This is a genomic window from Streptomyces sp. NPDC037054 (genome assembly GCF_055606745.1).
Genome location: NZ_JBVJSJ010000004.1, coordinates 284,393 through 397,729, shown reverse-complemented (window position 1 = coordinate 397,729; position 113,337 = coordinate 284,393). Strand labels below are relative to the sequence as shown.

General features: G+C 71.9%; 103 protein-coding genes (1 of these 103 running past the window's edge). 34 read left to right on the top strand and 69 right to left on the bottom strand.

Annotated elements, in window-relative coordinates; genetic code table 11:
* Together ACZ7D7_RS12715 and ACZ7D7_RS12710 are read right to left on the bottom strand one after the other, a co-directional pair.
* On the bottom strand, nt 1-655 hold the 5' portion of the coding sequence (locus ACZ7D7_RS12715) for an alkaline phosphatase PhoX (protein WP_470824091.1). It extends 794 nt beyond the left edge of the window; 655 of the gene's 1,449 nt are visible here — the first part of the coding sequence; it begins with the start codon at nt 653-655; its stop codon lies off the left edge, out of view.
* 340 nt (nt 656-995) lie between these two features.
* Nucleotides 996-2,423 carry a hypothetical protein gene (locus ACZ7D7_RS12710; protein ID WP_470824090.1) on the bottom strand — a complete coding sequence of 476 codons (1,428 nt, stop codon included), beginning with the start codon at nt 2,421-2,423 and terminating at the stop codon, nt 996-998.
* A gap of 338 nt (nt 2,424-2,761) precedes the next feature.
* Between ACZ7D7_RS12710 and ACZ7D7_RS12705 the strand changes: the two genes are divergently transcribed.
* Nucleotides 2,762-4,573 (top strand): endonuclease/exonuclease/phosphatase family protein, encoded by a 1,812-nt coding sequence (locus ACZ7D7_RS12705; protein WP_470824089.1) that lies wholly within the window; start codon nt 2,762-2,764, stop codon nt 4,571-4,573.
* 63 nt (nt 4,574-4,636) lie between these two features.
* On the opposite strand, the gene ACZ7D7_RS12700 is transcribed toward ACZ7D7_RS12705, so the two are convergent.
* The 3 genes from ACZ7D7_RS12700 to ACZ7D7_RS12690 form a co-directional block, all read right to left on the bottom strand.
* Nucleotides 4,637-5,341, bottom strand: a complete 705-nt coding sequence (locus tag ACZ7D7_RS12700) for an antibiotic biosynthesis monooxygenase (RefSeq protein ID WP_470824088.1) — start codon at nt 5,339-5,341, stop codon at nt 4,637-4,639.
* Nucleotides 5,342-5,590: 249 nt separating this feature from the next.
* Entirely contained in the window at nt 5,591-6,133 is a 543-nt protein-coding gene (locus ACZ7D7_RS12695) for a DUF3618 domain-containing protein (RefSeq protein ID WP_470824087.1), read from the bottom strand.
* The gene (locus ACZ7D7_RS12690; protein WP_470824086.1) at nt 6,130-6,552 is read right to left on the bottom strand and encodes a phage holin family protein; all 423 of its coding nucleotides are present in this window, start codon (nt 6,550-6,552) and stop codon (nt 6,130-6,132) included. The genes ACZ7D7_RS12695 and ACZ7D7_RS12690 overlap by 4 nt, the downstream gene beginning before the upstream one ends.
* A gap of 132 nt (nt 6,553-6,684) precedes the next feature.
* Here ACZ7D7_RS12690 and dapA point away from each other — a divergent pair, with 132 nt between their 5' ends.
* Entirely contained in the window at nt 6,685-7,611 is a 927-nt protein-coding gene (gene dapA / locus ACZ7D7_RS12685; protein ID WP_470824084.1) for a 4-hydroxy-tetrahydrodipicolinate synthase, read from the top strand.
* A gap of 36 nt (nt 7,612-7,647) precedes the next feature.
* Here dapA and ACZ7D7_RS12680 read toward each other — a convergent pair whose 3' ends face one another.
* From ACZ7D7_RS12680 to ACZ7D7_RS12670, 3 genes are all read right to left on the bottom strand, one after another.
* On the bottom strand, nt 7,648-8,934 hold the full coding sequence (locus tag ACZ7D7_RS12680; RefSeq protein ID WP_470824083.1) for a WD40 repeat domain-containing protein: 1,287 nt from the start codon (nt 8,932-8,934) through the stop codon (nt 7,648-7,650).
* Nucleotides 8,931-9,488: a SigE family RNA polymerase sigma factor gene (locus ACZ7D7_RS12675; protein WP_470824082.1), complete on the bottom strand. Its 558-nt coding sequence runs from the start codon at nt 9,486-9,488 to the stop codon at nt 8,931-8,933. The genes ACZ7D7_RS12680 and ACZ7D7_RS12675 overlap by 4 nt, the downstream gene beginning before the upstream one ends.
* Before the next feature lie 120 nt (nt 9,489-9,608).
* Entirely contained in the window at nt 9,609-9,839 is a 231-nt protein-coding gene (locus tag ACZ7D7_RS12670) for a hypothetical protein (RefSeq protein WP_470824081.1), read from the bottom strand.
* 176 nt (nt 9,840-10,015) lie between these two features.
* Here ACZ7D7_RS12670 and ACZ7D7_RS12665 point away from each other — a divergent pair, with 176 nt between their 5' ends.
* Nucleotides 10,016-10,237, top strand: a complete 222-nt coding sequence (locus ACZ7D7_RS12665) for a hypothetical protein (protein ID WP_470824080.1) — start codon at nt 10,016-10,018, stop codon at nt 10,235-10,237.
* A 100-nt stretch (nt 10,238-10,337) separates the two neighbouring features.
* On the opposite strand, the gene dapD is transcribed toward ACZ7D7_RS12665, so the two are convergent.
* From dapD to ACZ7D7_RS12610, 11 genes are all read right to left on the bottom strand, one after another.
* Nucleotides 10,338-11,327 (bottom strand): 2,3,4,5-tetrahydropyridine-2,6-dicarboxylate N-succinyltransferase, encoded by a 990-nt coding sequence (dapD, locus tag ACZ7D7_RS12660; RefSeq protein ID WP_470824079.1) that lies wholly within the window; start codon nt 11,325-11,327, stop codon nt 10,338-10,340.
* Nucleotides 11,328-11,528: 201 nt separating this feature from the next.
* Complete coding sequence (locus ACZ7D7_RS12655; protein ID WP_470824262.1) at nt 11,529-12,068, bottom strand: TetR/AcrR family transcriptional regulator; 540 nt, start codon at nt 12,066-12,068, stop codon at nt 11,529-11,531.
* Nucleotides 12,065-12,385, bottom strand: a complete 321-nt coding sequence (locus ACZ7D7_RS12650; protein ID WP_470824261.1) for a DMT family transporter — start codon at nt 12,383-12,385, stop codon at nt 12,065-12,067. The genes ACZ7D7_RS12655 and ACZ7D7_RS12650 overlap by 4 nt, the downstream gene beginning before the upstream one ends.
* Before the next feature lie 115 nt (nt 12,386-12,500).
* Nucleotides 12,501-12,842, bottom strand: a complete 342-nt coding sequence (locus ACZ7D7_RS12645; protein WP_470824078.1) for a metal-sulfur cluster assembly factor — start codon at nt 12,840-12,842, stop codon at nt 12,501-12,503.
* Nucleotides 12,839-13,306 carry a Fe-S cluster assembly sulfur transfer protein SufU gene (gene sufU, locus ACZ7D7_RS12640; protein WP_470824077.1) on the bottom strand — a complete coding sequence of 156 codons (468 nt, stop codon included), beginning with the start codon at nt 13,304-13,306 and terminating at the stop codon, nt 12,839-12,841. The genes ACZ7D7_RS12645 and sufU overlap by 4 nt, the downstream gene beginning before the upstream one ends.
* Nucleotides 13,307-13,322: 16 nt before the next feature.
* The gene (locus ACZ7D7_RS12635; RefSeq protein ID WP_470824076.1) at nt 13,323-14,579 is read right to left on the bottom strand and encodes a cysteine desulfurase; all 1,257 of its coding nucleotides are present in this window, start codon (nt 14,577-14,579) and stop codon (nt 13,323-13,325) included.
* On the bottom strand, nt 14,576-15,340 hold the full coding sequence (gene sufC / locus ACZ7D7_RS12630) for a Fe-S cluster assembly ATPase SufC (RefSeq protein ID WP_470824075.1): 765 nt from the start codon (nt 15,338-15,340) through the stop codon (nt 14,576-14,578). Before sufC ends, ACZ7D7_RS12635 begins: the two co-directional genes overlap by 4 nt.
* A 7-nt stretch (nt 15,341-15,347) precedes the next feature.
* Nucleotides 15,348-15,665 carry a non-heme iron oxygenase ferredoxin subunit gene (locus ACZ7D7_RS12625; protein ID WP_470824074.1) on the bottom strand — a complete coding sequence of 106 codons (318 nt, stop codon included), beginning with the start codon at nt 15,663-15,665 and terminating at the stop codon, nt 15,348-15,350.
* On the bottom strand, nt 15,662-16,846 hold the full coding sequence (gene sufD, locus ACZ7D7_RS12620) for a Fe-S cluster assembly protein SufD (RefSeq protein WP_470824073.1): 1,185 nt from the start codon (nt 16,844-16,846) through the stop codon (nt 15,662-15,664). The genes ACZ7D7_RS12625 and sufD overlap by 4 nt, the downstream gene beginning before the upstream one ends.
* Nucleotides 16,847-16,903: 57 nt before the next feature.
* Nucleotides 16,904-18,325: a Fe-S cluster assembly protein SufB gene (gene sufB / locus ACZ7D7_RS12615; protein ID WP_470824072.1), complete on the bottom strand. Its 1,422-nt coding sequence runs from the start codon at nt 18,323-18,325 to the stop codon at nt 16,904-16,906.
* Complete coding sequence (locus ACZ7D7_RS12610; RefSeq protein WP_470824071.1) at nt 18,322-19,056, bottom strand: helix-turn-helix transcriptional regulator; 735 nt, start codon at nt 19,054-19,056, stop codon at nt 18,322-18,324. The genes sufB and ACZ7D7_RS12610 overlap by 4 nt, the downstream gene beginning before the upstream one ends.
* Before the next feature lie 335 nt (nt 19,057-19,391).
* Between ACZ7D7_RS12610 and ACZ7D7_RS12605 the strand changes: the two genes are divergently transcribed.
* The 3 genes from ACZ7D7_RS12605 (at nt 19,392) to ACZ7D7_RS12595 (ending at nt 22,265) form a co-directional block, all read left to right on the top strand.
* The gene (locus tag ACZ7D7_RS12605) at nt 19,392-20,315 is read left to right on the top strand and encodes an ABC transporter ATP-binding protein (protein ID WP_470824070.1); all 924 of its coding nucleotides are present in this window, start codon (nt 19,392-19,394) and stop codon (nt 20,313-20,315) included.
* 148 nt (nt 20,316-20,463) lie between these two features.
* Nucleotides 20,464-21,180, top strand: a complete 717-nt coding sequence (locus ACZ7D7_RS12600; RefSeq protein WP_470824260.1) for an ABC transporter permease — start codon at nt 20,464-20,466, stop codon at nt 21,178-21,180.
* A gap of 77 nt (nt 21,181-21,257) precedes the next feature.
* A complete protein-coding gene (locus tag ACZ7D7_RS12595) occupies nt 21,258-22,265 on the top strand; it encodes a COX15/CtaA family protein (protein ID WP_470824069.1) in 1,008 nt (335 codons plus the stop codon).
* Nucleotides 22,266-22,318: 53 nt separating this feature from the next.
* Here ACZ7D7_RS12595 and ACZ7D7_RS12590 read toward each other — a convergent pair whose 3' ends face one another.
* The 3 genes from ACZ7D7_RS12590 to ACZ7D7_RS12580 all read right to left on the bottom strand — a co-directional run bounded on the left by ACZ7D7_RS12590 (nt 22,319) and on the right by ACZ7D7_RS12580 (nt 24,836).
* Nucleotides 22,319-23,425, bottom strand: a complete 1,107-nt coding sequence (locus tag ACZ7D7_RS12590; protein ID WP_470824068.1) for an amidohydrolase family protein — start codon at nt 23,423-23,425, stop codon at nt 22,319-22,321.
* Between the two features lie 66 nt (nt 23,426-23,491).
* Nucleotides 23,492-23,824, bottom strand: a complete 333-nt coding sequence (locus ACZ7D7_RS12585; RefSeq protein ID WP_470824067.1) for a hypothetical protein — start codon at nt 23,822-23,824, stop codon at nt 23,492-23,494.
* A 58-nt stretch (nt 23,825-23,882) separates the two neighbouring features.
* Complete coding sequence (locus ACZ7D7_RS12580) at nt 23,883-24,836, bottom strand: heme o synthase (protein ID WP_470824065.1); 954 nt, start codon at nt 24,834-24,836, stop codon at nt 23,883-23,885.
* Nucleotides 24,837-25,246: 410 nt separating this feature from the next.
* Here ACZ7D7_RS12580 and tkt point away from each other — a divergent pair, with 410 nt between their 5' ends.
* The 5 genes from tkt to pgl are packed head-to-tail and all read left to right on the top strand — an operon-like array spanning nt 25,247 to nt 31,945.
* A complete protein-coding gene (tkt, locus tag ACZ7D7_RS12575; RefSeq protein ID WP_470824063.1) occupies nt 25,247-27,334 on the top strand; it encodes a transketolase in 2,088 nt (695 codons plus the stop codon).
* Between the two features lie 34 nt (nt 27,335-27,368).
* Nucleotides 27,369-28,487 (top strand): transaldolase, encoded by a 1,119-nt coding sequence (gene tal / locus ACZ7D7_RS12570; RefSeq protein WP_470824062.1) that lies wholly within the window; start codon nt 27,369-27,371, stop codon nt 28,485-28,487.
* A 4-nt stretch (nt 28,488-28,491) separates the two neighbouring features.
* Nucleotides 28,492-30,015 (top strand): glucose-6-phosphate dehydrogenase, encoded by a 1,524-nt coding sequence (zwf, locus tag ACZ7D7_RS12565; protein WP_470824061.1) that lies wholly within the window; start codon nt 28,492-28,494, stop codon nt 30,013-30,015.
* The gene (opcA, locus tag ACZ7D7_RS12560) at nt 30,012-31,163 is read left to right on the top strand and encodes a glucose-6-phosphate dehydrogenase assembly protein OpcA (protein WP_470824060.1); all 1,152 of its coding nucleotides are present in this window, start codon (nt 30,012-30,014) and stop codon (nt 31,161-31,163) included. The genes zwf and opcA overlap by 4 nt, the downstream gene beginning before the upstream one ends.
* Nucleotides 31,160-31,945 (top strand): 6-phosphogluconolactonase, encoded by a 786-nt coding sequence (pgl, locus tag ACZ7D7_RS12555; protein WP_470824059.1) that lies wholly within the window; start codon nt 31,160-31,162, stop codon nt 31,943-31,945. The genes opcA and pgl overlap by 4 nt, the downstream gene beginning before the upstream one ends.
* Before the next feature lie 94 nt (nt 31,946-32,039).
* On the opposite strand, the gene ACZ7D7_RS12550 is transcribed toward pgl, so the two are convergent.
* From ACZ7D7_RS12550 to ACZ7D7_RS12530, 5 genes are all read right to left on the bottom strand, one after another.
* Nucleotides 32,040-32,879, bottom strand: coding sequence for a carbohydrate ABC transporter permease (locus ACZ7D7_RS12550; protein WP_470824259.1), 840 nt, complete (start codon nt 32,877-32,879; stop codon nt 32,040-32,042).
* 8 nt (nt 32,880-32,887) lie between these two features.
* On the bottom strand, nt 32,888-34,252 hold the full coding sequence (locus tag ACZ7D7_RS12545) for an ABC transporter permease (RefSeq protein ID WP_470824057.1): 1,365 nt from the start codon (nt 34,250-34,252) through the stop codon (nt 32,888-32,890).
* 6 nt (nt 34,253-34,258) lie between these two features.
* Nucleotides 34,259-35,587: an ABC transporter substrate-binding protein gene (locus tag ACZ7D7_RS12540; RefSeq protein WP_470824056.1), complete on the bottom strand. Its 1,329-nt coding sequence runs from the start codon at nt 35,585-35,587 to the stop codon at nt 34,259-34,261.
* A gap of 50 nt (nt 35,588-35,637) precedes the next feature.
* Nucleotides 35,638-37,260: a glycoside hydrolase family 13 protein gene (locus tag ACZ7D7_RS12535; RefSeq protein ID WP_470824257.1), complete on the bottom strand. Its 1,623-nt coding sequence runs from the start codon at nt 37,258-37,260 to the stop codon at nt 35,638-35,640.
* Between the two features lie 203 nt (nt 37,261-37,463).
* Nucleotides 37,464-38,735, bottom strand: coding sequence for an ABC transporter substrate-binding protein (locus tag ACZ7D7_RS12530; RefSeq protein ID WP_470824055.1), 1,272 nt, complete (start codon nt 38,733-38,735; stop codon nt 37,464-37,466).
* A 123-nt stretch (nt 38,736-38,858) separates the two neighbouring features.
* Here ACZ7D7_RS12530 and ACZ7D7_RS12525 point away from each other — a divergent pair, with 123 nt between their 5' ends.
* From ACZ7D7_RS12525 to ACZ7D7_RS12515, 3 genes are all read left to right on the top strand, one after another.
* A complete protein-coding gene (locus tag ACZ7D7_RS12525) occupies nt 38,859-39,374 on the top strand; it encodes a PadR family transcriptional regulator (protein ID WP_470824054.1) in 516 nt (171 codons plus the stop codon).
* Nucleotides 39,371-40,120 carry an ABC transporter ATP-binding protein gene (locus ACZ7D7_RS12520; RefSeq protein WP_470824052.1) on the top strand — a complete coding sequence of 250 codons (750 nt, stop codon included), beginning with the start codon at nt 39,371-39,373 and terminating at the stop codon, nt 40,118-40,120. The genes ACZ7D7_RS12525 and ACZ7D7_RS12520 overlap by 4 nt, the downstream gene beginning before the upstream one ends.
* A gap of 153 nt (nt 40,121-40,273) precedes the next feature.
* Entirely contained in the window at nt 40,274-42,556 is a 2,283-nt protein-coding gene (locus ACZ7D7_RS12515) for an ABC transporter permease (protein WP_470824051.1), read from the top strand.
* A 33-nt stretch (nt 42,557-42,589) separates the two neighbouring features.
* Here ACZ7D7_RS12515 and ACZ7D7_RS12510 read toward each other — a convergent pair whose 3' ends face one another.
* The 13 genes from ACZ7D7_RS12510 to uvrC form a co-directional block, all read right to left on the bottom strand.
* Entirely contained in the window at nt 42,590-43,612 is a 1,023-nt protein-coding gene (locus tag ACZ7D7_RS12510) for a hypothetical protein (protein WP_470824050.1), read from the bottom strand.
* Nucleotides 43,613-43,704: 92 nt separating this feature from the next.
* The gene (gene pgi / locus ACZ7D7_RS12505; RefSeq protein ID WP_470824049.1) at nt 43,705-45,363 is read right to left on the bottom strand and encodes a glucose-6-phosphate isomerase; all 1,659 of its coding nucleotides are present in this window, start codon (nt 45,361-45,363) and stop codon (nt 43,705-43,707) included.
* A gap of 70 nt (nt 45,364-45,433) precedes the next feature.
* Nucleotides 45,434-46,714, bottom strand: a complete 1,281-nt coding sequence (locus ACZ7D7_RS12500) for an MFS transporter (protein WP_470824048.1) — start codon at nt 46,712-46,714, stop codon at nt 45,434-45,436.
* Nucleotides 46,715-46,858: 144 nt separating this feature from the next.
* The gene (locus ACZ7D7_RS12495) at nt 46,859-47,194 is read right to left on the bottom strand and encodes an RNA polymerase-binding protein RbpA (protein WP_003976875.1); all 336 of its coding nucleotides are present in this window, start codon (nt 47,192-47,194) and stop codon (nt 46,859-46,861) included.
* A gap of 199 nt (nt 47,195-47,393) precedes the next feature.
* Nucleotides 47,394-47,624 carry a preprotein translocase subunit SecG gene (secG, locus tag ACZ7D7_RS12490; RefSeq protein ID WP_470824256.1) on the bottom strand — a complete coding sequence of 77 codons (231 nt, stop codon included), beginning with the start codon at nt 47,622-47,624 and terminating at the stop codon, nt 47,394-47,396.
* A 126-nt stretch (nt 47,625-47,750) separates the two neighbouring features.
* Entirely contained in the window at nt 47,751-48,527 is a 777-nt protein-coding gene (tpiA, locus tag ACZ7D7_RS12485) for a triose-phosphate isomerase (RefSeq protein ID WP_470824046.1), read from the bottom strand.
* A gap of 6 nt (nt 48,528-48,533) precedes the next feature.
* Nucleotides 48,534-49,745 (bottom strand): phosphoglycerate kinase, encoded by a 1,212-nt coding sequence (locus ACZ7D7_RS12480; RefSeq protein WP_470824045.1) that lies wholly within the window; start codon nt 49,743-49,745, stop codon nt 48,534-48,536.
* Nucleotides 49,746-49,868: 123 nt separating this feature from the next.
* On the bottom strand, nt 49,869-50,876 hold the full coding sequence (gene gap / locus ACZ7D7_RS12475) for a type I glyceraldehyde-3-phosphate dehydrogenase (protein WP_470824044.1): 1,008 nt from the start codon (nt 50,874-50,876) through the stop codon (nt 49,869-49,871).
* A gap of 222 nt (nt 50,877-51,098) precedes the next feature.
* On the bottom strand, nt 51,099-54,050 hold the full coding sequence (locus tag ACZ7D7_RS12470; protein ID WP_470824043.1) for a M14 family metallopeptidase: 2,952 nt from the start codon (nt 54,048-54,050) through the stop codon (nt 51,099-51,101).
* A gap of 186 nt (nt 54,051-54,236) precedes the next feature.
* Nucleotides 54,237-55,226: a DNA-binding protein WhiA gene (whiA, locus tag ACZ7D7_RS12465; RefSeq protein ID WP_470824042.1), complete on the bottom strand. Its 990-nt coding sequence runs from the start codon at nt 55,224-55,226 to the stop codon at nt 54,237-54,239.
* On the bottom strand, nt 55,217-56,284 hold the full coding sequence (locus tag ACZ7D7_RS12460; protein WP_470824041.1) for a gluconeogenesis factor YvcK family protein: 1,068 nt from the start codon (nt 56,282-56,284) through the stop codon (nt 55,217-55,219). Before ACZ7D7_RS12460 ends, whiA begins: the two co-directional genes overlap by 10 nt.
* Nucleotides 56,281-57,246 carry an RNase adapter RapZ gene (gene rapZ / locus ACZ7D7_RS12455; RefSeq protein WP_470824040.1) on the bottom strand — a complete coding sequence of 322 codons (966 nt, stop codon included), beginning with the start codon at nt 57,244-57,246 and terminating at the stop codon, nt 56,281-56,283. Before rapZ ends, ACZ7D7_RS12460 begins: the two co-directional genes overlap by 4 nt.
* Entirely contained in the window at nt 57,243-59,282 is a 2,040-nt protein-coding gene (gene uvrC / locus ACZ7D7_RS12450) for an excinuclease ABC subunit UvrC (protein WP_470824039.1), read from the bottom strand. Before uvrC ends, rapZ begins: the two co-directional genes overlap by 4 nt.
* Nucleotides 59,283-59,608: 326 nt before the next feature.
* On the opposite strand from uvrC, the gene ACZ7D7_RS12445 reads away from it, so the two are divergent.
* The gene (locus tag ACZ7D7_RS12445) at nt 59,609-60,556 is read left to right on the top strand and encodes a hypothetical protein (protein ID WP_470824038.1); all 948 of its coding nucleotides are present in this window, start codon (nt 59,609-59,611) and stop codon (nt 60,554-60,556) included.
* Between the two features lie 50 nt (nt 60,557-60,606).
* Here ACZ7D7_RS12445 and ACZ7D7_RS12440 read toward each other — a convergent pair whose 3' ends face one another.
* Nucleotides 60,607-61,035 carry a Rieske (2Fe-2S) protein gene (locus tag ACZ7D7_RS12440; RefSeq protein ID WP_470824037.1) on the bottom strand — a complete coding sequence of 143 codons (429 nt, stop codon included), beginning with the start codon at nt 61,033-61,035 and terminating at the stop codon, nt 60,607-60,609.
* A 185-nt stretch (nt 61,036-61,220) separates the two neighbouring features.
* On the opposite strand from ACZ7D7_RS12440, the gene ACZ7D7_RS12435 reads away from it, so the two are divergent.
* Complete coding sequence (locus ACZ7D7_RS12435) at nt 61,221-62,288, top strand: LacI family DNA-binding transcriptional regulator (protein ID WP_470824036.1); 1,068 nt, start codon at nt 61,221-61,223, stop codon at nt 62,286-62,288.
* Entirely contained in the window at nt 62,269-63,195 is a 927-nt protein-coding gene (locus tag ACZ7D7_RS12430; RefSeq protein WP_470824035.1) for a carbohydrate kinase family protein, read from the top strand. The genes ACZ7D7_RS12435 and ACZ7D7_RS12430 overlap by 20 nt, the downstream gene beginning before the upstream one ends.
* Nucleotides 63,196-63,457: 262 nt before the next feature.
* Here the strand turns inward: ACZ7D7_RS12430 and uvrA are convergent, their stop codons facing one another.
* On the bottom strand, nt 63,458-66,508 hold the full coding sequence (uvrA, locus tag ACZ7D7_RS12425; protein WP_470824034.1) for an excinuclease ABC subunit UvrA: 3,051 nt from the start codon (nt 66,506-66,508) through the stop codon (nt 63,458-63,460).
* Nucleotides 66,509-66,731: 223 nt separating this feature from the next.
* Here uvrA and ACZ7D7_RS12420 point away from each other — a divergent pair, with 223 nt between their 5' ends.
* Nucleotides 66,732-67,418, top strand: coding sequence for a maleylpyruvate isomerase family mycothiol-dependent enzyme (locus ACZ7D7_RS12420; protein WP_470824033.1), 687 nt, complete (start codon nt 66,732-66,734; stop codon nt 67,416-67,418).
* 53 nt (nt 67,419-67,471) lie between these two features.
* Nucleotides 67,472-68,128: an MBL fold metallo-hydrolase gene (locus tag ACZ7D7_RS12415; protein WP_470824032.1), complete on the top strand. Its 657-nt coding sequence runs from the start codon at nt 67,472-67,474 to the stop codon at nt 68,126-68,128.
* 54 nt (nt 68,129-68,182) lie between these two features.
* On the opposite strand, the gene aroQ is transcribed toward ACZ7D7_RS12415, so the two are convergent.
* The 6 genes from aroQ to ACZ7D7_RS12385 all read right to left on the bottom strand — a co-directional run bounded on the left by aroQ (nt 68,183) and on the right by ACZ7D7_RS12385 (nt 76,082).
* Entirely contained in the window at nt 68,183-68,656 is a 474-nt protein-coding gene (gene aroQ, locus ACZ7D7_RS12410) for a type II 3-dehydroquinate dehydratase (RefSeq protein ID WP_470824031.1), read from the bottom strand.
* 223 nt (nt 68,657-68,879) lie between these two features.
* Nucleotides 68,880-69,881 carry a TerC family protein gene (locus ACZ7D7_RS12405; RefSeq protein WP_470824030.1) on the bottom strand — a complete coding sequence of 334 codons (1,002 nt, stop codon included), beginning with the start codon at nt 69,879-69,881 and terminating at the stop codon, nt 68,880-68,882.
* Between the two features lie 281 nt (nt 69,882-70,162).
* Nucleotides 70,163-72,172 (bottom strand): TerD family protein, encoded by a 2,010-nt coding sequence (locus ACZ7D7_RS12400; protein ID WP_470824029.1) that lies wholly within the window; start codon nt 72,170-72,172, stop codon nt 70,163-70,165.
* Between the two features lie 71 nt (nt 72,173-72,243).
* Nucleotides 72,244-72,822: a TerD family protein gene (locus tag ACZ7D7_RS12395; RefSeq protein ID WP_470824028.1), complete on the bottom strand. Its 579-nt coding sequence runs from the start codon at nt 72,820-72,822 to the stop codon at nt 72,244-72,246.
* Between the two features lie 208 nt (nt 72,823-73,030).
* Entirely contained in the window at nt 73,031-75,178 is a 2,148-nt protein-coding gene (uvrB, locus tag ACZ7D7_RS12390) for an excinuclease ABC subunit UvrB (protein WP_470824027.1), read from the bottom strand.
* 40 nt (nt 75,179-75,218) lie between these two features.
* Nucleotides 75,219-76,082, bottom strand: coding sequence for an MHYT domain-containing protein (locus ACZ7D7_RS12385; RefSeq protein ID WP_470824025.1), 864 nt, complete (start codon nt 76,080-76,082; stop codon nt 75,219-75,221).
* A 279-nt stretch (nt 76,083-76,361) separates the two neighbouring features.
* On the opposite strand from ACZ7D7_RS12385, the gene ACZ7D7_RS12380 reads away from it, so the two are divergent.
* The 4 genes from ACZ7D7_RS12380 (at nt 76,362) to ACZ7D7_RS12365 (ending at nt 79,755) form a co-directional block, all read left to right on the top strand.
* Nucleotides 76,362-77,234, top strand: a complete 873-nt coding sequence (locus ACZ7D7_RS12380) for a glycerophosphodiester phosphodiesterase (protein ID WP_470824024.1) — start codon at nt 76,362-76,364, stop codon at nt 77,232-77,234.
* A 51-nt stretch (nt 77,235-77,285) separates the two neighbouring features.
* Nucleotides 77,286-77,840, top strand: a complete 555-nt coding sequence (locus ACZ7D7_RS12375) for a methylated-DNA--[protein]-cysteine S-methyltransferase (RefSeq protein WP_470824022.1) — start codon at nt 77,286-77,288, stop codon at nt 77,838-77,840.
* A gap of 86 nt (nt 77,841-77,926) precedes the next feature.
* Nucleotides 77,927-78,835 carry a pseudouridine-5'-phosphate glycosidase gene (locus ACZ7D7_RS12370; RefSeq protein WP_470824021.1) on the top strand — a complete coding sequence of 303 codons (909 nt, stop codon included), beginning with the start codon at nt 77,927-77,929 and terminating at the stop codon, nt 78,833-78,835.
* Entirely contained in the window at nt 78,832-79,755 is a 924-nt protein-coding gene (locus ACZ7D7_RS12365) for a carbohydrate kinase family protein (RefSeq protein WP_470824020.1), read from the top strand. The genes ACZ7D7_RS12370 and ACZ7D7_RS12365 overlap by 4 nt, the downstream gene beginning before the upstream one ends.
* Nucleotides 79,756-79,857: 102 nt before the next feature.
* Here ACZ7D7_RS12365 and ACZ7D7_RS12360 read toward each other — a convergent pair whose 3' ends face one another.
* Nucleotides 79,858-80,649, bottom strand: a complete 792-nt coding sequence (locus ACZ7D7_RS12360; RefSeq protein ID WP_470824019.1) for a class I SAM-dependent methyltransferase — start codon at nt 80,647-80,649, stop codon at nt 79,858-79,860.
* Nucleotides 80,650-80,945: 296 nt separating this feature from the next.
* Between ACZ7D7_RS12360 and ACZ7D7_RS12355 the strand changes: the two genes are divergently transcribed.
* Nucleotides 80,946-82,073, top strand: a complete 1,128-nt coding sequence (locus ACZ7D7_RS12355; RefSeq protein ID WP_470824018.1) for a magnesium and cobalt transport protein CorA — start codon at nt 80,946-80,948, stop codon at nt 82,071-82,073.
* A gap of 76 nt (nt 82,074-82,149) precedes the next feature.
* Here ACZ7D7_RS12355 and ACZ7D7_RS12350 read toward each other — a convergent pair whose 3' ends face one another.
* Nucleotides 82,150-82,578, bottom strand: a complete 429-nt coding sequence (locus tag ACZ7D7_RS12350; protein WP_470824017.1) for a CBS domain-containing protein — start codon at nt 82,576-82,578, stop codon at nt 82,150-82,152.
* A gap of 213 nt (nt 82,579-82,791) precedes the next feature.
* Nucleotides 82,792-83,424: a nucleoside/nucleotide kinase family protein gene (locus tag ACZ7D7_RS12345; protein WP_470824016.1), complete on the bottom strand. Its 633-nt coding sequence runs from the start codon at nt 83,422-83,424 to the stop codon at nt 82,792-82,794.
* A gap of 233 nt (nt 83,425-83,657) precedes the next feature.
* Between ACZ7D7_RS12345 and ACZ7D7_RS12340 the strand changes: the two genes are divergently transcribed.
* The gene (locus ACZ7D7_RS12340; protein WP_470824015.1) at nt 83,658-84,137 is read left to right on the top strand and encodes an anthrone oxygenase family protein; all 480 of its coding nucleotides are present in this window, start codon (nt 83,658-83,660) and stop codon (nt 84,135-84,137) included.
* 35 nt (nt 84,138-84,172) lie between these two features.
* Here the strand turns inward: ACZ7D7_RS12340 and ACZ7D7_RS12335 are convergent, their stop codons facing one another.
* Nucleotides 84,173-84,640 (bottom strand): carboxymuconolactone decarboxylase family protein, encoded by a 468-nt coding sequence (locus tag ACZ7D7_RS12335; RefSeq protein ID WP_470824014.1) that lies wholly within the window; start codon nt 84,638-84,640, stop codon nt 84,173-84,175.
* A 47-nt stretch (nt 84,641-84,687) separates the two neighbouring features.
* Here ACZ7D7_RS12335 and pdxR point away from each other — a divergent pair, with 47 nt between their 5' ends.
* Nucleotides 84,688-86,184: a MocR-like pyridoxine biosynthesis transcription factor PdxR gene (gene pdxR, locus ACZ7D7_RS12330; RefSeq protein ID WP_470824013.1), complete on the top strand. Its 1,497-nt coding sequence runs from the start codon at nt 84,688-84,690 to the stop codon at nt 86,182-86,184.
* 130 nt (nt 86,185-86,314) lie between these two features.
* Here the strand turns inward: pdxR and ACZ7D7_RS12325 are convergent, their stop codons facing one another.
* Both ACZ7D7_RS12325 and ACZ7D7_RS12320 read right to left on the bottom strand, forming a co-directional pair.
* Nucleotides 86,315-86,590, bottom strand: coding sequence for a DUF397 domain-containing protein (locus ACZ7D7_RS12325; RefSeq protein ID WP_470824012.1), 276 nt, complete (start codon nt 86,588-86,590; stop codon nt 86,315-86,317).
* Entirely contained in the window at nt 86,591-87,451 is an 861-nt protein-coding gene (locus tag ACZ7D7_RS12320; RefSeq protein WP_470824011.1) for a helix-turn-helix domain-containing protein, read from the bottom strand.
* A gap of 236 nt (nt 87,452-87,687) precedes the next feature.
* On the opposite strand from ACZ7D7_RS12320, the gene ACZ7D7_RS12315 reads away from it, so the two are divergent.
* Both ACZ7D7_RS12315 and ACZ7D7_RS12310 read left to right on the top strand, forming a co-directional pair.
* Complete coding sequence (locus ACZ7D7_RS12315; protein WP_470824010.1) at nt 87,688-88,311, top strand: ATP-binding protein; 624 nt, start codon at nt 87,688-87,690, stop codon at nt 88,309-88,311.
* Nucleotides 88,302-88,742 carry a hypothetical protein gene (locus tag ACZ7D7_RS12310; protein WP_470824009.1) on the top strand — a complete coding sequence of 147 codons (441 nt, stop codon included), beginning with the start codon at nt 88,302-88,304 and terminating at the stop codon, nt 88,740-88,742. Before ACZ7D7_RS12315 ends, ACZ7D7_RS12310 begins: the two co-directional genes overlap by 10 nt.
* A 123-nt stretch (nt 88,743-88,865) precedes the next feature.
* Here ACZ7D7_RS12310 and ACZ7D7_RS12305 read toward each other — a convergent pair whose 3' ends face one another.
* The 5 genes from ACZ7D7_RS12305 to ACZ7D7_RS12285 form a co-directional block, all read right to left on the bottom strand.
* Nucleotides 88,866-89,045, bottom strand: coding sequence for a hypothetical protein (locus ACZ7D7_RS12305; protein WP_470824008.1), 180 nt, complete (start codon nt 89,043-89,045; stop codon nt 88,866-88,868).
* 155 nt (nt 89,046-89,200) lie between these two features.
* The gene (locus tag ACZ7D7_RS12300) at nt 89,201-89,890 is read right to left on the bottom strand and encodes a DUF899 domain-containing protein (RefSeq protein WP_470824007.1); all 690 of its coding nucleotides are present in this window, start codon (nt 89,888-89,890) and stop codon (nt 89,201-89,203) included.
* 126 nt (nt 89,891-90,016) lie between these two features.
* A complete protein-coding gene (locus ACZ7D7_RS12295; protein ID WP_470824006.1) occupies nt 90,017-91,381 on the bottom strand; it encodes an amidohydrolase in 1,365 nt (454 codons plus the stop codon).
* Nucleotides 91,382-91,417: 36 nt separating this feature from the next.
* Entirely contained in the window at nt 91,418-93,412 is a 1,995-nt protein-coding gene (locus ACZ7D7_RS12290; protein WP_470824004.1) for an FUSC family protein, read from the bottom strand.
* A 165-nt stretch (nt 93,413-93,577) separates the two neighbouring features.
* On the bottom strand, nt 93,578-94,378 hold the full coding sequence (locus tag ACZ7D7_RS12285; RefSeq protein WP_470824003.1) for a nucleotidyltransferase domain-containing protein: 801 nt from the start codon (nt 94,376-94,378) through the stop codon (nt 93,578-93,580).
* A 308-nt stretch (nt 94,379-94,686) separates the two neighbouring features.
* On the opposite strand from ACZ7D7_RS12285, the gene ACZ7D7_RS12280 reads away from it, so the two are divergent.
* Nucleotides 94,687-95,100 (top strand): RidA family protein, encoded by a 414-nt coding sequence (locus tag ACZ7D7_RS12280; RefSeq protein ID WP_470824002.1) that lies wholly within the window; start codon nt 94,687-94,689, stop codon nt 95,098-95,100.
* Nucleotides 95,101-95,177: 77 nt separating this feature from the next.
* Complete coding sequence (locus ACZ7D7_RS12275) at nt 95,178-95,657, top strand: GNAT family N-acetyltransferase (protein WP_470824001.1); 480 nt, start codon at nt 95,178-95,180, stop codon at nt 95,655-95,657.
* A 29-nt stretch (nt 95,658-95,686) separates the two neighbouring features.
* Here the strand turns inward: ACZ7D7_RS12275 and ACZ7D7_RS12270 are convergent, their stop codons facing one another.
* The gene (locus ACZ7D7_RS12270; RefSeq protein WP_470824000.1) at nt 95,687-96,490 is read right to left on the bottom strand and encodes a uracil-DNA glycosylase; all 804 of its coding nucleotides are present in this window, start codon (nt 96,488-96,490) and stop codon (nt 95,687-95,689) included.
* An 84-nt stretch (nt 96,491-96,574) separates the two neighbouring features.
* Here ACZ7D7_RS12270 and ACZ7D7_RS12265 point away from each other — a divergent pair, with 84 nt between their 5' ends.
* Complete coding sequence (locus ACZ7D7_RS12265; protein WP_470823998.1) at nt 96,575-97,171, top strand: RNA-binding S4 domain-containing protein; 597 nt, start codon at nt 96,575-96,577, stop codon at nt 97,169-97,171.
* Between the two features lie 17 nt (nt 97,172-97,188).
* On the opposite strand, the gene ACZ7D7_RS12260 is transcribed toward ACZ7D7_RS12265, so the two are convergent.
* From ACZ7D7_RS12260 to rpsA, 6 genes are all read right to left on the bottom strand, one after another.
* A complete protein-coding gene (locus ACZ7D7_RS12260; RefSeq protein WP_470823997.1) occupies nt 97,189-97,620 on the bottom strand; it encodes a DoxX family protein in 432 nt (143 codons plus the stop codon).
* 94 nt (nt 97,621-97,714) lie between these two features.
* Nucleotides 97,715-98,410 (bottom strand): class I SAM-dependent methyltransferase, encoded by a 696-nt coding sequence (locus tag ACZ7D7_RS12255; protein ID WP_470823996.1) that lies wholly within the window; start codon nt 98,408-98,410, stop codon nt 97,715-97,717.
* Nucleotides 98,411-98,543: 133 nt separating this feature from the next.
* Nucleotides 98,544-98,924, bottom strand: coding sequence for a tetratricopeptide repeat protein (locus ACZ7D7_RS12250; RefSeq protein ID WP_470823995.1), 381 nt, complete (start codon nt 98,922-98,924; stop codon nt 98,544-98,546).
* Between the two features lie 193 nt (nt 98,925-99,117).
* Nucleotides 99,118-99,723, bottom strand: a complete 606-nt coding sequence (gene coaE / locus ACZ7D7_RS12245) for a dephospho-CoA kinase (RefSeq protein WP_470823994.1) — start codon at nt 99,721-99,723, stop codon at nt 99,118-99,120.
* A 63-nt stretch (nt 99,724-99,786) separates the two neighbouring features.
* Nucleotides 99,787-100,725, bottom strand: coding sequence for a PAC2 family protein (locus ACZ7D7_RS12240; RefSeq protein WP_470823992.1), 939 nt, complete (start codon nt 100,723-100,725; stop codon nt 99,787-99,789).
* 180 nt (nt 100,726-100,905) lie between these two features.
* On the bottom strand, nt 100,906-102,405 hold the full coding sequence (gene rpsA / locus ACZ7D7_RS12235) for a 30S ribosomal protein S1 (RefSeq protein WP_470823991.1): 1,500 nt from the start codon (nt 102,403-102,405) through the stop codon (nt 100,906-100,908).
* 381 nt (nt 102,406-102,786) lie between these two features.
* Here rpsA and ACZ7D7_RS12230 point away from each other — a divergent pair, with 381 nt between their 5' ends.
* Nucleotides 102,787-103,599 carry a class I SAM-dependent methyltransferase gene (locus ACZ7D7_RS12230; protein WP_470824255.1) on the top strand — a complete coding sequence of 271 codons (813 nt, stop codon included), beginning with the start codon at nt 102,787-102,789 and terminating at the stop codon, nt 103,597-103,599.
* Between the two features lie 80 nt (nt 103,600-103,679).
* Complete coding sequence (gene hrpB, locus ACZ7D7_RS12225; protein ID WP_470823990.1) at nt 103,680-106,187, top strand: ATP-dependent helicase HrpB; 2,508 nt, start codon at nt 103,680-103,682, stop codon at nt 106,185-106,187.
* Between the two features lie 120 nt (nt 106,188-106,307).
* On the opposite strand, the gene ACZ7D7_RS12220 is transcribed toward hrpB, so the two are convergent.
* Nucleotides 106,308-108,062, bottom strand: a complete 1,755-nt coding sequence (locus ACZ7D7_RS12220; protein WP_470823988.1) for a lytic transglycosylase domain-containing protein — start codon at nt 108,060-108,062, stop codon at nt 106,308-106,310.
* 378 nt (nt 108,063-108,440) lie between these two features.
* On the opposite strand from ACZ7D7_RS12220, the gene ACZ7D7_RS12215 reads away from it, so the two are divergent.
* A complete protein-coding gene (locus tag ACZ7D7_RS12215; protein WP_470823987.1) occupies nt 108,441-109,295 on the top strand; it encodes a DUF4184 family protein in 855 nt (284 codons plus the stop codon).
* Here ACZ7D7_RS12215 and ACZ7D7_RS12210 read toward each other — a convergent pair.
* Nucleotides 109,216-109,839 (bottom strand): hypothetical protein, encoded by a 624-nt coding sequence (locus ACZ7D7_RS12210; protein ID WP_470823986.1) that lies wholly within the window; start codon nt 109,837-109,839, stop codon nt 109,216-109,218. The genes ACZ7D7_RS12215 and ACZ7D7_RS12210 overlap by 80 nt on opposite strands.
* A gap of 521 nt (nt 109,840-110,360) precedes the next feature.
* Nucleotides 110,361-113,087: a DNA polymerase I gene (polA, locus tag ACZ7D7_RS12205; protein WP_470823985.1), complete on the bottom strand. Its 2,727-nt coding sequence runs from the start codon at nt 113,085-113,087 to the stop codon at nt 110,361-110,363.
* Between the last annotated feature and the right edge of the window lie 250 nt (nt 113,088-113,337).

Genomic DNA, 113,337 nt, shown 5'->3' with positions numbered 1-113,337 from the left:
ACTTCAGCGGCTTGGGGTCGCGGTTGGCGCGCCGGTCGACGGGGTCGACCTCGAAGACGTAGCCGTGGTCCTTGGTCATGCCGTTGACGCCGGCCTTGTCGGAGTTCTCCTCGCAGGTCAGCCAGGTGCCCCACGGGGTGCTGCCGCCCGCGCAGTTGGTGGAGGTGCCGGCGATGCCGACCCACTCGGCGACGCGTCCGTCGGGGCGCACCTCGACGACGGTGCAGCCGCCGGACGCGGCCGGGTCGTAGACGAGGCCCTTGGTGAGCGGCACGGGGTGCTCCCACCGGTCGCGCGGGCCCTTCAGCTCGTGGTTGTTGACGAGGAGGGTGGTGCCGCGCGGGCCGGCGAAGGTGGCGGTGCCGTCGTGGTTGGAGGGGGTGAACTCGCCGGACTCCAGCTTGGTGCGGCCGCTGTACGTGAGGATGCGGTACGTGAACCCGGCGGGCAGGGCGAGGATGCCGTCGGGGTCGGGGATCAGCGGTCCGTAGCCGACCCCGCCGTGGGTGTCCGCCGACGCGTCGCCGACGCTCTCGGTGTCGGTGCTGGCGAGGGCGCCCGGGGCGGAGGCGAGGGCGCCGACGCTGCCCGCCAGCGCGACACCGGCCCCGGTGATCGCGGAGGTTCTGGCGAAGTCCCTGCGGGTGAGCGACATGGAGTCTCCTGTGACGGTGGGTGCCGTGGAGGGCGGCGGACCTCGTTCGGCGTCACGTTCCCGCCCACGCCTGAACACCGCCTGAACGCGCGGCGACGCCACAGGGCTCCGTTCGGTGAACCGCCGGACCCCGGCACGCCCCGCCGCTCCCGGACGCCGGCGCGCCACGCCCCTCGCCGGGCCCCGGTGGCGCCACGCCCCCGCCGGACCCCGGCACGCCCCGCCCTGCCGGACCCCGGTGGCGCCACGCTCCCCGTCTGACCCCCGTGGCGCCCCGCCCCCGGCGGACCCCGGTGGCGCCGCGCCCCCCGTCTGACCCCCGTGGCGCCCCGCCCGCCCTCTACCCCCCGTGCTGCGACCGCGCCTTGAACGCCGCCTTGCGGGCCTCCTTCGCGACGCGCTTGTCCGGGTGGAGGCGGCCCATGGCCTCCAGGACGTCCGCCGTCGCCGGGTGGTCCACCCGCCAGACCGCTTCGAAGAAGCCGCCGTGCTGCTGGGCGAGCCCCTGGACGAGGTCCCGCAGTTCCTCGGAGTTGCCCTCGGCGGCGAGCTGCGCGGCGAGGGTGTCGATGGTCAGCCAGTAGACCATCGCCTCCGAGGGCGGCGGCACGTCGGCCGCGCCCTGCTCGGTGAGCCACACCCGGGCGAGCCCGCCCAGCTCGGCGTCGTCGAGGACCTCCCGCAGCGCCGGTTCGGCCGTGCCGCCCACCAGGGACAGCGCCTGCTGGCAGCGCAGCCTGCGCAGCGGCGCCCCGGTGTCCGAGCCGCGTGCCGCCGCCAGCAACTCCCGCGCGGCGGCGAGGGGTTCGCGGCGCGCGAGCCACTGCTCCGTCTCGGCCTGGGCCGCTGCGGGACCGAACGCCGACGTCCCGTCGAGCAGCGCGTCGGCGCCCTTGTCCGCGAGTTCGCCGACGGCCGGCGCCTCGAACCCGGCCTCCATCAGCCGCGCCCGCAGCCCGTACCGCCCGAGGGGCGTCAGCCGCACCATGCCGTAGCGGGCGACGTCGGTGTCGTCCACGGGCGCGGCCGGTTCCTCCTCGGCGTCGGACATCAGCGCCTCGTCCACCGGCCGGTACTCCACGAGCCCGACGGGCTCCAGCATCCGGAACTGGTCGTCCAGCCGCATCATGGCGTCGGACACCTGCTGCAGCACGTCGTTGGAGGGTTCCGTCATGTCGCCGGGGACGATCACCGAGGCGGCCAGCGCGGGCAGCGGGACGGGTCCCTCGCCGGGGCCGTCCTCGCTGACGCTCATCAGGTAGAGGTTGCCGAGCACGCCGTCGAGGAACTCCGCCTCGGCCTCCGGGTCCCAGCCGAGGGCCGACAGGTCGACCTCGCCGCCCCGGTCGACGGCCTCGACCAGCCCGTCGAGGTCGGGCACGCTCGCGTCGGCGAGCACCGTCTCCAGGGCGGTGAGCCACACCCCGAGCACGTCGTGCGGGGAGCCGCCGGTGAGCAGCGCCAGGTCGGCGCCGGCCGCGACGGTGCCCTCCTCCTCGTCGGTGATCTCCACGAGCCCGGTGTCCACGGCGACCCGCCACGCCTCGCTCGCGTCGGCCGCCGCGTCGTCCCCGCTCAGCCCGAGCGCCTCGGCCGCGGCCGGAAGCTGCTCGTCCACGAGGCCGCCCCCGGCGTCGACCCTGGTGTCCGGCCCGGCCCAGCGGGCGATCCGTGCCGCCCGCGACAGCAGGGGCGTGGACAGCGCGTCGCGCGCCAGCTCCGCTTCGGGGTGCAGCCGCACCGGCGGGAGGGGGGAGCTGTCTGACATCGGCGGGTTCTCCTAGGACGCGGGGGTCGTGCGACTCGGACGGGTGTCGTGCAACTCGGACGGGTGTCGTGCGACTCGGACGCGGGTGTCGTGCGAGTCAGCCGCTCAGCCTAGACGGATTTCCACCGATGCCGCCCGGTTCATCTCCTCGTCGGTCTCCGTACATGGCCGAAACCTTGACAAGTGGGGTGACCAGGCTGGAGATTGACGCGCGTAGAAGTCGGGGGACAGCTGTTCACCGACCGCTACGCGCGTCGCACCGCCCCATCCGGTCACGCTCCCCGCGTTTCTCATCCGCCCTCGTCCCGGCGCATCGTCATGTCCCCGGAGGGATCCCGTTGCCGAGCAAGTCGTCCGCGCGCCTCGCCGCGCTCACCGTCGCCGCCGTGTGTTCCGCGGCGTCCACCGTCGTCCTCATATCCCCGGCGCACGCCGACACCGTGCGCGTCCACGACATCCAGGGCACCACCCGGACGTCCCCGTACGTCGGCAAGCAGGTCACGGACGTGACCGGCATCGTCACCGGCGTGCGCACCTACGGTTCCCGCGGTTTCTGGATCCAGGACCCGAACCCGGACGCCGACCCGGCCACCAGTGAGGGCCTGTTCGTCTTCACCAGTTCCACCCCGAAGGTGGCCGTCGGCGACGCGGTCACCCTGTCCGGCACGGTCACGGAGTACGTCCCCGGCGGCGTCTCCTCCGGCAACCAGTCGCTGACGCAGATCTCCCGGCCCACGATCACCGTCGTGTCCTCCGGCAACGCGCTCCCGGCCCCGGCGGTCGTCGACGCCGACGCGGTGCCGGACGCGTACACCCCGGAGCCGAACGGCTCGATCAACGCGCTGCCGCTGGAGCCCGCCACGTACGCCCTGGACTTCTACGAGTCCCTGGAGGGCATGAACATCCGGGTCGCCGACGCCCGCGTGGTCGGCGCCACCGACCCGTACACCGAGCTGTGGGTCACGGTGAAGCCGGACGAGAACGCCAACCGCCGCGGCGGCACGGTGTACGGCTCGTACGCCTCCCAGAACACCGGCCGTCTCCAGATCCAGTCCCTCGGCCGCCCCGCCGACTTCCCGGACGCGAACGTCGGCGACACCCTCGCCGGCCCGACGACGGGCCCGCTGGACTACAACCAGTACGGCGGCTACACCCTGGTCGCCAGTGAGCTCGGCACCCTCGAGAGCGCCGGTCTGCAGCGCGAGACCACCCGCAAGCAGCGCGCGGGCGAGCTCGCCGTGGCGACGTACAACGTCGAGAACCTCGACCCGTCCGACGACACGTTCGGCGCCCACGCGGACGCGATCGTGAACAACCTGAAGTCGCCCGACATCGTGTCCCTGGAGGAGATCCAGGACAACAACGGCGCCACGAACGACGGCACGGTGGCCGCCGACCTGACGGTGACGAAGCTGATCGACGCGATCGTCGCGGCGGGCGGCCCGCGCTACGACTGGCGCGGCATCGACCCGGCCGACGGCACGGACGGCGGCCAGCCGGGCGGCAACATCCGCCAGGTGTTCCTGTTCAACCCGGAGCGGGTGTCGTTCGCGGACCGCGCGGGCGGCGACGCCACCACGCCCGTCGGCGTCACCGAGAAGAACGGCCGGGCGGCCCTCACGGTCTCCCCCGGCCGCATCGACCCGGCGGGCGCGGCCTGGGAGGACAGCCGCAAGCCGCTGGCCGGCGAGTTCGTCTTCCGCGGGCGGCCCGTCATCGTGATCGCCAACCACTTCAGCTCCAAGGGCAGCGACCAGGGCCTGACCTCGCAGTACCAGCCGCCGGTGCGCAGCTCGGAGACCCAGCGCCACCTCCAGGCCGCCTCCGTGAACGCCTTCGTCAAGGACGTCCTCGACGTCCAGAAGAACGCGGCCGTGATCGCCCTCGGCGACATCAACGACTTCGAGTTCTCCGAGACGACGAAGATCCTCGAGCGGGACAGCGCGCTGTGGTCGGCGATCAAGTCGCTGCCCCGCGGCGAGCGGTACAGCTACACGTACCAGGGCAACAGCCAGACGCTCGACCAGATCCTGATCAGCCCGGCGATCCGGCGCGGCTGCGACTTCGAGTACGACAGCGTGCACATCAACGCCGAGTTCCACGACCAGATCAGCGACCACGACCCGCAGGTGCTGCGCTTCCATCCGTGACCGCGATGTGCCCCGGGGCCACGGTCCGGCCCCGGGGCACACGCTTGTCCCGGTGGGCTCCGCTCAGACGGGTACGAGTCCGACCGCGTGGTCGTAGCGGGTGACCGTGCTGCTCTTCAACCCCGGCCAGTTCTGCACCCGTTGCCACTGCTCGGTGGCGGCGCCGATGCCGTCCCCCGGCGCGGCCAGCGCGTCGATGTGGGCCTGCGCGCTCTCCCACTCCGCGTAGTTGAGGACCCGGGTGCCGTCGGTGGTGAGGTGGAAGTGGGCGGCGATGCCGCCGGGGTGCGGACTCGGGTCGCCGTCCAGCGCCTCCAGGACGGCGTCGACCCAGGCGCGCTGCCGCTCCGGGTCGGGCCCCTCGAACTCGACGTCGACGACCACGACGCAGCCGGGCACGCGTCCGCCCCGGTCCGGGGCGCCGGCGCTGCGGTAGTGCCGGAACCGGCCGAGGCCGAGGCGCTCGATGCCGGGCACGGCGGTGTCGATCTCGTCGTTGCGTTCCTGCCGGTGGGTCTTCACGAAGGCCTCGTACGCCTGCTCGCTGCGCCACTGCGAGTAGTGCATCAGCGTGGAGCCGTCGTGGCCCGTGTAGAGGTGGTAGCCGAGCAGGTCGGCGGCCGGCCAGGGCCTGCGCTCCCAGGTGGCGGCCACCGCCTCGACGGCCTGCCGCTGCCGCTCGGGCGTGCCGAGGCGCCAGGTGCTGAAGAAGGGGGCGCCGATCCGGGGGTCGGCGGGGTCGGGATGCGTGTCGGTGCGTCGCGTCATGCCGGCCACGTTCGGCCCTCAAGTGAGGTTGAGGTCAAGTCGCGGGGTTGGCAGGGCACGCGCGGGGCCGCGGGGGGGGCAGACGTGAGCGACTCCGGTCGAGTGGCCTCGACCGGAGTCGCCGTCCGACTCGCGGGCGCGGTCGCAGGCGCCGCGCGGCCGTCCGCGGAGACGGCCGACGCGCCCGCGCCGTACGACTTTCGCGGGCGCGGGCGCCGCGCGGCCGTCCGCGGGGACGGCCGACGCCGCTCAATACCGCCAGTGCCGGCGTCGCGCCAGGAGCCCGCCCACGACCGCCGCGCCGAGCACGGCGCCGGCCAGCATCACCGGCCTCGGGTGTCGCATCGCCAAGCCGGCGACGCTGCCGACCGGCCCCGGTGGGCGGCTCAGCTCCCGCCTGGCGTGCGCGGCCCTGGCCTTGGCCACCTGCCCGGCCTCGGTGGCGCCGCCCCGCACGGCGTGGCCGGCCTCGCCCGCCCTGCCGTGCGCCGTGTGGCCCGCCCCGGTGACCCGGCCCTGCACGGCGTGTCCCGCCTTCGCCGCCTTGCCCTGCACGGTGTGACCGGCCTTGCTGGCCCGGCCCTGCACGGCGTGGCCCGCCTGCGCGGCGGAGCTGCGCAGTTGGACGGTCATCGCGCCGGCCTTGTCCCGCAGGTCGGCCGCCCGGGCCCGGGCGCGGCCCTTCACGTCCGTCTTGCCCGCCAGCTCCTCGACGGTGTTGCCGAGTTGCCTGCGCGTGCGTTCGATCTGCTGCCTCAGCTCCTCTGGCCCCTTGGCCCCGGCAGGCGTCATCGGTGTGCCCTTTCCCTGATCTCCTCGACGTCGGCCCTGACGCTGCCGAGGGTCGCCTCGGGCGTGGGCGGTGTGGCGCGGCGCAACTGGGCGCGCCCCAACGCGGCCAGCACGCCGGCGATCACGAACAGCACCGCCGTCACGATGAGCGCCGCGGCCCAGACCGGCAGTACCAGTGCGAGTGCGGCGATGCCCGTGGCGGACAGGGCGAGCAGTCCCGCATAGGCGAAGGCGCCCGCGCCGCCGAGCATTCCGCCGCCCTTGCCGGCGCGTTTGCCCTTCTCGGCCAGTTCCATCTTGGCGAGGGCCATCTCCTGGCGTACGAGCTGGGAGAGCTGTTCGGTGGCCTGTCCGACGAGTTCGCCCACGGAGTGGTGCTCGTCGCGCACGGGGCGTCCGGTGTCCATGGTCCCGGTCACGTTCCGCCTCCTCTCGGTTCCGGACGGCCCGGGTACCCCTCCCGTCCACAACCGAACACGTAAGCACTACTGAGAGGTATCCCGTAGAAGAATTAAGTAGAGCTTCACTGTCGGCGCGCCGAGACTACTCCCATGACGACGCCCACGGCCACGCCCACCCCGCCATCCGCCGCCCCGCCCTTCGGCCGCCTGCTGTGCGCCATGGTCACGCCCTTCACGGAGTCGGGGGCGCTGGACCTCGACGGCGCCCGGCGGCTTGCCGTACGGCTGGTGGACGAGGGCTGCGACGGGCTCGTGCTGTCGGGCACGACCGGCGAGTCGCCGACCACGACGGACGCCGAGAAGGCGGCGCTGGTGAGGGCCGTCCGCGACGCGGTGGGCGACCGCGCGCACATCGTCGCGGGCGTGGGCACCTCCGACACCCGGCACGCCGTGGAGCTGGCCCGGGACGCCGAGAAGGCGGGCGCGGACGGCGTGCTGGTGGTCACGCCGTACTACAGCAGGCCGCCGCAGGCCGACGTCGAGGCGCACTTCCGGGAGGTCGCGGACGCGTCCGGGCTGCCGCTGATGCTGTACGACATCCCCGGCCGCACCGGCACCCGCGTCGAGCCCGCGACGATGCTGCGGCTCGCCGGGCATCCGCGCATCGTGGCGGTCAAGGACTGCGCGTACGACCTGCTGGGCACCCAGAAGGTCCTGGCGCGCACGGAGTTGGCGTACTACACGGGCTGCGACGAGTACACGCTCGCCCAGTACGCGAACGGCGGCGCGGGCTGCGTGAGCACGGTGGCGAATGTGGCGCCGCGTCACTTCCGCGCGATCCTCGACGCGTTCGACGCGGGCCGCACGGCCGACGCGGCCCGGCTCCAGCGACAGGCCGCGGAACTCGTCGAGTTGATGATGGCGGCGGGCCTGCCCGGCACGGTCACCGTGAAGGCCCTGCTCGGCGAGCTGGGCCTTCCGGCGGGCCCGCCCCGCCGGCCGCTCGGGCCCGCCGACCGGGAGACGGCCGACGGGCTGCGGGAGGCGTACGAGCGGCTGCTCGCGGCCTCGGCCTGACCGCACACGGCGGTGGGCGAACCCGCGCGGGGGCGGTCAGCGCAGCGCGAAGACGGGCTCCCAGCCGTGCCGCTCGAAGGACGTGTCCTGTTCCCTGACACCGCTCAGCGGTACGACCTTGTCACTGCCGATCGTGACCAGCACGAGCCGGGGCCGGTAGCCCTCGTCCAAAGGCGTGACCCGCTCCCACGCGACGAGCCGGTCGTCGTCGGCCCAGGCGAGCAGTTCGGCCCCGCGCACCTTGGTGATCTCCTTGCCGGTGCGGGGGTCGCGGATCGAGGAGTACGACTTGCCGGGCGCCACCTCCTTCGACAGCCCCCACGCCGCGAGGGAGCCGTCCGGGGACAGCCGGGCGCCGACGTCGGAGCGCAGGTGCCGTTCGTTCGCGGGAGCGGCGATCTCGTTGCCGGCGAGGTCGTAGAACTGCGACAACCCGTCCCGCTCGCCGACGACCTGGCAGTACACCGTGCGCCCGTCGTGGCCGAAGGCGAAGTCCTGGCCGTTGTAGACGCCTTCGCCGGAGGGGACGGGGGCCCAGTCGGCCCTGCCGGAGGCCACGTCGACGACGGTGAAGCCGGTACGGGTGGCAGGGCCGACCGGAGGCATCCAGCCGGTCACCTCGCTGCCCTCCACCCACTGGAGTTCGTCGGGACGGCCCGTGTAGGTCGTCGCGACGAGCTTCGTGCCGTCCTCCGAGAACGCGAGGGCACCGACGCCCCGGTCGACCGGGATCCACCGCTTCACCTCACCGCTCGCCAGGTCGAGCAGACCGATCCGCCGGGCGGGCAGCTCCTGCTCCAGCACGGCGGCGGTGCGCAGGCCGGGGGCCACGGCGACCCGGGACCACCGGGTGTCCTTCTCGTACCGGCCGCTCCTCGGGTCGAGGAGCCAGTAGGTGCGCACGGTGACCGCCCGCTTCGGGTCCTCCGCCCGCTCGGGGTCCTCCGACTTCGGGTCTTCCGTCTTCGGGTCCTCCGTCCTCGGGTCCTCCTTCAGCGGCACGGTCAGGCCCGTCCAGTACGCGGCGAGGGCCACCCGCCCGGCCGCGATCATGTCGCGCGGCGGCGACTGGTCGGGGTGGGCGCCGATGCCGTCGGGTTCCACGACGCCCGCGGGCCGCACGGGCTCGTCGCCCGAGTCCGGCGTCGGCACCCCTACGGCGACGGCGACGACGGCGGCCGTGGCGGCGGCGATCGACGCGAGACGCCGGCCGCGGCGGCGCCGGCGGGCGGCCAGCACCCGGTCGGCGAACCCGGGCCCGGCCGGCGTCTGTTCGCCGGCCTGCTCGCGCAGCGTGTCACGCAGAAGCTCCTCGACGTTCACGGCCGCACCTCCACGGGCGAGTAGTCACGGGACGGGGGTCCGGCGGGAAACTCCGTTCCGAGGGCGGCCAGTTCGGGCGCGAGGGCGCGCAGCCGGGCCAGGGAACGGTGGGTGGTGGACCGTACGGTGCCCACGGAGCAGCCGAGCAGCCGGGCCACGTCGGCCTCCGGCAGGTCCTCGAAATAGCGCAGCACCAGCACGGTGCGCTGCCGCGCGGTCAGCCGGGCCAGCGCGCCGCGCAGCACCAGGCGCAGGTCGGCGGCGGCGGTGCCGTCGGAGCCGGCGCCGTCCTCGGGCGGCTCGGCGACGCTGAACTCCCTCCGGGGCCACTTGAGCCGCCAGCGGCTGACCTGCTGCCGGTAGAGGATCTGCCGTACGTACGCCTCGGGTTCGTCGATGCGGTTCCAGCGTCCGGCCGCCTTGATCAGGGCGTTCTGCAGGAGATCCTCGCCGGCGTGCCGGTCGCCACCGGTCAGCAGGACCGCCGTCCTCAGCAACGCGGACGACCGGTTCGCCACGAACTGCCGGAAACTCTCCTGTGCCTCGGCATCCATCGTCACCTTCTCTTCTCCGGGCGAGCCTGGTGCCCGCCCCCTGCGCCTCCTTGAGACGCGCGTGGGGAGGGCGGGCTATGCCACCGCGGCACGGAAAGAACCCGGAGGCCGAGGCGGCCGTCAGCTCCAGGTGTGCCGGCCGCCCACCAACAGCAGATGTTCCAGCACGTCCTCCATCGGGTCGTCGACCTGCCCCATGTTGACCAGCCCGAACCGGTGCCCGTTGTGCGACCCGGCGTTGTTCTCGTCGGCGTGCGCGGCCCCAGTCGGCCAGCAGCACACCGCCACCGCCGCCAGAGCCAGCACCCCGGCGGACCGCCGCAGCGCGGTCCGTGTCCGCTCGTTCGTCACAGTCGTTCCCCTCGTTGTCCTGTGGTGCGCCTGGTTCATCAGCGCGGAGAGGGGCGAGGTCACGCGGGACAACCCGTACGTGATCCCGTGGGACGGACGTTGCCGTCGGCATCTGTGTTCAACCAGACGCGGGACCGCCGCACCGAACGGGCCGCGCGCGGCGCATACTGGGGGCAATGACAAAGCCTCCTGCGCTCCACCGCCATCTGCCCACCAGCCCCTTCAAAGCCCGGGTCGCCCCGGCCTCCAAGGACTTCGCCCTCGGCGACCAGGTGACACACGACATGTACGGCCTCGGCCGGGTGATCGGCATCGAGGACGGGATCGCGGCCCTCGTGGATTTCGGCTCGGCCCAGCAGCGGATCCTGAGCCCGTACTCCAAGATGACCAAGCTGTAAGGCGACACGACCGACCCACACATCACACACGAGCGCCCTCCCGGAACCGGCCGTTCACGGACCGGTGGGAGGGCGCTCGTCGAACGACCGCGCGCGCTGGTCAGTTGTGGCTGTGCAGAACGTCGTTCAGACCGCCCCACACCGCGTTGTTCGGGCGGGCCTCGACGGCGCCGGTGACCGAGTTGCGGCGGAACAGGATGTTCGAGGCGCCGGAGAGTTCGCGGGCTTTGACGATCTGGCCGTCGGGCATCGTGACGCGCGTGCCCGCGGTGACGTAGAGGCCGGCCTCGACCACGCACTCGTCGCCCAGCGCGATGCCGACGCCCGCCTCGGCGCCGATCAGGCAGCGCTCGCCGATGGAGATGATGACGTTGCCGCCGCCGGACAGCGTCCCCATGGTGGAGGCGCCGCCGCCGATGTCCGAGCCGTCGCCGATGACGACGCCCGCGGAGATGCGGCCCTCGACCATCGACGTGCCGAGCGTGCCGGCGTTGAAGTTGACGAAGCCCTCGTGCATGACCGTGGTGCCCTCGGCGAGGTGCGCGCCCAGGCGGACCCGGTCGGCGTCGGCGATGCGGACGCCCTTCGGGGCGACGTAGTCCGTCATGCGCGGGAACTTGTCGACCGAGGTCACCTGGAGGTGCAGGCCCTCCGCGCGGGCGTTCAGGCGGACCCGCTCCAGGTCGTCCACGGCGACCGGGCCGAGGGAGGTCCAGGCGACGTTGGCGAGGTGGCCGAAGATGCCGTCCAGGCTCTGGCCGTGCGGCTTGACCAGGCGGTGCGACAGCAGGTGCAGGCGCAGGTAGACGTCGTGGGCGTCGAGCGGCTTCTCGGCGATCGAGGAGATGACCGTGCGGACCGCGACCACCTCGACGCCGCGGCGGGCGTCCGGGCCGATCGCCTTGGCGGCGCCCTCGCCGAGCAGCTCCACGGCACGCTCGGCCGACAGCCGCTCGGTGCCGGCGGGACCGGCCTCCGCGACGAGCTCGGGCGCGGGGAACCAGGTGTCGAGGACGGTGCCGTCGGCGGCGATCGTGGCGAGGCCGGCGGCAACGGCGCCGGTGGTGCGAGGTGCAGTCGTGTCGGTCATAGGGGAAACCTAACGTGACGGGCGTCGGAGGTGCGAACCGGTGCCCCACCCGTCTCACGCTCCGGTCCGGGGCCCACCCGCAGCCCCGACCGCCCGCTCAGGCCAACCCCTCCCACGCGACCACTCACGCCGGCACCCACCCCCCACACCTCCCACGCGACCCCTCACGCCGGCACCCGCCCCCACACCTCCCGCGACCCCTCACGCCAGCACCCGCCTCAGCACCTCCCGCGCGTACCCCTCGTCGTACGGCACCCCCGTCAGCAGCGCCTGGAGGCAGATGCCGTCCACGACGGCGACCAGCGCGCGGGCCGTGACGGGGTCGGTGCGGCGGGCCAGCAGGGCGGCGAGGTCGCGCGACCACTCGGCGGCGACCGGGCGCAGGGCCGGGCGGCGCAGGGCCGCGAGGTAGAGCTCGTACTCCAGCTCCACGCCGGTGCGGTCGCCGGCGAGCCACTCCCCCATCAGGCCCGCCAGTTCGCCGGCCAGGTCGGTGCCGGGGTCGGCCAGGCCGCCGCGGGAGGCGACGACCTTCGCGAAGCCCTCGTTGGCCTGCCGCAGCGCGGCGACCATCAGCTCGTCGAGCGTCGCGAAGTGGTACGTGGTCGAGCCCAGCGGGACGTCCGCCTCGGCGGCGACCGAGCGGTGGCTCAGCCCGGCGAGGCCTTTGGCGCCCACGACCCGGATCGCCGCGTCGATGATCCTCCGGCGCCGCTCGGGGTCGTACCGGCGGGGCCTCAGTGCGCGCCGCCCATGTTCAGCACCACGACGCCGACGATGATCAGCGCCATCCCGGCGGCCTTGGCGGCGGTCATCCCCTCACCGAGGAAGACAATGCCGATCGTGGCGATCGCGGCCGTCCCGACGCCGGACCAGATCGCGTAGGCCGTGCCGACGGAGACGGTCTTCAGCGTCTGCGCGAGGAGGGCGAAGGAGACGAGGTACCCGAACGCGGTCAGCAGCGAAGGCCAGAGCCTGCTGAACCCGTCGCTGTACTTCATCGCGGTCGTGGCGCCGACCTCGGCGGCGATGGCCCCGGCGAGCAGCAGGTATCCCATGCGGACGAGCGTACCCAGCATGTGTACGGGCGTACATATCCGGGCCGTGCGCGCGGGCAGCACGAAGGCCCAGGTCCGGACGGACCTGGGCCTTCGGGAACCACGAGGTGGGGGCTCAGACGTTGAACCCCAGCGCCCGCAACTGCTCGCGGCCGTCGTCCGTGATCTTGTCCGGGCCCCACGGCGGCATCCAGACCCAGTTGATGCGCAGCTCGCTGACCAGGCCGTCCGTCGCGGACTTGGCCTGGTCCTCGATGACGTCGGTCAGCGGACAGGCCGCCGAGGTCAGGGTCATGTCGATGGTCGCGATGTTGGCGTCGTCGACGTGAATGCCGTAGATCAGGCCGAGATTGACGACGTCGATGCCCAGCTCGGGGTCGACGACGTCCATCAGGGCCTCGCGGAGTTCCTCCTCGGAGGCCGGCTTCATCTCCACGGTGTCGGTCGTCTCGCTCATGCCGTCTTCCTTTCGGCGTCGGCTCCGCCCAGCACCTGGGCCGTCGCGTCCTTCCACGCCATCCAGCTCAGGAGGGCGCACTTCACCCGCGCCGGGTACTTGGAGACCCCGGCGAACGCGACCGCGTCCTCCAGGACCTCCTCCATCGCGTCGTCGGGCTCGATCCGGCCCTTGGACTGCATCAGCTCCAGGAAGGTCTCCTGGATCTTCTGCGCCTCGGCCAGGTCCTTGCCGACCAGCAGGTCGTTCAGCACGGACGCGCTCGCCTGGCTGATCGAACAGCCCTGGCCCTCGTACGAGACGTCCTTGACGGTCGTGCCGTCGTACTTCACGCGGAGCGTGATCTCGTCACCGCACGTCGGGTTGACGTGATGCACCTCGGCGTCGCCGTCCCGCAAGCCCCGCCCGTGCGGGTTCTTGTAGTGGTCCAGGATGACTTCCTGGTACATCGAATCCAGCTTCACGATTCCCGCCAGCCCCTCAGCCGAAGAAGTTCCGTACGTGCTCCAGGCCGTCGACGAGCGCGTCGATCTCCGCCGGCGTGGAGTACAGATAGAACGACGCTCGCGTGGTCGCAGGAATTCCGTACCTGAGGCAGACGGGCCGGGCGCAGTGGTGTCCGACCCGTACCGCGATGCCCTGCTCGTCGAGGACCTGGCCCACGTCGTGCGGGTGGATGTCCCCGAGGGTGAAGCTGATCGCCGCCCCGCGGTCCTCGGCCGTCGTCGGGCCGATGATGCGCAGGTCGGGGACCTCCAGCAGCCGCTTCACGGCGTACTCGGTGAGGGCCTGCTCGTGGGCGAGGATCTTGTCCATGCCGATCGACTCGAGGTAGTCGATCGCCGCGCCCATGCCGACCGCCTGCGCGATCGGCGGGGTGCCCGCCTCGAACTTGTGCGGGGCGGGGGCGTACGTCGACGAGTGCATCGACACGGTCTCGATCATCTCGCCGCCGCCGAGGAACGGCGGGAGGTCTTCCAGCAGTTCCTGGCGGCCCCACAGCACGCCGATGCCGGTCGGGCCGCACATCTTGTGGCCGGTGAAGGCCACGAAGTCGGCCTGGAGGGCCTGCACGTCCAGCGGCATGTGCGGCGCGGCCTGGGAGGCGTCGACGCAGACCAGCGCGCCGACCTCCTGTGCGCGGCGCACGATGGCCTCGACCGGGTTGTGCGTGCCGAGGATGTTGGACACCAGCACGAAGGAGACGATCTTCGTCTTCTCGGTGATGACCTCCTCGATGTTCGACAGGTCGAGGCGGCCGTCGTCGGTGAGGCCGAACCACTTCAGCTTCGCGCCCGTGCGCTGCGCGAGCAGCTGCCACGGCACGATGTTGGAGTGGTGCTCCATCTCCGTGATGACGATCTCGGTCTCGTGGTCCACGCGGTAGGGCTCGTCGGCCCAGCCCAGCATGTTGGCCACGAGGTTGAGCGACTCCGAGGCGTTCTTGGTGAAGATCACCTCGTCGCGCGAAGGCGCGTTGATGAACTCCGCGACCTTGTCGCGCGCGCCCTCGTACAGCGCCGTGGCCTCCTCGGCGAGCACATGCACACCGCGGTGGACGTTGGCGTTGTAGCGCTCGTAGTACTCACTGAGTGCGTCCAGCACCTGGCGCGGCTTCTGGCTGGTCGCCGCGTTGTCCAGGTACACGAGCTTCTGGCCGTCGTGGACCTGGCGGTCCAGGATGGGGAAGTCCTTGCGGATCGCCTCGGTGTCGAGGAGGCCCGGCAGCTGTGTCACGCGGATGCGCCACCCTTCGTGTATGCCTCGTAGCCCTCTTCCTCCAGCTTGTCGGCGAGCTCGGCGCCGCCGGACTCGACGATGCGGCCGCCGGAGAAGACGTGCACGTGGTCGGGCTTGATGTAGCGCAGGATGCGCGTGTAGTGCGTGATCAGCAGGGTGCCGACCTCGCCGGTCTCGCGGACCCGGTTGACGCCCTCGGAGACGACGCGCAGGGCGTCGACGTCCAGGCCGGAGTCGGTCTCGTCGAGGATCGCGATCTTCGGCTTGAGGAGCTCCAGCTGGAGGATCTCGTGGCGCTTCTTCTCACCGCCGGAGAAGCCCTCGTTGACGTTGCGCTCGGCGAAGGCGGGGTCCATGTTGAGGCGCTCCATGGCCTCCTTGACCTCCTTCACCCAGGTGCGCAGCTTGGGGGCCTCGCCGCGGATGGCGGTGGCGGAGGTGCGCAGGAAGTTGGAGACGGAGACGCCGGGGACCTCGACCGGGTACTGCATGGCGAGGAACAGGCCGGCGCGGGCGCGCTCGTCGACGGACATCTCCAGGACGTCCTCGCCGTCGAGGGTGACGGTGCCGCCGGTGATCGTGTACTTGGGGTGACCCGCGAGGGAGTAGGCGAGGGTCGACTTGCCGGAGCCGTTGGGGCCCATGATGGCGTGCGTCTCGCCCTGCTTCACGGTGAGGTCGACACCCTTGAGGATTTCCTTCGTGCCGTTCTCGACCTCGACGGTGACGTGCAGGTCTCGGATTTCAAGCGTTGCCATGGGTGCCTCAGGACTCCTGGGTGAGGGAGACGAGCACGTCGTCCCCTTCGATCTTTACGGGGTATACGGGGACGGGGCGCGTCGCCGGAAGGCTGTCGGGCTTGCCGGAACGGAGGTCGAAGCGCGAGCCGTGCAGCCAGCACTCGATGTGGCAGTCATCGACCTCGCCCTCGGAGAGCGACACGTTCGCGTGCGAGCAGATGTCGTGGATCGCGAACACCTCGCCCTCCGTCTGCACGATGGACAGGGGCGTGCCGTCGAGTTCCACCCGCTTCGGGGTGTCCTCCTCCAGCTCGCCCACTGCACAGACGCGTACGAAGGTCATGCGACCGCGGCCTCCAGCTCCTCCTCGATCTTGCCGATCAGGCGCTCCTCGATGTCGGGGACACCGATCTGCTGGACCAGTTCGGCGAAGAAGCCGCGGACCACCAGTCGGCGGGCGTCGTGCTCCGTGATGCCGCGGGCCATCAGGTAGAACAGCTGCTCGTCGTCGAAGCGACCGGTCGCGGAGGCGTGGCCGGCGCCGACGATCTCGCCGGTCTCGATCTCGAGGTTGGGCACGGAGTCGACGCGGGCGCCGTCGGTCAGCACGAGGTTGCGGTTCATCTCGTACGTGTCGGTGCCCTCGGCGGCGGCCTCGATGAGGACGTCGCCGATCCAGACGGCGTGGGCGTCGTCGCCCTGGAGGGCGCCCTTGTAGACGACGTTGGACTTGCAGTGCGGGACGTTGTGGTCGACCAGGAGGCGGTGCTCCTGGTGCTGGCCCCGGTCCGTGAAGTACAGGCCGAACAGCTCGGCCTCGCCGCCGGGACCGGCGTACGTCACGCGCGGGTGGAGGCGGACGACGTCGCCGCCGAAGGTGACGACGACCGACTTGAAGGAGGCGTCGCGGCCGACGAGGGTGTTGTGCTGGCCCACGTGCACGGCCTTGTCGTCCCAGTCCTGGACGGAGACGACGGTGAGCTTGGCGCCGTCGCCGAGGACGTAGTCGACGTTGGCGGCGAGCACGGCGTCGCCGGTGTGGTCGATGACGACCACGGCCTCGGCGAACGCGCCCAGCTCGACGACCTGGTGGCCGTAGGCGACGCCGCCCTCGCCGTGCACCGCGATGCGGATCGGCTCGGTGAGGACGGTCTCCTTCGGCACGGTCACGACCGAGGCCTTCTCGAAGGCGGAGTACGCCTGGGCGGCGACGCGGTCCGCGGGGGTGCCGGCCCTGCCGAGCCGCGCGTCGTCGCGGCCGACGGTCTCGACGGTGACGCCCTCGGGGGCCTGGATGTCGACCTTCACGCCGGTGCCGGTGGCGACGGCGGTGCCGTCATGCAGGCCGCGCAGGCGCTCCAGCGGGGTGAACCGCCATTCCTCCTCGCGGCCGTGCGGGACCGGGAAGTCCGCCACGTCGAAGGACGGGGGCGCGCTCATGCGCGTGGCGACGGTCGACTCGGCGGCGACCGCGATCGAGCCGGCGGTCGTGGAACCGACCGGGATGTTCTGAGCCTCAGCCATGGCTGTCGTTGTGCTCTCTTTCCTACGTAAGTGGCGTGATGGGACGGCGCGCGGGCGTCAGCCCACCGAGCCTTCCATCTGCAGCTCGATCAGCCGGTTGAGCTCCAGCGCGTACTCCATCGGCAGCTCCTTCGCGATGGGCTCGACGAAGCCGCGCACGATCATGGCCATCGCCTCGAACTCGCTCAGACCGCGGCTCATCAGGTAGAAGAGCTGGTCCTCGGAGACCTTGGAGACGGTGGCCTCGTGGCCCATGGACACGTCGTCCTCGCGGACGTCCACGTAGGGGTACGTGTCGGAGCGGGAGATGGTGTCGACGAGCAGCGCGTCGCACAGCACGTTCGACTTGGAGCCGTGGGCGCCCTCGCCGATCTCGACGAGACCGCGGTAGGAGGTGCGGCCGCCACCGCGCGCCACGGACTTCGAGACGATGTTGGAGGACGTGTTCGGCGCCATGTGGACCATCTTGGATCCGGCGTCCTGGTGCTGGCCCTCGCCCGCGAAGGCGATGGACAGGGTCTCGCCCTTGGCGTGCTCGCCCATCAGGTAGACGGCCGGGTACTTCATCGTCACCTTGGAGCCGATGTTGCCGTCGATCCACTCCATGGTCGCGCCCTCGTACGCCACGGCGCGCTTGGTGACCAGGTTGTAGACGTTGTTCGACCAGTTCTGGATGGTCGTGTACCGGCAGCGGGCGTTCTTCTTGACGATGATCTCGACGACGGCGCTGTGCAGCGAGTCCGACTTGTAGATCGGCGCCGTGCAGCCCTCGACGTAGTGCACATAGGCACCCTCGTCGACGATGATCAGGGTCCGCTCGAACTGGCCCATGTTCTCCGTGTTGATGCGGAAGTAGGCCTGGAGCGGGATCTCGACGTGCACGCCCTTCGGCACGTAGATGAAGGAACCGCCGGACCACACGGCCGTGTTGAGCGCGGCGAACTTGTTGTCACCGGCGGGGATGACGGTGCCGAAGTACTCCTTGAAGAGCTCCGGGTGCTCCTTCAGCGCGGTGTCGGTGTCGAGGAAGATGACGCCCTGCTCCTCCAGGTCCTCGCGGATCTGGTGGTAGACGACCTCGGACTCGTACTGGGCGGCGACACCGGCGACGAGGCGCTGCTTCTCCGCCTCCGGGATGCCGAGCTTGTCGTACGTGTTCTTGATGTCCTCGGGCAGTTCCTCCCAGGAAGCGGCCTGCTTCTCGGTGGAGCGCACGAAGTACTTGATGTTGTCGAAGTCGATGCCCGACAGGTCGGAACCCCAGTTCGGCATGGGCTTCTTCTCGAACAGCTTGAGGCCCTTGAGGCGGAGCTTGGTCATCCACTCCGGCTCGGACTTCTTGCCGGAGATGTCCCGGACGACGTCCTCGTTCAGGCCGCGACGCGCCGACGCACCGGCCTCGTCCCGGTCGGCCCAGCCGTATTCGTACTTGCCCAGGCCCTCGAGTTCGGGGTGAGCAGTCTCCGTGGGGAGAGTCATGCGGGGTTCCTCCCGGCCGTGCTTGCAGATGCGTTAGCGGAAATCTTGGGGATGAACGTCGTGCAGACGCCGTCGCCGTGCGCGATGGTCGCGAGCCGCTGCACATGCGTACCGAGCAGCTCGGCGAAAAATTCCGTCTCGGCCTCGCACAGCTGAGGGAATTGCTCCGCGACGTGGGCGACCGGGCAGTGGTGCTGGCACAGCTGCTCCCCCACGGGCGCCTTGCGCGCGGTGGCAGCGTACCCGTCGGCGCTCAGTGCCTTGGCCAGGGCTTCGGTGCGCTTGTCCGGGTCGGCGTCCTTCACGGCCTCGCGGTAGGCGCTCGCCTGGGCGGCGATCCTGGCGCGGGCGAAGGCGGCGACCGCTTCCTGCCCGCCCTCGCGCTCGGCGATCCATCGCAGCGCGTCCGCGGCCAGCGTGTCGTACGACTGGTCGAAGGCGTCGCGGCCGCAGTCGGTCAGCGCGAACACCTTGGCCGGCCGGCCGCGCGTGCGCGTCCCGTAGACCCGCTGTTCACGTGCTTCGACGACGTCGTCGGCGACCAGGGCGTCCAGGTGGCGCCGCACGGCGGCCTGGGTGAGTCCCAGGCGTCCCGCGAGTTCGGCGACGGTGGACGGGCCGTGGTCCAGGATGGACCGCGCGACTCGGTTGCGCGTCGAGCGCTCCCCGGTCGCCAGCTCCTCCTGGGGGGTCCCCGTGGGGGTCACCCGAGCCTCACCGACGTTTTTCACAACGCCATTGTTGCGTAATTCCTCGGAGCCTGACAAGCCGCGTCCGGATCACCCCGGGGTGCCCTGCGTCACTTAGGTAAACCTAAGGTGACCTGCGGAAACGATCTTTGATCGATCAAACGACGACTCTCGCGAGACCCGTCCGGGGCGCCGCAGCGGCACGCCCACACCCCCTCCGACCGGCCCACTTGCCCCACGCGGGGCGATTCCGGCGGACCGGAGCGATCCGGGCACGCGCCCCGCGCGGCCTCCGCGACGGCGTGCGCCCGCCCGTGCGGAGGAACTCCTGGGCCCGCCGGTCGGCGGGCCCAGGCGCGTCCCTAGACTCGTGACCCATGCGAAGTGAGCCCGTGGTCCAGGTCCACGCCCTGGTGAAGCGGTACGGCACGAAGACCGCGGTGAACGGCCTCGACCTGGTGGCCCGGGAGGGCGTCACCGCCGTACTCGGCCCCAACGGGGCGGGCAAGACGACCACCGTCGAGACCTGCGAGGGCTACCGGAGACCGGACGGCGGCACGGTACGCGTCCTGGGGCTCGACCCGGTGCGGCAGGCCGCCGAGCTGCGGCCCCGCATCGGCGTGATGCTCCAGTCCGGCGGCGTCTACTCCGGCGCCCGGGCCGACGAGATGCTGCGGCACGTCGCCAGGCTGCACGCGCACCCGCTCGACGTCGACGCCCTGATCGAGCGCCTCGGCCTCGGTTCCTGCGGCCGGACCGGCTACCGCCGGCTGTCCGGCGGCCAGCAGCAGCGGCTCGCGCTCGCCATGGCCGTCGTCGGCCGCCCCGAGCTGGTGTTCCTCGACGAGCCGACCGCGGGACTCGACCCGCAGGCCCGCCGCGCCACCTGGGACCTCGTACGGGACCTGCGCGCCGACGGCGTCGCCGTGATCCTCACCACGCACCACATGGACGAGGCCGAGCAGCTCGCCGACGACGTCGCGATCATCGACGGCGGCCGGGTCGTCGCCCAGGGCTCCCCCGAGGAGCTGTGCCGCGGCGGCGCCGAGAACACCCTGCGCTTCACCGGCCGCCCCGGCCTCGACGTCGGCTCCCTGCTCAAGGCGCTGCCCTCCGACGCCCTGGCCGCCGAGCTGACACCGGGCTCGTACCGCGTCACCGGCAAGGTCGACCCGCAGCTGCTGGCGACGGTCACGTCGTGGTGCGCCCAGCACGGCGTGATGCCGGACCGCATCTCGGTGGAACGGCACACCCTCGAAGACGTGTTTCTGGAGCTGACCGGCAAGGAGCTGCGTTCGTGAACACCGCCCGCAAGGGGTTCGGCCGGGGGTCCGGGGGTTGCCCCCCGGGACGGCACAGCCTGGAGCTGACCGGCAAGGAGCTGCGCTCGTGACGGCCACTGGTACGGGCCAGTACAGCCCGCGTCCCGGGGCGGCCCCCCTCCACCGGATGATCGCCGCGCAGGCCGCGCTGGAGACGCGGATGCTGCTGCGCAACGGCGAGCAGCTGCTGCTGACCGTCGTGATCCCCACGCTGCTGCTGGTGCTGTTCAGCACCGTCGACATCGTCGACACCGGCACCGGGAAGGCCGTCGACTTCCTCACCCCCGGCGTCCTCGCGCTCGCCGTGATGTCGACGGCGTTCACCGGGCAGGCCATCGCCACGGGCTTCGAGCGCCGCTACGGCGTGCTGAAGCGGCTCGCGGCCTCGCCCCTGCCGCGCTGGGCGCTGATGACCGCCAAGACGGTGTCCGTGCTGGTCACCGAGGTGCTCCAGATCGTGCTGCTGACGGCGATCGCCTTCGCGCTGGGCTGGTCGCCGCACGGCAACCCGTTCGCCGTGCTGCTGCTCCTCGTGCTGGGCACGGCCGCCTTCTCCGGGCTCGGCCTGCTGATGGCGGGCACGCTCAGGGCCGAGGCGACGCTGGCCGCCGCGAACCTGGTCTTCCTGCTGCTGCTCGTCGGCGGCGGCGTGATCGTGCCGCTGGACAAGTTCCCGGCCGGCGCGCAGGACGTCCTCGGTCTGCTGCCGATCTCGGCGCTCTCCGACGGCCTGCGGGACGTGCTCCAGCACGGGGCGGGCATGCCCTGGGGCAACCTCGCGATCCTGGCGGTGTGGGCGGTCGCCGGGCTCGCCGCGGCCGGGCGGTTCTTCCGCTGGGAGTAGAGGGGCCTTGCGCGGGGAGCCGGGCGGGCACCCGGAACCGCACCCTCGTGAAAGCGTGCACAAGCGCGCGGCCTACCATGGTGCGCGTGCCAAACGTGACCCGCGCCGACGCCCTGTCCGCCGTGCGCAACCCGCTCGCCTTCATCGCCGAACGCTGGACCCCGGACCCCCGGACGGTCCGGCGGGCGGCCCTCTCCGCGCTCGTCATGTCGGTGATCATCGTGGTCACCGGCGGTGCCGTACGCCTGACGGGCTCCGGCCTCGGCTGCCCGACCTGGCCCAAGTGCACCGCCGACTCGCTCACCGCGACCAGCGAGATGGGCGTCCACGGCGTCATCGAGTTCGGCAACCGCATGCTGACGTACGTGCTGTGCGCCGCCGTCGGCTGGGCGATCATCGCCGCGCGCGCCGAGAAGCCCCGGCGGCGCGGCCTGACCCGGCTGGGCTGGGCGCAGTTCTGGATCGTGATGAGCAACGCGGTCCTCGGCGGCATCGTGGTGCTGGTGGGCCTGAACCCGTACACGGTCGCGGCGCACTTCGTGGCCACGTCGGCGCTGATCGCGGTGGCGACGGTGATGTGGCAGCGCACCCGGGAGGGCGACGCCCCGCCGCGCCCGCTGGTGGGCAAGTCCGTCCAGCAGCTGGTGTGGGTGCTGGTCGCCGTGACCGTGCTGCTGATCCTGGTCGGCACGGTCGTCACCGGCGCGGGCCCGCACGCGGGCGACTCCAGCGAGGTCGAGCGGATGCCGGTCGACTGGGAGACGGTGAGCAAGCTGCACGCCGTGCTGGCGTGGATCGTGGTGACGCTGACGTTCGCCCTGTGGTTCGTGCTGAAGGCGGTCGACGCGCCGCGCGGCCCGCTGGCCCGGACGCGCGACCTGTTCCTGGTGCTGCTCGCGCAGGGCGCCATCGGCTACGTGCAGTACTTCACCGACCTGCCCGAGGTGCTGGTCGGCCTGCACATGTTCGGCTCGGCGGTGACGTGGATCGCCGTGCTGCGGGTGGTGCTGGCGCTGCGTGAGCGTCCGTGGCCGGACGCCGAGCTGCCGAAGCCGTCGGCCGAGGCGAGTCTCACGACGGCCTGAGCGGACCGGCTGCCGCAGGGAGGGGCCGACGACGGCCCGAGCAGGCGCGCGGCTCACCCCAGCCCGTACACGCGGCACGCGTTGCCCGAGGCGATCATGCCGGCGACCCGCTCCGCGTCGGCCAGGCACCACGCGCCGTCGGCGACCCAGGTGCCCAGCACGCGTCCGAGCGCCTCGCGGAACAGGCGGGCGGCCACGACGTGCAGCTCGGGCAGCCCGTGGGCGCCGCTGGAGAAGAGGATCTTGCCGAACGGCGCGAGCTCCAGGATCTCCGCGAGGACGGTCGCGGCCCGCGCCCCGGTGCGCACCAGCGCGGCGCCCGAGTCGGCGTAGACGTGCGGGAACACCCCGGCGAGGTGGGCGGCGTGCCGGTGGTAGGGGTAGCCGTGCAGCAGGACCAGGTCGGTGCCGAGCCCGGCCGTCGCCCGGACGAAGTCGGTGAGCAGCGCCGGGTCGGTGCGGTCGATGCGCGTGCCGGGCTCGCCGAGCCCCGCGTGCAGTTGCAGGGGGCGTCCGGAGGCGACCGCGATCCACAGCAGGTGGCGCAGCAGCACCGGGTCGCTCAGCTCCCCGCCGACCGGCCTGGCGGCCAGCCAGCGCGCGGCGGCGCCCCGCACCTCCCCCGGCCCGGGCGGCTCCGGCGCGACCGCGAGGCCGTGCCGCACCCCGGCGACGGACGTGAAGGCGACGGCGTGCGCGGCGGCGCCGTGCACGGACTCGGCGAGGTTGGCGAGGAAGGACTCGACCGTCCCCGAGGTGTCGGCGACCTGCTCGGCGAGCTGTTCGAGGCGCACGATCTCGTGGGCGTCGGCTGCGCCCGCGCAGGCCATCTCGTCGGGCCCGGTGAGGTCGCCGGGCAGACCGGTGTCGACGAGGTAGGTGGTGATGCCGCTGCCGCGCAGCAGCCGGCGGCCCGCCTCCAGGACGCCGAGTTCCCGGCGCCGGGCCAGGTAGCGGGCGGGCGGGCAGTGCGGTTCCAGGCCGAGCAGGGGCGGGCACCAGCGGCGTACCGCGAAGCCGGTCTGGGTGTCGAACAAAGTGGTGCCCGGCGCGGGTGGTCCCTCGGTGCGGGCCAGCCGGGCCTCGAAGGTGCCGAGGCCCAGCTCCGTCCGCACCACGCCGTGGCAGTACTGGTCCACGAGGGACGGCGTTTCGATCATCCGGGCTCCCCGTGGCTGGACCGTGCCGCGAACGGCTTCCTACGGTCCTAACGGGTGAACCCGGCCTCAGGTGTTGCGCGGACCGCCGACCTGGATGCCCGCCATGCGGGACCACTCGTACGGCCCCGTCTTCACCTTGGCCGCGAACTCGCCGTCGAAGTCCTCGTGGACGGTGATGCCGGCCTTCTCGACCGCCTTCTCGGCGATGCCGTAGCTGGGTGCGACCAGGTCGCCCCAGCCGCCGTCCTCGCCGACGAGCACGATCCGGGCGCCGCGCTCCCCGAGGTACGCCACCTGGCCCTCGGCGCCGCCGTGCGCCTTGGCGAAGGCGTCGATCCGCTTGGCGAGGCGGGCGATCGTGCGCTCGGCCTTCGCGTCAACCTGCTGCGTGTCTGCCATGGCCAGGATGCTACTCATCGGTAGATCGACTGGCGAGGGCGGGCCGGTGTGACGTGCGTCAGCGCAGGAACGGGTCGACGGCGATCGCCAGGAAGAGGATCGACACATAGGTGATGGACCAGTGGAACAGCCGCATCTCCTTCAGCTTCGCGCCGGTCACCTCGGCCTTGGCGCGGTTCTGCAGGCCGTGCGCCTCCCACAGCCAGAACCCGCCGGCCAGCAGGGCGACCGCCGTGTAGAACCAGCCGGTGTAGCCGAGCGGCGTCAGCAGCAGCGACACGCCGACCATGACCCAGCTGTAGAGGACGATCTGGCGGGCGACGACCTTGTTGGAGGCGACGACCGGGAGCATCGGCACGCCCACGCGCGCGTAGTCGTCCCTGACCTTCATGGACAGCGGCCAGTAGTGCGGCGGCGTCCAGAAGAACATGACGAGGAAGAGGATGACGGGCGCCCACGACATGGAGTTCGTGACGGACGACCAGCCGATCAGCACCGGCATGCAGCCCGCGATGCCGCCCCAGACGATGTTCTGCGAGGTGCGGCGCTTGAGGAGCATCGTGTAGACGACGACGTAGAACAGCAGGGCGCCGAGGGAGAGCCAGGCCGAGAGCCAGTTGACGGTCAGGCCGAAGAGCAGGGTGGAGACGACCGCGAGGGCGATGCCGAAGGCGAGGGCCTCGCGGGGGCTGACCATGCCGGTGACGATCGGGCGCTGGGAGGTGCGGTCCATGAGCGCGTCGATGTCGCGGTCGATGTACATGTTCAGGGCGTTGGCGCCGCCCGCGGAGAGGAAACCGCCGAGGCAGGTGAGCAGCACGAGGCCGAGGTCGGGCACGCCCTGCTGCGCCAGGAACATCACCGGGACGGTGGTGATGAGCAGCAGTTCGATGATCCGCGGCTTGGTGAGAGCCACGAACCCCATGACACGGGCCCCGAGCGGCCGGTGGACCGGGCTTTGGCTCGCACCGATTACCCCCGCTGGACGGGATTCAACGGCCGTCACGCACACCCCTACAGAGACATCCCAGCAAGCCTCCCCGTGTGAAGTCCCGGTAAAGGCTCGCGCGTACCACGCCACTGTAGACGTTGCCCATACCCGGATCTTCGCGGGGGTCGGTCGTGTTGACGGGGCCGCCCCGAGGGGGGTCGCAGCCGCTGGTGGAAGGGTCCTCCGACGGGCGTTCCGAGGCTCGATTGAGCACTCGTTTGACCGGCTCCGTATTCAGATGTCGAGCACCGAAGAGGCCTGGTCGGGAGGCGGATCGGAAAGAGTTGCCACAGTCTGGATTGGGCCGAAAAATCGCATGCGCTTCGGGGGTAGGCTCGGCTGCGGCCGGCCGACGTTTTGGCAATACGCCGGCTGCCGGCGGGCGTCACGTGCGCCGGCATCCGACATGTGGAGAGGAGCCCTGACTCAGGGTGAGCACCAAGCCGACCACCACAGACCTCGACTGGACCGAGCTGGACCAGCGGGCCGTCGACACCGCGCGCGTCCTGGCCGCCGATGCCGTACAGAAGGTCGGAAACGGCCATCCCGGTACGGCGATGAGCCTGGCGCCCGCCGCCTACACCCTCTTCCAGAAGGTGATGCGGCACGACCCGGCCGACGCGGACTGGGTCGGACGTGACCGCTTCGTGCTGTCCGCCGGCCACTCGTCCCTGACCCTCTACACCCAGCTGTACCTCGCCGGTTTCGGCCTGGAGCTGGACGACCTGAAGGCCTTCCGCACCTGGGGCTCGAAGACCCCGGGCCACCCGGAGTACGGCCACACCACGGGCGTGGAGACGACCACCGGCCCGCTGGGCCAGGGTGTCGCCAACGCGGTCGGCATGGCGATGGCGGCCCGCTACGAGCGCGGCCTGTTCGACCCGGAGGCCCCCGAGGGCACCTCCCCGTTCGACCACTTCGTCTACTGCATCGCCGGTGACGGCTGCCTCCAGGAGGGCATCTCCGCCGAGGCGTCCTCGCTGGCCGGGCACCAGAAGCTCGGCAACCTGATCCTGCTGTGGGACGACAACCACATCTCGATCGAGGGCGACACCGAGACGGCGGTGTCCGAGGACACCGTCAAGCGGTACGAGGCCTACGGCTGGCACGTGCAGCGCGTCGAGCCGCAGGCCAACGGCGACCTGGACCCCGCGGCGATCTTCGCGGCGATCCAGGAGGCCAAGGCGGTCACCGACCGGCCGTCGTTCATCGCGATGCGCTCGATCATCGCCTGGCCCGCCCCGAACGCGCAGAACACCGAGGCCGCCCACGGCTCGGCGCTCGGCGACGACGAGGTGGCCGCGACCAAGCGCGTCCTGGGCTTCGACCCGGAGCAGACCTTCGAGGTCAGCGACGAGGTCATCACCCACACCCGCAAGGCGCTGGAGCGCGGCCGCGAGGCGAAGGCGGAGTGGGAGAAGTCGTTCCAGGCGTGGCGCACCGCCAACCCGGAGCGCGCCGCCGAGTTCGACCGCATCGCCGCGGGCGAGCTGCCCAAGGGCTGGGAGGAGAAGATCCCGGTCTTCGAGGCGGGCAAGGGCGTCGCCACGCGCGCCGCGTCCGGCAAGGTCCTCCAGGCGCTCGGCGCGGTGATCCCGGAGCTGTGGGGCGGCTCGGCCGACCTCGCGGGCTCCAACAACACCACGATCGACAAGACGAGCTCCTTCCTTCCGGCGGACAACCCGCTGCCGGAGGCGAACCCGTACGGCCGCACGATCCACTACGGCATCCGCGAGCACTCCATGGCCGCGGAGATGAACGGCATCGCGCTGCACGGCAACACCCGCATCTACGGCGGCACCTTCCTGGTGTTCTCCGACTACATGCGCAACGCGGTGCGGCTGTCCGCGCTGATGCACCTGCCGGTCACCTACGTGTGGACGCACGACTCCATCGGTCTCGGCGAGGACGGCCCGACCCACCAGCCGGTCGAGCACCTCGCCTCGCTGCGCGCCATCCCGGGCCTGAACGTCGTGCGCCCGGCCGACGCCAACGAGACCGCGATCGCCTGGCGCGAGATCCTGCGCCGCTGGACGAAGGAGTTCGGCAAGGGCACCCCGCACGGCCTGGCGCTGACCCGGCAGGGCGTGCCGACGTACGAGCCGAACGAGGACGCGGCCAAGGGCGGCTACGTGCTGTTCGAGGCGGAGGGCGGCGAGCCCGAGGTCGTCCTGATCGCCACCGGTTCCGAGGTGCACGTCGCCGTCGAGGCGCGCGAGCGGCTGCAGGCCGAGGGTGTGCCGACGCGGGTGGTGTCGATGCCGTCCGTGGAGTGGTTCGAGGAGCAGGACCAGGGGTACCGGGACAGCGTCCTGCCGCCGGCCGTGAAGGCACGCGTCGCGGTCGAGGCCGGTATCGGTCTGACCTGGCACAAGTACGTGGGAGACGCGGGCCGCATCGTTTCCCTGGAGCACTTCGGTGCGTCCGCCGACGGCAAGGTGCTCTTCCGCGAGTTCGGTTTCACTCCGGAGAACGTGGCCGCCGTCGCGCGGGAATCGATCGCCGCGGCCCGGCGCTGACGCTCACATACGACACGTAGGAGATGGAATTTCCATGACAGACGCACTGAAGCGCCTTTCCGAGGAAGGCGTCGCGATCTGGCTGGACGACCTGTCGCGCAAGCGGATCACGTCCGGCAACCTGGCCGAACTGATCGACCAGCAGCACGTCGTGGGCGTCACCACCAACCCGTCGATCTTCCAGAAGGCGATCTCGGAGGGCCACGGCTACGACCAGCAGCTCGCCGACCTCGCCGCGCGGAAGGTCACGGTCGAAGAGGCCATTCGAATGATCACGACGGCGGACGTCCGTGACGCCGCCGACATCCTGCGCCCGGTCTTCGACGCGACGGGCGGCCAGGACGGCCGGGTCTCGATCGAGGTCGACCCGCGCCTGGCCCACGACACGCGGGCGACGGTCGCCGAGGCCAAGCAGCTGGCGTGGCTGGTGGACCGGCCGAACACGCTCATCAAGATCCCGGCCACCGAGGCGGGCCTGCCGGCGATCACCGAGGTGATCGGCAACGGCATCAGCGTCAACGTCACGCTGATCTTCTCGCTGGAGCGCTACCGCAAGGTCATGGACGCGTACCTGGCCGGTCTGGAGAAGGCCAAGGAGCGCGGCCTGGACCTGTCGAAGATCCACTCCGTGGCGTCGTTCTTCGTGTCCCGCGTGGACACCGAGATCGACAAGCGGATCGACGCGCTCGGCACCGACGAGGCCAAGGCGCTGCGCGGCAAGGCCGCCGTCGCCAACGCGCGTCTGGCCTACCAGGCGTACGAGGAGGTGTTCTCGTCCGACCGCTGGTCGGCGCTGGAGAACGCCGGTGCCAACCGTCAGCGTCCGCTGTGGGCGTCGACGGGCGTGAAGGACAAGGCGTACCGGGACACCATGTACGTCGTCGACCTGGTCGCGCCGAACACGGTGAACACCATGCCGGAGGCCACCCTGGAGGCCACCGACGACCACGGCGAGATCACCGGCAACACCGTCGCCGGCACCTACGAGCAGGCCCGCGCCGACCTGGACGCGGTGGAGGCGCTCGGCATCTCGTACGACGAGGTGGTGCGGCTCCTGGAGGTCGAGGGCGTCGAGAAGTTCGAGGCGTCCTGGAACGACCTGCTGAAGTCGACCGAGGCCGAGCTCGAGCGCCTCGCCCCCTCGGAGGGCTGACGCCTTGTCGAGCAGCAACCCGCTGCGTGACCCCGCAGACCGACGGCTCCCGCGTATCGCGGGGCCGTCGGGCCTGGTCATTTTCGGCGTCACGGGCGATTTGTCCCGCAAGAAGCTCATGCCCGCGGTGTACGACCTCGCGAACCGGGGTCTGCTGCCGCCGGGCTTCTCCCTCGTCGGCTTCGCCCGCCGCGAGTGGCAGAACGAGGACTTCGCGCAGGAGGTCCACGACGCCGTCAAGGAGCACGCCCGCACGCCCTTCCGCGAGGAGGTCTGGCAGCAGCTCATCCAGGGCATGCGCTTCGTGCAGGGCACGTTCGACGACGACGAGGCCTTCGAGCGGCTGCGCGCCACGATCGACGAGCTGGACAAGGCGCAGGGCACGGGCGGCAACTTCGCCTTCTACCTGTCGGTGCCGCCGCGGTCCTTCCCGGTGGTCATCCAGCAGCTGAAGAAGCACGGCCTGGCCGACCAGACGAGCGGCTCCTGGCGCCGCGCGGTCATCGAGAAGCCGTTCGGACACGACCTGAAGTCGGCCGAGGAGCTGAACAAGGTCGTCCACGAGGTCTTCGCCCCGGACCAGGTCTTCCGCATCGACCACTACCTGGGCAAGGAGACCGTCCAGAACATCCTGGCGCTGCGGTTCGCCAACACGATGTTCGAGCCGATCTGGAACCGGTCCTTCGTGGACCACGTGCAGATCACCATGGCCGAGGACATCGGCATCGGCGGCCGGGCCGGCTACTACGACGGCATCGGCGCCGCCCGCGACGTCATCCAGAACCACCTGCTCCAGCTCCTCGCGCTGACCGCGATGGAGGAGCCCGCCTCCTTCGACGCGGACGCGCTGGCCGCGGAGAAGACCAAGGTGCTCGGCGCCGTGCGGCTGCCGCGGGACCTGGGGCGCGACACCGTGCGCGGCCAGTACACGGCCGGCTGGCAGGGCGGCGCGAAGGCCGTCGGTTATCTCGACGAGGAGGGCATCGACCCGTCGTCGAAGACCGACACCTACGCCGCGATCAAGGTCGGCATCGACAACCGCCGCTGGGCGGGCGTCCCCTTCTACCTGCGCACCGGCAAGCGGCTCGGCCGGCGCGTCACGGAGATCGCGGTCGTCTTCCAGCGGGCCCCGCACTCCCCCTTCGACACCACGGCCACCGAGGAGCTCGGCTCCAACGCGATCGTGATCCGCGTCCAGCCGGACGAGGGCGTCACGGTCCGCTTCGGTTCGAAGGTGCCGGGCACGTCGATGGAGATCCGGGACGTGTCCATGGACTTCGCCTACGGCGAGTCGTTCACGGAATCCAGCCCGGAGGCGTACGAGCGGCTGATCCTGGACGTGCTGCTCGGCGACTCGAACCTCTTCCCCCGCACCGAGGAGGTCGAGCTGTCCTGGAAGATCCTCGACCCGATCGAGGAGTACTGGGACACCCACGGCAAGCCCGCCCAGTACCCGGCCGGTACCTGGGGACCCGTCGAGGCGGACGAAATGCTCGAGCGAGACGGACGGAGCTGGCGCCGGCCATGAAGATAGACCTCACGGACACCACGGCCAGCAAGATCAACAAGGCGTTGGTGCAGGGCCGCCGGGCGATCGGCACGCCGGCCGTCGGCATGGTGCTCACGCTGGTCATCGTCACGGACGAGGAGAACGCGTACGACGCGCTGAAGGCGGCGAACGAGGCGTCGCGCGAGCACCCCTCGCGCACCCTCGTCGTCATCAAGCGCGTCTCGCGCACCCCGCGCGACCGCACGCAGTCCCGGCTGGACGCCGAGGTGCGGGTGGGCGCGGACGCGGGCACCGGCGAGACGGTCGTGCTGCGGCTGTACGGCGACGTGGTCGGCCACGCCCAGTCGGTGGTGCTCCCGCTGCTGCTGCCGGACGCCCCGGTGGTGGTCTGGTGGCCGGTGAACGCGCCGCTGGACCCGGCCAACGACCCGCTGGGCGCCCTGGCGCAGCGCCGGGTCACCGACAGCTACGCCTCGGAGCAGCCGGTGCGCGAGCTGGCGGCGCGCGCCGAGTCGTACACGCCGGGCGACACGGACCTGTCGTGGACGCGCATCACGCCGTGGCGTTCGATGCTGGCGGCGGCCCTCGACCAGGTCGTGTGCGAGGTGCGGGGCGTCGAGGTGGAGGGCGAGGAGTTCAACCCGAGCTGTGAGCTGCTGGCGATGTGGCTCGCGGACCGGCTGGACGTGCCCGTGAAGCGCTCGACGTCGCCGGGGCCGGGGCTGACGGCGGTCCGCATGGACACCGACTGCGGCCCGATCGTGCTGGACCGGGCGGACGGCTCGCTGGCGACGCTGGCCATCGAGGGCCAGCCGGCCCGCGCGGTGGCACTGAAGCGGCGGGAGACGGCCGAGCTGATCGCGGAGGAGCTGCGGCGGCTCGACCCGGACGACACCTACGCCTCGGCGCTGCGCTACGGCGTGGACCGGCTGGAGGTGTCGGCGGCGGGACGGCCCGCGGCGGGCGACGGCGACCGGGTGACCGACCGGACCCCGGCGGCCGACGACGTCCCCGAGGCGCCCGCGGCGTCCGGCAACCCCGAGGTGACCGACGACGGCCCCGTGGCGGTCGAGGCCCCCGAGGAGTCGGCGGCGAAGGCGCCCGCCAAGCGCGCGGCGAAGAAGGCTCCGGCGAAGGTTCCGGCGAAGAAGGCGGCGGCGAAATGAGTACGGCACCGCAGCTGGTCGTGCACCGCGACAAGGAGCTGATGGCGCAGGCCGCGGCGGCCCGGCTGATCACGAGGATCGTGGACGCGCAGGCCTCGCGGGGTTCGGCGTCCGTGGTGCTGACGGGCGGCCGCAACGGCAACGGCCTGCTGGCGGCGCTGGCCGCGGCGCCCGCGCGGGACGCGGTCGACTGGGGCCGGCTCGACCTGTGGTGGGGCGACGAACGGTTCCTGCCCGACGGCGATCCGGAGCGCAACGTCACGCAGGCGCGTGAGGCGCTGCTCGACTCGGTGCCGCTGGACCCGGAGCGGGTGCACGCGATGCCGGCGTCGGACGGCCCGTACGGCTCGGACGTGGACGCGGCGGCCTCCGCCTACGCGCAGGAGCTGGCCCGCGCGGCCGGTCCCGAGAACCACGGTCCGGTCCCGGTGTTCGACGTGCTGATGCTGGGCGTCGGCCCGGACACGCACGTGGCGTCGCTGTTCCCGGAGCTCCCGGCGGTCCGGGAGACGGAGCGGACGGTGGTCGGGGTGCACGGCGCCCCGAAGCCGCCGCCGACCCGGGTGACGCTGACGCTTCCGGCGATCCGCGCGGCCCGCGAGGTGTGGCTGCTGGCCGCCGGGGAGGACAAGGCGGAGGCCGCCGAGATCGCGCTGTCGGGCGCCGGGGAGATCCAGGCCCCGGCGGCGGGCGCGTACGGCCGGGCCCGCACCCTGTGGCTGCTGGACTCGGCGGCGGCCTCGCGGCTGCCGAGGGCGCTGTACCCGCCGGCGACGGCCTGACGAGCACACTGCCCCGACACGAAAAGCCGGCCCCCCGCTTTCCGCCGAAAGCGGGGGGCCGGCGCTCGTGGGGCGGGCGTGGCCCGACCGGTCCCTACTTGACCGAACCGGCCATGACGCCCTGCACGAAGTGCCGCTGGAAGGCGAAGAAGACCACCAGGGGCACGATCAGGGAGACGAAGGCGCCGGGCGCCAGGACGTCCACGTTGCTGCCGAACTGGCGGATCTGCGACTGGAGTTCCACCGTCAGCGGCTGCGAGGAGCTGTCCGCGAAGAGCAGCGCCACCAGCATGTCGTTCCACACCCACAGGAACTGGAAGATGGCCAGCGAGGCGATCGCCGGGCGGCCCACGGGCAGCACCAGCTGGATGAAGATCCGCCACTCGCTGCCGCCGTCCATGCGGGCGGCCTCCAGCATCTCCTTGGGCATCTCGGCGAAGTAGTTCCGCAGCAGGAACACCGCGAACGGCAGCCCGTAGGCAACGTGGAACAGGACCACGCCCGGGATCGTGCCGAACAGGCCGAGCTGGCCGAAGAGTTTGGCGACCGGCAGCAGACCGATCTGCACCGGCACCACCAGCAGGGCGACCACCAGCAGGAACACCGAGTCGCGGCCGGGGAACTCGAGCCAGGCGAAGGCGTATCCGGCGAGGGCCGCGATGACGACGACCAGGACGGTCGTCGGCACCGAGATCAGCACGGTGTTCCAGAAGGCCTGCGTGATGCCCGCGTTCTCCAGCAGCGCCGAGTAGTTGTCGAAGGACAACTGCCCGGGGCTGGTGAACGCCGTCCACCAGCCGCCCTGCGCGGACTCCTCGGCGGAGCGCATGGAGGACAGGAACAGTCCGGCCAGCGGCGTCAGCCACACGAAGCCGATCAGGACGAGGAAGGCCTGCACGGCGGCGCTGCTCAGCCCACGGCGTATGGCGTTCATCGCCGAGTTCATCGCTGACTCCTTCGGAAGCGCCGGACGTTGAACACCATCGCGGGGATCACCAGCACCAGAAGCAGCACACCCAGCGCACTGCCGAGGCCCTGGTTGTTGCCCCCGCCGAACGACACGAGCCACATCTGGGTGGCGAGGACGGTTGCGTCCTCCTGCACGGGGCCGGGGGCGATGATGTAGACCAGGTCGAAGACCTTCATGACGTTGATCACGAGCGTCACAAAGACGACCGTAAGCACGGGGGCGAGCAGCGGTACGGTGATGCGCCGGAAGATCTGCCACTCGTTGGCTCCGTCCATGCGTGCCGCCTCGAGAGCGTCCCGGGGCAGCGTGGCGAGACCCGCACCGATCAGTACCATCGCGAAGCCGGTCCAGATCCACAGGTACGCCCCGATGATCGCCGGGGTGACCAGAGTCGGCCCGAGCCAGGAGATGCCGTCGTACGGGGGTGCGAAGTTCGTGGCGGGCAGCCTCACCTCGTAGGAGCCGTCCGCCAGACCCGTGAACGAGAAGGAGCCGTCCGATCCGGTCGTGGTGCTCGCGACCGTCTTGCCGTCGCGGACCGCCTCGACCTTCATCTCGGGCAGGCCGCTCTCGCGCTGGTCGACGCGGCCCTGCTCCCCTCCTCCACCGGGTGTGAAGTCCAGGTAGACCACACCGCTGAGCTCGTCGGCGCCGGCCTTGCGGGCGGCGGCCTCGTGGGCGGGCTCGGCGCCGCCGGGCAGGTCGTCCGGCAGGACGCCGACGAGGCCCAGGTTGACCGTGTCGCCGGGTGAGACGGCGGTGTCCGTGCGGTACGAGCCGTCGGCGCCCTTGACGACGCCCTGACCGTCCCGGGCGCGGGCGGTCGGGTAGGACGCGGTGTCCTTGAAGGCGTCGTGGACGGAGATCACGGCGGCGTTGAGCACGCCCTTGTCCGGGTCCTCCTCGTAGGCGAGCCGGAAGATGATGCCGGCGGCGAGGAAGGACACGGCCATCGGCATGAACAGCAGCAGCTTGAAGGCGGTCGCCCAGCGCACCTTCTCCACCAGGACGGCCAGGATCAGACCGAGGCCGGTCAGCAGGGCCGGCGCCACCACCACCCAGATCGTCGTGTTCCGGATGGCCTTCAGCGTCGCCGGGTCCTGGAACATCTCGGTGTAGTTCTCGGCGCCGACGAAGTTGTTGCCGGAGGCGTCGAAGAAGCTCCGCCCGACCGAGAACAGCACGGGGTAGACGACCAGGGCGCCCAGCAACAGGACCGCAGGGAACACGAACAGCAGGGCGATGATCCGGCCGCGGCGCCGGAGCCGCCGGGGCCCCGGCGCGGGGCCGGCCGCGGTGGGCGGCCCCGCTTCCTCTTTCACCAAGGTGGCGGTCATGGCAGGTCAGCTCCCGTACGCCTTGGCAGCCGCCTTCTCCAGCTCGGCCGCCGTGGCCTTCGGGTTGGACGGGTCGCGCAGGAAGTCCTGGAGGATCTTCCACTCGCCGGTGCCCTTGGTGCCGCCGAACGCGGCCGGGGCCTGGTCGGACATGTCGAAGCGCACGGAGTCACCGGCGTCGACGAGGGACTTGGCGGTCGCGCGGGTCACGTCGTCGCCGTAGGAGGCGAGGTCGAGCGCCTTGTTCGGGGAGAGGTATCCGCCGATCTCGGCCCACACCGCGGAGGCCTCGGGGGTGGCGAGGTACTCCAGGAGCGCCATGCCGGCCTTGCCGTTCTTGGCGTCCTTCAGGACGACGGCCGCGTCGCCGCCGGAGACCACGGGGGCCTCACCGGAGCCGACGGGCGGGAACGGGAAGAAGTTGGCGTCCTCGCCGATCTTCTTGCCGAACTGGTCCTTGGCGACACCGGCGACGAAGTCGCCCTCGTAGACCATGCCGGCCTCGGGCTTGGGGCCGAAGACCTTCTCCACCGAGCCGGGGAAGTCGGTGTTCAGGGCGCCCTTCTGGCCGCCGGCGATGAGCTGCTTGTCCTTGAACAGCTTGCCGAGCGTGGTGAGCGCGTCGACGACGGTCGGGTCGGTCCACTTGATCTCGTGGGCGGCGAGAGCGTCGTACTTCTCCGGTCCGGCCTGGGAGAGGTAGATGTTCTCGAACCAGTCGGTCAGCGTCCAGCCGTCCTGGCCGGCGACGGAGAACGCGGCGAGCCCGGAGTCGGAGACGGTCTTGCCGGCCTTCAGCATCTCGTCGTAGGTCTTCGGCGTCTCGACGCCGGCCTGGGCGAGGGCGTCGGGGCTGTACCAGACCGTCGACTTGTGGGCGGCCTTGAAGTAGAGGCCGTAGAGCTTGCCGTCGACGCTGCCGTAGTTCTTCCACACCGGCGCGAAGTTCTCGTCCACGGCCGACTGGGTCTTCGCGGACAGCGGCTTGAGCCAGCCGTTCTTGGCGAACTGCTGGAGGACGCCGACCTGCGGGACCATCACGACGTCGGGCGCCTGGCCGCCCTCGATCTTGCTGCCGATGACGGTGGAGACGTTGTCGCCGGTGGGCACGAACTGCGTCTTGGCGCCGGTCTTCTCGGTGAAGGCGTCCAGCACCTTCTGGAAGTTCTTCTGCTCGGTGCCGGACCAGACGCCGGCCACGGTGACGGTCTGGCCGCTGAGGGCCTTGTCGCCGCCGCCGGCGGAGACGTCGTCGCCGCCGCCGCACGCGGTGGAGCCGAAGGCGAGGGCTATGGCGGTGCAGCTCGCGAGGAGGGTGGTACGTCGTCGCATCATCGTTGATGTCCCTTCATGGATGGGGAGTTGACGGAAAGTTCCGGGGTGGCTCAGTGGTCGGTGAGCCACCAGGCGGCCGTGGAGCCGGGGAGCTCCCCGGCGGGGCAGGGGCCGCTGGACAGCAGGGGGGTGCCGGGGGCCGGCGCGGGCACGGGCACCGTCCCGAAGTTCACGGCGCACACGAGGCCGTCGCCGCGGTCGAAGGCCAGCACCTCGGGCCCGGCCTCCAGCCAGTGCAGCGTGCCCTCGCCCAACTGGGGCAGGGCGGCGCGCAGTTGGAGTCCGTCGCGGTAGAGGTGCCAGAAGGAGCGGGTGTCGGCGAGCGCCCGGTCGGTGGCGTACTCGGCGAAGTACTCGGGCTGCGGCAGCCACGGCTTGGCGCTCTCCGCCCCGGAGGTGAAGCCGAACGGGGAGGCCTGTCCGGACCAGGGCAGCGGCACCCGGCAACCGTCGCGGATCCGGGCACGGCTGCCGGTGCGGTGGAATATGGGGTCGGTGAGGACGTCGTCGGGCAGGTCGACGACCTCGGGCAGGCCCAGTTCCTCGCCCTGGTAGATGTACGCGGCGCCGGGCAGCGCCAGCATCAGCAGCGCGGCGGCGCGGGCGCGGGCGGCGCCGAGGCCGCTGCCCTGCGGGTCGTGCTCGCCGTAGCGGGTGACGGTGCGGACCTGGTCGTGGTTGTTGAGCACCCAGGTGACCGTGGAGCCGGTGCCCGCGATGTCCTGCATGGCCTCGGAGATGACCTTGCGGAAGGCGTCGGCGTCCCAGGGCGCGCTGAGCAGGTCGAAGAAGAACGCCTGGTGGAGCTCGTCCGGGCGGACGTACTTGGCGTGTTCGCGGGCGGTGGGCACGGAGACCTCGCCGACGAGCAGGCGGTCGTGGCCGTCGCGGGCGGTGTACTCCTCGCAGATGGCCCGCCAGCGGCGCCACACGTCGTGCACCTCGGGCTGGTTCCAGGCGAGCGGGTTGACCGAGTCGCGGGTGCGGGCGTCGGCCTCGGGGTCCGGGGAGTCCGGCAGGTCGGGGTGCTTGTAGAGGCCGGCGGCGACGTCGATGCGGAAGCCGTCGACACCCCGGTCGAGCCAGAAGCGCAGGACCTCCTCGAACTCGGCGGGGACCTCGGGGTTGCGCCAGTTCCAGTCGGGCTGTTCCGGCGTGAACATGTGCAGGTACCACTGGCCGGGCCGGCCGTCGGCCTCGGTGACGCGGGTCCAGGCCGGCCCGCCGAACATGGCGTGCCAGTTGTTGGGCGGCTCGTCGCCGTCCGGGCCGCGGCCGTCGGCGAAGTGGAAGCGGGCGCGCTCGGGGCTGCCGGGCGCGGCGGCGAGGGCCTCGCGGAACCAGGCGTGCTCGCTGGAGCAGTGGTTCGGGACGATGTCGAGCAGGACGCGGATGCCGAGCCGGCGTGCGGCGCCCATCAGCCGGTCGAACTCGTCGAGGTCGCCGAAGACGGGGTCGACGCCGCAGTAGTGGGCGACGTCGTAGCCGTGGTCGTGCTGCGGGGAGGGGTAGAACGGGCTCAGCCAGATCCCGTCCACGCCGAGCTTCTTGAGGTAGGGCAGTCCTGCCCGGACGCCGGCGAGATCGCCGATGCCGTCACCGGTGCTGTCCAGGAAGCTGCGGACGTACACCTGGTAGATCACTGCGTCGCGCCACCAGCGGTGGGTGTCGATGCGCTTGAGACTCACCCCGTCGACCTGTCTGTGCGTGCCTGTCGTGCCGGACGTTATGCATGCATGTTAAGTAGCCGTGACGAGAGGGTGTCAATGAACGTGCGGATGCTACTGGCGAGTTGACCAGACAATATCCGGCCACATTCGGGCATCCCGCACTGAGTTGATATGTGCGCGTTACCTAACAGGTAACTAGAGGGAGATCACCGGGAGACAGCGGCGAGCTCGCGCGCCAGCCGCCGCACCGCCGCCTCGGGCGTGCCGCGTCCGGTCAGCGCGTCGTGCACGACCGCCTGCACCACCAGGGAGACCTGGTCGTAGCGCGGGCTCTTGGGGCGCGGCTCCGCCGCGAGCACGCTCTCGCGCAGCGTCGGCAGGTACGGGAACCTGGCGATCAGCTCGGGGTCCGCGTAGAGATCGGCGCGTACGGGCGGCAGGGCGCCCTCGGTGAGGACCTGGCGCTGGACGCGTTCACTGGTGAGGTACGCGATGAGCCGCGCCGCGGAGTCGGGGTGCCGCGCGTGGGAGCTGACGGCGAGGTTGGAGCCGCCGAGCACACTGGTGCCCGGACCGTCGGGCCCGGGCAGCGGCACGGCGCCGACCTTGCCGGCGACGCGTGAGTCGGGGGCCGAGGCGCCGACGTAGGCATAGGGCCAGTTCCGCAGGAAGAGCAGCCGGCCGTCCTGGAAGGCCTGCTTGGACTCCTCCTCCTTGTACGTCAGCGCCCGGCGCGGGATCCAGCCCTCGCGGACGCCGCGCACGAGGAAGCCGATGCCCTCGCGGGCCGCCTGCGAGTCGACGGTGACCCGCTCGCCCTCGTCGCCGAGGATCGTGCCGCCCGCCGAGTAGACGGCCTCGGCCGCGTTGACGGTCAGCCCTTCGTAGGGCAGCAACTGGCCCGCGTACCCGTCGAGTCCGTACTTCGGCGCGACGGTCTTCGCCGCGTGCTCCAGTTCGGCCCAGGTGCGCGGCGGCGGCACGCCCTCCTTCGCGAGGACGTCCTTGCGGTACAGCAGCAGCCCGGCGTTGGTCACGTACGGCACGGCGTACAGCCTGCCGTCGTAGGTGGCCGTGTCGACCACCGGTTGCAGGAAGGTGCCGAGCGGGAAGCGGTCGCGCGGCAGCGGGCGGATCCAGCCGGCCGCCGCGAACTCGGACGTCCAGTTGACGTCGATGTTGAGGACGTCGAACCGGCTGCGCTCACCGCCGCCCCGCAGGTCCGTCGCCATCTGCGCGCGGGTCTCGTCCGCGGAGTCCGGCAGCTCGACGAGCGTGACGTGCTCGCCGGGATGCGTGCGGTTCCAGCCCTCCAGGAGCGGCCCGAGGTAGCCGGTGAGGTCTCCCGCGGTGGCCAGCGTGAGCGGTCCGCGCCCGTCGGCGGAGCCGCCCTCGGCCCGCGCCCCGGAGGCCGCGTACCCGGTCAGGAGCACCGCGAGAACCAGGAGGGACCTACCGGCGGCGCGCATCCACCGCATAGGTTCCTCCCTGAACACCGGGACCGGGCGTCTTCGCCCGCGGTCGATGGCCATGTATACCTGTTAGGTAATGGGCGATACTAGGGCCTGGAGCACTTTACGAGGACAGGGAGGACTGGACGAGTGCGTCTGCCCCTCCTGGCACTCCTCGCACGCGGCCCGGCTCACGGCTACGAGCTCAAACAGGACCTTGAGCTCCTGCTGGGCTCCGCGTACCCTCAGCCGAACGTCGGCCAGATCTACGTGACCCTCGGCCGCCTCGAGAAGTCGGGACTGATCGAGGGCGAGGACGTCCACCAGTCCAGCCGGCCCAACAAGAAGGTCTACCACCTCACCGACGCCGGGCGCGAGGCGCTGCGCGCCTGGTTCGAGGAGCCCGAGGACGAGCCGCGGGTGCGGGACGAGTTCTTCATGAAACTCGCGCTCGCCCCGCAGACCGGCCTCGCCGACCAGATCGCCCTGATCAACAAGCAGCGGCGCCAGTACCTCAACACGATGCGCAGTCTGTCCAAACTGGCCGCCGCCGAAGACCGGGACAACCGCATCGCGCACCTGCTCATCGAGGGCGCGATGCTGCACCTGCAGGCCGATCTCGACTGGCTCGAGCGGTGTCAGGAAGAGCTGGAGGAGCTGGAGTGAACGACGGTTCCACTCCCGTGCTGCGCGCCCAGGGCCTGGTCAAGACGCACCACGGCGAGGGCGCGCCCGCCCACGCCGTGCGGGGCGTCGACCTGAGCGTGCGGGCGGGCGAGTTCGTGGCGATCACCGGCCCGTCCGGCGCCGGCAAGTCGACGCTGCTGCATCTGCTCGGCGGGCTGCAGCGCCCCGACGCGGGCAGCATCTGGCTGGACGGCGAGTGCACGGACGCCTACGGCGAGGCGCGCTGGGCGGTGGAGCGCAGGAAGCGCATCGGGATCGTCTTCCAGTTCTTCAACCTCGTCTCCAACCTGTCGGTCGCCGACAACGTGGAGCTGCCCGCGCTGCTCGCCGGGGTGCCGCCGAAGCAGGCACGCGCCGAACGGGAGCGGCTGCTGGCCGAGTTGGGCCTCGCCGGCAAGGAGCGCGGCATGCCGGGCGAGCTGTCCGGCGGTGAGCAGCAGCGGGTCGCGCTGGCCCGGGCGCTGGTCAACCACCCGCCGCTGCTGCTGGCCGACGAGCCCGCGGGCAGCCTCGACAGCAAGGGCACCCGCGAGGTGATGCGCCTGCTGTCCCGGTTCCACCAGCGCGGTCAGACGATCCTGCTGGTCACCCACGACGCGCGGCTGGCGAGCGCCGCCGACCGCGTCATCAGCTTCTTCGACGGCCGGATCGCCGACGACGCCGTACTGGACGGCACGCCGTCGCGCGGCGCCGGCATATCCGGGGTGCTGGAGCTCAAGGACTGATGCGAGGTGCCGGAGCCCAGGGACCGATGCGGGGTGCGCGACTGATGCCGTACGACTGCCGAGCCGCGGTGCGCGCACCGGGGCGGACCGGCGGCGAGGACCGCGGCCCGTTCCGGAGCCGCCGCGCCGTGCGCGAGCCGGGAGGCTGAGCCCGTGCGAGCCACCATGCGCTGGGCGCACTCCGATCTGCGCACCCACCGCGGCGAGGCCCTGTTCCTGGTGCTGGCCACCGCGGGCATCGTCGCCTCGCTGCTGCTGGCCACGGCCCTGTTCGGGTACGCGACCAACCCCTGGCAGCGCGTCTTCACGCAGGCCCGCGGCGCGCACGTCTGGCTGCACACCTCCCTGTCCGCCGATCCGGCCGCCCTGGCCGCGCTGGACGGCGTCGAGTCCGTCGCCGGCCCCTATCCGACCGAGTCGACCGCCGTCACCGCACGCGGCACCCGCGCCTCTGTCGAGCTGCGCGGCACCCGTGCGCTGCCCGAGGTCGGCCGCCCGCTGCTCACCTCCGGTCGCTGGCTCGACCCGAAGTCCCCGGACGGCGTGGTCCTGGAGACGCGCGTCGCCCGCGCGCTGCTGGCCGAGCCCGGCGACACGGTCACCGTGCCCGGTTCGGCCCGCACCCTGACCGTCCTCGGCATCGCCGACAGCGCCGAGCGGCGCTACCGGCCGGGCGAGCGGCCCGGCCTCGTGTGGACGCAGCCGTCCGTCGTGCCCGAGCCGACCGGCCAGGCGATCGGGCTGCGCCTGACCGACCCGGAGGACACGGACTACGCCGTGCAGCGCGCGGTGACCGTGCTGGGCGCGGGCGCGATCGGCGAGGTCAGCACCTGGAAACAGGCGCGGGCCGAGGCACAGGGCGACAACAAGCTGCTCGGGCAGGTGCTCGGGCTGTTCGGGCTCGGCGCACTGGTCGCGGCCGGGCTCGCGGTGCACGGCGCGATCGGCACCCGCATCCGGGGCCATCTGCGGGACATCTCGGTGCTGAAGGCGATCGGCTTCACGCCCGGCCAGGTCGTCCGGGTCTTCCTGATCCAGCACATCGCCTACGCGCTGCTGGGCGCCGTGTCCGCCGCCGCGCTCGCCGAGGCACTGGGCAGCCGCATCCCCGGACGGCTCGGCGACGCGGTGGGCGTGTGGCAGGGGCTGCCCGGTCACACCCTGGCGCTGGGCGTGGTGCCGGCGGGCGCGGTGCTGTTCATCGGCGCGACGACCGGGCTCGCGGCCTGGCGGGCGGGCCGGGTGCCGCCAGTGCCGCTGCCGAGGCCCGCCGCTCCCTCGGGCGGGCACCTGCCGGCGGCGGCGCGCCGGGCGCTGGGCATGAGGGTGCCGCCCGCGCTCGTCCTCGGCTGGCACAAGGCGTCCTCGCACCGTCCCCGCTCGCTCGGCACGGTCGCGCGGCTCGCGCTGCCGCTGCTGCTGATCATCGTCGCGATGAGCGCCTGGACCACCATCGAGCGCTTCCACGACAGCCCCGAGCGCATCGGGCTGCCGGCCGCGCTCACCGTCCGCGCGGACGCCGGGCTGGGCGACCGGGACACCCGCGCCCTGCTGGAACGCGATCCGCAGGTCGCCGCCGCGCATCCCGGCGTCGAGGTGGCCGCGCTGGTGCCGGGCCAGACCGCCACCATCGCGCTGCGCGGCCTCGGCACGCGCGAGAACCCGTACCCGTACCCCCTCGCCGAGGGCAGAGCCGCGCGCGGTTCCGACGAGGCCGTCGCGGGGCAGGGGCTGCTCGACCTGCTGGACGTGCGCGTCGGCGACTGGGTGCGCATGACCGTGGGCGACCAGCCGCAGATCCTGCACATCGTGGGCCGCAGCATCGAACCGGAGAACGCCGGCCGGGTCATCTCCACCTCACTGGACACCTTGCGCGAGAACGACCCCCAGCTGAAGCCCACCCTCTACCAGCTCAGGCTCGAACCGGGCGCCGACCCCGGCACGGTGGCCACCCGGCTCACGGAGGCGGGAGACGGCCACCTGGACGTGCACACGGTGCCGAACCCGGCCGACGGGCTGTCCCCGCTGCGGGGCGTCGTCGTCGGGGTGATCGGCGTGCTCGCCCTCATCGGGCTGATCGAGCTGCTGACGGCGATCGGCGGGACGGTCCGCGAGAGCGAACGCGATCTGCTGGCGCTGAAGGCCATCGGCCTCTCCCCGCGGCAGATCACCGCGATCACCGTGACGGCGACCGGCTGCACCGCCCTGTTCGCCGTGGTCGTCGCCACGGCCCTCGGGCTGCCGCTGGCGCACTGGCTGATCGACTACCAGGGCAGTTCGAGCGGCATCGGCGCCGGCATCGCGCAGGTCCCGTCCCCCGCGCTGCTGCTGCTGTTCGGCTCGGCGGCGGTGCTGGGCGCCGTGGCCCTCGCCGCCCTGCCCGCGGCGCGCGCGGCCCGCCGCCGCCTGGCGGACACGCTCAGCGCGGTGGCGTGAGGCACCTCGGCCCCCAGCACCGCGGCGTGAGGCTCAGCGCCGCGGCGTGAAGCCGTTCGGGCCGGGCGGGGGCGCGTAGGGGTTTTGGCCGGGCTGCGGTGCGTACGGGTGCGGGGTGCCCGTCGGGTGCGGCGGGTGGCCTCCGTACGGCGCGTGCGGAGGGGCGTACGGCTGTCCGTAGGGCCGACCGTACGGCGGCTGCCCGTACGGGTTGCCCTGGGGCGGCGGTGCCTGCGGGGGCACATGGCCCGGGGCCGGGCCGACCGGCGGGTACGCGGGCGGCGTGGGAGGCACGGGAGGCGTGTGGGGCAGCGGTGCCGGCAGCGTCGCCGGGTGGGCCCCCAGCCGGATGCCGTAGCGGTCCCTGAGCCGCTTGGCCTCCAGGAGGGCGATGCCCGTGACGGTGACCGGCGCGCCCAGGATGAACAGGATCCCGAGGGCGAGGCCGAGCCCGTGCAGGTCGCCCGTGAGGAGGTCCGGCAGGGCCATCAGCCAGGACGTGACGGTGGCGAGCAGCGGCGGCAGGCAGCGGTGCACACCCGCGGTCCCGAAGAAGTTCCCGGAGACGTGCACGGCGCCGCGGATGACGACGACGGTCAGCCAGATCGCGACCGGGCCGAGCAGCAGCACGAACAGTCCCGTGCCCGCGGCGAACCGCCACACCATCACCGTCGCGACGACGGTACCGACGAACGCCAGCAGCAGCTTCAGCGAGTTGAACAGCGGCTGCCTCATGTCCCGCACCCGGCCGCCGCCCCGCCACACGAACAGCATCACGGCGACCGTCAGCGGCGTGATGAACAGCAGCACGGCGGACGCCGTCAGCATGTTCTCCAGCACCTCGTCGAAGGCGAAGCCGCCCTCGACGAACGTGTAGACGCCGACCGCCGCGACCGTCCCGGCGATGAGCCGCGCGCGTTTGAGGCTCTCCACCGTCGGGTCCAGCGCGGGCGGGATCCACGCCGGGTGGAACACGGCACGCGCGAGGTTCTTCGGCTTGAGAGCCTCCCGCCCCCGCAGCGTGCCGCCCGTCCAACTTCCTTGCCCAGCAACCACGTTGCACTCCCCCGAGCCATGGCCTTGCATGATCGCGGGGGAGTCTACGGGAAGCGGCCGACAACGCGCCGTCCGCTTTCCCGCGGCGTCACTCAGCTCCGGCCGCGCAGCTCCCGGTACGTGGCGACGAGCGCCTTCGTGGACGCGTCCAGGCCCTCGACGTCGGCGCCCTCGGTGAGGGCGGGCTCGACGCGCTTGGCGAGGACCTTGCCGAGCTCGACGCCCCACTGGTCGAAGGAGTCGATGTTCCAGACGGCGCCCTGCACGAACACCTTGTGCTCGTACAGCGCGACGAGCTGACCCAGCACGGAGGGCGTCAGCTCGCGCGCCAGGATCGTCGTCGTCGGATGGTTGCCCCTGAACGTCTTGTGCGCGACCAGTTCCTGCGGCACGCCCTCGGCACGCACCTCGTCCGGCGTCTTGCCGAACGCCAGCGCCTGCGTCTGGGCGAAGAAGTTCGCCATCAGCAGGTCGTGCTGCGCCTTCAGCGTGTCGCTCAGCTCGGCGACCGGCTCGGCGAAGCCGATGAAGTCGGCCGGGATCAGCTTCGTGCCCTGGTGGATCAACTGGTAGTAGGCGTGCTGCCCGTTGGTGCCCGGCGTGCCCCAGACGACCGGGCCCGTCTCCCACTCGACCGCGCGGCCGTCCCGGTCCACCGACTTGCCGTTGGACTCCATGTCGAGCTGCTGGAGGTAGGCGGTGAACCTGGACAGGTAGTGGCTGTACGGCAGCACCGCGTGCGACTGGGCGCCCAGGAAGTTGCCGTACCAGACGCCCAGCAGGCCCAGCAGCAGCGGCACGTTGGACTCGGCGGGCGCGGTGCGGAAGTGCTCGTCGACGATGCGGAAGCCGTCGAGCATCTCCCGGAAGTTGCCCGGGCCGATGGCGATCATCAGGGACAGGCCGATCGCGGAGTCGTACGAGTAGCGTCCGCCGACCCAGTCCCAGAACTCGAACATGTTCGCCGTGTCGATGCCGAACGCGGCGACCTTCTCCGCGTTGGTCGACAGGGCCACGAAGTGCTTCGCGACCGCCGCCTCTCCCCCGTCGCCCAGGCCGTCGAGCAGCCACTGGCGCGCGGAGGTGGCGTTGGTGACCGTCTCGATCGTGGTGAACGTCTTGGACGCCACGATGAACAGCGTCTCCGCCGGGTCCAGGTCCCGGACCGCCTCGTGCAGGTCGGCCCCGTCCACGTTCGACACGAAGCGGAAGGTCAGCGAGCGGTCGGTGTAGGCGCGCAGCACCTCGTACGCCATCGCCGGGCCGAGGTCGGAGCCGCCGATGCCGATGTTGACGACGTTCCTGATCCGCCGGCCGGTGTGGCCGGTCCACTCGCCGGAGCGGACCCGGTCCGCGAAGTCCGTCATCCGGTCGAGAACGGCGTGAACCTTCGGCACGACGTTCTCGCCGTCGACCTCGATCACGGCGTCCGCCGGGGCGCGCAGCGCCGTGTGCAGCACGGCGCGGTCCTCGGTGGTGTTGATCCGCTCGCCGCGGAACATGGCGTCGCGCAGCCCGAACACGCCGGTCGCGGCCGCCAGTTCGCGCAAGCGCCGCAGCGTCTCGTCGGTGACGAGGTTCTTCGAGTAGTCGACGTGCAGGTCGCCCACCCGGAGCGTGTACCCGGAGCCGCGGCCGGGGTCGGCGGCGAACAGCTCACGCAGGTGCGTGTCGCCGAACTCCTCGCGGTGCTTGGCGAGGGCGGTCCACTCGGGCGTCTGATTGAGCCTGGTACGGCCGTCTGCGTTCATTTCGGACTTCAAGCCTCTTTCTACTGTCCCTGCTGCGTACCCTGCCCCGCTGCCGGTCCAACCTAATTGATCAGCGGGCAACGCGACCTGACGTCGGGGCGTCGTCCGGTTCAACAACAGGTACGTCCGGCTTGCGCGCCGGTATCAGGCAGCCGACGGCGAGCGCGAACAGGGCCGCGGTGAGCAGCGCGGGCGCGTTCAGGCCGAACAGTCCGGCGACGGCGCCGCCGAGCAGCGCGCCCAGCGGGGCGCCCGACGTCGAGGCGGTGCGGAACGCGGCGGCGATGCGGCCGAGCACGGCCCTGGGGCTGCGCTCCTGCATGAGGGTGGCCTGGTTGACGTTCCACACCATGCCCATCGCGCCGAGCAGCAGCATGCCCGCGAGGAGCGCCCCGAGGTGCCGCACGCTCCCCATGAGCAGCAGCGCCGCCGTCTGCACACCTCCGGCGAGGAGCAGGGCGCGGACCCGTCCGACGCGATCGGCGACGCGCCGGGCGAGGAAGCCGCCCACGATGCCCCCGGCCGCGTACGCCGTCATCGCGGCGGCGTATCCGGTGTCCCCGGCGTCCAGCCAGCGCGTCACGTGCAGCACCAGGGTGGCGATGAGGGCGCCCATGCCGATGTTGGACAGCAGCGTGGCCGCGCACACGGCCCGCAGCGGGCGGTCGCTCCACAGGGCGCGCAGGCCCGCGCGTATCTCCGCGCGCAGGGTGCTGCCCGCCGGGCGTGGCTCCCGCTCTGGCGGGGCCACGCGCAGGGACGCCACGAGGGCGGCGGCCAGCAGATAGGTGGCCGCGTCGGCCGCGAACGGCACGGCGAGGCCGAGGGCGAGCAGCAGTGGCACGAACGGCCCGGCGACCAGGCCGCCGGCGAACTGCTGCCCGGTCATCAGCCGGGCGTTGGCACTGCCGAGGGCCACGGGGGCGACCAGGGAGGGCAGCAGGGCCGTGGCCGCGTTGTCGAAGAGGGTCTGGAGCGCCGTCAGTGCGAAGGCGAGCGCGATCAGCAGCGGCACGGAGGCGTGCCCGAGGGCGACGGCGAGCGCGAATCCCGCGACGAGCAGCCCGCGCGTCAGGTCGACCGCCCACATCGCTCGCCGCTGGTCGACCCGGTCGGCGACGGCGCCGCCGAGCAGTCCGAACAGCAGCCAGGGCAGGTAGCCGCAGGCGGTCACGGAGGCGATCACGAGGGGCTCGTCCGTGAGCTGCACGGCGATCAGGGGCAGCGCGGCGGTGCGCAGCGCGTCCCCGAAGCGGGACAGGACGGCGGCGGTCCACAGCCGTCCGAACCCGCCCCGCCACGCCGGGGCGCGCCCGTCCGCCACCCCGCTCCCCGCCTCGGTCGTCGCCACCGCTCCCCCTCACGATTCGCCGATGCACAAACCGTAAAGGGCACCACTGACAACGGGTCCGGAGCGCGGCGGACCGCCGGCCCGGGCAGCGGGCCGGAAGACGTCCGGCCAGGCACCGCTCGGTGCCCGGCCGGATCCCAACTCCTAGATTTCGCCCCGCAGTTTGGCGAGGGCCTCGGCGAGGATGGCCTCGCCGTCCGCGTCGCTGCGGCGCTCCCTCACATACGCCAGGTGCGTCTTGTAGGGCTCGGTGCGCGGCGGGTCCGGCGGGTTGTCCCGGTCCTGTCCGGCCGGAAAGCCGCAGCGCGGGCAGTCCCAGGTCTCGGGCACCTGCGCGTCGCTGGCGAAGCTCGGCTGCGTCTCGTGCCCGTTGGAGCACCAGAAGGAGATGCGCAGACGCGGCGCGGACTCGCCGCGCTCGGCCTCGCCCATCGGCCCCGCCCCGACCCGGCTTCCTCGGATCGCGTTGCCACTTGCCACGGTCGTAACTCCCTGCGTGATGGTGCCGCGAAGCGAGTCGGCGTTTCGCTTCGCTGCGAGCGCCTCAGTCTACGTAAGGCCCAACGCGCGTCCAGTGATGGGAGTTACAGCCCCCGCACCTAGACGCAAGCCCCATGATAGGCCGCGCTGTGCTGCGCGTACCCAACATGGGGCCATACGTACGGAATGCGCGTACCGCTCAGTTGTTCGCCTTCATGAGCAGGCCGAGCACGATGATGCAGGCCACCCAGAGCACACCGACCACGACGGTGATCCGGTCGAGGTTGCGCTCGGCGACGGAGGAGCCGCCGACGGACGACTGCATGCCGCCACCGAACATGTCGGAGAGGCCGCCGCCCTTGCCCTTGTGCATCAGCACCAGCAGCATCAGCAGCCCGCTGAAGACGATCAGGGCGATCGAGAACCCCATAACCACGGCTGGACCAACTTCCTCGGAATCGGATGGACGACTGCGGGGGCACGGCACCGCGGCCATGCCCCCGCAAGAGTACGACGGATCGTCTCCGGCGCATACTCACTGGTCGAGCCGGGCGGGCTACTGGTCGCGGAAGCGCACGATCTTGACGAACTCGTCCGCGTCCAGGGACGCGCCGCCGACCAGGGCGCCGTCGATGTCGGCCTGCGCCATGATCTCGGCGACGTTGCCCGACTTCACGGAGCCGCCGTACTGGATGCGGACCTTGTCGGCCAGCTCCTGGGAGTACAGCTCGGCGAGCTTGCCGCGGATGGCGGCGCAGACCTCCTGCGCGTCCTCGGCGCCGCAGACCTTGCCGGTGCCGATGGCCCACACGGGCTCGTAGGCGATCACGACGGACTCGGCCTGCTCGGCCGGCAGGTCCTTCAGACCGCCCTCGACCTGGGCGAGGGTGTGGGCGACGTGGTTGCCCGCCTCGCGGACCTCCAGCTCCTCGCCGACGCACAGGATCGGGGTCAGGCCGTGCTTGTAGGCGGCCTTGACCTTGGCGTTCACCAGCTCGTCGGTCTCGTTGTGGTACTGGCGGCGCTCGGAGTGGCCGATCGCCACGAACGTGCACTTGAGCTTGGCCAGCATTGGGCCGGAGATCTCACCGGTGTAGGCACCGCCGTCGTGTGCCGAGATGTCCTGGGCGCCGTACTTGATCTTCAGCTTGTCGCCGTCGACCAGGGTCTGCACGGAGCGCAGGTCGGTGAAGGGGGCCAGGACGGCGACCTCGACGGCCTCGTAGTCCTTGTCGGCCAGGGCGAAGGCGAGCTTCTGGACGTGGGCGATGGCCTCGAGGTGGTTGAGGTTCATCTTCCAGTTGCCCGCCATCAGCGGCGTGCGCGTGCTCATAAAGGGTCAGTCCTCCAGTGCGGCGAGGCCGGGGAGCGTCTTGCCCTCGAGGTATTCGAGGGAGGCGCCGCCACCGGTCGAGATGTGGCCGAATGCGTTCTCGTCGAAGCCCAGGGTGCGGACGGCGGCCGCGGAGTCGCCGCCGCCGACCACGGTGAAGCCCGGGGAGTCGAGGAGTGCCTGGGCGACCGCCTTGGTGCCCTCGGCGTAGTCGGGGTGCTCGAAGACGCCCATGGGGCCGTTCCAGAAGACGGTGGCGGCGTCGGCGAGCTTCGAGGCGTACAGCTTGCGGGTCTGCGGGCCGATGTCAAGGCCCAGCTGGTCGGCCGGGATGGCGTCCGCGGCGACGGTGTTCGGGTTCGCCGGCGCCTTGGTCTTCAGGTCCGGGAACTCGGTGGAGGTCAGCACGTCGACGGGGAGGACCAGCTCGACGCCGTTCTTCTCCGCGCGCTCGATGTACTCCCGGACGGCCGGGAGCTGGTCCTCCTGGAGGAGGGAGGCGCCGACCTCGTAGCCCTTGGCCTTGAGGAAGGTGAACACCATGCCGCCGCCGATGAGGAGGCGGTCGGCCTTGCCGAGCAGCTGGTCGATGACGGCCAGCTTGTCGGAGACCTTGGAGCCGCCGAGCACCACGACGTACGGGCGCTCGACGTCCTCGGTGAGCTTCTTCAGGACGCCGACCTCGGTGGCGATGAGGTACCCGGCGTAGTGCGGCAGGCGGGCCGGCAGGTCGAAGACCGAGGCGTGCTTGCGGTGCACGGCGCCGAAGCCGTCGCCCACGTACACGTCGGCGAGGGACGCGAGCTGATCGGCGAAGGCGCCGCGCTCGGCGTCGTCCTTGCTGGTCTCGCCGGCGTTGAAGCGCAGGTTCTCGATGACCGCGACCTGCCCGTCGGCGAGGCCGGCGACGGTGGACGCGGCCGACTCGCCGACCGTGTCGGTGGCGAAGGCGACGTCGGCGCCGAGGAGTTCGCCGAGCCGGGCGGCGGCGGGCGCGAGGGAGAACGCCGGGTCCGGGGCGCCCTTGGGGCGGCCCAGGTGGGAGGCGACGACCACGCGCGCGCCCGCCCCGGCGAGGGCCTTGACGGTGGGCACCACGGCCCGGATGCGGCCGTCGTCGGTGATGGTGGTGCCGTCGAGCGGCACGTTGAGGTCGGCGCGGACGAAGACGCGCCTGCCCGCGACGCCTTCGGCGAGAAGTTCGTCGATCGTCTTCATGAGGGTCTCCTGCGGAGGGCTCGTGATCGAGTGGTGGGCCTGATCTGCACGTGAGTCAGGGCTCGGACAATGCATGGTGCACTGTCCGAGCCCTGCTCCCGCATCGAGGTGCCTGTCAGGCGATCAGAGCTGGTTGCCGACGAAGACCGTCAGGTCGACGAGGCGGTTGGAGTAGCCCCACTCGTTGTCGTACCAGCCGATGACCTTCACGTTCTTGCCCTCCTGGACCATGGTCAGGGAGGAGTCGAAGGTGCAGGACGCCGGGGCGTTCACGATGTCGGAGGAGACGATCGCGTCCTCGGTGTACTCGAGGATGCCCTTCAGCTCGCCCTCGGCGGCCTTCTGGAAGGCGGCGTTGACCTCTTCCTTGGTGACCTCGCGGCTCAGCTCGATGACCAGGTCGGTGACGGAGCCGGTCGGGACCGGGACGCGCATGGCCATGCCGTCCAGCTTGCCCTTGAGCTGCGGCAGCACCAGCGCGGTGGCCTTCGCGGCACCGGTGGTGGTCGGGATGATGTTCTCGGCGGCGGCACGGGCGCGGCGCAGGTCCTTGTGCGGGAAGTCAAGGATGCGCTGGTCGTTCGTGTACGCGTGCACCGTCGTCATCAGGCCCTTGACGATGCCGAAGTTCTCGTCGAGGACCTTGGCCATCGGCGCCACACAGTTGGTGGTGCAGGAGGCGTTGGAGATGACGTGGTGGTTCGCCGGGTCGTACGTGTCCTGGTTGACGCCCATCACGATGGTGACGTCCTCGTCCTTGGCCGGAGCCGAGATGAGGACCTTCTTGGCGCCGCCGGCCAGGTGCTTCGCGGCGTCTTCCTTCTTGGTGAAGATGCCGGTCGACTCGATGACGATGTCGACGCCCAGCTCGCCCCACGGGATGTCGGCGGGGTTGCGCTCGGCGAGGACCTTGATGGTCTTGTCGCCGACGGTGATGGTGTCCTCGGTGTGGGAGACCTCCTGCTTGAGGCGCCCGAGGATGGTGTCGTACTTCAGCAGGTGAGCGGTGGTCGCGGTGTCACCCAGGTCGTTGACAGCCACGATCTCGATGTCTGCACCCTGCTCCAGCAGCGCGCGGAAGTAGTTACGACCGATGCGGCCAAAGCCGTTGATGCCTACGCGGATCGTCACGAACCGATCTCCTCGTTGGTACGCCGGTTTCGAGACCGGCGAGCTGTATGGGATGTCCCCGACCGCCTACGACCCTACCTCTCCGCGGCCTCCGGGGTGACATTGAGATGGCCCGTACACGGCACCGCGGTCCGTACCCGCCAGTAGGGGTACGGACCGCTCGACCGTCAGGTCGTGTCACTCGATTTCGCTACGCAGGGTCGACCGAAGTTGACCGAAACGTCACCCTTCCAGAGACCGGAGCGCCTTCCCGAGAAGGGCGGCCCGCTCGGCCGCGGAGGGCAGGTGTTCCAGGCCGAAGCCGAGGAGCACGGTGTCCTCCGTGGCGACCGCGCCGTGGGTGCGGAACAGTTCCCCGGTGCGGGTCCAGTCCTTCAGCACGGCCGGGCTGCCCGCGGGCGGCCCGCCGACCCTCCAGTCCCCCAGCGACGTCTCGAAGCCCTCGGTGCCGGTGGGCGTGCCGCCGATGACGAGCGAGGCCTGGTCGGCGAGGACGCCGTGCCCGCCGCTGCCCGGGTCGGTGACGTAGCTGACGGACACCTCGACGGTCTTGCCGGCGTAGGCGCTCAGGTCGAAGTTCACCTGCTGCCAGCCGTCGGAGGCGCCGGTCAGGCTGTGCCACGCGCCGGTGGTGCCGGTGGCTTCGCAGCTGCCCTCGTTCACGGTGAGGTAGTGCTCCAGCCAGGGGTGCTCCCCGACGTAGAAGCCGCCCTCGCACTCGGTGGGGACTGCGGTGCCGGTGGCGCCGCCCGCCTCCGGGAGTGTCGTCCAGTCGTCGGCGCCCGCGGTGTGCGCCTCGACGATCACGTTGTCGTAGCCGGGCTCGGTGTCCCACAGCAGCTGGGTGCGCAGCGTGGGCGTGTCGGCCGCGGTGACGCCGGTGAGGTCGACGGTGCGCGTGAGGCGCTTGTAGGCGTCGTCGGTGTGGACGGCGGCGGCCATCCAGGACCCGGTGTGCGGCCCGTACGGGTTGACGGTCCCGGCGAACTGTCCCGCGCCCGCGCTCGCGAACTGCGGGTAGGTGTCGGCGGGCAGTTCGTCGGAGGTGACGCTGTAGGTGCCGGCCCGGTCCAGCGGGTTGCCGGGGGCGGCTTCGAGGGTGCCGGTGAAGCCGTCCAGCGCGCCGGAACCGGTGAAGCCGGTGGCGCCGGGGGTGGAGGTGCGGGTGTAGGCGCCCAGGTAGTACTGGCCGAAGTCGTTCGACAGGGCGCCGCCGAGATCGACGTTGCCGCCGGCCTGCTCGCCGGCCTCGATCAGCTTGCCGCCCTCGTTGAGGAAGGCGCGCAGTTCGAGCTGGGTGGCGACGCCGGGGACGGCCCCGCCGGTGTGGTGGACGACGGTGTCGAAGTGGCTCAGCACGCCCAGCGCGTCGGGCGCGCCCTGCGTGGCGACGTCCCAGACGACCGCCTTGTGCCCGTTGGCCTCGATCGCGTCGACGTAGGTCTGGGCCTGGGTGGCGGTCGCGCCCTCCTCGGCGACGACGAGGACGTCCGCGCGGGGGCGTTCGGCGACGGTGTAGGTGAAGTGCTCGCTGGAGACGGCCTTGCCGCCGCGCGTCTCGCCGGTGAACCACACCTCGACCCTGTCGCCCGGGTCGCCGTCCTGGACCTTCGCGCGGTACTCGTCGAAGTGCAGGTTGTCCTCGCCGCCGAACCGCTCGCCGCCCTTCCAGGGCCGCAGCGCCATGTCCTCGACCCGGCCGCCGTTGACGCGGTACTTGAGCTCCTTGTCGCGCACCGACTTGCGTACGACGACGGAGACTTCCTGGTCGGCGCCGCGCGAGTAGGAGGTGGTGAACGGCGCCGGGGTGAAGTCTGCGGCGGTCAGGCCCACCGCGGACTTGGGCCGGTCGGGGTGTGCGGCGCTCTCGGCGACGGACAGCGCGAACGGGATGTTCTTGGTGAACTCCCGCTGGATCAGGGTCTCGTCGTCCGGGAACGTGAAGATCGAGCGGCAGTCGGCCGGGTTCCAGGCGTCATTGGGGTCGGACTCGGAGGCGGACTGGCAGGTCGACATCTCCGGGGTGAACATCGCCATGCCGTTGACGTTGGCCGCGTGTCCGTCGGCCTCGCCGTTGGTGGTGTAGAGCTCCGAGGACAGCTGCGGGCGGTAGCCGGGGATCGCCGAGTTGTCGGGGGTACCGGCCAGGGCCTCGTAGACGACGTCGTCCGGGGTGGGCGTGGCGACCTGCCAGCCGACTCCGTAGAGGAGGAGTTCGGCGGCGGAGTGGTAGTTGATGCCGTACGCGAAGCCGATCCGCTTCTGGAAGGCGTCCAGCGCCTTGGTCTCGGGCTCGGAGCCGGCGCTCGCGCCGCGGTAGGTCTGGCTGGTGGGGTTGGGGGACGAACCCTCGTCGTCGTAGCCCCACTTGTAGGGGAAGTTGCGGTTGAGGTCGACGCCGTCGCCGGTGGAGATGGTGCCGTCGCCGTTGACGTCGCGCAGGTTCTTGCGCCACAGGCGGGTGTCGTCGCTCTCGAAGGTGTAGTCATAGCCGTCGGGGTTGGCCGACGGGACGAACCACAGCTCGGTGGTGTCGACGATCTTCCTGATGCGCTTGTCCGTCTTGTAGTTGTCCAGGTAGTGGTGCATCAGACGCCGGGTCATCTCCGGCGTGATCCACTCGCGCGCGTGCTGGTTGGACAGGTACAGCACGGCGGGCTTCGAGCCGTCCGCGGACTTCTTGGCGCCCTTGGTGAGCTTCAGCGCGAGGATGTCCTGGCCCTTGATCGTCTTGCCGATGGAGACGACCTTCGTGAGGCCCGGGTTCTCCTGGGCCGTCCTGACGATCTCCTCCTTGATGCCGCCGCTGCCGCCGTAGGGGCGGAACACGCCCTCGGCCGCGGCCTCGACGCGGGACTCCGCCTTGCCGGAGAGCGTGTGCTCGGTGAGCTCGACGCCCTGTTTGCGCAGTTTCCCGGCCTGCTGGTCGGTGAGGTAGACCTCGACGGTGCCGGTTCCCTTGTCGGGGACCTGCTCGCCGAGTTCGTGGCCGTCCTGTCCGGCGGCGAGCAGCAGGGGTACCTGCTTCTGCGTGACGTCGGCGCGGAACACCTTGACCTCGTCGGCGTCACGCGGGGCCGGGTCCGCGGGTCGTGCCTGGGCGATGGGCGCGATGCTCGCTCCGGCGATCAGGAGCGTGCCGACAGCGAGGATCGATCTCGCTCTATGTCTCATGAACCCCCCTAGCGGTGGTTCGCCACAGCAGCGAACTGATGCCAGGCTCATGACAGTCCATGATCGAGTCAATAGGGCGGGTACGACACGAAAATGCCGGTACCTACCACCCAAGTAGGCGCCGGTACCGGCATCTTGTCGTGGCGTCAGCTGCGGCTGCGGGGCCGTCGGTGTGGCCCGGCGGTGTCAACCGGCCATGTTGTCGGCGAGCTCCTCGCTGAGGTTGGCCTCCGTGCCCGGGATGCCGAGGTCGGAGGCCCGCTTGTCGGCCATGGCCAGCAGACGGCGGATACGGCCGGCGACCGCGTCCTTGGTGAGCGGCGGGTCGGCGAGCGCGCCCAGCTCCTCCAGCGAGGCCTGCTTGTGCTCCATGCGCAGCCGGCCCGCGGCGGCGAGGTGCTCGGGCACGTCGTCGCCGAGGATCTCCAGCGCGCGCTGCACACGGGCCCCCGCCGCGACGGCCGCGCGGGCGGAGCGGCGCAGGTTGGCGTCGTCGAAGTTGGCGAGGCGGTTCGCGGTGGCGCGGACCTCGCGGCGCATCCGGCGCTCCTCCCAGGCCAGCACCGCGTCGTGGGCGCCGAGCCGGGTGAGCAGGGCGCCGATCGCGTCACCGTCGCGGACCACGACGCGGTCCACGCCGCGCACCTCGCGGGCCTTGGCTGCGATGGAGAGCCGGCGGGCGGCGCCGACCAGGGCGAGGGCGGCCTCGGGGCCGGGGCAGGTCACTTCCAGGGAGGAGGAACGGCCGGGCTCGGTGAGCGAGCCGTGTGCCAGGAACGCCCCGCGCCAGGCCGCCTCGGCGTCGCAGGTGGCCCCCGAGACCACCTGCGGGGGCAGCCCGCGGATGGGACGGCCGCGGCCGTCGACCAGACCGGTCTGGCGGGCGAGCTGGTCGCCGCCCGCGACGACCCGTACGACGAAGCGCGAGCCGCGGCGCAGCCCGCCCGGCGCCATCACGATCAGCTCGGAGCTGTGGCCGAAGATCTCCAGGATGTCCCGCTTGAGGCGCCGGGCCGCCGCCGAGGTGTCCAGCTCCGCCTCGATCACGATGCGCCCGCTCACCAGGTGGAGGCCGCCGGCGAACCGCAGAACGGCCGAAACCTCGGCCTTTCTGCAGCAGGTCCGGGTGACGGGGAGCCGCGCAATCTCGTCCTTCACCGCTGCCGTCATCGCCATGGGCCGATCCTTCCATGCATCCGAAAAATACGGTCGTACGCGGCTGCCAACAGCTCCGGGTCGTGCCGCGGAGTTCCGTCGGTCCGGGCCACCGGCGCCAGCTCGACCGCGGCACCGAACCGCTTGGCGGCATCGGTCATCGCATCGCGGTCGGGCACGGCGGCCTCGTCGGCCAGCACCACGTCCAGGGCGAGTTTAGGGGCGTGTCGTCCCAAAACCTCCAAATGACGCTGCGGGGAGAAGCCCTCGGTTTCTCCGGGCTGCGGCGCGAGGTTCAGCGAGAGTACCCGGCGCGCCTTGGTCTGCGTGAGCGCGTCGAGGAGCTCGGGCACCAGCAGGTGCGGGATGACGGAGGAGAACCAGGAGCCGGGCCCCAGCACCACCCAGTCCGCGTCCAGGACCGCCGCGACGGCCTCCGGGACGGCCGGCGGGTCGTGCGGCACCAGGTGCACCGACTGCACCTCGCCCGGTGTGAGGGCGACGGTGGCCTGGCCGCGGACGGTGTCGATGTCGTCCGGCCGGTCCGGGTCGTGCCCCCTGACCAGGGCCTGAAGCTCCAGCGGCACGGCGGACATGGGCAGCACGCGCCCGTGCGCGCCGAGCAGCTTGCCGACCAGGTCGAGCGCCTGGACGTGGTCGCCGAGCTGCTCCCACAGGGCGACGATCAGCAGATTGCCCACCGCGTGGTCGTGCAGGTCGCCGCGGGACTGGAAGCGGTGCTGGATGACGCGGGACCAGGTCTGGCCCCAGTCGTCGTCGCCGCACAGCGCGGCCAGCGCCTTGCGCAGGTCGCCGGGCGGCAGCACGCCCAGCTCGTCGCGCAGGCGCCCGCTGGAGCCGCCGTCGTCGGCGACGGTGACGACGGCGGTGAGGTCCCCGGTGATCCGGCGCAGCGCGGCCAGCGAGGCGGACAGGCCCATGCCGCCGCCGAGGGCGACGACCTTGGGCTGGGCGCCCCTGCGGCGCGGCCGGGCGCCCCGGGCCTCGACGGGCCGGCCGCCGCGCCCCTCGGGCACCGCCCGGCGCAGCCGGCTCAGCCGCGGTGTACGTCCCGTCATTCGCGTCCCATGTCCCGGTGCACGACCACCGTCTCCACGCCCTCGGCCGCCAGGCGGGCGGCGAGCTTCTCCGACATGGCGACCGAGCGGTGCTTGCCGCCGGTGCAGCCGACGGCGATGGTCACATAGCGCTTGCCCTCCCGACGGTAGCCCGCGGCAACGAGCTGGAGGAGCTCGGCGTACCGGTCGAGGAACTCCTTGGCGCCGGGCTGGCTGAGGACGTACGCCGCCACCTCCTCGTGCACGCCGGTGTACGGGCGCAGCTCCGGGACCCAGTGCGGGTTCGGCAGGAACCGCATGTCCACCACCAGGTCGGCGTCGACCGGGAGGCCGTACTTGAAGCCGAAGGACATGACGGTGGCCCGCAGCTCGGGCTCCTCGTCGCCCGCGAACTGGGCGTCCATCTTGGCGCGCAGCTCGTGGACGTTGAGGCTGGAGGTGTCGATGACCAGGTCGGCGTCGCCGCGCAGCTCGCGCAGCAGTTCGCGCTCGGCGTCGATGCCGTCCACGATGCGGCCGTCGCCCTGGAGGGGGTGCGGGCGGCGCACCGACTCGAAGCGGCGCACCAGGGCCTCGTCGGAGGACTCCAGGAAGACGATCCGCCGGGTGACGCCCTTGGTGTCGAGGTCGGCGAGGGACTCGCGGAGGTTGTCGAAGAAGCGCCGGCCGCGGACGTCCACGACGACCGCGATGCGGGCGACGTTGCCCTGCGAGCGGGCGCCGAGCTCCACCATGGTGGGGATCAGCGCGGGCGGAAGGTTGTCGACCACGAACCAGCCGAGGTCCTCCAGGCACTTCGCGGCGGTGGACCGGCCCGCCCCGGACATGCCGGAGATGATCACCAGCTCGGGGATGGCCGCCTCGGGGGCCGCTGCCGCGTCCTTGCCCGTGCCCACCTGTGCTCCGTCGTCCTGACCCGCCTCGTCGTGGTGCGCGTCCTGCTGTGTGTCGTGCTCGGTCATGTCTCCTGCCCCCGTCGATCGTCCGGGACTCCCGCTGTCACGGGCTCCCCGGGGGAACCCGCCGTCGTACCGGGTGCCCCGTCTTCCTCGTCTTCCATGATCTCTCCAGTCGCCGTGTTCACGGCGGGCGCGGCCGGTGCGGCCTGGGCGAGCGCCGCGGCGACCGTCTCGGCGGTTTTGCGACCTATGCCGGGAACCTCACAGATCTGGTCGATTGTCGCCGACCGGAGCCTCTTCACCGAACCGAAGTACTTGATCAACGCCTGTTTACGGGTCTCGCCGAGGCCCGGCACGTCGTCCAGCGGGGTCGCGCGGATCCGCTTGGCGCGCTTGCTGCGCTGGTAGGAGATGGCGAAGCGGTGCGCCTCGTCGCGTACGCGTTGCAGCAGGTAGAGGCCTTCGCTCGTGCGGGGCAGGATCACCGGGTCGTCCTCGCCCGGCAGCCACACCTCCTCCAGACGCTTGGCGAGGCCGCACACCGCGATGTCGTCGATGCCCAGCTCGTCCAGGGCCCGCTGCGCCGCGCGGACCTGCGGCTGCCCGCCGTCGACGACGACGAGCTGCGGCGGGTACGCGAACCGCTTGGGGCGTCCGTCGTCCTCCTTGAGCTCCTCCTCCGTCCACTCACCGGTCCGCTCCTTCTCGGCGAGGTAGCGGCGGAAGCGGCGGCTGAGCACCTCGTGCATGGACCGCACGTCGTCCTGGCCGCCGAAGCTCTTGATCTGGAAGCGCCGGTACTCGCTCTTGCGGGCCAGGCCGTCCTCGAAGACGACCATCGACGCCACCACGTCGTCGCCCTGGAGGTGGGAGATGTCGTAGCACTCGATGCGCAGGGGCGCGCTGTCCAGGTCGAGCGCCTCCGCGATCTCCTCCAGCGCACGCGAGCGCGTGGTCAGGTCGGAGGCACGCTTCGTCTTGTGCAGGACGAGCGCCTGTTGCGCGTTGCGCTGCACGGTCTCCATGAGCGCCTTCTTGTCGCCGCGCTGCGGGATGCGCAGCGACACGTTCGCCCCGCGGCGGCCGGTGAGCCACTCCTGGACCGGCTCGACGGGCTCCGGCAGGGCCGGGACCAGCACCTCCTTGGGGACGGCGTCCCCGGTCTCCTCGCCGTACAGCTGCTGGAGCGCGTGCTCGACGAGGGCGCCGGTGGTGATCTCCTCGACCTTGTCGGTCACCCAGCCGCGCTGGCCGCGCACGCGCCCGCCCCGCACGTGGAAGATCTGCACGGCGGCTTCCAGCTCGTCCTCGGCGACGGCGATCAGGTCGGCGTCGGTCGCGTCGGCGAGCACGACCGCGTTCTTCTCCATGGCCTTCTTCAGGGCCTCGATGTCGTCGCGCAGGCGGGCGGCCCGCTCGTACTCCATCTCCTCGGCCGCCAGCGTCATCCGCTTCTCCAGGCGGCGCAGATACGTGCCCGTGCGGCCGGCCATGAAGTCGCAGAACTCCTCGGCGAGTTCACGGTGCTCCTCCGGCGAGACCCGGTCCACGCAGGGCGCGGAGCACTTGCCGATGTAGCCGAGCAGGCAGGGGCGGCCGGTGCGGGCGGCGTTCTTGAAGACGCCCGCCGAGCACGTGCGCACCGGGAACACGCGCAGCAGCAGGTCCACCGTGTCGCGGATCGCCCACGCGTGCGCGTACGGACCGAAGTAGCGCACGCCCTTCTTCTTGTGGCCGCGCATGACCTGGACGCGCGGGAACTCCTCGCCCATCGTCACCGCGAGGTAGGGGTAGCTCTTGTCGTCGCGGTACTTGACGTTGAACCGGGGGTCGTACTCCTTGATCCAGGAGTACTCCAGCTGGAGGGCCTCGACCTCCGTGGACACCACCGTCCACTCCACGGACGCGGCCGTGGTCACCATCGAGCGGGTCCGCGGGTGCAGGTTCGCCAGGTCCTGGAAGTAGTTGGCCAGGCGCTGACGCAGGCTTTTCGCCTTTCCGACGTAGATCACCCGACGGTGCTCGTCACGGAACCTGTACACCCCGGGGGTGTCCGGGATGTCTCCCGGCCTGGGGCGGTAGCTGGAGGGGTCGGCCATGTCTCACACCCTACTGGCGCGCGCTGACACTCCGGAGTGGTCCGGGGCCGCGGGGCGACGGCCGCGGGGCGCGCCCCGGCTCCCGCCCGGCCCTCGGGGCAGCGCGGGCGACCACGCACCGTACGGACTCGGCCAGCGGTGCGTCGCGGTTGGGCCTCAGGTGTTGTCGGGACTAGGTCAACACGCTTCAATGCGGAGGACCTCGGGGCCCTTGAACGGCGGCCCGCGTGTCGAGGACGCCGCCCGCGCCCACGGGGGCGGCCCCGGGGACCCCCTGCGAACGGTCTGACCAGCCGTTGCGAACATTCACAGAAAGGCCCCTGTGCATGCCGCACGCCACACAGCACGCGGACGACGCCACCGCGCAACTGGACTCGGCCCTGCGAGGCGGCCCCTTCCACGTCGCCCTGCGCGCCGCGATCGCCGCGCGCGGCCTGCCCCTGCAGCGTGTGCAGCATCATCTGTCGCGCCACGGCGTGAAGGTCGGCGTGACCAGCCTGAGCTACTGGCAGCAGGGCGCCCGGCGCCCGCAGCGCCCCGAGTCGCTGCGCGCCGTGCGGGCCCTGGAGGAGATCCTCCAGCTGCCCGACGAGTCGCTGATCCGGCTGCTCGCCGAGACCGACGAACACGCCGCGGACCGGGACACCTCCGCCCGCTCCTACCGCGCGGTCGTCGAGGCCTCGGGCGTCCTCGAGGGGCTGCTGGCCGAACTGGACTCGACCGTGGACGGCGGGCTGCACACCCTCGCCCATCACGAGCTGGTGCGCATCGGGGCGCGCCGGGAACTGGCCGGGCGGGAGTCCCACCACATCGTGCGGGCCCACCGGGACGGCGTCGACCGCTTCCTGGCGGTGCACCACGGCGACCCGGGGTGCGTGCCGGACGCCATGACGGTGCGCGCGCTGGAGAACTGCCGCGCGGGGCGCGTGCGCCGACACCAGGAGACCGGACTGCTCGTGGCGGAGCTGTTGTTCGACACCCGGCTGCGGGCCGGAGACACCTTTCTGTTCCGCTACGGCGTCGAGGACGGCACGGCAGGCGTGTCACGCGAGTACGTGCGCGGCTTCGACTCCGCCGGGGGTCAGTACGCGCTCCAGGTGCGGTTCGACGAGCGGGCCCTGCCGACGCGCTCCCACCGCTTCACGCAGCACACGGCGGCGGCTCCGCGCAGCGCGCACCAGGAGCTGGCCCCGACCGGGCCGCACCACTCCGTCCACCTCGTCGAACCGCGGGTGCGGGCGGGGATCGTGGGGATCGGCTGGGAGTGGGAGTGACGGCCCTGTAGACGCGTGCGACGGCCGGGGGCGTGAGACCCGGTCAGGGGTCAGCGCTTCGGGCCCGCAACGACCCGGCCGTTCTCCTCCCGCACGTCCAGCGCGACCAGCGGCACCGTGGCGGGAGACCGCAGCACCTCGCCCGTCGTGGCGTCGAACTCGCTGCCGTGACACGCGCACACGAGCTTCTTCCCCTCCAGCTTGTCGATGGCGCAGCCCGCGTGCGTGCAGACGGCGCTGTACGCCTTCAGCGAGCCGTCCCCGGCACGGCTGACGACGACGTGCTGCTCGCGGTACAGCTTCGGGCTTCCCTCGGCGATCTCGCCCGGCGCGCCCAGTTCGACGGACGCGGTCGGCTCGGCGGGCAGCGCTCCTTCGTCGTCGCCGGGCCCGCAGGCGGTCAGGGCCGTTCCGGCGAGGGGCGTGACGGCCGCGCCCCGCAGGACGGTACGGCGGCTCGGGGACGGACGGCCGGGCATGAGATCTCCACAGGTCACGGGGGCGTGCACGGCGACGATACCGGGCCTGCCGGGACCCCCGAGAGGTCGGGTCACGACGCGCGACCCTGGACGTAAACGCTTGCGCAAGCGTTTACGTGCGACGGGAAATGGGATACGTTCCCGCCTCGGGACGGATGACAGGTCCAACGGGGAGAGGGGAACGTATGGCGACGATGGCCGACGTGGCGCGGAGCGCCGGCGTCTCCGTGGCGACCGTCTCCCACGTACTGAACGGCACCCGGCCCGTGCTGCCCCACACCCGCCAGGCCGTCCTGGACGCCGTCGAGGAACTCGGCTACACGCCCAACACCCTCGCCCGCTCCCTGGTGACCTCCCGCACGCGGTCCATCGGGCTGGCGGTGTCGGCGATCAGCAACCCGTACTTCACGGAGATCCTCCAAGGCGTCGAGGCCGGCGCGCTCGAGCACGGTTACGGCCTGCTCATCGCCGATCCGCACGACGACCCGGAGCACGAGCGCAAAGCGGTCCAGCTCCTCCACGAACGCCGGGTGGACGGCATGATCGTCGCCCCCTCGGCGGAGCCCGACGGCCTCGTCGCCTACCTCCGGCGCCACGCCGTGCCGACCGTCTTCCTGGACCGCGTCCTCGACTCCCCCGGTGACGACACCCCCGCCTTCGACCAGGTGTCCGCCGACAGCGCCGAGCCCACGGCCCGGCTCGTCACCCACCTCGCAGGGCTCGGTCACCGCAGGATCGGCCTGATCGCCGGCCGGTCCGGACTCAGCACCACACGCGAACGGATCGCCGGGTACCGCCACGGACTGGCCGCCGCCGGACTGCCGTACGACGAACGGCTCGTGGCGCACGGCGACTCCGAGTCGGCCGGCGCCGAACGGGCCACCGCCGCTCTGCTCTCCCTCGGCTCCCGGCCCACGGGGCTGGTCACCGCCAACAACGCCATGACCATCGGCGCGCTCCGGGCCCTGCGCGATGCCGGTCTGTCGGTACCGCGCGACATCGCGCTGTGCTGCTTCGACGACTTCGCCTGGGCCGACCTGTTCGAGCCCCGGCTCACCGCGATCGCGCAGCCCAGCAGGGAGATCGGCGCCCGGGCGGTCGAGGTGCTGCTCGACCGGCTGGCCGAGCCGGACCGGCCCGCCCGGAGCGTGCGGCTGCCCTGCGCCTTCGTCCACCGCACCTCGTGCGGCTGTCCCGAGACACCCGAAGCCCTGCCGAGAGAGGAACCCGCTCGTGATCGTCGTCGCCGGTGAGGCCCTGATAGACCTGGTACCGCAGGGCACGGGCGCCCTCGCGGCCCTGAAGCCGGCGCTCGGCGGCGGCCCCTACAACACGGCCGTCGCCCTCGGCCGGCTCGGCTCCCCCACTGCGTTCTGCTCCCGCGTGTCCGACGACGCGTTCGGCGAGGCGCTGCTCGACCGGCTGCGCGAGACCGGCGTGGACGTGTCATGGGTCCGACGCGGGCCGGAACCGACGACGCTCGCCGTCGCGACCGTCGGCACGGACGGCTCGGCGGCATACTCCTTCTACGTCGAGGGCACCGCGGACCGGCTGTTCACGGCACCGGACGCGCTGCCGGCCGGCGTTCGCGCGGTCTCCTTCGGCACCTGCTCGCTCGTGCTGGAGCCCGGGGCGAGCGCCTACGAGGACCTCATGCGCCGTTCCGCGGCTCAGGGTGTGTTCACCGCCCTGGACCCGAACATCCGGGCCGGGCTCATCCCGGACGCCGACGCCTACCGGGCCCGCTTCAGGAGCTGGCTGCCGTCGGTGTCCCTGCTGAAGCTGTCGGCGGAGGACGCCGAGTGGCTCGGCGGCACCCCCCGCGAGTGGCTGGCGGCAGGTCCCGCGGCGGTCGTGGTGACCCGGGGCGGCGACGGTCTGACGGTGTTCACGCGGGACGGCGGCGAGTACTCCGTGCCCGGCGAGCGCGTCGAGGTGGTGGACACGATCGGCGCGGGCGACACGGTGAACGCGGCGCTGCTCCACGGGCTCGCCGCGCGCGACGCGCTGAGCAAGGCCGCGCTGGCCGGCCTCGGCGCAGACGGCTGGGCACGACTGCTGCGGTTCGCGGCCCGGGCGGCGGCGGTCACCTGCGCGCGAGCGGGAGCCGAGCCGCCGTACGCGTCGGAGCTGGGCGAGCCGTGGGAGGCGGCGGACTGAGCCTTCGGGGGGCGGGCGGTCCTGTTCGGAGCGGTTGGCTCGTGCTCGGGGCCGGTTGGCTCGTGCTCGCGGGGCCGGTTGGCTCTTGTTCGGGAGCGGTTGGCTCGTGTTCGGAGGCGGCCGGGTTCTGTTCGCGGATGGTCGGCTTCCGACAGGCAGCCCGCGTCGGCTCCTGCCAGGCAGCCCGCACTCCGTGCGGCAACGCGGCGCGCCCCACGGGAGCTGGTCTCGTGGGGCGCGTCGCGTGTGCGGGTGGGGCGGGTCAGGCCTTGCGGGCCCGGGTCGCCTTCTTCGCGGGGGCCGCCTTCTTGGCGGTGGCGGTCGCCTTCTCCGTGGTGTCGACCGTCTTGGTGGCGGTCTTCCTGGTCGTGGACTTGGCGGCGGACGTCTTCTTGGCCGCCGTCGCCCGCGCGGTCGTCGCCTTCGCGGTCGTCCGCTTGCGCGCCGCCGGGATCGAGGCGTCGCTGATCCGGTCCGCGTCGAGGATGTCCCGCAGGAACTTGCCGGTGTGGCTGGTGGGGACACCGGCCACCTGCTCGGGCGTGCCCTCGGCGACGACCAGGCCGCCGCCCGCGCCGCCCTCGGGACCCATGTCGACGAGCCAGTCGGCGGTCTTGATCACGTCGAGGTTGTGCTCGATGACGATGACCGTGTTGCCCTTGTCCACCAGGCCGTTGAGCACCGTGAGCAGCTTGCTGATGTCCTCGAAGTGGAGGCCGGTGGTCGGCTCGTCGAGGACGTAGACCGTGCGGCCCGTGGAGCGCTTCTGGAGCTCGCTCGCGAGCTTCACGCGCTGGGCCTCACCGCCGGACAGGGTGGTCGCGGACTGGCCGAGCCGGACGTATCCGAGGCCCACGTCGTTGAGCGTCCTGAGGTGGCGGGAGATCGCCGGGACCGCCTCGAAGAAGTCCATCGCCTCCTCGATCGGCATGTTCAGGACGTCGGCGATGGACTTGCCCTTGTAGTGGACCTCCAGGGTCTCCCGGTTGTAGCGGGCGCCATGGCAGACCTCGCACGGCACGTAGACGTCCGGGAGGAAGTTCATCTCGATCTTGATGGTGCCGTCGCCGGAGCAGTTCTCGCAGCGGCCGCCCTTGACGTTGAAGGAGAACCGGCCGGGCATGTAGCCCCGGACCTTCGCCTCGGTGGTCTCCGCGAACAGCTTGCGGATGTGGTCGAAGACGCCGGTGTACGTCGCCGGGTTGGACCGCGGGGTGCGGCCGATGGGCGACTGGTCAACGTGCACGACCTTGTCGACGAGGTCGTCGCCGTCCACGCGCGTGTGCCGGCCGGGGACGCTTCTCGCGCCGTTCAGCTCGCGGGCCAGGTGCGTGTACAGGATGTCGTTGACCAGGGTGGACTTGCCGGATCCGGACACGCCCGTGACCGCGGTGAACACACCCAGCGGGAACGACACGTCGATGTCCTGGAGGTTGTTCTCCCGGGCGCCGTGCACCGTGAGCTGCCGGGACGGGTCGCGCGGGCGGCGCACCTCGGGCAGCGGGATGGCCTTCCGCCCGGACAGGTACTGGCCGGTCTGGGACTCGGTGTTGGCCAGCAGCTCCTTCAAGGAGCCGCTGTGGACGACCTTGCCGCCGTGCTCGCCGGCGCCGGGGCCGATGTCGACGATCCAGTCGGCCGTCTTGATGGTGTCCTCGTCGTGCTCCACGACGATGAGCGTGTTGCCCATGTCGCGCAGCCGGACCAGGGTTTCGATCAGCCGGTGGTTGTCGCGCTGGTGCAGTCCGATGGACGGCTCGTCCAGGACGTACAGCACGCCGACGAGGCCGGAGCCGATCTGGGTGGCGAGGCGGATGCGCTGGGCCTCGCCGCCGGACAGCGTGCCCGCCGCGCGGTTCAGCGAGAGGTAGTCGAGGCCGACGTCGACCAGGAACCGCAGCCGCTCGTTGACCTCCTTCAGCACGCGCTCGGCGATCTTCTTGTCGCGGGCGGTGAGCTTCAGCTCGCCCAGGAAGTCGGCGCAGTCGCTGATGGACATCGCGGCGACCTCGGCGATGGACTTCCCCATGACCGTGACCGCGAGGACGATCGGCTTCAGGCGCGTGCCCTCGCAGGACGGGCAGGGCACCTCGCGCATGTAGCCCTCGAAGCGCTCGCGGCTGGCGTCGCTCTCGGCCTCGCTGTGCCGGCGCTTCACGAAGGGGACGGCACCCTCGAACGGCGTGGTGTAGCGCCGCTCGCGGCCGTACCTGTTGCGGTACCGCACCTCGATCTGGGTCTTGTGGCCGTGCAGCAGGGCCTTCTTGGCGCGCTGCGGCAGGCCGCCGAAGGGGATGTCCGTGCGGAAGCCGAGGGCGTCCGCGAGGGCACCGATCAGGCGGCCGAAGTAGTCCTTGGTGTGGCCGTGCGACCAGGGGTGGATGGCGCCCTCGTCGAGCGACTTGTCCGGGTCAGGGACGATCAGCTCCGGGTCGACCTCCATGCGCGTGCCGATGCCGGTGCACTCGGGGCAGGCGCCGAAGGGCGAGTTGAAGGAGAAGGAGCGCGGCTCCAGCTCCTCGAAGGACAGGTCGTCGTACGCGCAGTAGAGGTGCTCCGAGTACATGCGCTCGCGCTCGGGGTCGCCCTCGGGGAGGTCCACGAAGTCGAGCACGACCATGCCGCCGGACAGGCCGAGGGCCGTCTCGACGGAGTCGGTGAGCCGCCGCTTGGCGGACTCCTTCACCGTGAGGCGGTCGACGACCACCTCGATGGTGTGCTTCTCCTGCTTCTTCAGCGTGGGCGGCTCGGAGAGCTGGATGGTCTCGCCGTCCACACGCGCGCGGGAGTAACCCTTGGTCTGGAGGTCGGCGAAGAGGTCGACGAACTCCCCCTTGCGCTCGCGGACGAGAGGCGACAGCACCTGGAACCGGCTGCCCTCCGGGAGCTCCAGCACCTTGTCCACGATGGCCTGCGGCGACTGCCGCGAGATCGGGCGGCCGCACTCCGGGCAGTGCGGCTTGCCGATGCGGGCGAAGAGCAGGCGCAGGTAGTCGTAGACCTCGGTGATGGTGCCGACCGTCGAGCGCGGGTTGCGCGAAGTCGACTTCTGGTCGATGGAGACCGCCGGGGAGAGGCCTTCGATGAAGTCCACGTCCGGCTTGTCCATCTGGCCGAGGAACTGCCGGGCGTAGGAGGAGAGCGACTCCACGTAGCGCCGCTGGCCCTCGGCGAAGATCGTGTCGAAGGCCAGGGAGGACTTGCCCGACCCGGACAGGCCCGTGAAGACGATGAGCGAGTCACGAGGCAGGTCGAGCGAGACGTTCTTCAGGTTGTGCTCGCGCGCGCCACGGACGATGAGACGGTCGGCCACGCCGGTCCGCACCTTTCTTGAGAGAAGTGACAGGGGCGAGGCCCCCGTGCTTTCTCAGACTAGGGGGAGCCACTGACAACGCCGGTCGGATTCCCGGTCGCTTAACAATCCCCGACCATCCAGCATGCCCGACGCCGCACTCGACCATATAGCACGTGCATTCGATTAGCGGTCTCGGTCAGCCGTCTTCACCCGAACGTGTGGCGAGGCTAGGGTCAGCAGCATGATTGATCACGCTCATGACCTGGCGTCTGTACGGGACGCGACCGAGCGACTGCTCATCGCGGTCGGCAAACTGGACAACGCCGCGGTGACGCAACCGTCACGGCTGCCCGGCTGGACCCGCGGTCACATCCTGGCCCACCTCGCCCGCAACGCGGACGCCCTCGTGAACGTCATGGAGGGCCGGCCCATGTACGTCTCCGCCGAGGCCCGCGACGCCGACATCGAGCGGGACGCCCCCCGCGCCCTCGACGTCCAGGTCGCCGACGTACGCGACAGCGCCGCCCGCTTCCAGGACGCCTCGGCCGTACCGGCGGACTGGTCGCGCACCGTGCAGCTGCGCAACGGCGTGACGGACACGGCGGCCAGGGTGCCCTTCCGTCGCTGGGTCGAGGTCGAACTGCACCACGTGGACCTCGGCATCGGCTACGAGCTGGAGGATCTTCCGGAGGAGTTCACGCAGCGGGAGATCGAATTCCTCGCCGAGCGCTTCGCCGGGCACCCCGACGTGCCCGCGACCCGGCTGACGGACGGCACGCACGCGTGGCGCACGGGCCGGGAGGCCGACGAACCCGAGGTCACCGTCGCGGGGACGCCCGCCGGCCTGCTCGGCTGGCTCGCCGGCCGGCGCGAGGGGTCCGCGCTCACGGTGGAGGGCGGCTCGCTGCCCGCGCTCCCGCCGCTGTAACGGGCGTCCGGCGGGCCCTCTGTGCCGACCTCCCCGGGGATAGGCTGGCGTACATGACGTACAGCGGAGAGGTCACGGTCGGCGGGCCCGCCGACGTGCACGAGCTCAAAGACCTGATGATCACCAAGGTCGCGGTCGGCCCCATGAACAACAACGCCTACCTGCTGCGCTGCCGGGCCACCGACGAGCAGCTGTTGATCGACGCGGCCAACGACGCGGAGACCCTGCTGGGCACCATCGGCGACGACGGCATCGCCTCCGTCGTCACCACCCACCGGCACGGCGACCACTGGCAGGCGCTCGCCGACGTCGTGGCCGCCACCGGCGCCCGCACCTACGCGGGGCGGTACGACGCCGAGGGCATCCCCGTACCGACCGATGTCCTCGTCGAGGACGGCGACACCATCCGGGTCGGGCACGTGGAGCTCACCGCACGCCACCTGACCGGCCACACACCGGGCTCGATCGTCCTCGTCTACGACGACCCGCACGGCCACCCTCACGTGTTCACCGGCGACTGCCTCTTTCCGGGCGGCGTGGGCAACACGTTCAAGGACCCGAAGGCGTTCGCCAGCCTGATCCACGACGTGGAGACCAAGATCTTCGACGCGCTGCCGGACGAGACCTGGGTCTACCCGGGGCACGGCAACGACACCTCGCTCGGCGCCGAGCGGCCGCACCTGCCCGAGTGGCGCGCACGCGGATGGTGATCTCCCGCGCCACGCGCCCCGTGTGAACGCTTCACACATGGCCGCGTGATCGGGTTACGTGTCGGCCTGCCCGGCCCCGGCCAGCGCCGCGACCCGCTCGACGGCGAACACGTATCCCTGCACTCCGCATCCCGCGATGACCCCGTCGGCGCGCAGCGAGACGTAGGAGTGGTGCCGGAACGACTCCCGCTTGTGGATGTTGGAGATGTGCACCTCCAGCACCGGCAGGCCGTCGCAGGTGTTCAGCGCGTCCAGGATCGCGACGGAGGTGTGCGAGTAGGCGCCGGGGTTGATGACGATCCCGCAGTGGTTCAGACGTGCCTCGTGGATCCAGTCGACCAGTTCGCCCTCGTGGTTGGACTGGCGCATGTCCACCGTGCCGCCGTGGGCGGCCGCCGCCTTGGCGCACATCGCCTCGACGTCGGCGAGGGTGTCGGAGCCGTAGATCTCCGGCTGACGCTGCCCGAGCAGGTTCAGGTTGGGGCCGTTGAGGATCATGATCGGGGCGCTGGCCAGGGTGCGGGGCACGGTTCCTCCGGTCCTTCGGGGGTCGGGCCGCCCGTCGACGGCCCTGCTCGGCACCGGTCTATCACGCTGCTCGCCGACCCTGTCCGGCCTTGCCGCGACCGGCAGGGGCCCGTACGCGACGCGGGTCACGCCACCGGGAGCGGCGGGCGGTGGTTCTCCCGTTCGCTCCCGGTGTCGCGTGTCCGGTCCGCGGCCCGGCCGGTGCGGTCCCTCGCCGTCGCCGTCAGACGTCGACGCTGTCCTTCGACACGCTGTCGTCCCCGCCGCGCGCGGCGTCGGCCGCCGCCTGCTTCTTGGAGGCCCGCAGGCTGGTGATCGTCGTGACGATCAGCACGGAGCAGATCACGCCGAGGGAGACCGGGATGCCGATCTCCGGGACGTGGACCCCGGACTCGTGCAGGGCGTGCAGCACCAGCTTGACGCCGATGAAGCCGAGGATGATCGACAGGCCGTAGCTGAGGTGGACCAGCTTCTTGAGCAGGCCGCCGATGAGGAAGTACAGCTGCCGCAGACCCATCAGCGCGAACGCGTTGGCGGTGAACACGATGTACGGGTCCTGCGTCAGGCCGAAGATCGCCGGGATCGAGTCGAGGGCGAAGAGCACGTCCGTGGTGCCGATCGCGAGCATGACGACCAGCATCGGCGTCATGATCCGCTTGCCGTTCTCCTCGATCCACAGCTTGGTGCCGTGGTAGCGGTCGGCCACGCCGAAGCGGCGCTCGGCGGCCTTGAGGAGCTTGTTCTCCTCGTACTCCTCGTCGTCCTCGTCGGCCCGGGCCTCCTGGATGAGCTTCCAGGCGGTCCAGATCAGGAACGCGCCGAAGAGGTAGAAGACCCAGGAGAAGCTGGCGAGGATCGCGGCGCCCGCGGCGATGAAGACGGCCCGCAGAACCAGGGCTATGAGCACGCCGATGAGGAGCACCCGCTGCTGGTACTGCGACGGCACCGCGAACTTCGCCATGATCAGGACGAAGACGAAGAGGTTGTCGACGCTCAGCGACTTCTCGGTGATGAAGCCGGCGAAGAACTCGCCCGCGGGCTGCCCGCCGCCGAAGACGAGCAGTCCGAGCCCGAAGAGAGCGGCCAGCACGATCCAGACGACCGTCCAGATTCCGGCTTCCTTGATGGATACGTCGTGCGGCTTGCGGCCGATGAAGAAGTCGACCGCGATGAGGGCGGCGAGGCCCACAACGGTCAGGACCCACAGGGTCAGGGAAACATCCACTGCGCCTCCGGCAGTCGTAACGGCAAATGTCAGCGTCGTCGCTGCCGGAGGTCTCTTCCACCCCGGGTGCCGGAGCGCGCGAAGCGCCCGGGACCCACGGGCCGACGCCCCGGGATCTGGGCAGATCCGTATTGACGGGCACGCCGCACAAACAGGGAGTACTCCCCTCCGTACGGAAAACAGTACCCCAATCCCCAAGGAAAGGTAAAGAGCTCGGTAAAAGTAAGGCCAAGTTGCCTGGTGGGAGGCGCTTTACGTGTGCTTGGCGCAGGCCCCGGCCGTCACCGTTTCCAGTCGCGGCGGGCCGTCGCGACCTGACCGAGCACCTGCTGAAGCACCTGACTGCCGGGAGGCACCATGGCGGGCTCGAAGGTCCAGGCGTGACCGACCCACGGGTCGGCCAGGTGATCGTCGGGCACCGGCGTCAGTCGCAGCAGCGAACGCCACAGCGGGTCGAGCAAAGGCCCGTAGCCGGAGGACTCCTCGCGGTCGGCGACCATCATCAGATGGACGCCGACGGCCGGTCCCTCGTCGGCGAGGTAGCGCAGCTGGTTCACGGCCCGGTCGTCGAAGCCGTGCGGGAAGTCGTTCACGACGAGGAGCTGCTGAGCCAGGTCCAGGTCGGGCGGGAGTGCGTCGGCCGCGCCACCACGCACCGCCATCTGCACGAGGTCGACGCGCTGCGTGAGCCGGGCCAGGACGTCCGCGACACCGGCGGCGCCCTGCGCGGGCGGGCTCGCGAGCACCCCGCTCTGCACCAGCGGCGCCAGCGGCTGCGCACCCGAGCCGGCCGGGTCGATGACGTGGACGGAGAACTCGCCGGCGGGGTGGACCGCGAGCAGCCGCGCGGCGATGGCCACCGCCGACTCCATGGCCAGCCTGCGCAGTTCGTGCGAGTCGGCGAAGGTGCCGTCCAGTGAACCGGCCCGGCCGCTGTCCAGCCACAGCCCGCGCTCCAGCGGGAGCCTCACCAGCATCGGTATGCGCACCTGGGTGGCCTCGGGCACGTGGAGATCGCCCAGGCGCAGGGCCATCGGCATCTCCATGGGCACGCGGTAGCCGTGCCAGACGGGGTTGTCCCAGCGGGCGAACGCCGCGGGCAGCGCGGGCTCGACGACCTCGGCCTCGGCGGTGAGCTGGGCGAGGTCCCGTTCGAGGGCCTCCGCGGCCTGGGTGACGAGCTGGGTGTGCCGGGCGCGGGCCGCCTCGCGCGCGGCGTCGCCCTGCCCGCCGATCCTGCTGCGCGGATCGGACAGCACCTGGTCGAGTTCCTTCTCCATACGGGAGTCGGCGAAGTCGACGGCGCTGCGGTACGCGGCGGTGGTGCGGGCCAGGTCCTCGAACATGCCCCAGACCTGGTTGTAGAGCCGCTCGTCCATGGACCAGCCGGTGGCGTCGCCCGCGACGGGCCGCGCGGGCTGTCCGGGCTCGGCCGGGGGCGCGGTCGGCGGGGGCGGCGGCGCGGCGGAGGTCTGCCGGCCCGGGTGGCTGTAGTTGATCGGACCGCCCGCGGTGGGCATCGACGGCTGGGGACCGCCGGGCTGGTCCGCGCCGCCCGGGTACGCCGGCTGCGGTCCGGGCGTGCCCGGGTGGCCGTACGGCGAGGTGGGCGGGACGGCGCCGGGGGCGCCCTGGGTGGCGGGGCCGCCGTGGTCCGGGCCGGGCGCCTGGCCCGCCGTCTGCCGTGAGCGGTCGCCGTCCGCCGTGCGCGGCGGGGGTGCCGACACCGAGCGGGCCAGGCCGCTGGCCACCGCGTCGTTGATGCCGGCGGAGAGCTGGTGGGCCTCGGCCATGCCCTGGTCGGTGAGGAGTTCGGCGAGGCCGCCCGCGTAGCCCTGGCCGACGGCCCGCACCTTCCAGGCGTCGAGCCGTCGGTACAGCTCCAGGGCGACGACGGCGGTCTCGGCGTCGAGGCCGGTGATGGTGTAGCTGGCGACCTCCGTGCCGTCGAGGCCGGTGACGGCCACGAAGGGGGCGGCCACGGCGCCGAAGCGGGCCGGGCCTCCCCCGTCGGCGGCGGGCAGGGCGAGCAGCACGTTGACCCGGTGGACGGCGTCCGGCATGGCGGCCAGGTCCACCGCGAGGCGGTGGTCGGCGGCTGCCTGCCGGGACACTTCAAGTCCCGGCAGGGTGGGTGTGCCCGGGTGGGCCACCCACTCCACTCCGTTGACCCGGCCGTCCTCGTCGCTGAGCGTGGCCGCTGCCACGATCGGCGTGCCGGCCGAGACCCGGATCTCGAGACGGGTCTGGGAGAGCGGGTGGTTCTGCCCCCGCACCAGCTCGGCCGTCATCGCCTTCGTCCCCCTGTGTCACTTGTGTGGTGTCGTGTGCCGCTCGCCGGCCCCCGTCGGCCGGACCGCCGTCAGAGCAGCGGCAGGATGGACGGCATCAGGTCCTGGAAGGTGCGGCCGTTGGCCGGAGTGCCGAGGGCCGTCATGCTCCAGCCCGGGCCCGAGCGGTGCACCTTCGCCATGATCTGGGCCGTGTAGGCGCCGCCTCCGGCGAGCGTGTAGCGGGCGAGCTCCTGGCCGTTGGTCTCGTCGACCAGGCGGCAGAACGCGTTCTGCACCTCCTGGAAGGTCTGGCCCGTGAACGAGTTCACGGTGAACACGATCTGGTCGATGTGGACCGGAAGGCGCTGCAGGTCGACGAGGATCGCCTCGTCGTCGCCGCCCTGGCCGACACCGCCGACGAGGTTGTCGCCGGTGTGGCGCACCGAGCCGTCGTCGCTCACCAGGTGGCGGAAGAAGACGACGTCGACGGGCTGCTTGTCCGCGAACAGAACGGCGGAGGCGTCCAGGTCGATCTCCCGCGTGCGCGAACCGAACAGGCCGCGACGGGGAGCCGCCTGCCAGCCGAGACCCATGCGCACCGCGGTCAGGCTGCCGCCGTCGCTCTTCTGCAGACTGATGGCCTGACCCTTGGTCATGTTGACGGTCACGCGCTGATTCCCCTCTCGAACTTCCCCTGTTGCCGCGGAGTCGCGGTTGACCAGAACCCTACGCACGACCACTGACATCGCCGTACCCAGGTCCGCACTTTGTGTCGGTCTTGCAACACAGCGCGTTCCGGGTGGGACCACCGGGGCGGATCGGCGGTGCCGTGGCCCGGTTCGGGCGCCCGGCGCCGCCCCGCTGGCGGCCGTTTCGTCAGGACAGGCCGGCCTCCTGCATCTGGCGCAATTCCTTCTTCATCTCGGAGACTTCGTCGCGCAGCCGGGCCGCGATCTCGAACTGGAGGTCCGCCGCGGCGGCACGCATGCGTGCGGTGAGTTCCTCGATCTGCCCGGCGAGTTCGGCGGCGGGCCGGTCGGTGGGCACGGTCTCGGCCACCTTGGCCCTCCCCTTGCCCTTGGCCGCCTTGCCGCCCGGCTGCTGGGTGCTCAGGGACGGCACCGGCGCCTTGGCGGTCTTGCCGTCCTTGGACTTGCGGTAGCCCGAGCCGAGCAGTTGTTCCGTGTCGATGTCCTCGCGGGCGATCTGCGCGACGATGTCGTTGATCTTCTTGCGGAGCGGCTGGGGGTCGATGCCGTTCGCCTTGTTGTACGCGACCTGCTTCTCCCGGCGGCGGTTGGTCTCGTCGATGGCCTTCTCCATCGCCGGGGTGATCTTGTCGGCGTACATGTGGACCTGGCCGGAGACGTTGCGCGCGGCGCGGCCGATGGTCTGGATGAGGGAGGTGCCGGAGCGCAGGAAGCCCTCCTTGTCGGCGTCCAGGATGGCCACCAGCGAGACCTCGGGCAGGTCGAGGCCCTCCCGGAGGAGGTTGATGCCGACCAGGACGTCGTACTCACCGCTGCGCAGTTCCCGCAGCAGTTCGACGCGGCGCAGGGTGTCGACGTCGCTGTGGAGGTAGCGGACCTGGATGCCGAGCTCCACGAAGTAGTCCGTGAGGTCCTCGGCCATCTTCTTGGTGAGGGTGGTGACGAGGACGCGCTCGTCCTTCTCGACCCGCTTGCGGATCTCGTGCACCAGGTCGTCGATCTGGCCCTCAGTGGGCTTGACGACGACCTCCGGGTCGACCAGGCCGGTCGGGCGGATGATCTGCTCCACGACGCCGTCCGAGCGGGACAGCTCGTACTGCCCCGGAGTGGCCGACAGGTAGACCGTCTGCCCGATGCGCTCCTGGAACTCCTCCCACTTCAGGGGGCGGTTGTCCAGGGCGGACGGGAGCCGGAAGCCGTGGTCGACGAGGGTGCGTTTGCGGGAGGCGTCGCCCTCGTACATGGCGCCGATCTGCGGGACGGTGACGTGCGACTCGTCGATGACGAGGAGGAAGTCGTCGGGGAAGTAGTCCAGCAGAGTGTTGGGCGGGGAGCCGGGCAGGCGGCCGTCGAAGTGCATCGAGTAGTTCTCCACGCCGGAGCAGGAGCCGATCTGGCGGAGCATCTCGATGTCGTAGGTGGTGCGCATCCGCAGGCGCTGGGCCTCCAGGAGCTTGCCCTGCTTCTCCAGCTCGGCGAGCCGCTCGGTCAGCTCCTTCTCGATGTCGTTGACAGCCCGCTCCATGCGCTCGGGGCCGGCGACGTAGTGGGAGGCCGGGAAGACGTACAGCTGCTGGTCGTCGCTGATGATCTCGCCGGTGAGCGGGTGCAGCGTGGACAGGGCCTCGATCTCGTCGCCGAACATCTCGATGCGGACGGCGAGCTCCTCGTAGACCGGGAAGATCTCGATGGTGTCGCCGCGGACGCGGAAGGTGCCGCGGGTGAACGCCATGTCGTTGCGCGTGTACTGGATGTCGACGAAGCGCCGCAGCAGCTGGTCCCGGTCGATCTCGTCGCCCACCCGGAGGGGGACCATCCGGTCCACGTACTCCTGCGGGGTGCCGAGGCCGTAGATGCAGGAGACCGAGGCGACCACGACGACGTCGCGGCGGGTGAGCAGCGAGTTGGTCGCGGAGTGGCGCAGGCGCTCGACCTCCTCGTTGATCGAGGAGTCCTTCTCGATGTAGGTGTCCGACTGCGGGACGTACGCCTCGGGCTGGTAGTAGTCGTAGTACGAGACGAAGTACTCGACCGCGTTGTTCGGCAGCAGCTCGCGGAACTCGTTGGCCAGCTGGGCGGCCAGGGTCTTGTTCGGCGCCATCACGAGCGTGGGGCGCTGGAGCTTCTCGATCATCCACGCGGTGGTGGCGGACTTGCCGGTGCCGGTCGCGCCGAGCAGGACGACGTCCTTCTCGCCGGCTTCGATGCGCCGGGCGAGCTCGGCGATGGCCGTCGGCTGGTCGCCGCTCGGCTGGTAGGGGCTGACGACCTCGAAGGGCGCCACCGTGCGTTCGATCTGGGAAACGGGCCGCATGCCATCAACCGTACGACCCGCCACTGACAATGCGGCGTGATCAGCGGTTCTGCGGGGTGCGGACGCCGCGGACGCGCAGCGGGCGGCGGGGCCTGAGGGGGTGGTGGCCCGGCTGGTGGATCACTTCGCCGGCGGGAACGCCGGGCTTGTGCTCGACGGGAGCGGCGGCGACGCGTCCCATGACCATCAGCGGATCGAAGATCACGACGACGCCGGCGAGGAAGAGGAACGCGAGCGGGCCGACCAGCATGGGGGCGAGCAGGGTGGCGGGCGATTCCCCCGCGGCGGGGGCTGCCGTGCCGTGCAGGTGGACGCTGAGGGCGGCCATGCCCGTGTAGTGCATGCCGCTGACCGCGAGTCCCATCACGAGGCTGGCGCCCACGCTCCACAGGAAGCCCTTGATCTGGCAGGCGGCCCAGAGCGCGGCGGTGGCCGCGGCCATGGCTATCACGACGGACGCGGCGACGGTGGCCGTGTTGTACCGGAACTCGCCGTCGAGCCGCATGCCGGCCATGCCCAGGTAGTGCATCGAGGCGATGCCGAGGCCGGTGATGGTGCCGCCGGTGAACAGGGCCGTGCCCCGCGCTCCGCGGTAGCCGACGATGAAGATCCCGATGCCCACCATGAGGACGGCGACGCCCAGGCTCGCGTAGGTCATGGGCTTGTCGTAGTGGATCGGCGCCTCTTCGACCGTGAAGTCCATCATGGCGACGAAGTGCATGGTCCAGATGCCGGAGCCGATCGCCGCCGACCCGAGGGCCAGCCAGCCGGGTCGCCACGACCGCGTCACGAGCAGGGATCTGGTGGTGCAGCGCAGGCCGAGGGCACCGCCGAGGCAGGCCATGAGGTAGGCCACCAGCGGTGTGACGAGTCCGTAACTGAATCCGTCGACCGTGCCTTGCATGCGCGGCTGCCCTTCCGCCTTTTACATCCCGGATTTCCCCGTTGCGTCCCCTCCCCCAGGACCGCCGCAGCGGTCGAGGTCGAGGCAGAGAGTATGACGTCCACCGGAATGGTCGAACGACTATCCGGCAAAGAAACACGGCCTTGACCCACTTGTGCGGCCCCAGTGTGTGGAGTTGTGGCGCCGCCATTCATTCTGTGGCCATTCTGCGCCCCTCTCGCGTTGACCCTCTGCTGCCAGAGTTGAGCTGTCCGTGATCGTTCGTCGCGAGGAGTACGCATGCACGCGCGCGCAGTTGCCGCCACGACCTCCGCGCTCCTGGGAACCGTCGCCGCTCTCTTCCCGGCCTCGGCTGCCGGGGCGGCGCAGGCAGAGCCGCCGCTGGTGATCGCCCACCGGGGCGCCTCCGCTTACGCGCCGGAGAACACACTGGCCGCCGTCGACAAGGCGGCCGAACTCGGCTTCCGCTGGGTCGAGAACGACGTCCAGCGGACCAGGGACGGCGAGCTCGTCGTCATCCACGACGACAGCCTGGCGCGCACCACGAACGTGGAGCAGGTCTTCCCCGGCCGCGCCCCCTGGAAGGTGAAGGACTTCACCGCCGCAGAGATCGCGCGGCTCGACGCGGGCGGATGGTTCGGTCCCGCCTACGCGGGCGCGCGCGTGCCGACGCTGGAGCAGTACGTGCGCCGTGTGGAGCACCACCACCAGAAGCTGCTGCTGGAGATCAAGAACCCGCAGCTGTACCCGGGCATCGAGAAGCAGACCCTCAAGGTGCTCAGCAACGAGGGCTGGCTGGACCGCGCGCACGTGGCGGGCCGTCTGGTGGTGCAGAGCTTCAGCGCGGACAGCGTGCGGACCGTCCACGAGCTGAAGCCCGCCGTGAAGACCGGCTTCCTCGGTACGCCGTCCGTGTCCGAGCTGCCCGCGTACGCGGACTTCGCCGACCAGATCAACCCGTCGTACCGCACGGTGTCGCTGGGGTACGTGGCCGCCGTCCAGGCCTTCACGGGGCCGCACGGCAGGCCCCTGGAGGTCTTCACCTGGACCGTCGACGACTCGGACAACGCCCAGCGGGTCGCCGGGTACGGGGTAGACGGGATCATCACCAACAAGCCCGACGTGGTGCGGGCGGCGGTGGACGGCGGCTGATCCCCCGGCCGTCCACGGGGCGTTGTCAGTGGCGGGCCGTACGGTGGGCGCATGGACAGCCATGGGCAGGTGGAGCAGCAGGTCGTGTGGACGGTCGTCGGCACCGACATCGGTCCGCTGCTGCTCGCCGCGACACGTGACGGCTTGGTCAACGTCGTCTTCCACGCCACGGACGCCGTGCGCGACCGGGCGCTCGAACGGCTCGCGTCCCGCCTGGGCCGCGAGCCCGTGGAGGCGCCCGGCTCCCCGCTGCTGACCGAGGCGATACGCCAGGTCGAGGGGTACTTCGCGGGCCGTCGGCGTGACTTCGACCTGCCGCTGGACTGGTCGCTGATATCGGGCTTCAACCGGCAGGTGCTGCGCGAGCTGGCGTCCGGCGTGCCGTACGGCGCGGTCGTCGGCTACGGCGACCTGGCCGCGCGGGTCGGTCAGCCGGGCGCCGCGCAGGCGGTGGGCACGGCGATGGGCGCCAACCCGCTGCCGGTGGTGGTGCCCTGTCACCGGGTCGTGGAGAGCGACGGCGGCATCGGGGGCTTCGGCGGCGGCCTGGAGGCCAAGCGGAAGCTGCTCGCCCTGGAGGGCGTGCTGCCCGAGCCGCTGTTCTGACGGCTATCCGGCACCTGCGGCAAGGGTTTGACCCGGCACGCCGTTCGCCAGAGATGAGGGAAGACCGACAGACAGGAGGCAGGCGCGTGGTGCTGACGGTGTCCGAAGAGGTACGGGAGGCGCTCGGCGCGGGCCGGCCGGTGGTGGCGCTGGAGTCGACGATCATCGCGCACGGCCTGCCACGCCCCCGCAATCTCCAGGTGGCGCTGGAACTGGAGGCGGCGGTACGGCAGGAAGGCGCCGTTCCCGCGACCGTGGCGGTGCTGGACGGGCGGCCGCGCGTCGGGTTGGACAAGCAGCAGTTGGAGCGCGTCGCGAACGAGGACGGGATCCGCAAGCTGGGACACCGGGACCTGCCGCTCGCGGTGGCGTCGGGGGCGAGCGGCGCGACCACGGTGTCGGCGACGGCCCTGCTGGCGGCCCTGGCGGGCGTGCGGGTGTTCGCCACGGGCGGGCTGGGCGGAGTGCACCGGCAGTGGACCGTCACGCAGGACGAGTCGGCCGACCTGGGTCTGCTGGCCCGCACGCGGATCACGGTGGTGTGCGCGGGCGTGAAGTCCATCCTGGACGTGCCGGCGACGCTGCAGCGCCTGGAGACGCTGGGCATCGCGGTCGTCGGGTACGGCACGGACCGCTTCCCCGGCTTCTACCTGTCCGACTCCGGGCATCCGGTGGACTGGACGCTGGACACTCCGGAGCGGGTGGCGGACGTCATGCGGGCCCAGGACGCTCTCGGTGCGCCGGAGTCGGCGCTGATCGTCGCCAACCCGGTGCCGGAGGAGGAGCAGCTCGATCCGGAGTTGCACGCGCGCGTGCTCGACGAGGCGCTGCGCGCGTGCGAGGAGCAGGGGGTCACCGGGCAGGGCGTCACCCCGTTCCTGCTCGACTACCTGGTCCGGCATACCGACGGCGCCTCGCTGAGCGCCAATCTGGCGGCGGTGCGCGGCAACGTACGTCTCGCGGCGCGGATCGCGACGGCCTGGGCCGGGGCGTGAGCGCGACCGGGCCGAGCACGGGCGGTGCGCTGCTGGTCGCCGGGGACGTGATCACGGACGTCGTCGCCCGGCACCGGGGACCGCTCGCCGCGGGCACGGACACGGCGGCGGTGATCCGACGGGTGCCGGGCGGCGCGGGCGCGAACGTGGCCTGCTGGGCGGGCCACTGGGGGTGCCCGGAGGTGCGGATGTTCGGCCGCGTGGGTGCGGAGGCCGTGGCGTGGCACGAGCGGGAGCTGGCCGCCCACGGGGTGCTGCCGCGGCTGGTCGTCGACCGGGAGGCGCCGACGGGAACGGTGATCTGCCTGGTCGACGCGGATGCGGCGGCCGAGCGGACGTTCCTCACGGACAGCGGCGCCTCGTTGCGGCTCGGGCCCGGCGACTGGTCGGACGAACTCCTGGACGGCGTCGCCCGTCTGCACCTGTCGGGCTATCTGTTGTTCTCCGGACCGAGCCGTGCGCTGGTGGCGGCGGCCGTGGCGTCGGCACGCGCGCGTGGCGTGCCGGTGAGCCTGGACCCGGCCTCCGCGGGCTTCCTCAAGGACCTGGGCGCGGACCGCTTCCTGGCACTCGTCGAGGACGTAGAGGTGCTGCTGCCGAGCCGCGCCGAGGCGTGTCTGCTGACGGGGCGGTCCGGGGCGGCGGAAGCGGCGGCCGAGTTGAGCCGGCGCGTGCCGCTGGTGATCGTCAAGCAGGGCGCGGACGGCGCGTTGGTGGCCCGCTCCGGTGCCGTGGTGGCGCAGGTGGCCGCCGTACCCGCGACCGCCCGGGACACCACGGGGGCCGGTGACGCCTTCACGGGCGCGTTCCTCGCCGCGCTGCTCGCCGGCGCCGATCCGGAAGCGGCGGCGTGGGAGGGCTGCAGGGCCGGGGCGCGGGCGGTCGAGCTGGTGGGCGGCAGACCACCCGTACCGGGCTGACGACGGGAGGGCGGGGGCGTGGAGGCGTCGCGGAAGCCCGCCTGCGCGGCGCGCCCCGTGGTGCGCCGCGCACCCGCTGAGCGCGCGGGTCATCTGCGGCCTCTACCCCTTGCGGCCCCACGCCGAGATCATCGGGGCGGTCGTGAGGTCCATGGCTCCGGACGCCACGTTCGCGAGGTGGCGGTCGATGTCCTCGTCCGTGGCCAGCCCCGCGGCGACGAGGCGGCCCCGGACCTGGCGGACCGTCGCGTTCTCCAGAGCCGCGCAGGCCGGCGAGGCGAGCGGGAAGTACGCGTCGGCCTCCACGCACCGCAGTCCGGCCGCGCGCAGCAGCCGGGGCAGCCTGCGGCCGTGCGTGAGGTCGACCCCGCGGTCGGCGAGCATCTGGCGGAAGCTCTGCCGCAGCCGGTTCGCGAGCTGCTGTTCCGGGCCGAACTCGTCGGGGCAGAGCAGGGGCTGCAACGCGGGGTCGGCGTCCTCCACCAGGAGCCGTCCGCCGGGGCGCAGGGCCCGGGCCATCGCCCGCAACGCCCGTTCCCGGTCCGGCACCTGGGTGAGGCCGAGGCGGGCGTGGACCAGGTCGAAGCCCTCCCCCGGCGGGTTGTCGGCGCACACGTCGTGCACGCGGACCTCGACGGGCGGGCGGACGGCCCGGGCGAAGCGCGAGACGTCGACGTCGGTCGCGATGACGCGACCCGTCGGACCGACGCGCTTCGCCAGCCAGGAGGCCACGGAGGTGCCGCCCGCGCCGACCTCCCAGCAGCGCCAGCCCGGTCCGACGCCGAGGGCCTCGAGATGCCGGAAGGTGGTGGAGTCGAAGAGCGCGGCGAACGCGTCGAAGCGCTCCGCGTCGGCAGGCCGGTCGTCGAGGAGGTACCCGTCGGTTCGCATCATGCCCCGATCATCCCAGTTGTCCCGGTTGTCCGTCGGGGGCGACGCTCCGGCGGGACGCTCACCCGCCGCACGTCCACGGCCCGGAACACACCGGTACGCACCGGAACACACCGGGACGAACCAGGAGGTGCCAGGGCGTGCCGGGACACGCCAAGGCCGGACGCTCCGTGGCGCGCCGGGAACAAAGCGGAACATTCCGTTTCCACAGGCTCGTCCGCCGTTGGCGCCGTGCTGGCAAACTGGCCCGACCAGGGCGCGGAGACGCGACGCGAGGAGATCCAGGCGAGGAGATCCAGATGTCCATGGCAGGGAATCTGCGGAGGGTCACGAGCATCGGCGGTGTGAGCGGCCTGCGCAGAGTGGCACGGCTGGCCCGGCGGCGCCCGCGCGTCGACCTGAGCCACCCGGCCCGGTCCCCGCTGGGCTCCTCGGTGGTCAACTGCGTGACCTATCAGGAGGGTTGCCGAGTCCCGACGGGCGGCGACCTCGTCGACGCGGTGCGGCAGGTGCGCAAGAGCGGCGAGGGCTTCGTCTGGCTGGGACTGCACGAGCCGACGGACCAGGAGTTCGCCGGCATCGCCGAGCTGTTCGACCTGCACCCGCTGGCCGTCGAGGACGCCGTCGAGGCGCATCAGCGGCCCAAGCTGGAGCGGTACGGCGAGACGCTCTTCGCGGTGTTCAAGACGGTGTGCTACGTCGAACACGACGAACTGACCGCCACCAGCGAGGTGGTGAACACCGGCGAGATCATGGTGTTCGCGGGCGAGGACTTCGTGATCACGGTCCGGCACGGGCGGCACGGCTCCCTCGGCCCGCTGCGGGAGGAGCTGGAGTCCGCGCCCCATCAGCTCGCCAAGGGACCGTCGGCGGTGCTGCACGCGATCGCCGACCATGTGGTGGACGACTATCTGTCCGTCACCGACTCCGTGCACGGGGACATCGACGAGGTCGAGACGGCCGTGTTCGCCGAGCAGGGCGCCCGGGTCGATCCGGGCCGGATCTATCAGCTCAAGCGCGAACTGCTGGAGCTGAAGCGGGCGGTGGTGCCGCTGAGCCGCCCGCTGGAGGACCTCGCCACACGGCCCATACGCGTGGTCGACCCGGAGATACAGGCGTACTTCCGGGACGTCTCGGACCATCTGATGCGGGCCGTTGAGCAGATCGCCGCCTTCGACGAGCTGCTCAACTCGATCCTCCAGGCGCACCTCGCGCAGGTCACGGTCGCGCAGAACGAGGACATGCGGAAGATCACGGCGTGGGCCGCGGTGATCGCCGTGCCGACGATGGTCTGCGGGATGTACGGCATGAACTTCGACCACATGCCGGAGCTGCACTGGCGGTTCGGCTATCCGCTCGTCATCGGCGTCATATCCGTCGCCTGCCTGGTGCTGTACCGGGGCTTCCGGCGCAACGGCTGGTTGTGACACGCGGGCCGGTCGCGACGACGCACGGGCCGGTCGCGACGCGCGCTCTCGGGGCGGGCCGGGTGGCCGGGGTGGTTCAGCGCGCGGAGGTCTTGGCGTAGACGCTCTCCGCCCAGGTCGCGATCTGGTCGTCGGCCAGGTGCCGGGCGAGGTCGGACTCGCTGATCATGCCGACGAGGCGCTTGTTCTCGATGACGGGCAGCCGGCGGATCTGGTGCTCCTGCATCTCCCGGAGGACCTCACTGATGTCGGCGTTCGCGTCGATCCAGCGCGGGGTGCCCTGGGCCATGTCGCCCGCGGTGACCCGGGACGGGTCGTGGCCCATGGCGACACAGCCGACGACGATGTCGCGGTCGGTGAGGATGCCGCAGAGCCGTTCGTTCTCGTCGCTGATGGGCAGGGCGCCGACGCCCAGTTCGCGCATCAACTGGGCGGCGCGGTCCAGGGTTTCGTGGGCGGGGATCCACTGGGCGCCACGGTGCATGATGTCTCCGGCGGTGGTCATTCGGTACCTCCTGGTGCCGGACGGCCGGCGCGATGCGGGGGCGCACCGCTAGTCCCGGCGTGCATCATTCTCGCCGCGCCTTCCGGGACCCGCACCCGGAGCCCGGCGGGCCGGTGAGGGTGCTGGAAGGCGCGGCTCCGCGTGCGCGTGCCGGTGGCAGGCGGCGGTGGCGGGTGCCGTTCGGCCAGGTCGCCGCGCCGGGGCCCGGCCGGTTCACCCGTTCCACGCCGGGTGATTCGGGTCGTCGGCGCGCACCAGGACGTCGGCGGTGTGCGCCGGGTCGGTCTCGTCGTCGTAGCGCTCGAAGGCGGGCAGGGTCCAGTGGTCGGCCTCGGGTGTGCGGCGGCGCAGGGCGCCCGGGGAAAGGCGGACGTGGACGGTCAGGTCGAACGGGAACCAGTGGCGCAGGAGGAGGGGGCCGTGCATCAACAGGACGCCGCCGGGCGGGAGTTGGACATACGAGCTGCGAGTGGCGCGGTCGGTGACCGGGTCCCACAGGTCGGGCAGGACGCGTCCGTCGCCGCCGGGGTCGAGCGGGCCGAACACCTCGCGCCACAGGGCGCCGGTGTCGTACCAGCCGCCGTAGTAGGACTCCGGGTCCCGGCGGCCGTACTCGAGGCGCAGGGAGGCCGGGCGCAGGAAGCCCTCCGTGCCGACGACGAGCGAGGGACGGCCGCGGACGCGCAGGGCCTCCCCGACGCGCTCGGCAAGGTCGCCGGGGCGGGCGGCCGGGGCGCCGTCGAGGGCCACGCGCGCCCAGGATCCGCCGTCGGCCGTCTCCAGGTCGAGGATGCGCTCGGCGAGCAGGTCGCCGAGCCGGTCCCAGGTGATCGCTTCGAGTCGCACAGGCCCATGATGCGCCGTCCGCAGCCGGGCCCGGCCGGCCGCCCGGCGCGCGGGAGACCCGGCCGGGCCGGCCCCGCCGATCGGGGGCGGCGAGCGGGACGGTTGCTGGACGCTCGCGTATGCGTCCGCGCCGCTCGGCCATGGTCGTCGTGCGCGCGCGGGGCTTCACTGGTGGTGACGGCTGGGCGGACGGGCCGCGCGGCTGTTCAGGACTGCACAGGGGTGACATCGGCATGATCGACGGACCGTACTTCGTACTGACGGTGCTGGGGGTGCTCGGTACCGGGCTGACGGCCGGGGTGTTCTGCGGCTTCTCGACGTTCGTGATGAGAGGGCTGGCGGCGCTGCCGCCCGCGCAGGGCGTGGCCGCGATGCAGGCGATCAACGTGGCGGCGGTGCGGCCGGCGTTCATGCTGGTGTTCACCGGGTCGGCGGTGCTGGCCGCGGTGATAGCCGTCGTGACGTTCGTGCTGTGGCCGGACGAGGGGGCGGTGGAGCTGCTGCTGGGCAGCGCGTTGTTCCTGTTGGGCTCGTTCGGGGTGACCGCCGCCGCGAACGTGCCGCGCAACAACGCGCTGCGGGAGAGGGAGCCGGGCACGCCGGAGACGGCGGCGTACTGGTCGGCGTACGTGCGCGAATGGACGGCGTGGAACCACGTCCGCACGGTCGCCTCGGCCGCGGCGGCGCTGTCCTATCTGCTGGCGCTCACCTGACCCACGGACGCTCTCCGGCGGCTCCGCAAGGGTGTCTACCGCTCGTCCGTGCCGGCGACCTTCCAGGTCGCGAGGGCCACGCGGTTCCAGGTGTTGATCGTGCAGATCAGGGCGATGACCTGGGCGAGTTCCCGCTCGTCGAAGTGGGCCGCGGCCTGTGCGTAGACGTCCTGCGGGACGCCGGCGTCGGCGACCAGGGTGACGGCCTCCGTCAGGGCGAGGGCGGCCTGCTCCTTCTCCGTGAAGAAGTGCCGGGCCTCGCGCCACACGGCGACCATGTGCAGCCGGTCCTCGCTCTCGCCCGCCTTGCGGGCGTCGTTGGTGTGCATGTGGAGGCAGTACGCGCAGTGGTTGAGGTGCGAGGCGCGGATCTGGATCAGCTCGACGAGCGCGGGGTCGAGGCCTTCGCGGGCGGCGGCGTCGAAGCCGATGAGGGCGCGGAAGGCCTTGGGGGCGGACTGGGCGAAGTTCAGGCGCGGCTCGGTGGCCGTGTTCGTCGTCATGTCCTTCAACCTACGAACCGGAAAGACCGGCTGTAGGGTTCATTTTGATGCCGGATTCATGGGTCAATTCCTCGCGCGAGCCGTCCCCCGGGCCGAGCCGCCCGGCCGGCTCGTGGGTCGACGCCGCCGAGCGGATCGGCGCCGATCTGCATCTGGAGCTGTCCGGACCGGGAGGCCGCCGGGCCGCGCTGATCCGTGCCCTGCGGGAGGCCGTGCACAGCGGCCGGCTCGCCCCCGGCACGCGGCTGCCGCCGTACCGCTCGCTCGCCGCGGACCTGGGCGTGGCGCGCAACACGGTGGCGGACGCGTATGCGGAGCTCGTCGCGGAGGGCTGGCTGACCGCCCGCCAGGGCTCGGGCACGCGGGTCGCCGAGCGGACGGAACCGCTGAGCCCACGCGCGCGCGTGCCGAAGAAGTCGCCGCCACGCGTGCGTGGCACGCGCCACGACCTGCGGCAGGGCACCCCGGACGCGTCGGCGTTCCCGCGCACCGCCTGGCTGGCGTCCTACCGGAGAGCGCTTCAGCGGGCGCCGGACGAGGTGTTCGGTCCGGGCGACCCCGCCGGGCGCCCCGAACTCAGGGAGGCGCTCGCGGAGTATCTGGCACGCGCGCGTGGTGTGCGGACGGAGCCGGGCCGCATCGTGATCTGCTCCGGTTTCGCGCACGCCGTGCGGCTGTTGTTCGGGGACGGTGGTGGCGGGGTTCTGGACGGTCCGCTGGCGGTGGAGGCGTACGGCCTGCCCTTCCACCGGGAACTGCTCGCGGCGGCGGGCGTACGGACCGTACCGCTGCCGCTGGACGACGACGGGGCGCGGGTGGACCGGCTGGGGCGGGAGCGGGCGGTGCTGCTGACGCCGGCGCACCAGTTCCCGACCGGCGGGCCGCTGCACCCGGAGCGCCGGTCCGCCGTCGTCGACTGGGCACCCGCGCGTGACGGTCTGGTCCTGGAGGACGACTACGACGGGGAGTTCCGATACGACCGCAAACCCGTCGGCGCCGTCCAGGGCCTCGATCCCGAGCGGGTGATCCACATCGGCTCGGTCAGCAAGAGCCTGTCCCCCGCGCTGCGGCTGGGCTGGATGGTGCTGCCGGAGCGGTACGTCGACGGGGTGCTGGCCGCCAAGGGTGACCGGGAGGCTTGGGCGAGCGTTCTCGACCAGTTGAGCCTCGCGGACTTCCTGGCCTCCGGGTCGTACGACCGTCATGTGCGGCGCATGCGGCAGCGGTACCGGAGCCGCCGGGACCGTCTCCTCGCGGCCCTTGCCGCGCACGCCCCGCACATCGGGGTGACCGGGGTGGCGGCGGGGCTGCACGCGGTACTGCGGCTGCCGCCGGGCACCGAGCGGTCCGCCGTCAAGGCCGCGGCGTGGCACGGCATCGCGCTGGACGGGCTCGCCGCCTTCCGGCATCCGGCGACGGACATGGAACCGCGCGAGGGGCTGGTGGTGGGGTACGCGACGCCCTCGGAGGCGGCGTACGGACCGGCGCTCGAGGCGCTGTGCCGGGTGCTTCCGCCGGGGCCGTCGGAGGCGTCACGACGATGAGACGACGACGCCACCCGCCGACCGGCGGATGGCGTCGAGAAACAGCTATTAATGATCAGCTCAGGACATCTTCAGAAAAACAGCGCTCGGAAAAGCTCAGGACGCTAAGGATCATCAGAAAAAGGGGCGGTCAGGACAGCAGGAAGTCGGCCTCACCCGCCTTGGCGCCCTCGATGAAGGCCGTCATCTCGTCGGAGGTGTAGATCAGCGCGGGTCCGTCCGGGTCGGTGGACTGGCGGACGGCGATCCGGCCGTCGGCGAGCTTCATCGCCTCCAGACAGTTGCCCCCGTTGCCGCCGCTCCACGGCTTGTGCCAGCCCTCGCTGCCCAGCTCCCGCGCGGGCATGCCGTTGTAGATCCGCTCGGCGCGGACCCGCGGCTGAGGCTGGGGCTTGATGCGGTTCATTCACAGCTCCTTGCGGAGATCCCGCAGGATCTCCTTCGTGCGATGTGCCGTAGCGGCCAGTGCCGCCATGCGGTCCATGACCTCGAGGTGGGTCGCCACCTCGGCACGCGCGTCCAGGTAGACGGCGCCGGTCAGGTACTCGCTGTAGACCATGTCCGGAAGCTCGGGCATGGCGAATCGGAACAGCACGAACGGCCCGTAGGTGCCGGGATGCGGCCCGCTGTCGAAGGGCGCGACCTGCAGCGTCACGTTGGGCAGGTCCGCGCCCTCGAGCAGTCGGTCGATCTGGGCGCGCATCACCTCCGGACCACCGACCTGGCGGCGCAGCGCCGTCTCGTCCATCACGACCCAGACCCTGGGCGCGTCCTTACGGGTGAGCAGTTCCTGCCGTTGCATGCGCAGGGCGACGTGCCGCTCGATGTCCTCGGGCCGGGTCTGGCCGATGGCGCCGGACCGCAGCACACCACGCGCGTAGTCCTCGGTCTGGAGCAGGCCGGGGACGAAGTGGGGCTCGTAGCTGCGGATCAGGCTGGCGGCGCCCTCCAGGCTGACGTACATCGAGAACCAGCCGGGCAGGATGTCGTGGAAGCGCTGCCACCAGCCGGGCCGGTTGGCGTCCTCGGCGAGCTGGACGAAGGCGTCGGCCTCGTCCTCCGGGACCCCGTAGGCCTTCAGCAGCAGCTGGAGGTACGGGATCTTGAGGGCGACCTCGGCCATCTCCATGCGGCGGACCGTGGCGGGTGCGACACGCAGGATGGCGGCGGCCTCCTCGCGCTTCATCCCGGCGCGTTCCCGCAGGTCCAGCAGGCGCCGGCCGAGGACGACCTGTCCGACCGTCGGCGCGGACCGCGGTTCGCTCACGCTCCACCTCCACAGCAGCATCCACAGAAGAATCCACAGCGGATCCCATAAAAGAATCCCGACAGCCCGGCGGCGCCATTCGAAGACCTGTTCGAAGACCGGGGCGGTCTCGGTTGATCTCAATTGGCGCCGCTCGACGTGCTGTTGCGAGCAGTGTGCCACGACGCCTCACCGCGTCATACAGCACTCTGCAATTTTCAGAGTGACACTTGCCAAGTGTTCAGGACGGGGCGATAGTGGCAAGCGTGATTCCGTCCGCGCCCTTAGGAACAGACGCCGTCGCAGGCCCGACCAGCCTCGACGCCGTCACGGGAGTCACCCCTCACGGGGCGGCTGCCCAGCGCCGGTTCCGCTTCGAGCTGGCCGCACATCCGGGCTCTCCCGCGCAGGCCAGACGCCTGACACGCGCACGACTGAACGGCTGGTCGGTGTGCGAGGACACGTGCGACACCGCGGCCCTCGTGGTGTCCGAGCTGGTCACCAACGCGATCGTGCACACCGCGAGCACGCACATAGTGTGCGAGCTCCACGACGGTGACGACCTGGTCCGCATAGCCGTGCGGGACGAGGGTTGCGCGCCGGGCCAGCCGCACGCGGCGTCCCGGCAGCGCCCCGAGGAGGAGCACGGCAGAGGACTGCTGCTCGTCGACGCCATGTGCCACGCGTGGGGTGCACACGAGCACGGCCCCGGCCTGCTGGTCTGGGCGGAACTGCCGCGCAAGGCGGAGACACCGCGCGACCCGTCCGAACCGCGCAACGACCTGGGCTGGGGCGCCCGCCCCAAGCCGGGGTCGCCCGGCGGCTCGGGCGAGGGGGACGAAACGGAAGCGCACACGGGATCGGGGGCCGAATGGGTGTGAGGGCTGCGGTCGGCGGCCGGGCGATGTGCCTGGACACGCTGGTCGGCCTGCAGCGCGGGCTGCGTCCGCCGGGTCCGCCCCGGCGACTGGCCGTGCCCGACGGCATGACCGCCCCGCTGGGCTGCGACGCGGTGGCGGTACCCGCCCGCTACGGCCCGCTGGTCATGCCCCGGCTGCCCCGCGTCGGGTGCGTCTACGCCGATGAGACGCACTGGTGGTGGATCGTTCCGTCCGACTCCGACTACGCCCTGGAGTGGCCGGCGCCCGCGCGCTACGCCACCGGTGCGGTCGTCCCCGACACGCCGAGCGCGCCGGGCCTGATCCACCGGCCGGACGGAACGGTTCCCTACACGCCGCCCATACCCCTCTACCTGGCGCTGTGCCGACTGACGGGCACGACGCCGACGTGGTCCCGACCGGTCAGCGCCTGAGAATCCCGACGACGCCTCCCCCGCGTCCGTGAGCCTTGCGGGCGTCAGCAGGGCCGGCGCCTGTCCGCCGTCCTGAACCGGACGCGCAGGGGGATCCGTGCACGACCGGCGCTCCTTCAGGGTTCACGCCGCGGCGCCGGCGGTGTCGCCGGGCACGACCACCAGGAACATGTCCGTCGCGAGGTCCATGACGACCTCCGCCGGCAGGCCCTCCAGACGTCGCGCCTGCGCGAACTCCTCCGCCGGCCACGAGCCGCGCGGCCCGCCGGCGGGAAAGCGTTCGAGCACCGTTCGCCCGTTCACCCTGCACCTCCATGTAGCGCTGTACTGGTGTAGTTAAACGCCATGGAGGCCAAAAACGCCTCGTGAAGTGACGGTACTGAGACATAGTTGACACTCGTTCACTGCCGCAAGTGAGCACAATCCCAGCATTTCGCCACAGGCGGTTACGCAGCGCTTCAGTCCTCGTACTCGTCGTGGTAACGAATGCGCGCACTTCCCGCAGGGGCCCCGAGAGTCGACGCGCGCCCCTTGGGCTCCTCCCACTCCTCCTGGCGCCCCAGTGCCGTCAGGTCGAGCAGGCTGGTGGTCGAGCCGAGCCCGTCGAGACCCCGCTCATAGGTCGAGTAGGTGTGGAAGACCCGGTCGCGGTCGCGCAGGAAGCAACTGAGACCGGGCCGCTCGACGAGCTCCCCGTCGTGCTCCAGCGTCACGTCGAAGTCCCGGTTGAAGTCGCAGAGGTACGAGGAGTACCAGGGCACCGTCCAGCCCATCCGCGCCTTGAACGGCAGGATCCGGGTGTACGGCGCCCGGGACACGGCCGCGAACGACGTGCCACGCGCCTTGAGATGGGCGAGATGCCCGATTTGATCGAGGAAGGCCGAGCAACTGCGGCAGCCGGCCTCCCACTCGGGCGCGAACATGAAGTGGTAGACGACCAGCTGGTCGCGGCCCTCGAAGAGGTCGAGGAGCGAGGCCTTGCCGTCGCCGCCCTCGAAGACGTACTCCCTGTCCACCTCGACCATGGGCAGTCTGCGCCGCTCTGCGTTGAGCGCGTCCCTCGCGCGCGTGGCCTCCTTCTCCTTGACGAGCAGGTCCTCGCGTGCGGCGCGCCACTTCTCGCGCGAGACGATCTCCGGCAGCGACATGGGGCCCCTCCTGTACAGCGGTCCGATCCCTGTGGTGACCGCGGCACGGCGCAGAACTCATCGCTCGGCGCGGAAATTTTTTTCCCGCGCACCGACGGAGGGCTGTGAGCTGGGGTTTCGGGCCGCTCAGGTGTCGTACTGCTGGATGCGCCGACCGTGCCCGCGGTCCACGAGCGCGGGCAGCCGCTCCTCCAACTCGGCCGCCACCGCGGCCACATCGACCGTCAGCAGCTCGCGGTCGCGCATGAGGACGCGTCCGTCGACGATCGTCGTGCGCACGTCGGCGGAGCGAGCGCTGTGCACCAGGGTGGCGGCGAGGTCGTGGACGGGCCGGGTGTGCGGTCCGGTGAGGTCCACGAGCACGATGTCGGCGCGGCGGCCCGGCGCGATGCTGCCGACGGTGTCGCCGAGGCCGACGGCACGGGCGCTCTGCAGCGTGGCGTGGTGCAGGGCCTGCCGGGAGGTGAGCCAGCGCGGGTCGCCCTCGGTGGACTTCTGGATCAGCGAGGTGAGCGCCATCGACTCCCACACGTCCAGGTTGTTGTTGGAGGCTGCGCCGTCGGTGGCCAGCCCGACGGGGACGCCGATGTCGCGCAGGGCCCGCACCGGCGTGGTGGTGGGCCAGGCGAACTTGAGGTAGCCGCGGGGCGCGCTGGCGACGGCGGTCAGCCCGTCGGCCCCGGCCAGCAGCGGCAGGTCGTGTTCGAGGATGCCGGTGCCGTGCGCGATGAGGACGTCGGTGTCGAGGACGCCGGTGTGGGCGAGGACCTCGATGGGGGTGCGGCCGTGCCGGGTGAGGCTGACGTCGGTCTGGTCGCGGTTCTCGGCGGCGTGCAGGTGGACGGGCAGGCCGTGGGCGCGGGCGAGTTCGGCGGTGGCGGCGAGGTCGGCGTCGGTGACGGTGTAGGGGGCGTGCGGGGCGAGCGCCGTCGTGATGCGCCCGCCGGCGGCGCCGCGCCGCCGCAGCGCGAAGTCGAGCGACTTCTCCCGCCCTTCGGGCCCCTGGGAGGAGAAGTACGCCTCGCCCAGCAGGGCGCGCATGCCGCACTCGGCGACCGCGTCGGCGACGGCGTCCATGGCGAAGTAGTGGTCCGCGAAGCAGGTGACGCCGCCGCGGATCATCTCGGCGCAGGCCAGTCGCGCGCCCAGCCCGACGAGTTCGGGAGTGAGGTTGGACTCGACGGGCCACACGACGTCGTTGAACCACTCCTCGGTCGGCAGGTCCTCCGCGAGGCCGCGCAGCGCGACCATCGGCGCGTGCGTGTGGCAGTTGACGAGCCCCGGCATCGCGACCTGCCCGCGTGCGTCGATGTGCTCGGCGGCGGACAGGCCGTGGGTGTCGGCGGCGCTCGCCACGGCTGCCACGACGCCGTCGCGTACGAGGATCGCGGCGTCCTCCGCGAACCCGACGCGCTCCTCGTCGTCATGGACGAGGACGGTGCAGCCGGTGATGAGGAGGTCGACGGTGACTTCCGCGGTCGCAGGGCTCATTCCGCCACGGTACGACGCCGGGGCGGAGCCGTGGGGCTATCCGGCGAGGGACGGGCCGGGCAGGCGCACGCCGGTTTCCCGGCGCTGGTCGGCGAGTTCGTCCAGCAGCTCGGTGAGGCGTGCGGTGTGCCGGGGCGTGAGCCGGCCGGTGTCGTCCAGGTGCACCGCGCAGGCCGTTACGGTGTCGACCAGCCGCTCGAGCGTGGCCGCGATCTCGTCGGCACCGGCGGTGTGCCGGGCCAGGGCGGGCAGTTCGGCCGACGCGAGGGCGATGGCGGCGCGGGCCTCGGCGAGCGCGCGGTAGGCCTCACGCCGCAGGGTCCAGCGCGCGGCACGCCGGTCGTCCATGCCGGGGACATGCTCGCCGATCGGCTCGCGGCCCGCGCCCGACAGAGGTGCTCCGGGCCGCTCGCTGCCCGCGCCGGGCAGAGGCCCCCCGGCCCGCTCGTCGTCTTCGCCCAGTACGTGGCTGAGGTACGCGTGCGCCGCGCCGTCCGCCGTTGCGAGCCGGGCGCGGACGCCGCCGGCGCGCTGCCCCGGCATCGGGAGGTGGCCGACGACCAGGACGATGACGCAGGCCAGCAGGGTCTCGCCGATGCGGCTGAGGGAGGCCTGCGGTTCGCCGCCGGCCATCACGAGGGCGAGGACGAGGACGGTCACGACGGCGGTCTGGGCGGCGAAGTGCCGGGTCGCGACGGGGATGAGCGCGCCGCAGGCGGCGACGAGCACCACGAGCCCTTCGGGCCGGGGCAGCACCGCGGCGAACCCGGCGAAGGCGAGGGCACCCAGCACGGTCCCGGCGGCCCGGCACAGCACGCGCGAGGCGAGCGGCCCGAGGTCGGGCTTGACGAGGAAGACGGCGGTGGCGGGCAGCCAGTACCAGTGGGTGTGCTGCCCGTACCACTGGGCGTGGTGCAGGAGTTGGGCCGCGGCGACGGCGGCGCCGAAGCAGAGGGCGACGCGCAGTCCGTACTCGCGCCCGGCCGCGCCGACGACCGTGCGGAACAGGGCGCGGGCAGTGCGGCGCCGGGTGTGCAGGTCGCCGCCGCCTGCCCGGTCGAAGGCCTCGGCGGCGTGCAACAGGGCGTCGTCGAGGGCGCGAAGCGCGGGCGCGGTGCGCGTGGGGGCGGGCAGCGGCCCGGTGTGGGTGCCGCCCCGTACGGCGGCGGCGAGACGCCGGGGACCTTCGGAGGCCCGGGCGGCGACCCTCTGCCCGGCCCAGGCGAGGGCGGTCGCGGCCTCGGCCAGCGGGAGGGCGGCGGCGTACTGCGCGTGCAGCCTGCGTTCGGCGGCACCGGAGGCGTACCGCCGCAGCCGGGGTCCGGCGAGGGCGTCCTGCGCCTGGTCGAGGGCTCTGGTGAGGGCGGCGCGGCGCGCGGTGGCGTGCTGGGTGCCCGCGGCGTCGAGCAGCGCGGCGATCGCGTCGTAGACCCCGGCTACGGCGTGCCGTTCCCCGTCGAAGCGGAAGTCGCCGGTGCGGAGGTCGCTCGCGCGGAAGTCGCCGGTCAGGGCGCCGGGCGTGGGCAGCGCGAGCCGCAGGAGCAGCAGCCATCCGGCGCCGGCGACGAAGGCGAGGGCGCGCTGCCAGGCGGGGTCGGGCAGCGGCATCCCGGCGCCGACGGCGGTGGCGACGAGCAGGTGGGTACCGGCTGCGGACGCGACGGGTCCGACGGCGCTGACGCTGCCGGCCGCGAACCCGAGCACGGTCATCCCGAGGGTGAGCGTCACGGCCCCGAGATGGTCCCCCGCCCAGGTCCCGACGACGAGGCCGACGGCGCCGGCGAGCGCGGGCAGGCCGAGCCGTTGGACGGAGGCGCGGCGGCTGCCGGGCCGGTCGTTGATGCCGGCGAGCATGGCGCCGATGGCGGCGACGACACCGAGGGAGGCCCGCCCGGCGAGGACGGCGGCGAGCAGCAGCGGCCCGGCGGCCAGCGCCCCTCGCGTCACCGCGCTCCAGGGCACGGGCCCCCGCTGGGCACGCAGGGCGTGGGCGAGCCAGGGCGGCAGGGCAGGGGTGGCGCGGCGGGACACGGGGCTCCAGTCGTCTCGTCGAGGGCGGGGTGAGCCTTCGGGCGACGGTGGCCGGGCTGTGGGGTGTGCTGTCCAGGGTAGGCCGCGATTTTGGAGGGGAGGCAACGGCGGTGTTTCCGCGAGATGACGCCGGTCCGGTCCCTCGGAGCCGCCGCGAAGGCGGGCTCACTGGAGCGAAGCCACTCCGCCTCCGCTGTACGCCGCCGCCATGGCCGCCGTGAGGAGTTCCTCGACCTGGGTGACGACCTCCGTCAGGGCCGCGGGGTCGGGCCGCAGGCCGCTCAGCAGGGCGTCGACGCCGCGCAGTCCCGCACGCTCGACGAGCCGCTTCTCGTTGGTGACCCACTCGCCGCGTGCCGCCATCACCCCGTGTGCCGTCTGGGTCGTGGCGAGGGCGATCGCACCGGCGACCTGGGTGGCGGCGCCCTTGGGCGCGTGGCCGGCCTTGGCGTAGGCGAGGGTGGCGGCGGCCGTGTCGTGCCAGCGGCCGGGGGCGGTCTCCCGGAGCGCGGCCGGATAGCGCCCGGGCTGTTTCAGGCTGCCCCGCAGGACCTTGTTGATCGCCAGTTCGGCGACGAGGAGGTACGTCGGGATGCCCGCGAGGTGGAACATCAGCGGCTCCACACGGAAGCGGCCCTCCTCCGCCTCCGCCCACTCGTGCTCCACGACGTCGAGGTCGCGGTAGTGCACGTCCACCCGCCGCCCCTCGACGGTGAGCCACGCGCCGCCGTTGAAGACACCGCCGCCCCAGCCGCCGATCTCGGAAACCTCGCCGGGCCAGCCGACGGCCCGCAGACCGGCGGGGTCGAACGCGCCGCGGTAGTAGATCGCCAGGTCCCAGTCACTGTCGGGGCGCGCGGAACCCTGCGCACGGGAGCCGCCCAGCGTCACGGCCCGTACCCCGGTCAGCGCGGCAAGCCGATCGGCCACGGTGTCGAGAAAGGCCTCGTCGGTACGGGAGAACACGGCGGCGGCTCCTACCGGTCGGGGGGAGGGTCATGTCGGGCGGCTTCGCGGGCATCGGAAGGCGTCGGGGGCGTCAGCGGCGCCCAGGGCAAGGAGGACTGGGACGCCGGGTGTCGCCGGGTGTCGCCGGGTGTCGCCGGGTGTCGCCGGGTGTCGCCGGGTGTCGCCGGGTGTCGCCGGAAGGGTACGCCCCGCGTCCCCACGCACGCACGGCGATATCCAGGTGCGCCGCGGCCTCGAACCCTGCATCATCGGCGAGTTCCCTCCCCCTCCGCCCGCCAGCCCGTCCGTTCACCCCCGGAGCCCGCATGATCCGCCGCGTCACCGCACCCGGCCTCTTCCCGCCGCCCACCTACGCGCACGCCTCCGTCGTCGAGGCGGGCACCAGACTCGCCTTCCTCGCCGGGGCCGTGCCCCTCGACACCGACGGGAACCTCGTCGGCGAAGGTGACCCGGTGCGGCAGGCCGAGCGGGTGATCGCCAACCTCGTGGAGCAACTCGGCGCGGTCGGCAGCGACTTGACGCACGTCCTGGCGACCGACGTGTACGTCGTGAGCAGCGAGCCCGCGACGCTGTCCGCCGTCTGGAACGTCGTCACGGCCTCCGGCCTCAGCACCGGACCACACTCTTCGACCCTGCTCGGCGTCGCCTGCCTCGGCTATCCGGGCCAACTCGTGGAGATCACGGCGACCGCCGTCGTACCCGAGGAGCACCGCTCGTGAACCACGAAGGGGCCGGCATAACGGCCCGTCGGACCACGGGAACCGACGGCACCGCAACCGTAGTCATCCGGCGGGCCGTGGCCTCCGATGCCCATGCGGCGGCCGATGTCTGGCTGCGGTCGTTCGCCGCCGCGCTGCCAACCGTCGTGCGACCCCGGTCCGACGACGAGGTGCGGTGGTACTTCCGGGAGGTACTCGTGCCGCAGGCGGAGACATGGGTGGCCGAGGCGCCAGGCGGTGACCTGGTGGGCGTCATGGTCCTCGCCGACGGTGAACTCGCACAGCTCTACCTCGCCCCGGACTGGCGGGGCCGCGGCCTCGGCGACCGCTTCGTCACGCTGGCCAAGGAGCGCTCCCCGGCCGGACTGAGCCTGTGGACCTTCCAGGCCAACAAGGCCGCCCACCGGTTCTACGAACGCCACGGCTTCGAGGCCACCGAACGCACGGACGGCAGCGGCAACGAGGAGCGCGAACCCGACGTGCGGTACGTATGGCGACCGACAGGCGGGCGGGCGACGCCCCTGGCCGATGCGACCGCCGGCCTCGAACAGCCCTGACCCTCGGCGGCCGGCCCGGGCCGATCGCCTCACTCCTCCGGGACCTTCCCCGGCCCAGGTGCCAGCCCGGCCGCCCGCGCCGCCGTGCGCAGTACGTCCCGCAGCATCTCGGGCGTGAGCCGCCCGGTGAACGTGTTGCGCTGACTGACGTGAAAGCAGCCGAACAGATCCAGCACCCGGCCACCGCCCCCGGACTCGTAGTGGCTGTCGTACGTCCTGGACCCGTCGTGGCTGTCGTACGCCGCGGGGGTGTCGGACGCCGTCAGGGCCACCCGAGCGCCGTGGCCGAACACGGGCCGCGGTCTCGGCACCGCCCAGCCCGCCTCCGCGAACGCCGGGAGCGCCGCCTGCCAGCCGAAGGCGCCGAGTACGACGACGGCCCGCAGCGTCGGCCGCAGCAGCCCCAGCTCCTGGACCAGCCAGGGCCTGCACGTGTCGCGCTCACCCGGGGTCGGCTTGTTGGCGGGCGGCGCGCAGTGCACGGGCGACGTGACCCGCACCCCGTACAGCTCCAGCCCGTCCCCGGCCGCGACCGACGTGGGCTGCGACGCGAGGCCCACGTCGTACAGCGCCCGGTACAGCACGTCCCCGGAGCGGTCCCCCGTGAACATGCGCCCGGTCCGGTTGCCGCCGTGCGCCGCCGGGGCGAGGCCGACGATCAGTAGCCGCGCGTCCGGCGGCCCGAAGCCCGGCACGGGCCGGCCCCAGTACGTCTCGTCGGCGAAGGCGGCCCGCTTGACCCGGGCCACCTCCTCCCGCCAGGCGACCAGCCTCGGGCAGGCCCGGCAGTCCGAGATCCGCCGGTCGAGGATGTCGAGACCGCTGGTGTCCATGTCCCAACGGTAGGCCGCCGAAGGGCGACGAACGCCGCCGAAATTCCGGCGTCCCTTCCCGGCCCCGGTATTAAGGTCGGGGGCATGGTTGCCAAGGATGCGGACCACGACACGGCGGACGTGACGGCCGAGACCCCACCGGGCGGCACGGACGGCGCTCACAGCGCTGCCGACACAGCCACAGCCGGTCCCGGGGACGACTCCCCCACCGCACAGGACGCCCTCGACCCGAAGGTCGCCGCCGCCCTCGCCGCGGCCGCCGGTCCCAAGAGCGGTGAGACCGTCCGCATCGACAGCTGGATCTGGTCCGTTCGCCTGGTCAAGACCCGCTCCGCCGGCGCCACCGCCTGCCGGGGCGGACACGTCCGTGTGAACGGCGAGCGCGTGAAGCCCGCCTACTCCGTGCGCGTCGGCGACGAGGTGCGGCTGAGGCACGAGGGCCGTGAGCGGGTCGTCGTCGTCAAGCGGCTGATCCGCAAGCGGGTCGGCGCTCCCGTCGCCGTCCAGTGCTACGTCGACAACTCGCCGCCGCCCCCGCCCCGCGAAGCCGTCGCCCCCGCCGGAATCCGCGACCGCGGCGCCGGCCGGCCGACGAAGCGGGACCGCCGTGAGCTGGAGCGCCTGCGCGCCCTGAAGGGCTTGAGCAACAACCCGGGCGGCCGGCCCGGGGGCGGGCGGTGAGGCTGACGCCTACGACGTCACCGTGACGGCCTGAGTATTCGCCACAGATCCGCGTTGTGTCCGCGTCGGGCCCACGCGATGAGGGCGAGCGGCAGGAGAAGGATGACCGGGGTCGCGGCGTACTCCCCGTCGAAGACAGTGACCTGGACGACGAACGCGCCCACCATCAGCGCGCTCAGCGCCATGGCCGCGACCGACTGCAGCACAGGCGTCAACAAGGCGATTGCACCGGCGAGTTCGAGTGCGCCGATGGTGTACATGCCCGCGCCGCCCCAACCCAGCTCGTCGAACGTCTCGGCGGCCGACGAATGCCCGATGAGCTTGGGGAAGGCGCTCGCGATGCCGAAGAAGAGCGCGAGCGCCACTTGAAGGGCCCGCAGGGCGATGCGGGTACGCCGGCCCCGGACGCTCGCGGGCTCGGCGACGGCGGACGCGGTGTTTCCGGACATGGATCCTCCTGCGTGAAGCGGTCGTGTGTGTCACAGGGGAAGACCCTCACTCCCCCGACAACTCATCGCTCACCGGCGAACTTTCAACCAGGCGCTACACGGCCACCGGTATCGCTCTGACCCACGTCCGATCGTCCGTCAGGTAGCGGTCCACCCGGAGGCCCGCTTCCCCCAGTGCCTCCTCGAACTGCTCTCTCGTCAGGGGCCGGGACAGGAACCGGTGTGTCCAGACCGCGTCCGGGAACTCGTACTCCACGTGGACGGAGTTGACCCCGTCGCCCACCGGTTCCGCCGAGACGACGCGGACCGTGAACCCGGCCGGGTCGATCCGCTCGCGCGGCACCCGCTTGTGGTAGTCCTCGCCCTCCCGCTGGATCAACACGCAGCCGTCCTCCGCGACATGTCTGGCACACGCGCGCAGCAGTCCTCGCCGCACCTCCGTGTCCCCTGCGTGCACCAGGAAGGACGCGAGCATGACGACGTCGAAGGTCTCGCCCAGGTCGAGCTCCTCGATCGGGCCGCATATCGTGCGCGCACCGCGAACGCGCTCCAGCATTTCGGCGGACTCGTCGACCGCCGTGACCGTGAATCCACGCTCCAGCAGCGGATGCGTCACGCGTCCCACGCCGCAGCCCAGTTCCAGGATGTGTGCTCCTGCCGGGACCGCCGCGGCGATCACGTCCGGCTCGTCCCCCGCCGGAACCCGGGAGTAGAGCTCGACCGCGCACCCGTCCGGGGTGATCGCCCCGGGTCCCGTCCCCTCGTACCCCTCGCGCATTTTCCGTTCCATGCCCGTCCAACGGACCGCTCCCGCACAGCCGTTCCCCTCCCGGCACGGTTCACCCGACCGAGTGACGGCGGCAGAGCAGGCCCCTCCACGCCTCACCCTCGCTCTCACTCGCGCGGGCTCGGCGGCGCGGTCGTCAGGAGTCGAAGCGCGCCGCCTTCAGGTACTCCGGGTTCGGGTCCAGGGCGGCCGCCAGCCGGAAGTGGCGTTTGGCCTGGTCGGGGCGGCTGAGGCGCTCGTAGGTGCGGGCCAGCGCGAAGTGCGCGAAGGCGTTGTCGGGCTCGCGCTCCAGGACGATGCTGAATTCCAGTTCGGCCGGGCGCAGTTGCGCGGCGGCGAAGAAGGCTCGCGCGCGCAGCAGTCGCGCGGCGGTGTTCTCCGGGTGGGCGGCGATCACGTCGTCGAGCAGTTTCACCGCGCCTCGCGGATCCCGTGCGGCGAGCAGTTGCTCGGCGGCACGGAAGTCGATGACGTGCGTCTCCGGAGTACGTCCGGTCGATCCGCTGGTCTCGGGCACGGCAGAGTCCTTCCCACGCTGGAAGGGTTCAACGCGTGAACCGCGTGCCGCTATTCCTGCCGCCACCTGGCGTGCCGACTGGTGCCCGGACCTGCCGCCGTTCCTCCCGCTCGCCGTCGCGCGCCCCGGTGCCCGCCGCGCCCCGGTGTCGCGACTCTCCCCGCGCCCCGCGCGAGTACCGGCTCCCGCGCGACTACCGGTCCCCGTGAGCCCGCCGGGACAGCTCCGCCCAGACGTCCTTCACGCGCTGCCGCAGTTCCTCCAGCGGAACGTCGTTGTCGATGACGATGTCCGCGATCTCCCGGCGCTGCTCGCGCGTGGCCTGGGCGGCCATACGTGCCCGCGCGTCCTCCTCGGTCATGCCCCGCTGCCGTACCAGCCGGTCGAGCTGGGTCTCGGGGCTCGCGTCCACGACGACGACGAGGTCGTACAGCGGTGCGAGGCCGTTCTCCGTGAGCAGCGGGACGTCGTGGACGACGACGGCGTCCTCGGCCGCGGCGTCCTCCAGTTCGCGGGAGCGCGCGCCGACCAAGGGGTGCACGATCTTGTTCAGGACGGCCAGCTTCTCCGGGTCGGCGAAGACGATGGAGCCCAGCTTGGGCCGGTCCAGGCCGCCGTCCGGGGCGAGGACGTCGGTGCCGAAGGACTCCACCACCGCCGCGAGTCCGGGGGTGCCCGGCGCGACCACCTCGCGCGCGATGCGGTCCGCGTCGATGAGGACCGCCCCGCACTCCACGAGCAGCCGGGACACCTCGCTCTTGCCGGCGCCGATCCCGCCGGTCAGGCCCACCTTCAGCATGAGCGGAAGCTTAGGCCCCCTGACCGGCGGCTCGCCCACCGGGGAGGGGCCGCTCGCCAGGAACTAGCCGTCCCCCTCCCGCTCCGCCAGGAACCGTTCGAATTCGCGCCCGATCTCGTCCGCGGACGGGATCTCGACGGGCTCGGCCAGCATGTTGCCGCGGGTCTCGGCGCCCGCGGCGGCGTCGTACTGGTGCTCCAGACCCTGGACGAGGGCGGTGAGTTCCTCGTCGCCCTCCTGGATCTGGCGGTCGATCTCGGTCTGGGTGCGGTGCGCGTCCGTGCGCAGTCCGTGGGCGATGCCGGGCAGGACCAGTCCGGTCGCCGCCGTGATGGCCTCCAGGACGGTCAGCGCCGAGTCCGGGTACGGGGAGCGGGCGATGTAGTGCGGGACGTGGGCGGCGACGCCCAGGACGTCGTGTCCGGCCTGCATCAGGCGGTACTCGACGAGCGCCTCGGCGCTGCCGGGCACCTGGGCCTCCTCGAAGGGGCTGCGGTGGCCGGGGACCAGGTCGGTGCGGTTGCCGTGCGGGGTGAGGCCGACGGGCCGGGTGTGCGGGACGCCCATGGGGATGCCGTGGAAGTTCACGGACAGGCGTACGCCGAGCCGTTCCACGACCTCGCGGACGGCGGCGGCGAAGCCTTCCCACTCGACGTCGGGCTCCGGGCCGGACAGCAGCAGGAAGGGTGCCCCTGTGGTGTCCTGGAGGATCCGCACCTCGATGGCGGGTTCCTCGTAGTCGGTCCAGCGGTCGCGCTGGAACGTCAGCAGGGGGCGCCGGGCGCGGTAGTCCACGAGCCGGTCGTGGTCGAATCTGGCGACGAGTTGGTGGGGCAGCGAGTCGAGCAGCCGGTCGACGATCTGGTCGCCGGTCTCGCCCGCGTCGATGTAGCCGTCGAAGTGGTAGAGCATGACAAGGCCGGCCGATTCCTGGGCGAGCGCCATGTCGACCACGGCGAGGCCCTTCGGCTCCCATGCGTACAAACCCTGCGGATCAGGCACAGTGACCGCTCCTCCTCGTGTTCGTACTGCACAACGTGGTGCGGGGCACCGCCATTCCCGGAAGATCGACGCGGAACGACGAAGATCGACGCGGGCACGGCTGAGGGCCCGCATCCACGAAGGATGCGGGCCCTCAGTTCAAGAGCTACTGCTCAGCGGCGGTCGGCCACTGTTCAGTGGTCAGCTCTGGCCACCGGCGAGCTTCTCGCGGAGCGCGGCCAGCGCCTCGTCCGAGGCGAGCGCACCGGAGTTGTCCGGGCCCTCGGAGGAGTACGAACCGCCACCACCGGACGCGACCGGAGCGGCGGCGGTGTCGCCACCCTCGGCGGCAGCGGCGGCGTCGGCCTCGCGGGACTTGATGACCTGCGCCTGGTGCTGCTCGAAGCGCTGCTGCGCCTCGGCGTACTGGCGCTCCCACTCCTCGCGCTGCTTCTCGTAACCCTCGAGCCAGTCGTTGGTCTCGGGGTCGAAGCCCTCGGGGTAGATGTAGTTGCCCTGGTCGTCGTACGACGCGGCCATGCCGTACAGGGTCGGGTCGAACTCGACCGCCGACGGGTCGGCGCCGAAGGACTCGTTGGCCTGCTTCAGCGAGAGGCTGATGCGACGGCGCTCGAGGTCGATGTCGATGACCTTGACGAAGATCTCGTCGTTGACCTGGACGACCTGCTCCGGGATCTCCACGTGGCGCTCGGCCAGCTCGGAGATGTGGACCAGGCCCTCGATGCCCTCGTCCACGCGGACGAACGCACCGAACGGAACCAGCTTCGTGACCTTGCCGGGCACGACCTGGCCGATCTGGTGGGTGCGGGCGAACTGCTGCCACGGGTCTTCCTGGGTCGCCTTCAGCGACAGGGAGACGCGCTCGCGGTCCATGTCGACGTCCAGGACCTCGACCGTGACCTCCTGGCCGACCTCGACGACCTCGGAGGGGTGGTCGATGTGCTTCCAGGACAGCTCGGAGACGTGGACCAGACCGTCGACGCCACCCAGGTCCACGAAGGCACCGAAGTTGACGATCGAGGAGACCACGCCGGAGCGGACCTGACCCTTCTGGAGGGTCGTGAGGAAGGTCTGGCGGACCTCGGACTGCGTCTGCTCCAGCCAGGCACGGCGGGACAGGACCACGTTGTTGCGGTTCTTGTCCAGCTCGATGATCTTGGCCTCGAGCTCCTTGCCCACGTAGGGCTGGAGGTCGCGAACACGGCGCATCTCGACCAGGGAGGCCGGGAGGAAGCCGCGGAGGCCGATGTCGAGGATGAGACCACCCTTGACGACCTCGATGACGGTACCGGTGACGATGCCGTCCTCTTCCTTGATCTTCTCGATGGTGCCCCAGGCACGCTCGTACTGGGCGCGCTTCTTCGAGAGGATCAGGCGGCCTTCCTTGTCCTCCTTCTGGAGAACAAGGGCCTCGATCTCGTCACCGACGGCGACGACCTCGTTGGGGTCGACGTCGTGCTTGATCGAGAGCTCACGGCTCGGGATCACACCTTCGGTCTTGTAACCGATGTCGAGCAGGACCTCGTCCCGGTCGACCTTCACGATGACGCCGTCGACGATGTCGCCGTCGTTGAAGTACTTGATCGTCTCGTCGATCGCGGCGAGGAAGGCTTCCTCGTTACCGATGTCGTTGACCGCTACCTGCGGGGTGGTGGCGGTGGTCTCGGTGCTGCTCGTCATGTGGGAAAGGGCTCCGGTACGGACATTGAAGTCGTAGGTACTGCTTACGCCGGGAGCCCGTTTCGCTCTGCAGAAGCCGGACAGCCAAGGAAGCGCCATTCCAGACACCGGGTGCCCGGTGGCGCCTCGACAACCGAGGGGACATACAACAGATGCGAGCGCGACCTGCTACGTCTGAGGTGCGCAGGCCCGCAGCGCAACTTGTAGCATACGGGGGCAGCCGGGCAGGGTCAATGCGCGAATCGCGCACCCGGGGCGGATCGCCGCATACCCGGCACAAAACCTGTCTCCCGAGGCCATGAGGGCACCGGGACGTCCCTTTCGTGCACCGCACGAGAACCGCCGGGACGGGCTGGACGGAAGAGTACGACGAGGGAGCCGATCATCCAAGAGCCCGTAGCGTCCGAACCCGAGGCCACCCGTCGGGACGCCGGAGTCGCGGAGAGCGTCCGGGCGAACCGCGGCTGGTGGGACCGCAACGCGGACGAGTACCAGACCGAGCACGGCACCTTCCTCGGCGACGACCGGTTCGTCTGGGGCCCCGAGGGCCTGGACGAGGTGGAGGCGGAACTGCTCGGCCCGCCGGAGGACCTGAAGGGGAAGGACGTCCTGGAGATCGGGGCCGGCGCGGCGCAGTGCGCGCGCTGGCTGGCCGCGCAGGGCGCCCGCCCCGTGGCCCTGGACATCTCGCACCGGCAGCTCCAGCACGCGCTGCGGATCGGCGGATCGTTCCCGCTGGTGTGCGCAGACGCGGGCGCGCTGCCGTTCGCGGACGGCTCCTTCGACCTGGCGTGCTCGGCGTACGGGGCGCTGCCCTTCGTCGCCGAGCCGGTGCTGGTCCTGAAGGAAGTGCGCCGGGTGCTGCGGCCGGGGGGCCGGTTCGTGTTCTCGGTGACCCATCCGATCCGCTGGGCGTTCCCGGACGAGCCGGGCCCCGAGGGGCTCAGCGTCTCGGGCTCCTACTTCGACCGCACGCCGTACGTCGAGCAGGACGAGGAGGGCCGGGCGGTGTACGTCGAACACCACAGGACGCTCGGCGACCGGGTCCGGGACGTCGTGGGGGCCGGCTTCCGGCTGGTGGACCTGGTGGAGCCGGAGTGGCCGGCCTGGAACACCTCGGAGTGGGGCGGCTGGTCCCCGCTGCGCGGCGGTCTGCTCCCGGGTACGGCGATCTTCGTGTGCGAGCGGGACTGAGCCGGAGTTTTCCACAGGCCCGCGGCGGCGGTTGTCCACAGGCTCCCCACGCTGTCGCCGGTGCGTATGACACTGGGGGCATGATCCGTTACGACGCCCTGGAGGGCCTGCCCGTCCGCACCGCCCTGCCCGCCCTGGACGATGCGCTGTCCGGCCACGGCACCGCCGTGCTGGTCGCGCCGCCCGGGACCGGCAAGACGACGCTCGTGCCGCCGACGCTCGCCGGGCTGCTCGGCGAGGGGCCGGCGCGGCGGGTCGTCGTCGCGGAGCCCCGGCGGATCGCGGCACGCGCGGCGGCCCGGCGCATGGCGTGGCTGCTGGGCGAGAAGGTCGGTGGCAGCGTCGGTTACACGGTGCGCGGGGAGCGGGTCGTGGGGCGGCGCACACGCGTGGAGGTCGTGACGACCGGCGTGCTGCTGCAACGGCTCCAGCGGGACCAGGAGTTGTCCGGCGTGGACGTGGTGGTGCTCGACGAGTGCCACGAGCGGCATCTGGACGCGGACACGGTGGCGGCGTTCCTGTGGGACGTGCGGGAGACGCTGCGCCCGGAGCTGCGGCTGGTGGCGGCGTCCGCGACGACCGATGCCGAGGGCTGGGCTCGGCTGCTGGGCGGGGCGCCGGTCGTGGCGGCCTCGGGCGTCTCCTACGACGTCGAGGTGGTGTGGGCGCCGCCGGCCCGCCCGGTGCGGCCGCCGCACGGCATGCGGGTCGATCCGGCGCTGCTCGCGCACGTGGCGTCGGTGGTGCGGCGGGCTCTGGCCGAGCGGGACGGCGACGTGCTGTGTTTCCTGCCGGGCGTGGGCGAGATCGCCCGGGTCGCCGGGCAACTCGGGGATCTCGGTGGCGTGGACGTGCTCCAGGTCCACGGGCGGGCGTCGGCGGCGGTGCAGGACGCGGTGCTGGCCCCGGGCGAGCGGCGCCGGGTGGTGCTGGCGACGTCGGTCGCGGAGTCGTCGCTGACGGTGCCGGGCGTGCGGGTGGTCGTGGACTCGGGGCTGGCCCGCGAGCCGCGGGTCGACCACGCGCGCGGGCTGAGCGCGCTGACGACCGTGCGCGCCTCGCAGGCGGCGGCGCGGCAGCGGGCGGGGCGGGCCGGGCGTGAGGCGCCCGGTGCGGTGTACCGGTGCTGGATGGAGGCGGAGGACGCGCGTCTGCCGCGGTTCCCGGCTCCGGAGATCAAGGTGGCCGATCTGACGGCGTTCGCGTTGCAGGTGGCGTGCTGGGGTGATCCGGACGCCGCTGGGCTGGCGCTGCTGGATCCGCCGCCGGGCGGGGCGATGGCGGCGGCGCGGCGGGTGCTGACGGCGGTGGGCGCGGTGGACGACGCGGGGCGGGCCACGGAGCGCGGTGCCCGGCTGGCGCGGCTGGGGCTGCATCCCCGGCTGGGGAGGGCCCTGCTGGACGCCTCCGCGGCGGTCGGCGGCGAGCGGGCCGCCGAGGTAGTGGCGCTGCTGAGCGAGGAGGCGCCTCGGGAGTACGGGGACGATCTCGCCGGTGCGTTGCGGGCGGCGCGGCGCGGGGGTGACGCCTACGCGGCGCGGTGGCGGGCGGAGGTGCGGCGACTGCGGGCCGTTGTGGGCGAGGTGGCCGTGCCGGCCGCCGCAGGCGCGATCGCGGAGGACCGTGCGGTGGGGCTCGTCGCCGCTCTCGCCTTTCCCGAACGGGTCGCCGCGGCGGACGGCGGCTCGTATCTCATGGCCTCCGGGACGCGCGCCGAGCTGTCGGACGGGTCGGCGCTGCGGGGCGCGCCGTGGCTCGCGGTCGCCGTGGCCGACCGTCCCGTGGGCAGGGGGCACGCGCGTGTGCAACTCGCGGCGGCGATCGACGAGGACACCGCCCGCCTCGCGGCCGGTGCGCTCCTGACCGAACAGGACGAGGTGCGCTGGGCCGACGGCGAGGTCGTCGCGCGGCGCGTGGAGCGGCTGGGGGCGGTCGAGGTCGCGGTGCGGCCGCTGCGGGACGCCGCCGCCGGGCTGGTGCGCGAGGCGCTGCTGGACGGGCTGCGGCGCGAGGGGTTCGGGTTGCTGCGGTGGTCGGCGGACGCGCAGGTGCTGCGGCAGCGGCTCGCCTTTCTGCGGCTGCACCTCGGCGAGCCCTGGCCGGACGTGGCCGACGACGCGTTGCACGCGCGCGTGGACGAGTGGCTGGAGCCGGAGCTGGGCCGGGCGGGGCGGCGGGCGGATCTGGGGCGGATCGACGCCGGTGCGGCGCTGGCCCGGCTGCTGCCGTGGGCGTCGGGTGAGGCGGGGCGGCTCGACGAGCTCGCTCCCGAGCGGATCACCGTGCCGAGCGGATCGAGGATACGGATCGACTACTCGCGTCCGGAGCAGCCCGTGCTGGCGGTGAAGCTCCAGGAGATGTTCGGGTCGCGGGAGTCGCCGCGGGTCGCGGGGGTGCCGGTGGTGGTGCACCTGCTCTCCCCCGCCGGGCGGCCCGCCGCCGTCACCGCCGACCTGGCCTCTTTCTGGAAGGACGGCTACAAGGGCGTACGGGCGGAGTTGCGCGGCCGGTATCCGAAGCATCCGTGGCCCGAGGATCCGGCGACCGCCGAGGCGACGCGGCACACCAACGCCCGGTTGCGGCGCTGACGCACGGTCACGCGCGGGCGGGGCGCCCTCCGTGAGGACGGAAAGCGCCCCTGGCGTCCGACGGCCCTGTCGGCCCTGTCAGTGCTGTCGGCACTGCCAGTGCTGTCGGTGCTGTCCGAGCTAGGCGCTCGGGCTCGGCGACGGGCTGGTGGACGGGGCCGGCGACGACGTCTCGGCGGCCGCCACGGTGAGTTCGACCGTGAGGGTCGCGCCGCCCGCGGTGGTGACGCGGAGCAGGTACGTGCCGCTGGTGTCGTCCGCGTAGAGCTTCGGCAGCTTCAGCAGGCCGTTGGCGTCCGTCTTCAGGCCGGTGAGGGTGCGGATCGCGTTGCCCTCGGCGTCCTTGAAGTACGGGCCCTTGTCGTTGACGGTCGGGTCGTCGGCCGACTTGATCAGCGTGGCCGTGGCGGCGACGCCGTCGGCCGCGGCTCCCTTGTACGTGGCCTTCACCTCGACCTGGTCGGCGAACTCGCCGCCCGCGGTGCAGGTGAGGGCGGCGTCGCCGGTGCGGGTGAGGGTGTCGGCCGCGCGCTCGGTGACGGAGGCGGAGTAGTCGAGGCCGGGGACGAGACGGCCGACGACGGTGGCGCGGACGGTGAACCCGCCGGTCTTCTCACCGGCGCGCAGGCCGGGCGAGACCGCCACGCCGGAGCTGTTGGTGGCGACCGTGGCGACGGTCTCGCCGTTGGAGAACGTGGCGTCGGTGGAGCCGATGATGGTGAAGCGTATGCGCACCGTAGCGACGGCCTTGCCGTCGCGGGTCTCGGCCCGGGTGCTGACCCGCTCGGTGAACGCGTCGCCCGCCATCGCGGTGAGCCTGTCGGTCCCCGCGTCCTCCAGGTGATGCACCGTGTCGGTGGGCGTGGGGGTGCTGGAGGGCGGCGGCGTGCTGCCGGGCGGGGTGGGTTCCGGGCTGGGGGTGCCGGGCGGAGTCGGCCGGGGGCTCGGACTGTCGCCGCCCGGCTTGTCGGACCCGCCGGGCGGCGGCGTGGACGGGGAGGACGGCGTCGACGGTGTGGTGCCCGATCCCGATCCCGAGCCCTGCTTGTCGTCGCTGCGGCCCACGGGCAGGGTGCCGGTGCCGTCGGGGATCTCGTGCGAGCCCTTGCGGTAGTACTCCAGCCACGACAGGACCGTGTGCAGGTAGTGCTGCGAGTTGTTGTAGCTGAGGATCGCGCGGTTCATGTCGGCCTGCACGGACAGGTCCCAGCTGTTGCGGCACAGGTAGTGTCCGGCGGCCAGCGCCGCGTCGTAGATGTTGTTGGGGTCCTTCTTGCCGTCGCCGTTGCCGTCGCGGCCCGCCCAGGCCCAGGTGGACGGGATGAACTGCATGGGGCCGACGGCGTTGTCGTACTGGCTGTTGCCGTCGTAGACGCCGTTGTCGGTGTCCCGGATGAGGGCGAAGCCGTTGCCGTCGAGCTGCGGGCCGATGATCGGCTTGAGCGTGGTGCCGTCGGCGTTGACGCGGCCGCCGCGGGCCTGGCCGGACTCCACCTTGCCGATCGCGGCGAGGAGTTCCCACGGCAGGTTGCAGCCGGGCTTGGAGGCGCGGAGTGCGGCGGCGGCCTTCTTGTAGGCGTCGAGGACGGTGGCGGGGATGCCGGCCTCGGCCGAGCCGGGGGTGACGGACGAGCCGTCCGTCGGCGACGGCTTCGGGCTGTTCAGCGGCGGGAGGTCCGTGTAGTAGGGCGAGTTGCCGGTCGCGCTGTCGGCGTTCGCCTCGGGCGACGGCGTGGTGTCGGCGGTGGACTGTCTGCCCTGGTCCCCGGGTGTCGCACCGGGAGCCTGGGACGCGGCCAGTGCCGCGACCGCTGCCGCGGCCACGGCGGTGGTCGCCGCCCCCTTGCGCAGCCTCCTGCCGAAATGCGCCGTCATGGAGTGAACCCCTCCCGTGGACGTCGGAGCGCCCGTCTCTGCCTCGTGTGCTCGCCTTGTTGTGACGATCGGACCGCCGCGCCGGTTGCCCTCGTGGGGGCGGAATCATTACCCGCTCGCGCGGATCCGCGTGGTACCTGTGTGCAGTTGTGTCGCTGTTCGTCCCTGTTTGTCCCGCGTCTTCGACGCGCTCCCCGGCACGTCGACCCAGGTGACCCTACGACAACTTGCTTTCCTCGGGCACCCGTTCGTGCCCGGTTTTCACCGGTTGGCAGCCCGGGAGAAACGCGGCGGCGGGAAAAGGGCGGTCACGCATACTGGGGCCAGGCGATCTTCGGGGCCGGGGGGCCTCGTCAACGACTGTCTCGAGGAGCCGAGTTGCCGTTCACTCTCAGCCATGCGGTGGCCGTGCTGCCCGCCGTGCGCACCGACGGGTCGGGGCGCGGACGGCTGGTGCCCGCCGCTCTGGTGGCGGGTTCGTTCGCTCCCGACATGACCTACTACGCGGCGAGTGTGCTGCCCGAGGCGATGAAGTTCGGGGACGTGACGCACTCCCTCCGGGGCGTCCTGACGATCGACGTGGCCGTCGCCTGGGTGCTGGTGTTGCTGTGGCTGCTGGTGCGGGAGCCGCTGGTGGCGCTGCTGCCGCGGGCGCGGCAGGGGCGGGTGGCCGCGCTGACCCGCTGCGGGACGCCACGCGCGCGTGTCACCGCGTCGTCGGCCGCGTGGTGGTACGTCTCGGCGGTGCTGGGCTCGGCGACGCATGTGGTCTGGGACGCGTTCACGCATCTCGACCAGTGGGGGATGCAGGTGTTTCCCGCGCTGGGCAAGGAGGTGGCCGGCTCGCCGATGTACTGGTACATGCAGTACGGCGGCTCGGCGGTGGCCGCCGTCGTCATCGCCGTGTTCCTGGTGCTCGCGCTGCGGCGGGCGCCGCGGGGCAAGGTGGTCGGCGTGGCGGCGTTGTCGGTGCGGGACCGGTGGCTGGCCGGCGCGGTGATCGGCGGCTGCGCGGTGGTGGCGGCGGTGCAGCGGGCGTCACGGTGGTGGGCCTACTGGGGGTCGGTCGCCGAGCCGTGGGAACTCATCCCGACGGTGTGCTTCGGGGCGGGCGCGGGCCTCTTCCTCGGCGTGCTGCTGTACGCGGCCGGGGTCAGGCTGTGGCGTCCGGCCCCGGTCCGGGGTCGTCCCGGCGGCGTCGGTGCGGAGCCGGACCGTACGGGCGTCCGGTGACGGTCTCCGGGGCCGCGACGAAGACGGTGACCGTCTGGACGGGCCGGGGTCTGGGCAGTGCGGCGAGGGCGAGCGCGAGGTAGCTGCGGGCGAGGTCGACCCACTGACGCCACTGGTGACGTTGGTGCCACTGGCGCCACTGGTGCCTCGGGGACGCGCCCTGGCGGGACGCCGAGGCGAGGAGGGTGCGGGCCAGGTCGGCCCACTGGCGCCAGGGCGCGGGGTCGCCGGGGCCGGCCTCGGCGCCGCGGAGCGCGAGGTCGATGCGGCCGAGGGCCAGGTTCGTCCACTGCCGCCACAGCGGTGCCTCGTCGGGGCGGGACGCGTCGCCCAGGGCCATGGCGCGCAGGACGGGGTCCCGGGGGGTGAGCCGGCGCCGGAGGTCCCGCGCCGTGTGCCGGAGGGCCGAGGCGAAGGTGGCGGGGACGCGGGCGGTGCTTGCGGTGGCCGCGAAGGCCGGGGCCGGCGGGGGTGGCACGCGGGTGAGCGCGTCGGCGTTGCCCTGTGCGGGTGCCGGCCTGCGGTGGACCATGCGTATACCCATGCCCGCATCCTGACCGGCGGGGTGGGCGGGGGCGTTTTCGCGGGGGCCACGCGAGTGACGGGCCCTCCGGGGGTGGGCGGGGGGGCGGTGAGTCGGCGTTGCCTGGTGGCCGGCGGTGACGCTTTACGGGGTCGCGTACGTGGCCGGGGCCGGCGATGCGGGTTGCGTACGCCGCCGGTGCTGACGGTGCGGGTTGCTCACGTGACCGGTGGTGCTGCTGGGGTGACCGACGTTGCCACCGCGCACGGTCCATGCGTGACCGGCGTGGCCACCAAGCGGGGTGCATGCGTGACCGGCGTGGCCACCCCGCAGGGTGCGTCCGTGACCGGCATTGCGGTGAGCGCGGGGGTGGGGCGCGTGGCCCGGCGCCTGCGGGGTGCCGCCCGCGCCCGCCCGTGCCGCCCCAGCGGCACGACTGCCCGCGGGCTTCGGGGCCCCGCGCAGCCCGCTCCCCGCGCGGACCCGCGCTGCACTCCCCGGCGTGCGAAAGTCCCGCCCCGTCCCCGCCCCACCGCCGGAGGCTAGTGCGCCGCCGATTCCCAGTCCGGGCCCGCGCCCACCGAGACGCCCAGGGGGACCCTGAGGGTGACCGCGCTGGACATCTCGCGGCGGATCAGTTCTTCCGCCGCGGCGCGCTCGCCGGGGGCGATCTCCAGGACGATTTCGTCGTGGACCTGGAGGAGCATCCGGGACTTCAGGCCGGCCTCGCGCAGCGCGCCGTCGACCTTCAGCATCGCGATCTTGACGATGTCGGCGGCCGTGCCCTGGATGGGCGCGTTGAGGGCCATGCGCTCGGCGGCCTCGCGGCGCTGGCGGTTGTCGCTGTTGAGGTCGGGCAGGTAGCGGCGGCGGCCGAAGAGCGTCGCCGTGTAGCCCGTCGCCCGCGCCTCGTCCACCACGCGGCGCAGATAGTCCCGTACGCCGCCGAAGCGCTCGAAGTAGGCGTCCATCAGGGCGCGGGCCTCCGCCGCCTCGATGTTCAGCTGCTGGGAGAGGCCGAAGGCCGACAGTCCGTAGGCCAGGCCGTACGACATGGCCTTGATCTTGCGGCGCATCTCGGCGTCGACCGCGCTCTGCTCGACCGAGAAGACCTGCGCGGCGGCCGTGGTGTGCAGGTCCTCGCCCGAGGTGAACGCCTCGATCAGGCCCGCGTCCTCCGACAGATGCGCCATCACGCGCAGCTCGATCTGGCTGTAGTCCGCCGTCATGAGTGTCTCGAAGCCCTCGCCGACGACGAAGCCGCGGCGGATGGCCCGGCCCTCGTCGGTGCGGACGGGGATGTTCTGCAGGTTCGGGTCGGTCGACGACAGGCGGCCCGTCGCGGCGACCGTCTGGTTGAACGTCGTGTGGATGCGGCCGTCCCCGGCGATGGTCTTGATCAGGCCCTCGACGGTGACGCGGAGCTTGGCCTGCTCGCGGTGCCGGAGCATGATCACCGGGAGTTCGTTGTCCGTCTGGGTGGCCAGCCAGGCCAGCGCGTCGGCGTCCGTGGTGTAGCCCGTCTTGGTCTTCTTCGTCTTCGGCAGGCCCAGCTCGCCGAAGAGGACCTCCTGGAGCTGCTTGGGCGAGCCGAGGTTGAACTCGCGCCCGGCCGCGGCGTGCGCCTCCTTCACGGCCTGCTGCACCGCGCCGGCGAACATCTGCTCCATGGCCTCCAGGTGGGCGCGGTCGGCCGCGATGCCGTGCCGCTCCATCCGGGCCAGCAGGGCGGACGTGGGCAGCTCCATGTCGCGCAGCAGGTCGGCGGCGCCGACGTCCTGGAGCCGGCTCTCGAAGGTCTCGCCCAGGTCGAGGACCGCGCGGGCCTGCACCATCAGTGCTTCGCGCTCGGCGTCCTCGTCGGTGCCGAAGGCGAGCTGTCCGTCGGCCGCGGCGGCGGGCGCCAGCTCGCGGTGCAGGTACTCCAGGGACAGCGCGTCCAGGTCGAAGGAGCGGCGGCCCGGCTTGACCAGGTAGGCGGCGAGCGCGGTGTCCATGGTCACCCCGTCGACGGTCCAGCCGTGCTCGGCGAAGACCCGCATGGCGCCCTTGGCGTTGTGGAAGATCTTGGGCCTGGCGGCGTCGGCGAGCCAGGAGGCGAACGCCTTCTCGTCGGTCTCGTCCAGCTGCGTCGGGTCGAACCAGGCGGCGGCCCCGCCGGGCGCGGCGAGTGCGACCTCGGCGACCGAGCCCGCGCCGAGCGCCCAGGTGTCGACGGTGGCGACGCCGAGCGTGCCCGTGCCGTGCTCGGTGAGCCAGGGGGCCAGTTCGCCGGTGCCGAGCACCACGCCGTCCAGCTCCACGCCGTCCGTGACGACCGGGGTGGTCTCGGCCTCCTCGGCCCCCGGGTCGACGGCGAAGAGACGCTCGCGCAGGGACGGGTTACGGATCTCCAGGGTGTCCAGGATCATCGCGACCGACTTGCGGTCGTACGGGGCGCGCTGGAGGTCGGCGACCGTCTTCGGCAGCTCCACCTGGCGCTCCAGCTCGGTGAGCCGGCGGTTCAGCTTGACGGACTCCAGGTGGTCGCGGAGGTTCTGCCCGGCCTTGCCCTTGACCTCGTCGACGCGCTCGACCAGTTCCGCGAACGAGCCGAACTGGTTGATCCACTTCGCGGCGGTCTTCTCGCCGACGCCGGGGATGCCGGGGAGGTTGTCGGACGGGTCACCGCGCAGCGCGGCGAAGTCGGGGTACTGCGCGGGCGTCAACCCGTACTTCTCGAAGACCTTCTCGGGGGTGAACCGGGTCAGCTCGGAGACGCCCTTGGTCGGGTACAGCACCGTGGTGTGCTCGCTGACGAGCTGGAAGGAGTCGCGGTCGCCGGTGACGATCAGCACCTCGAAGCCCTCGGCCTCGGCCTGGGTGGCGAGCGTGGCGATGACGTCGTCGGCCTCGAAGCCCTCGACGGCGAACCGCTGCGCCTGCATCGCGTCCAGCAGCTCGCCGATCAGCTCGACCTGGCCCTTGAACTCGTCCGGGGTCTTGGAGCGGTTCGCCTTGTACTCCGTGAACTCCTCGGAGCGCCAGGTCTTGCGGGAGACGTCGAAGGCGACCGCGAAGTGCGTGGGCGCCTCGTCGCGCAGCGTGTTCGCCAGCATCGACGCGAAGCCGTAGATCGCGTTCGTCGGCTGGCCCGTCGCGGTCGTGAAGTTCTCCGCGGGGAGCGCGAAGAACGCGCGGTACGCCAGCGAGTGCCCGTCCATGAGCATCAGGCGGGGGCGGGTGCCGCCGGGGGTGGACTCGGTCTTCTTCGGTGCTGTCTCTGCCACGCCCCCGATCCTGCCACGTGCCACTGACACCCGGGCCTCCCCACCGCCCCGGCCCCAGGGTCCTCGCCGGCACCCGGAGCCCTGCCGGCGTCCCGCCCGCCACGTTGTCCACAGGCCCTCTGATCACCGTCCGTGCCGCGTGCGAGGATCGGAGACGTACCTCACACAAGCGGCCGAGGCCCAAGCAGTCGGAGCCCAAGCAGTCGAGGCACACGCAGTCGAAGCACACGCAGTCAGTCGAAGCACACGC

Excerpts from the sequence above, each read along its gene's own strand:
- ACZ7D7_RS12710 (WP_470824090.1), bottom strand. The coding sequence starts at position 2,423 with ATGTCAGACAGCTCCCCCCTCCCGCCGGTGCGGCTGCACCCCGAAGCG.
- ACZ7D7_RS12700 (WP_470824088.1), bottom strand. The coding sequence starts at position 5,341 with ATGACGCGACGCACCGACACGCATCCCGACCCCGCCGACCCCCGGATC.
- ACZ7D7_RS12695 (WP_470824087.1), bottom strand. The coding sequence starts at position 6,133 with ATGACGCCTGCCGGGGCCAAGGGGCCAGAGGAGCTGAGGCAGCAGATC.
- dapA (WP_470824084.1), top strand. The coding sequence starts at position 6,685 with ATGACGACGCCCACGGCCACGCCCACCCCGCCATCCGCCGCCCCGCCC.
- ACZ7D7_RS12675 (WP_470824082.1), bottom strand. The coding sequence starts at position 9,488 with ATGGATGCCGAGGCACAGGAGAGTTTCCGGCAGTTCGTGGCGAACCGG.
- ACZ7D7_RS12665 (WP_470824080.1), top strand. The coding sequence starts at position 10,016 with ATGACAAAGCCTCCTGCGCTCCACCGCCATCTGCCCACCAGCCCCTTC.
- dapD (WP_470824079.1), bottom strand. The coding sequence starts at position 11,327 with ATGACCGACACGACTGCACCTCGCACCACCGGCGCCGTTGCCGCCGGC.
- ACZ7D7_RS12650 (WP_470824261.1), bottom strand. The coding sequence starts at position 12,385 with ATGGGATACCTGCTGCTCGCCGGGGCCATCGCCGCCGAGGTCGGCGCC.
- ACZ7D7_RS12645 (WP_470824078.1), bottom strand. The coding sequence starts at position 12,842 with ATGAGCGAGACGACCGACACCGTGGAGATGAAGCCGGCCTCCGAGGAG.
- sufC (WP_470824075.1), bottom strand. The coding sequence starts at position 15,340 with ATGGCAACGCTTGAAATCCGAGACCTGCACGTCACCGTCGAGGTCGAG.
- ACZ7D7_RS12625 (WP_470824074.1), bottom strand. The coding sequence starts at position 15,665 with ATGACCTTCGTACGCGTCTGTGCAGTGGGCGAGCTGGAGGAGGACACC.
- sufD (WP_470824073.1), bottom strand. The coding sequence starts at position 16,846 with ATGGCTGAGGCTCAGAACATCCCGGTCGGTTCCACGACCGCCGGCTCG.
- sufB (WP_470824072.1), bottom strand. The coding sequence starts at position 18,325 with ATGACTCTCCCCACGGAGACTGCTCACCCCGAACTCGAGGGCCTGGGC.
- ACZ7D7_RS12605 (WP_470824070.1), top strand. The coding sequence starts at position 19,392 with ATGCGAAGTGAGCCCGTGGTCCAGGTCCACGCCCTGGTGAAGCGGTAC.
- ACZ7D7_RS12600 (WP_470824260.1), top strand. The coding sequence starts at position 20,464 with ATGATCGCCGCGCAGGCCGCGCTGGAGACGCGGATGCTGCTGCGCAAC.
- ACZ7D7_RS12595 (WP_470824069.1), top strand. The coding sequence starts at position 21,258 with ATGGTGCGCGTGCCAAACGTGACCCGCGCCGACGCCCTGTCCGCCGTG.
- ACZ7D7_RS12590 (WP_470824068.1), bottom strand. The coding sequence starts at position 23,425 with ATGATCGAAACGCCGTCCCTCGTGGACCAGTACTGCCACGGCGTGGTG.
- ACZ7D7_RS12585 (WP_470824067.1), bottom strand. The coding sequence starts at position 23,824 with ATGGCAGACACGCAGCAGGTTGACGCGAAGGCCGAGCGCACGATCGCC.
- tal (WP_470824062.1), top strand. The coding sequence starts at position 27,369 with ATGACAGACGCACTGAAGCGCCTTTCCGAGGAAGGCGTCGCGATCTGG.
- opcA (WP_470824060.1), top strand. The coding sequence starts at position 30,012 with ATGAAGATAGACCTCACGGACACCACGGCCAGCAAGATCAACAAGGCG.
- pgl (WP_470824059.1), top strand. The coding sequence starts at position 31,160 with ATGAGTACGGCACCGCAGCTGGTCGTGCACCGCGACAAGGAGCTGATG.
- ACZ7D7_RS12550 (WP_470824259.1), bottom strand. The coding sequence starts at position 32,879 with ATGAACGCCATACGCCGTGGGCTGAGCAGCGCCGCCGTGCAGGCCTTC.
- ACZ7D7_RS12545 (WP_470824057.1), bottom strand. The coding sequence starts at position 34,252 with ATGACCGCCACCTTGGTGAAAGAGGAAGCGGGGCCGCCCACCGCGGCC.
- ACZ7D7_RS12540 (WP_470824056.1), bottom strand. The coding sequence starts at position 35,587 with ATGATGCGACGACGTACCACCCTCCTCGCGAGCTGCACCGCCATAGCC.
- ACZ7D7_RS12530 (WP_470824055.1), bottom strand. The coding sequence starts at position 38,735 with ATGCGGTGGATGCGCGCCGCCGGTAGGTCCCTCCTGGTTCTCGCGGTG.
- pgi (WP_470824049.1), bottom strand. The coding sequence starts at position 45,363 with ATGAACGCAGACGGCCGTACCAGGCTCAATCAGACGCCCGAGTGGACC.
- secG (WP_470824256.1), bottom strand. The coding sequence starts at position 47,624 with ATGGGGTTCTCGATCGCCCTGATCGTCTTCAGCGGGCTGCTGATGCTG.
- tpiA (WP_470824046.1), bottom strand. The coding sequence starts at position 48,527 with ATGAGCACGCGCACGCCGCTGATGGCGGGCAACTGGAAGATGAACCTC.
- ACZ7D7_RS12480 (WP_470824045.1), bottom strand. The coding sequence starts at position 49,745 with ATGAAGACGATCGACGAACTTCTCGCCGAAGGCGTCGCGGGCAGGCGC.
- ACZ7D7_RS12470 (WP_470824043.1), bottom strand. The coding sequence starts at position 54,050 with ATGAGACATAGAGCGAGATCGATCCTCGCTGTCGGCACGCTCCTGATC.
- whiA (WP_470824042.1), bottom strand. The coding sequence starts at position 55,226 with ATGGCGATGACGGCAGCGGTGAAGGACGAGATTGCGCGGCTCCCCGTC.
- ACZ7D7_RS12460 (WP_470824041.1), bottom strand. The coding sequence starts at position 56,284 with ATGACGGGACGTACACCGCGGCTGAGCCGGCTGCGCCGGGCGGTGCCC.
- rapZ (WP_470824040.1), bottom strand. The coding sequence starts at position 57,246 with ATGACCGAGCACGACACACAGCAGGACGCGCACCACGACGAGGCGGGT.
- uvrC (WP_470824039.1), bottom strand. The coding sequence starts at position 59,282 with ATGGCCGACCCCTCCAGCTACCGCCCCAGGCCGGGAGACATCCCGGAC.
- ACZ7D7_RS12445 (WP_470824038.1), top strand. The coding sequence starts at position 59,609 with ATGCCGCACGCCACACAGCACGCGGACGACGCCACCGCGCAACTGGAC.
- ACZ7D7_RS12440 (WP_470824037.1), bottom strand. The coding sequence starts at position 61,035 with ATGCCCGGCCGTCCGTCCCCGAGCCGCCGTACCGTCCTGCGGGGCGCG.
- ACZ7D7_RS12435 (WP_470824036.1), top strand. The coding sequence starts at position 61,221 with ATGGCGACGATGGCCGACGTGGCGCGGAGCGCCGGCGTCTCCGTGGCG.
- ACZ7D7_RS12420 (WP_470824033.1), top strand. The coding sequence starts at position 66,732 with ATGATTGATCACGCTCATGACCTGGCGTCTGTACGGGACGCGACCGAG.
- ACZ7D7_RS12415 (WP_470824032.1), top strand. The coding sequence starts at position 67,472 with ATGACGTACAGCGGAGAGGTCACGGTCGGCGGGCCCGCCGACGTGCAC.
- ACZ7D7_RS12400 (WP_470824029.1), bottom strand. The coding sequence starts at position 72,172 with ATGACGGCCGAGCTGGTGCGGGGGCAGAACCACCCGCTCTCCCAGACC.
- uvrB (WP_470824027.1), bottom strand. The coding sequence starts at position 75,178 with ATGCGGCCCGTTTCCCAGATCGAACGCACGGTGGCGCCCTTCGAGGTC.
- ACZ7D7_RS12385 (WP_470824025.1), bottom strand. The coding sequence starts at position 76,082 with ATGCAAGGCACGGTCGACGGATTCAGTTACGGACTCGTCACACCGCTG.
- ACZ7D7_RS12380 (WP_470824024.1), top strand. The coding sequence starts at position 76,362 with ATGCACGCGCGCGCAGTTGCCGCCACGACCTCCGCGCTCCTGGGAACC.
- ACZ7D7_RS12375 (WP_470824022.1), top strand. The coding sequence starts at position 77,286 with ATGGACAGCCATGGGCAGGTGGAGCAGCAGGTCGTGTGGACGGTCGTC.
- ACZ7D7_RS12360 (WP_470824019.1), bottom strand. The coding sequence starts at position 80,649 with ATGATGCGAACCGACGGGTACCTCCTCGACGACCGGCCTGCCGACGCG.
- ACZ7D7_RS12355 (WP_470824018.1), top strand. The coding sequence starts at position 80,946 with ATGTCCATGGCAGGGAATCTGCGGAGGGTCACGAGCATCGGCGGTGTG.
- ACZ7D7_RS12350 (WP_470824017.1), bottom strand. The coding sequence starts at position 82,578 with ATGACCACCGCCGGAGACATCATGCACCGTGGCGCCCAGTGGATCCCC.
- ACZ7D7_RS12340 (WP_470824015.1), top strand. The coding sequence starts at position 83,658 with ATGATCGACGGACCGTACTTCGTACTGACGGTGCTGGGGGTGCTCGGT.
- ACZ7D7_RS12335 (WP_470824014.1), bottom strand. The coding sequence starts at position 84,640 with ATGACGACGAACACGGCCACCGAGCCGCGCCTGAACTTCGCCCAGTCC.
- pdxR (WP_470824013.1), top strand. The coding sequence starts at position 84,688 with ATGCCGGATTCATGGGTCAATTCCTCGCGCGAGCCGTCCCCCGGGCCG.
- ACZ7D7_RS12325 (WP_470824012.1), bottom strand. The coding sequence starts at position 86,590 with ATGAACCGCATCAAGCCCCAGCCTCAGCCGCGGGTCCGCGCCGAGCGG.
- ACZ7D7_RS12310 (WP_470824009.1), top strand. The coding sequence starts at position 88,302 with ATGGGTGTGAGGGCTGCGGTCGGCGGCCGGGCGATGTGCCTGGACACG.
- ACZ7D7_RS12300 (WP_470824007.1), bottom strand. The coding sequence starts at position 89,890 with ATGTCGCTGCCGGAGATCGTCTCGCGCGAGAAGTGGCGCGCCGCACGC.
- ACZ7D7_RS12295 (WP_470824006.1), bottom strand. The coding sequence starts at position 91,381 with ATGAGCCCTGCGACCGCGGAAGTCACCGTCGACCTCCTCATCACCGGC.
- ACZ7D7_RS12280 (WP_470824002.1), top strand. The coding sequence starts at position 94,687 with ATGATCCGCCGCGTCACCGCACCCGGCCTCTTCCCGCCGCCCACCTAC.
- ACZ7D7_RS12270 (WP_470824000.1), bottom strand. The coding sequence starts at position 96,490 with ATGGACACCAGCGGTCTCGACATCCTCGACCGGCGGATCTCGGACTGC.
- ACZ7D7_RS12265 (WP_470823998.1), top strand. The coding sequence starts at position 96,575 with ATGGTTGCCAAGGATGCGGACCACGACACGGCGGACGTGACGGCCGAG.
- ACZ7D7_RS12260 (WP_470823997.1), bottom strand. The coding sequence starts at position 97,620 with ATGTCCGGAAACACCGCGTCCGCCGTCGCCGAGCCCGCGAGCGTCCGG.
- ACZ7D7_RS12255 (WP_470823996.1), bottom strand. The coding sequence starts at position 98,410 with ATGGAACGGAAAATGCGCGAGGGGTACGAGGGGACGGGACCCGGGGCG.
- coaE (WP_470823994.1), bottom strand. The coding sequence starts at position 99,723 with ATGCTGAAGGTGGGCCTGACCGGCGGGATCGGCGCCGGCAAGAGCGAG.
- rpsA (WP_470823991.1), bottom strand. The coding sequence starts at position 102,405 with ATGACGAGCAGCACCGAGACCACCGCCACCACCCCGCAGGTAGCGGTC.
- hrpB (WP_470823990.1), top strand. The coding sequence starts at position 103,680 with ATGATCCGTTACGACGCCCTGGAGGGCCTGCCCGTCCGCACCGCCCTG.
- ACZ7D7_RS12220 (WP_470823988.1), bottom strand. The coding sequence starts at position 108,062 with ATGACGGCGCATTTCGGCAGGAGGCTGCGCAAGGGGGCGGCGACCACC.
- ACZ7D7_RS12210 (WP_470823986.1), bottom strand. The coding sequence starts at position 109,839 with ATGGGTATACGCATGGTCCACCGCAGGCCGGCACCCGCACAGGGCAAC.